The following is a 114,935-nucleotide window of genomic DNA, read 5'->3' on the forward strand; positions in this document are numbered from 1 at the left end:
CGTGTACACGGCCGCGCCCTCGACGTACGTCCCCAGCACGCGCGTGTCGCCGATCTCCGCCGGCGGGCCCGCGTACGGGTCGCGGTCCAGGACGACCAGGTCGGCGAGCTTGCCGACCTCGATCGTGCCGGTGTCGTGGTCGCGGTGGTTCACGTACGCCGTGCCCACCGTGTACGCCGCGAGCGCCGCCGTGAGGTCGATCCGCTGCTCGGGCAGGAAGATCGTGTCCGACGGCTCCGCGACGGCCGGCAGCACCCGGTTGACCGCGGTGTGGATGCCCCACATCGGGTCCGGCGCGCTGACCGGCCAGTCGCTGCCCGCCGCGAGGGTCGCGCCGGAGCGCAGCAGGTCGCCGAACGGGTATTGCCACGCCGCCCGTTCGTCACCCAGGAACGGGATGGTCAGCTCGTCCATCTGGGCCTCGTGCGCGGCCCACAGGGGTTGCAGGTTGGCGGTCACGCCCAACTCCGCGAAGCGCGGAACGTCGTCGGGGTGGACCACCTGGAGGTGCGCGATGTGGTGCCGGTGATCCGCCCGCCCGTTCGCCGCGAGCGCCTGCGCGAAGCCGTCCAGCGCCTCGCGCGCGGCCCGGTCGCCGACCGCGTGTACGTGGACCTGGAAGCCGTGCGCGTCGAGCAGCGTGACGTGCTCGCGCAGCGCCGCCGGGTCCACGAAGCTCAGTCCGCTGTTGCCGGTGTGGCAGCCGCAGCCGTCGAAGTACGGGTCGTTCATCGCGGCCGTGAAGTTCTCCGCGACCCCGTCCTGCATGATCTTCACGCTGGTGGCCGCGAACCGCCCGACCGACGAGGAGGCGCGGAGTTCGAGCAGCCGCTCCAACTGCTCGGCGCCCTGGTCCCGTTCCCACCACAGCGCGCCCACGACGCGCGCGGTCAGCTGCCCCGATCGGGCCGCGGTCAGATAGGCCTCCAGCGGGTCCAGGCCCGGATGCGCCGAACCGACCATCGCGTCCTGCCACGCCGTCACGCCGACCGAGTGCATCCGCGCCTGGCCCGCGAGCAGCGCGCGCAGGCCGTCGGCCGCGTCCAGGCCCGGGACGAGGTCGCCGACCAGCGCGGTCGCGCCCTCGTGCAGGGTGCCCTGCGGGGTGCCGTCCGGTTCGCGCTCGATCCGCCCGTCGGCCGGATCCGGGGTATCCCGTCCGACGCCCGCGAGTTCGAGCGCGCGGGTGTTGACCCACGCGCCGTGCCCGTCGGCGTTGATCAGGAACGCCGGGCGGTCGGGCACGATCGCGTCCAGCTGCTGCCGGCTGGGCGTACCGCCCGCGAACGCCTCCATGTTCCAACCGCCGCCGCTGATCCACTCCTCGTCGGGCCGGGCGGCCGCGTACGCGCGGATCAGGGCGAACGTCGAGTCCGCGTCCCGCGCGTCCGAGAGGTCGCAGCGGATCAGTGTCATGCCCGCGAGTGCGGGGTGTACGTGCGAGTCCTGGAAACCGGGTACGAGCGCGCGGCCGGTCAGGTCGATCACGTCGGTGCGCGAACCGATCAGCCCGCGCACATCCGCGTCGTGCCCGACGGCCACGATCCGCCCGTCGCGCACGGCCACCGCCGTGGCCCGGCGACGCGCGGCGTCGATCGTATGGACCGAACCACCGCGGAAGACGACATCGGCAGGGGTGGACATGGAACTCCTTGTACCGAGTTGCACTGAAAAGAGCGAAGAGAAGAAGACGCGACGCGACGAAGACCGAACGCGAAGCAATCCACGAACGCGAAGAGGACGCGAACGGCGGAGAGAAGAAGGAGAAGGAGAAGGAGAGGGAGAGGGAGAGGGAGAGGGAGAGGGAGAGGGAGCACGCCGAGCACCCCGGGCCCGATCGGTACATCGAGTCCGACCGGGCCCAAACACACCAAGGAGTCCGAGCACCCCGAAAAGACCCGAGCCCGACCCGGCTCAGAGCACCGAAACCCGAGCCCGACCCCGCTCAGAGCGCCGGAATACCCGCACCCGCGTAGTCCCACGGCCGCACCCGCTCCAGCGCCGCCGCCACCCGGAACACCGTCACGTCGTCGTAGAACCGCCCGACGATCTGCACCCCGGTCGGCACCCCGCTCGACGCGTGGCCCGAGGGCACGCTCAGCACCGGACAGCGGCTGGCGATGTTGAACACCGTCGTGAGCGACGCCTCCAGGTAGTGCTCCAACTCGACGCCGTTGATCGTGACCTTGGTCGAGGTGTAGTCGTCGTCCGCCAAAAGCGCGGGGATTCCGGCCGTCGGGCACAGCAACACGTCGTACCGGTCGAGCAGTTGCCCCACCTCGGCCTGGATCGCGGCCTCGCGCTCCAGGCCCGCGAGCAGCCCGCCCCGCTCGGCGGCGGCGACCGTTTCCTCGGCGAACTTGAGCGTGTACGCGTTCAACCGGTCGCCGTGTTCCTCGGCCACCCCGCGCACCCACGACCCGAAGATCGCGCCGAAGTGGATCTGCGCGGTGTCCATCACGTCCCGCCGGGTGATGTTCACCGGGACCTCCTCGACGATCGCGCCCGCCGCGCGCAACGCGTCCGCCACGGCACGCGTGTTCGCCTCGACCTCGGGGTCGATCAGCCAGTCCCCCAGCGTGATCGAGAGCGCCACGCGCAGCCCCTCGATGCCCTCCGGCGCGGTGGGCAGGACCAACTTGGGGCTGAGCGCCACGCCGTCCAGCGGGTGCGGGCCGGCCAGCACGTTCTGCAACAGCGCGCAGTCGGCGACCGTGCGCGCCATCGGGCCGTCGTGGCAGTACGTGTCCAGGTTGAACGGCGCCAGCGCCGGGACCCGGCCGTACGGCGGCTTGAACCCGACCGTTCCGGTGAACGACGCGGGTATCCGGATCGAGCCGCCGATGTCCGAACCGGTCGCGAGAGTGGTACTCCCGGCCGCGAGCGCCGCGCCGGCGCCGCCGGACGAACCGCCCGGTGAGAAAGCCAGGTTCCACGGGTTGCGGGTGATGCCCCACAGCTCCGAGCGGGTGAACGCCGCGCAGCTGAACTCGGGGGTCGTGGTGCGCGCGTGCACGATGCCGCCGGCCGCGAGCACCCGCTCGACCACCGGGTGCGTGACGTCGGCGACCTCGGCCGCGAACGGCACCGAGCCCTCGGAGGTGATCCGGCCCGCGATGGGCTGCTCCTCCTTGGTCGCGACCGCGAGTCCTTCGAGCGGTCGCGGCGCGTCGCCCTTGCCGGCGTAGCGGGCCTCCGCCGCCCGCGCGCCGGCCATGGCTTCGTCGTAGGTCCGCTCGGCGAGGCAGTTCACCCTCGGCTCGACGGCCTCGGCCCGCTCGATCACGGCGGTCATCAACTCGACCGGCGAGAGCGAGCGGTCCCGAAAGCGCCGCAGCGCCTCGGTCGCGGGCAGGTAGGCCAGCTCGTCGACCACGGCCGGGGCGCGCTCGGTAGCCGCCGCGAAATCGGTCTCATTGCTCATGACTGGGTCACGTCCTTCCGGGTCACGTCCTGCACAAGGTCACTGCAAAAGGTCACCGCGAGGTCACCGCACAAGGTCACTGCGAAGCCGCTGCAATAGGTCACCGCGAAGCCGCTGCAAAGGTCACCGCGAAGCCACTGCAAAGGGTCACCGCGAGGTCACCAACCGAGGCCCCTCGGGCCCATCGCCCCACACTCACCGCGCGCCGTCGGCGGCCAACGCCCGCCGATCGGCCGCGATCCTGGCCGGGTCCCACCCGACCCGCGGCACGGAATCGAGCAGCAGCCGGGTATACGGGTGTCGAGGATTCGTCAGCACTTCCTTGGTACTGCCGGCCTCGACGATCCGGCCGGCCCGCAGGACGACCACGTCGTCGGTGATGTGCCGGACCACCGCGAGGTCGTGGCTGACGAACAGGAAGCCCACCCCCGCGTCCCGCCGGATACCGGCGAGGAGTTCGAGGATCTGCGCCTGGATCGACACGTCGAGTGCGGCGACCGCCTCGTCGAGGATGAGTACCGTCGGCTCGGCCGCGAGCGCGCGGGCGATCGCCACTCGCTGGCGCTGACCACCGGACAGCGCCTTGGGCAGCGCGGTCGCCTCGCGCGTGCCCAGGCCGACCTGGTCCAGCAACTCCGCCACCCGGGCCGCCCGCTGATCCTTCGTCAGCGTGCCGAAGTGAAGTCGCAACACCTCTTCGACGCACTCCCCGACCGCGATCCGCGGGTCCAGGGACAGGTACGGGTCCTGGAAGACCATCTGGATCTCGCGCGCGCGGGCCAGTCGTTCGGCACGATTGCCGGTCCGCGTGGCGCGCTCGTGGCCGCCCACCCGGATGCTGCCCGAGTCGGGCGTGGCCAGGCCGACCAGCATGCGCGCGGTAGTGGTCTTGCCGCAGCCGGATTCGCCGACGATGCCGAGCGAGCCGCCCGGCGCGAGCGTGAACGAGACTCCGTCCACGGCGGCGTGGTCACCGAACGTCTTGCGCAGGTCGGTGACTTCGAGCGTGGTGTCGGCCGCGCCCGCGGAGCGGTTCGTCACGTCAGGATCCCCTCGTCGGCGCGGAAGCAGGCCGCGTAGGCGTCGTCGTGCCGGATCAGCGCGGGTGCCTCGTCCGTGCACCGCGGCTGTACATGCGCGCAGCGCGCGGCGAACGCGCAGCCGGTGGGGGCCTCGGCGAGCGAGACCGGGCGGCCCGGAATGGGCTTGGGCGGTCCGGCGTCCGGATCGAGCCGCGGCGTCGAGGCGAGAAGGCCGGCGGTGTACGGGTGCCGCGGCTTCGCGAACAGGCCCTCCGCGGTCTGCGTCTCGACGATCCGGCCCGCGTACATGACGTAGACCCGATCGCAGACCGCGGCGGCCAGTTCGAGGTCGTGGGTCACGAACAGCATGCCCGTGCCGCGCTCGGCCTGGAGCCGGGTCAGGATCCCGATCACCTCTGCCTGGGTGGTCACATCCAGCGCGGTGGTCGGCTCGTCGGCAAGCAGCAGCGACGGCTCACCGGCGAGGGCCGCGGCGATCACGACCCGCTGGAGCATGCCACCGGAGAAGTGGTGCGGGTGGCGCCGCATCGCGCCCTCGGGGTCGCGGATGCCGACCGCCTCCAGGAGTTCGAGCGCGCGCGCCGCGGCGATCGCGGGCGCGGTGCCGGCGGCGCGCATACCCTCGGTGAGGAAGTCACCGACCCGGCGCATCGGGTTGACCGACGCGCGCGGGTCCTGGAAGACCATCGCCACCTCGCGCGAGCGCAACGAGCGCAGGCTCGCCCTGTTCAGGCCGAGCACGTTCCGCCCGTCCACCCGAACCTCGCCGCTCACCCGGGACTTCTCGGGCAGCAGCCCGAGTACGGACCGGCACGCGACCGACTTGCCCGAGCCGGACTCGCCGACCAGGCCCACGCTTTCGCCCTTTTCGACCCGCAGCGACACGCCGTCGAGGATCGGGCGCGCGGCTCGCCCCTCGGGCAGACGCACCGTCAGGTCGTCGATTTCCAGGAATGCCATGGGATCACCGCTCCCGTTTCGCGACTCGGTCGGCGATGCCTTCGCCGACGATGCCGAACGCGACGACCGCGACGACGATGCACACGCCCGGGGCGAACGACGGCAGCAGCACGTTCTGGAGCAGCGCCGATTGGCCCTCGTTGATCATCGATCCCCAGTCGGACTCCGGGGGTTGCACGCCGAAACCGAGGTAGGACAGCGCGGCGAGGTCCATCAGCGCGTAGCCGAAGTTGATCGCCGACTGGGCCAGCACGGTGGGCGCGATGTTGGGGATCAGGTGCTTGACGCAGATGGTCCAGCCGGACCAGCCCTGGACGCGATAGGACTCGATGTACGGTCGGGCCTTCTCCTGCGTGGCGACCGAGCGCACCAGGCGCCCGACGTACGGCGTGTACGCCACGCTCATCGCGATCACCGGCGCGGTCAGCCCGCCGCCGAAGACCGCCACGAACAGGATCGCGATCAGCAGGCCGGGGAACGCGAACATCATGTCCATCGAGCGGGACAGGACCGCGTCGATCCAGCCGCCGCGCCACGCGGCGGCGACACCGAACACGATGCCCAGGGCGGTGGACAGCACCACCACGAACAGCGGGCCGAGCAGGCCGGTGCGCGCGCCGTGGATGAGCCGGGACAGGATGTCGCGGCCGGACTGGTCGGCGCCGAGCAGGTGATCGGGCGTCGAGCCGGCCAGCGTCGCGGACAGGTCCACGGCGTTGGGGTCGTACGGCGCGATCAGCGGCGCGAACACCGCGACCAGGACGAGCAGCGCGAGCACGACCACGGCGCCGACGAACAGCGGGCCCTGGCGCAGCGCGCGCAACGCGCCGAAGCCGGGCCGGCGAACGACGCCACCGGTCTTGCCGGTTCGACCGGGCTGATCACCCGTGCCGCTGACCGCGGCCTCGCCGCTGCCGCCGGAGCTACCGGCCCCATCGGCCTTGTCGATCGAAATCTTGGTCACGAGGCACCTCGCCCGGTCAGGGAAAGCCGGGGGTCGACGAGCGGTTGCAACAGGTCCACCAGCAGGTTGACCAGGACGAACGCGGCCACCGTGAGCAGCGTGACGGCCTGCACGACGGGGAAGTCCTTGACGTTCACGGAGGTCACCAGGAGCGAGCCGACCCCGGGGACCGAGAACGCCGTCTCCACGATCGACGTGGTCACCAGCAGGCCGGCGAGCATCGTGCCGCCGACCGTGACGATCGGGCCGAGCGCGTTGCGCAGCACGTGTCGCCGAACCACCTTCGACTCGGCGACGCCGCGCGCGCGGGCCACCTCGACGTGCTCGCGCGAGAGTTCGTCGAGCATCGAGGAGCGGGTCACCCGGGCGAGCAGCCCGGAGAGCGTGAACGCGAGCGCCACTGCCGGCAGCGTGAGGTGCTCGACGCGCCCGCCGAAGCCCGAGCCGCCACCGAAGGTGGGGAACCAGCCGAGCTTGACCGCGAACAGCGAGACCAGGCCGATCGCGGCGACGAACGCGGGGGTCGCGGTCGCGACACCGGTGCCGATCAGCACGAGCTTGTCCACGAAGCCGGGGCGCAGCGCGGCGAGGATGCCCAGCAGCACGCCGGAGACGATCACCAGCACCGCCGCGTAGCCGATCAGGAACGCGGTCGTGGGCAGGCGCGAGGAGATCAGGTCGGCGACGTCCTGGCGGAACTGCACCGAGCGGCCGAAGTCGCCGGTGCACACGTCGCCGAGCCACTGCGCGTACTGCGACAGGAACGGGTCGTCCAGGTGGTACTGGAGACGCACGGCTTCCTTGGCCTCCGGCGTCGCCGGGTGGCCCTTGAGCAGGAAGGTCACCGGATCCCCGGGGGCGAGGTGGATCGCGCTGAAGACCAGGAACGAGGTCACCAGCAACACCATCGCCAACCCGAGGAAACGGCCCAGGAAGTAACGCGCCATCAGCCTGCGGCTCCGACGGTCGCGGCCCACGGCCAGTACAGCTGCGCGATGCCGGGCGCGGCGCCCGTGATGCGCTTGTTCATGAACACGTTGTGCGGCGGCTCGAAGAGCGGGATCGAGACGAGGTCGCGCATCGCGATGTCCTGCAGCTTGGACGTGAGGTCCGAGCGCGCGGCGGCATCGGCGGTGCCGGCCGCCTGCTCGTAGACCTTGTCGTATTCGGGGTTGGAGTAGTTGCCGTAGTTGGCGAACGCCCCGGTGACCATCGACTCGTAGAACTCCAACGGGTCGGGCGTGTTCGTGTAGCCGCTGGTGACGACCAGGTCGATGCCCTTGCGCGCCTCGGGGTCGGTGAACAGCGCCGTGTAGGCGTCCGGGGTGACGGTCTTGAGCTCGATGTCGAGCCCGATCGACTTGCCCGCGGCCTGGATGGCGTTGGCCGAGACGGTGATCTCCGGCGCGAGCGAGCTGGTCGCAAGCACGATCTTCTTGCCCGCGCCGCCCCCGGCGTCGGCGACGAGCTTCTTGGCCGCGGTGAGGTCCTGCTTCACCGGCGGGAGGGTCGCGAAGTAGGTCGGCGCCTTCTCCGGGGCCAGGCCCCACGCGCCGATCGGGGTGAGCCCCTTGGCCTCGTTGGCGACCCCGCCCGCCGCGGCCTTGATCAGGCCGGTGCGGTCGATCGCCAGGGACAGCGCCTGACGCAGCTTCAGGTCACCCATGGTGCCCTGCAGGTTGGTGACGGCGAGCAGGTAACTGCCGGTGTTGGGACCGAAGTAGAGCTTGCCGTTGGGGGAGTTCCGCAGGCGCCCATAGGCACTGGAGGGCACCGTGTAGCCGCCGTCGACCGAGCCCGAGATCAGCGCGTTCACGCGCGCGGACGGGTCCTGGATGAAGACGAACTTGAACGCGTCGGCCTTCGCGACCAGCTTCGCGTCCCAGTACTTCGGGTTCTTCTTGAGCGTGATCGAGTCGCCCGGGGTCCACTTGTCCAGCGCGAACGGCCCGGTGCAGTTCACCCCGCCCTGCGGGTTGCCGTAGTCCTTGCCGGCCTTCTCGATCGAGGCGGCGCTCTCGACCGTGCCGGGCGAGGCCGCGAGCATCGAGTTGAGCAGCGCGTCCGGCTTGGTCAGCTTGATCGTGACCTGGAGCGGGCCGGTGGCGTCGATCGAGGCGACGTTGCGGAAGGCGGTGCCCCAGGCGGACGCGAGTTCGGGGTCCAGGTGCCGCTTGAGGCTGGCGACCGCGTCGGCGGAGGTCATCGGCGTGCCGTCGTGGAAGGTGACGCCCTCGCGCAGGTTGTACACCCAGGTGAGCGGGTCCGGGTTGGTGTACGAGGTGGCCAGGCCGGGCTCGATCTTCATGTCCGGAGTGGTCCGCAGGAACTGCTCGCAGACGTTCGCGAGCACGGTGTTGATCGGGTAGTCCCAGGCGTACAGGTAGTCGAGCGTCTGCGGCTCGGCGTACAGCGACCAGGACACCGAGGGGATGTCGCCCTTGGCCGCGGGGGTGTCCGGACTCACCTGGAAGCCGCCACCGGGATTCGCGTTGTCGGACTTGCCACCGGAACAACCGGCCACGGCCGCGGCCGCGACGACGACTGCCGCGACGGATCGGAGCATGCGCAAGAGAACCCACCTCTTTCCAGGGGGTAGCGGGGCGCTGGAGTTCTGTGGAGTATTGATGCGGGAACGTTCCCGCACAAGGGTTTGCGGGAACGGTTTTCTGAAGGTCATGGCGCTGTAACGCGAGCGTGACTCAGGGCTCGGCAGCCGGCAGCATGGGGCGTCATGAGCACTCCACCGCTTGGCGGCGGCAAGCGTCCCGCGCCCGTACCCCGGGTCCGCCTCGTCGACGTGGCCCGTGAGGCGGGGCTGTCCAAGACCACCGTCTCGGCCGCCCTGAACGGCACCGGCCGGCTCTCCGACGCGGTCCGGCTGCACGCTCAGGAGACCGCACGCCGACTGGGCTATCGGCCGAACGCGACCGCCCGCCTGTTGCGCGCGGGGCACGCCCGGCTGATCGGGTACGCGGTGCGCGAGTACGTGGAGACACCGTGGTCGTACATGGAGTCGCCCTACTTCGCCCAACTCACCAGCGCCACCGCGCAGGCCGCGCTCGCCCACGGGTACGCGCTGGTCCTGCTGCCCACCCACACGGCCCGGGACGAGTGGGCGGACCTGCCGCTGGACGCGGCGGTGGTGGCCGATCCCCTCGCCGAGGACCCCTTGGTCGAGGACTTCCTGGCGGCCCGGATCCCGGTCCTGTCGGACCGCCGCCTGGAGGGCACGGCCGGCGCGCACTGGGTGGACATCGACCACGAGGCCGCCGTCCGCGGCGTCCTCGATCACCTGGCGGCGGGCGGCGCGCGGCGGATCGGCGTGGTGGGCGCACACTCCACGTCGTTGTTCTACGAACAGGCTCTGACGGTGTATCACGCGTGGTGCGCGGAACGGGGGTTCGCTCCCCTCGTGGAGCTGACCCGGCGTCCGGGCAACCAGGCCACGCGTGCCGCGATCGACCACATGCTGGCTCGATCCGACCGCCCCGACGCGCTCTTCGTCCTCACCGAGGCGAGTCCGCCGCTGATCCTGGAGACCGTCCGGGCCCGCGGCCTGAACGTCCCGCAGGACCTGCTGATCGTCTGCGTCAGCGACGACCCGACCGCCGCCCAGACCGACCCGCCGATCACCACGCTCAGCCTGCGCCCGGCCGAAATCGCGGCCGCGGGCGTCGAGTTGCTGATCAGGGCGCTGGAATTCGGCGACCCGACCCCGACCGGCCGCGTCGTCCCGACCCGGCTCGAAGTCCGGGACACGTCGCGGCGAAGCGGGGATCATGGGTAGTGGGACCGGGGCGGCAAAACCGCTGCCCCGTCGGCAAACCCATTGCCCCGATGCCGAGTTCGGCCTTCGTCGGCCGCTTTGGCCGGCTCCGCCGGATGGCCGCCGCCCGGGCCGCCCGAGCAGGGCCGCCCGAGCAGGGCCGCGCGGCGTCGAGACCGCACCAAGCCCGACCACCCCTCGGGCCTTCGTTCGTCCGACCCGGAGGAAACGCCGTGATCGAGTCGACCCCGACTCCCACCGCCGCCGCGCCGACAGCCGTGCAGGGGTACAGCCCGCGCACCGGGGCGCCGGTCGGTGAGCCGCTGCCCGCCGGCACCGACGCCGATGTCGAGCGTGCCGTCGCCGCGGCGAAGGCGGCCGCGCCGGCGTGGGCCGCGCGCTCCGGCGCCGAGCGGGCCGAGGTGCTGGAGGCCGTCGCCGACGCGCTCGACGCGGCGCGCGCCGAACTGGTCGCCGTCGCGGACGCGGAGACCGCGCTGGGCGAGCCGCGGCTCACCGGCGAGGTCGGCCGTACCTCGGGCCAACTGCGGATGTTCGCCGGCCTCCTCCGCGCCGGCACGCATGTGGGCGCGGTGCTCAGCCCGGCCGATCCGGCGCTCGCAAGGCCCGACGTACGTCGCATGCTGCACCCGATCGGCGTGGTCGCGGTGTTCGCCGCGAGCAACTTCCCGTTCGCGTTCTCCGTCGCCGGCGGCGACACCGCGTCCGCGTGGGCGGCCGGCTGCCCCGTGGTGGTCAAGGTCCACGAAGCGCACCCGGCCACGTCGCTCGCGGTCGCCCGCGTGGTGCGTACCGCGCTGACCGCCGCCGGCGCGTCCGCCGACCTGCTCGGCCTGGTCGCCGGTCGCGCCGCGGGCGGCCCGCTGGTCACCCACCCCGGGATCGCCGCCGTCGGCTTCACCGGCTCCCTCGCGGGCGGGCGGGCCCTGTTCGACCTGGCCTCGGGCCGTCCCGACCCGATCCCGTTCTTCGGCGAACTGGGCAGCGTCAACCCGGTCGTGGTGCTGCCCGGAGCCGCGGCCGAACGCACCGAGGACCTCGCCGCCGGCTACCTCGGCTCGCTCACCCTGGGCACCGGACAGTTCTGCACGAACCCCGGGCTGCTGTTCGTGCCCGAGGACACCAAGCTCCTGGACGCCATCGCCACGCGGGCCCGCACCACGACCGGCGGCCCGATGTTGTCCGCCCGGATCCGCGACGCGTACGAGGGCGGCACCTCGGCGCGCGCGGGCCGCGAGCTGGCCCGAGGCACCGCCGCCGAGGGCGCCTGGGCGGTGGCGCCGGTGGTCTGGCACGCCGACCTCGCCGAATTCCTCGCGCACGCGGCCGAGCTGACCGAGGAGACCTTCGGCCCGGCCGGCCTGGTGGTCACCTACACCGACGAGGACGCCCTGCTCGCCGCGCTGGACCGCCTTCCGGGCAGCCTCACCGGCTCGGTGCACGCCGTCGAGGCCGAGCACCCGCTCGCCGCCCGGGTCGGCGCCGCGCTGCGTCCCCGCGTCGGCCGGCTGATCCACAACGGCTGGCCCACCGGCGTCGCGGTGTGCTGGGCGATGCACCACGGCGGTCCCTGGCCCGCCACCACCGCGCCGGCGCACACCTCGGTCGGCGGCACCGCGCTGGAGCGCTGGTTGGTGCCGACCGCCTACCAGGACTGGCCCGACGCCCTGCTGCCTCCGGAACTGCGCGACGCCAACCCGCTGGGTGTGCCGCGAGTGACCCAGCCCTGAACCCGCGGCGGCGCCGGGCCCGGGAGCGGACCGAAAGGCGACCGGGGCCGCGTGTGGGTGGGCGATGGGCCGCGTCGTGCGCGCGGCGGACGGCGTTGTCCACACAGCGGCCTCGGGTGTCACCGACAGCTCTTAGACTGCTCGGATGACAGCGCTCGACGACGGTCCCCAGATCAGCGAAGCGCTGCAGGTTCTGCATCGCGTCTTCGGTTACGACTCGTTTCGCGGGAGTCAGCAGGAGATCATCGACCACGTGATCCAGGGCGGCGACGCGCTCGTCCTGATGCCGACCGGCGGCGGGAAGTCGCTCTGCTACCAGATCCCCGCACTGGTGCGAAAAGGTGTCGGGGTGGTGATCTCGCCGCTGATCGCGCTCATGCAGGACCAGGTGGACGCGCTCACCGCGCTGGGAGTGCGCGCCGGGTTCCTCAACTCGACGCAGAACCCGGACGAGCGGCGCATGGTCGAGTCGGAGTTCCTGGCCGGCGAGCTGGACCTGCTCTACCTCGCGCCGGAGCGGCTGAAGGTCGACGCCACCCTGCGGCTGCTGGACCGGGGCACCGTCTCGCTGTTCGCGATCGACGAGGCACACTGCGTGGCGCAGTGGGGCCACGACTTCCGGCCCGACTACCTCACCCTCTCCCAGCTCCACGAGCGTTGGCCGGACGTGCCCCGCGTCGCGCTCACCGCGACCGCGACCGAGGCCACCCACGCCGAGATCGCCTCGCGGCTGAACCTGCGCCAGGCCCGGCACTTCGTGGCCAGCTTCGACCGGCCCAACATCCAGTACCGGATCGTGCACAAGGACAAGCCGCAGAAGCAGCTACTCGACCTGCTGCGCGCCGAGCACGCCGGCGACGCGGGCATCGTGTACTGCCTGTCCCGGGCCTCGGTGGAGAAGACCGCCGCGTTCCTGGTCGACAACGGCATCGAGGCGCTGCCGTATCACGCGGGCCTGGATTCGCGGGTGCGCGCCGCCAACCAGTCCCGGTTCCTGCGCGAGGACGGCATGGTGATGGTCGCCACCATCGCCTTCGGGATGGGCATCGACAAGCCCGACGTGCGCTTCGTCGCGCACCTGGACCTGCCCAAATCGGTCGAGGGCTACTACCAGGAGACCGGCCGCGCCGGTCGCGACGGGCTGCCGTCCACCGCGTGGCTGGCGTACGGCCTCCAGGACGTGGTGCAGCAGCGCAAGATGATCGACGGCTCGGAGGGCGACCTGGCCCACCGCCGCCGGCTCGGCACACACCTGGACGCGATGTTGGCGCTGTGCGAGACGGTGGAGTGCCGACGGGTGCGCCTGCTCGCCTACTTCGGCCAGCAGAGCACCGCGTGCGGCAACTGCGACACGTGCCTGTCGCCGCCGGCGTCCTGGGACGGCACGATCGCGGCACAGAAGGTGTTGTCGACAGTGTGGCGGCTCAAGCACGAGCGGCGCGGGCAGAAGTTCGGCGCGGGCCAGATCGTGGACATCCTGCTCGGCGCCAAGACGGCCAAGGTGATCCAGTTCGACCACGACACGCTGCGCGTCTTCGGCATCGGCACCGAATTGGGCCGGACCGAATGGATGAGCGTGGTACGGCAGTTGCTCGCGATGAAGCTGATCGCCGTCGAGCCCTCGTACAACGCGCTCGTGCTCACCGAGGAGAGCGAGGAGGTGCTCGGCCGACGGCGCGAGGTGATGCTGCGCCGGGAGCCGGAGCGGCCCGCCCGCGCGGCGAAGGCCGACAAGGCGGCCAAGGGCGGCAAGGGCAAGGCCGCGCCGGTCGAGCTGCCCGCGGAGGCCGCGCCGATCTTCGAGGAACTGCGCGCGTGGCGCGCGGCCACCGCGAAGGAGCAAGGCGTGCCGGCGTACGTGATCTTCCACGACGCGACGCTGCGCGAGATCGCCGGCACCCGGCCGAGCACCCTGGCCGAGCTGGGCACGATCAGCGGCATCGGCGAGAACAAGCTGGCCAAGTACGGTCAGCCGATCCTGGACACGCTGGCCGGCTCCACGGCGGCCGGCGCCGCGCCGGCGCCCGCTTCCGTACCGGCACCCGCACCCGCACCCGCGCCCTCGGCCGCGTCCAGGCCGGCGCCCGCGCCCGCGCCTGCCGCCGAACTCACCCGGGAACCGGTGCCCGAGCTGATCCGCGAACCGCTGCCGGACTACCAGCCCGACTACCAGAACGACTACGAGCCGGACTTCGAACCGGAGCCGGAGTACTACCCGGAGTTCGAGCCGGACCCGGACTACCGAGGCTGACCGATCGGGCCGGGTCGGGGCGGGCGCGAGCCCGCCCCGACCCGGCCCGACGCCGCTCGGACCGAAGCCCCCGAACGCGAAAGTGGCCGGCCCCGGGAGTCGATCCCCGGGCCGGCCACTCTCGAAGCCGTTCGGTCAGCCCTTGTGCGCCGAACCGTCGCCGCCCTGCTCCGCGTCCAGCGCGGCCAGCTCCGCCAGGAAGCGCTCGATCACGTCGCTGTCGGCCACCAGCGTGCCGACCGGCTCGCCGAGCACCTTGCCCGCCAGCTCCGTGCCGATCAGGCCCAGCTCCGCGTGCAGCGACGCACTCGCCAGCGCGATGTCCGCGTCCAGCCGCTCGTGGCCGGAGGTGACCAGCTCGTCCTTGATCCGCTGCCCCTCGGCGCGCGCCTCGGCGATCAGCCGGGCCCCCTCCTCGGAAGCCTGCTGCCGGACCAGCGCGGCCTCCTTGCGGGTCTCGACAATCTGCGCGCGCAGTTCGGCCAGCGCGGCCTCACTCTCCGCCTGGAGCTCCGCCGCCCGATCGAAACCGCCTTCGAGCGCCTTGTGCCGCTTGGCGATCGTGTCCGCGATGCGCGGCAGCAGGATCTTCGCCAACACCGCGAAGACCAGGACAAAGGTGATGAATCCAAAGATCAGTTCGGCGATATCCGGCTTGAGAGGTCCCATGACTGGAAATCCTCGAACACGGCCGAGAACAAATCAAGTTCCGATCACCCCCGCGACCACTCCCAGTGTTCGCCGAGCTCCGCCGCGCAGCCGCCGGGCCGGCCCGCGGCCCGCGCACGGCCCGCGGAATCGGTTCGCCGGATCACCGCGGCGAACCCGACGCGACCCGGCCGTCACACCCGTCATAGCCGTCACATCCATCATCTCCGACCCGGCCATCACGCCCGCCCCGCCCCGCGTCCTTCGCGCTCGGCGAGAGCAAGGCCGACCCCATCGCGCCCGTCACGCCGGAAAGTCCAGCAGCACGATCGGCTCCCCGCTCGGCTCCGCCGATCCGCCCGGCGGCTCCACCGTGACCCCGACCCCCGACGCCCGCTCGACCGCCGGCGCGAGCAACGCCGTACCGGGCCGGATCACCCCGATCGAACGCATGCGGCCGTTGTCGTTGTACCAGCCCTGATACACCCGCGCGTCCGGCAACGTCGGCAGGCCGGACATCAGCAGCACCGTCCGGTCGAGCGCGCGGGACACGATCACCCGCGCCGTACCGCCGCCGGCCACCGGCGCCGACGCCTGGACCGCGTCCGGCGCGGCGAGCACCGCCTCGATCCGCGCACCGCGCTCGCGCTCCGAACTCACCGCGCGCTCGGCCTCGCGGGCGTCCCGGTACTGGTCGATCGCGACACCGCCGAGCGCGCCGAGCGCGGCCAGGCACGCGGCGAGCACGAATGCCGTGAAGCGCCGGACCCGACGCGGCGCGGTCCCCACGACCGGCGGTCGCACGGGCACCTCGGGCGGCAGTTGACGTACGGTCACAATGCCGTCCAGCACCCGCCGCCTGAGTTCCGCGGACGGCGTCTCGGCAACCGCCGAGGCCAGCCGCGCGGCGGTCTCCCGAAACTCCCGAACCTCCTGCGCGCAGGCCGGGCATACGGTCAAGTGCTGCTCGAATTCCCGCTGTTCGTCCTCATCGAGGGCGTGCACGGCGTACGCCCCGGTCATCGTGTGCAGGTCGGCGGGGGTCATGTGCCCACTCCCAGGCAGTCGCGCAGGCGGATCAGGCCGTCCCGCAGGCGGGTCTTGATCGTGCCCAACGGCACGTCCAGGAGGCCGGCCACCTCACGATGGGTACAGCCTCGGTAGTACGCCAGGGTCACCGACTGCCGCTGCAGCTCGGTCAGGGTGCGCAGGCAACGCCGCACCTGCTCGCGTTCGAGTCGGGCCTCGACCTCCTCGGTCACCTGGTCGTACTCGGGCGTGTGGTCGCGTACCGCGGTGCGTTGTTCGCGATCGGTGGCCGCCTGGGCCGAGCGCACCCGATCGACCGCGCGGCGGTGCGCCATGGTCAGGATCCAGGCCATCGCGCTGCCCTTGTCGGGCCGGAAGCGGGCGGCGGTGCGCCACACGTCGAGCAACACCTCCTGCGCCACCTCCTCCGATTGCGCGGGATCGCGGACCACCCGGCGCGCGACCCCGAGCACCGCGCCGATCACCGCGTCGTACACGACCGCGAAGGCCTCCTGATCCCCCTGCGCCACACTCGCGAGCCGATCCTCCAGGGTCGGCCCGCGACCACCCGACGAGGCGATGTGCACGGCGGTCCTCACCCGTCCTCACCACACATCCCGACACCAGGGCCCCCGACGACCCGCGCCGCGTAACCGCACAACCCGGAGCCGGGCATCCCGAATCCGCGCATCTCGACGCCACGGACCCCGACGCCATGGACCCCGAGGCCGCGGATCCCGAGGCCATGCCTCCCGCCGCCACGCCCGGCGCCGGCGGCGGTGCCACTGTCGCTGCCGGCCCCGAGCCCGGATCCGCCCGCGGCCCCGCACCCGCCCCGGCGGCGGTGCCCGTACCGATCGCCCATGTCCCACTCCCCCTCGCGCCGGCCCGAGGACGTCGCGCGGGGCGGGGGTGCCCGAGCACTCCCGAACCACGCGTCCGTCCGGCACCGGGTGAGGCTCGGATCGAACCGCGTCACACCGGCGTCCGCCCCATATTCGGTGCCGAACGTCGAACGGATTGGTGCCCGCGCCGGTCGATTTCCGATCGACGGGGGTCGGTCCCGATCCACCCGGGCCCCTCGATCGGGTCGGCCCGACCCGATGCGGTGAACGACCAATCCGCACGACCGTCGGCCGCGAATGGCCCGACGTGAAGGGAATCAGAACTCACCGATGGACGCGGGCCGGAGCGGGCGCGCTGAGCGGACTGCTGTCCGCCGGCGCGGCGCTGGCCGTCGCCGGACTGGGCGCCGCGTTCGTCCGGCCCGAGGCGGGTCCCCTTCCGGCCGTCGGGGGAGCGGTCGTCGACCGCACTCCCCCGGCGGTCAAGGACTGGGCCGTCCGGGAATTCGGCGACAGCGACAAGTCGGTACTGCAATGCGGGATCCTGGTGATCCTCGCGCTGATCGCGCTCGGTCTCGGCGTGTTGTCGCTGCGACTGCGTCGCACGGCGATGGCGGCCGTGTTCGCCTTCGGGCTGCTCGGCGCGTTCGCCGCCTACCACCGGGCCGGCGCCGGTCTCGCGGACACCGTGCCGTCCCTGCTCGGCGGGGTCGCCGGGGCGGCCGCGCTGTGCCGGCTGACCGAACCGGTGGTCCGGGCGCGTGCGGAGGATCGCGCGTTCGACCGCCGGGCCTTCCTGATCACCGCCGGCGCGGTGGCCCTGGGCGCCGCGGTGTCCGGCACCGCCGGCCGGATCGTCGGCGACCGAAAGCGGGCCTCGATCGCCGCGTTCCGCGACCGGATCCGACTGCCCCCGCCCGCCGAACCGGCCCCGCCGCTGTCGCCCGGCACGGATCTGCGGTTGCCCGGCCTGTCCTCGTTCACCACCGCCAACGCGGACTTCTATCGAGTGGACACCGCTCTCGTGGTGCCGCGGGTGAACGTGGAGAACTGGTCGCTGCGAATTCACGGCAAGGGCGTGCGTACGCCCTTGACCTTCTCCTACCACGACCTGCTCCGGCGCCCGCTGATCGAGCGCGACATCACCCTGACCTGTGTGTCGAACGAGGTCGGCGGCCCATACACGGGCACGGCTCGGTGGATCGGCGTACGACTCGCGGACCTGCTTCGGGAAGCGGGCGTACGGCCGCCCTCGCGCGGCGGCCCCGCCGATCAACTCGTCTCCCGTTCCACCGACGGAATGACCCTCGGGACGCCTGTCGAGGTCGCGATGGACGGGCGGGACGCGCTGCTCGCGATCGGCATGAACGGCGAACCGCTGCCGTTCGAACACGGCTATCCGGTCCGGATGGTGGTGCCCGGGCTGTACGGCTACGTGTCCGCGTGCAAGTGGCTCGAGGACCTCGAACTGACCACGTTCGCCGCGTACGACGCCTACTGGGTCAAGCGCACGTGGTCGCGGGAGGCGCCGATCAAGACCCAGTCGCGGATCGACACCCCGAAGCCGTTCGCCCGCCTTCGGGTCGGCACACCGGTGCCGGTCGCGGGCATCGCGTGGGCCCAACACCGGGGCGTGTCCGCCGTCGAGGTCGGCGTGGACGGCGGCCCGTGGCAACCCGCCCGGCTCGCCGAGGTGCCGAGCACCGACACCTGGTGCCAGTGGATGTGGGAGTGGACGCCGACCACGGCGGGCTCGCACCGGATCGAGGTCCGCGCCACCGACGGCGGCGGCGCCGTACAGACCGACAAGCGGGTCGGCACGGTGCCGGACGGCGCCACCGGCCGGCATTCGGTGGTGGTCACCGTCGCCTGACCAACCGCCCCGAGCTGCAAGCCCGGCGCCCGAGCCCGGCGCCCCGCTTCTCACCTTTCACGCGTCATGCCTCACGCATCGACGCCTCACGCCTCACGCCTCACGCCTCACGCCTCACGCCTCACGCCCCACGCCCCACGCCCCACGCCTCAAGAAGGAAGCCCCTGATGAGCAACATCCGTCTTCCCCGCACCATCGCCGCCGTCGCGACCGTGGCCGCGCTCGCGATTCCGCTGGCCGCGTGCGGCAGCGACGACAAGGACGACTCGGCCAAGAAGACGGAGACCTCCGCGCCGGCCGCGGCGCCCTCGTCGGCCGGTTCCCCCTCGTCGGCCGCCGGCGCGCCCGGTGGCCCGAGCCCGGCCTCGGCGCCGTTCGGCAGCGCGTGTTCGGCGGTACCCGCCACCGGCGCGGGCAGCTTCACCGGCATGGCCATGGACCCGGTCGCCACCGCCGCGTCGCACAACCCGGTGTTGTCCACCCTGGTGACCGCCGTTCAGACGGCCGGGCTGGTGGACACCCTCAACACCGCGCGGAACATCACCGTGTTCGCGCCGACCAACGACGCGTTCGCCAAGCTCCCCAAGGAGACCCTGGACAAGGTTCTGGCCGACAAGGCGATGCTCACCGAGATCCTGACCTACCACGTCGTCGGCCGGCGGCTCGCGCCCGCCGAGCTGAACAACGGCTCGTTCGAGACGCTGGAGAAGCAGTCGCTCACCACCAAGGGCTCGGGCGAGACCTACACCGTCAACGGCGCCTCGAAGGTGGTCTGCGGCAACGTGCAGACCGGCAACGCGACCGTGTACCTCGTCGACACCGTGCTGATGCCGCCCGCCTCCTGACCGGCCCGCCGGGCCTGCCACGCCCGCCGGACCCGCCCGGCGCAACCGGCACGCCCGGCCCGGCCGGGCGGTGATGACCGACCGGCGGTCGCGTCCCCGCGCGTGGGGACACGACCGCCCGTCGGCGTGCCGAGTGCCCCCGGGCCTCTCCCTCCCAGGTCCGCGGGCACCGGCCGCCGAGCGCCGGTCGGAACCGCCCCCATCGGTCGGCCCGCACGACCCGGCGCCCCGAGTGCGTCTCCACCCACCACGTCACCGAGGTCGGCTGACCTCGCCGTCGAAACTGAAGCCCCTGTCCAGCCCCCCGCGCCGGACAGTCGTCTTCCGCGTCTTGGGCGGGCTCACCGGTTGATCGGTATCCGTGGCGGGTGGACGTTGATATCCGGGCACGTACACCCACGCGGTCTCGTCGACCTCCTTGGCTCGCACGTGCACCTCCCCGTAGGCCGCGCTCTCCAGGCCGCCACGCTCCGGGACGACCACCGCCTCGTGCCACGAACCGGACACGATCAGCGCCAGACAGGCGCGCTCGGCGGCGGCCAGCACCTCGCGCAGCGGGTCCGCGTTGACCAGTCGGCAGGCGGTGTTGATCGCGCTGCCCGACCAACCGCGGATGTCCTGCACGACATCGCCCGCGTGCAGGGACACCCGCAGCCGGATCCGCGCCTCGTCGCTGGCATGCCGGTCGTGGTTGCGCAGCCCGGCGTGCAACCGGTCGATGAACAGATCGGTCAGGTCCTCCTTGGGCACGTTCGCCGGGATCAGCAGGATCGCGCCGTCGCCGCGGTCCTCGACCACGCACGCGTCCCACGCGATGCCCGCCGATTCGAGCGCGGAGTGCAGCAGTTCGTACAGCCGCCCGCGCACCCACTCCTGCGTCACGTCCGAACGCCGGCCGAATCGCTCGACGTCGAGCACCAGGATCGACATGTATCGCGACTTGGCTCCCACAAGATCCCCCTACCGCCTACCGCGCCGTGCGCTCGCGCGCCTCGCTCCCCGCCCCTCAAGGAGTACTCCGACGGCGGCCGGTTGTACGCGTCAGATGACACACAACGCGTTATCCGTCGGCCCATTCGCGCAACGCGGGCGGATCGGGCACCACGATGCTGCCGCGTCGGGTCCGCACCAGCCCGGACTCGTACAACACGCGCAGCGCCCGAACCACGGATTCGCGCGAGATGCCGATCGCGTCGGCGAGTTCCTGCTGCGTGGTACGGATCACGTACGGCCCCTCGGCGCTGCCCAGGGTGCGATCCGCCAACGCCCGGGCCACCCGGCGGCCGGTGGCCAGCGCGCCGTACTCCACCCGCCAGCGGTCCGACTCGCGGATCCGGGACACCGTGCGGATCAACACCGCGTACACCAACGGAGCGTTCGTGTTGAGCAGTTCGCGAAACCGGGACAGCGGCACCAGTACCGCCACCACCGGGCCCAGCGCGACCACGGTCGCGGACCGGCCCCGCCCGTCGATGCAGGCGAGCTCACCGACCAGCTCGCCCGGTCCGCGTACCGCGATGGTGACCGCCGAACCGTCCGAGGTCGCCCGCTCGATCTTGACCTGCCCGTGCTCGATCAGCACCACGTGACGGGGGTGGTCGCCCTCCATGAACAGCGCGTCGCCGCGGTCGTAGCCCAACCGCCGGCCGGACTCGCGCAGGACGTCCCGGAGTTCCTTGGGCAGCGCCCTCTCGTCCTCGGCCACACCCGCTCCTCCGTCGCCCGTGCCGCCAGAGCTTAACCACGCGCATTCCGATTGGTCAGGCGTTCGCGGATCCCGCCGGCGGGGCCGGGATCGGGGTCGGCCCGACGGCTGACGGGCCGTCCGCGTGGCGCGCTCGGCCCTTCGGTGGGTGTACCCATTCGGGCCGCCCGAGCCGCCCTGGCGGGAGTGGACCGGCCCGTTCCCGGGGAGAGATAGGACTCGCGCGGCGGAGGCCGGCGATCAGGAATCGACGAGTCGAACGGTGGCACGATGGACGCACGGATGCTCTACACCCAGGTCGTACAGGACCTGACCGCGGGATCCACGAACCGATTCGTGGACCGGGCCGAGGCCGGGCCGGTGGAGGCCGACGCACTGCGTCGGATCGCCGGCGAGGAGTATCGGATCATCCTCAGTGATCGGCGCTCGTTCGCGTTGCTCGCGGCCCGCTTCCCGGAGGCCGCGCCGCTGTTCCTGGCCCTGGCCGGCGGCGAGGGTCGGGCGTTGCAGCTGCTGATGCCGTACGCGGAGGCGGTCGGCCTGACCGCCGCCGATCTGCTCGGGTACGCGCCGAACGCCGCCGCCCAGGGCTACCCGCATCACCTGGCCTGGCTCGCCCAGTTCGGCTCGCGCGCCGAGGTGGCCCTCGCGCTGTTGGCCAACTTCGGCTTCTGGGGCGGCTATTGCGAGCGGTTCGCACGGGCGCTGCGCACCCATCACGAGTTGACCGAGGATCAGGTCGCGTTCTTCGGCTTCTTCGCGGAACTGCCCCCGGGCTTCGAGGACGCCGCGCTGACCCTGTTGCAGACCGGACTGGACGCGGGCGACGACCAGGAGGGCGCCAAGACCGCCGCCCGCCTGATGCAGAGCTACGAACTGGCCTTCTGGGACGCCCTCCCGACGTCCTGACACAACGCGCGCGGCCGGCCGACCGCACCGCGCCCGTGCGCCGCCCTACTTCGACTCGATGAGCCCCGCCCCGGCCGCTCCCTCGGAGAGCACCGCGTCCACCACGCCGGAGTGCGCGGCCTCCAGCAGCGCCCGGGTGTCGGCGGGCGTGCTCGGGTCGGCCAGCGCCTTGTTCACGTCCAGGATGCGAAACGGCGGCCCGGGGTGCGAGTACAGCGGGCGGAACCGCGCATCGGTCACGCTCCACGCGCCCGCCGCGTCCCGGGAGAAGGTGAACAGCCCGGCCGAGCTGTAGTTGCCGCGCGGCTTGTCCGGGAAGTTGGCGAGTTGGTCGCCCATCCCGTAGATCACCCACGTGCCGTTGACCTTCTCGTAGGCCTGCGGCACGTGGTTGTGCGTGCCGATGATCAGGTCGAAGTCCTTGCCGCCGTTGTTCGTCGAAGCGGTCAACTCCCGTGCCAAGGTGCGCTGTTGCTCGTCCGGCTCGCGCTGCCACTCGGTCCCCCAGTGCACGCTCAACAGGACCAGCTCGGCGCCGTCGGCCCGAGCGGCCCGGGCCTGGGCGATCATCCGCTGCTTGTCGATCACGTTGACCGACCACGGCTTGCCCTCGGGCAGCGGAATCCCGTTGGTGTCGTACGTCCAGGACAGGTGCGCGACCTTGACGCCCTTGACGTCCAGGATGGTCGGCGCGGCCTCCTGCTCGCTGCGCGCGCTGCCCGCGTGCCGCACACCCGCCGCGTCCAGCGTGTCCAGCGTGCGCTGGACCCCCTTGAAGCCGCCGTCGAGGGTGTGGTTGGACGCGGTCGAGCAACCGTCGTAGCCGGTGTCCGCGAGCGTGCGGGCGATCTGCGGCGGCGCGGCGAAGATCGGGTAGCCGGTGAACGGCCCCTCGGGCGGGGCGTATGGGGTCTCCATGTGACACAGCGCCAGGTCGGCCTGCTGCACCAGCGGCACCACGTCCGCGAAGATCTTGTGGAAGTCGTTCCCGGAGCCGCCGGCGTCCCGCTCGGACTGGGCGATGATCGTCGGGTAGGCGAGCACGTCGCCCGTGGTGGTCAGGGTGAGGGTCATCGGCTGCCTGCCCGGGGCCGCTGCCGTGGGAGCGGGAGCGGTGGGCGCCGAGGCGGCCGAGTCCTTGCGCGCGCCGTCCTCGGTCCGGCTCGAGTCCCAGACCAGGGTGATCAGCCCTGCCAGCAGACCGAGCGCCACCAGCGCGATCGCGGCGCCGTATCTCTTGCGTGACGTATCCATGGCCGCGTATTCCCCCCAGCCGAGCGCCGCAGCGAAAGAGCCGCCGATTGGCGGAACTCTTCCAGCCCGCTCGTGACCGGCCAACCCCTGATCCGCCCGGCCTTACCCGGGACGTCGAGGGCCGCGGCGCGCGTGGGATCACTCGCCCGTCCGGGTCCACAGGGTGGCCCGGGGGCACCCCGAATCGGCGGCGCATGGCACGGGGGGAGCCATGCGCCGCCTCGCGAGCCGCGCGCGGCCGAATCCCGGGTGGGGACAGGATCGGGGCCTGTCCCGGGGATCTCGGCTGGTCCGCGCCGCCCGGCATGGGCCCTAGCCGCAGGCCTCCAGGTACTTGTGCAGGATCAGCTTCGCCACCGAGGTGTGCGCGCCGATCGGCTCGGCCGCCGTACACCCGGCCTGGGCCGCGACCTCGGCGATCCGACCGGTCTCGACATCGGGACCGAGCACGTGCGGCGCGAGTGCTATCGAGGCCGCGCCCATCTCGCGCAGCCGCTCGGCGGCGACCGACACCGTCTTCGGGTCGCCCAGGTCGGCGGTCATCACCGGCAACGCGAGTCGGGCCGCGAGCAGCACACCGGTCACCTCCGCCGCGGCGACCGCCTCCGGACCACCGTCGGTGACCAGCACGATCCCCTCGGCGGCGGTGGCGACGCTGAACAGACGGGCCCGGTCGGCCCGGGCCAGGCCGGCCTCGGACAACCGCTCGTGCAGTACCTCGGCCAGCAGCGGGTGCGGACCGAGCACGCCGCAGCGCAGGAACTCGCCTTCCGCGGCGGCCAGAACGGCCTCGGTCCGGGCCGCGGCCTCGGCGTCGGGACCGAGCAGGAGCGGGACGACGACCGCCGACGGCGCGCCGCGCAGGACGGCGGCGAGGTCGGTGCCGTCCTCCTCTATCACCACCGGCCGGATGTCGAGTCCGGGCAGATCCGCGCCGGCCAACAACGCGACCTCGCTCACCAGGGCGAGCAGGTCGGCGTTCGCGGGGCCGGGCACGGCGAGAATCAACGGTTTGGCGGCCTCCGGGAGTTCGTGGGAATCGGGCCGACGGTGCCGTCCGCCCTGACGGGGTTGCGGCACCCGGGTGGGCAGACCTGGAGTGCGGGCGGGCAGCGGGGACGCTGCGTCCGAGGAGGAGCTCATGGGACCGAATTTTATGGAATCCGGCCAAAGCCTTCACAGCAGGACGACAAGAGCAACAGGACTGTTACGGCCATGATCACCGGCAGTGCCGTCGGCGGCCCGGATTTCGCCGCTCCGACGGCGGTTGATCCACCGTCGATCGGGGGCCCGCCGCGCTCAGATTCGGGTGGCCAACTGCGGATAGTCCACCACCAATCCCTCCCGGTCCACGAGCAGATCGCTGCGGAAATCACCGGACTCGTAGCGCACCCGAGCCCCCTCGGGTTCCACGCCCAGGTGCGTGTACGTCTGCCAGGACGGCGCCACCACCAACTCCGGCACGGCCACGAAGGCCATCAGGAAGCGGTGCCGGCCGGCCTCCTCGTGCAGCCCGTGACGCAGGATCGGCATCGTGTTGGTGAGCGGACACAGGCCCAGGTCGCAGTCGAGCGCGTCGGCCAGGTCCGGTCTGGGCACGCCGTCCGCCGTCCAGCCGTCGGCGGTGCGCCGCAGGTCCAGCCGTCTGGTCTCGCCCGCACCCTGCGCGACCACCCGCAATCGGGTGGTCACGTAGTCCTGTCCCGTCTCGAGCTGGTAGGTGAGCCGGTACGACCGCGGCGTCGTGCCCAGGGCCTCGCCCCGCGCGGAGAGCCACGACTCCCCCAACTCGACCCACGAGGTCTCCTGCCCGCCGCTCTCGGTCACCTGCCACGTCAGTACGCGCTCATCCGTCACGTGTGCATCGGTACCCCGATTCGGCCGTCCGCACCAACGCTTTTCCGACCCCGGCACGGGCCCGTTCAGCCGGCCGCGGCAGCCGCGGTGGCGAACAGCTCGGGCAGTGTCCCGGCGAACGAAGGGGCCATCCGCGCGGCGATCACCCGGGCCTCCAGGCCCTCACCCAGGTATTCGCGGATGTACTCGGGCATCCGCGCGCGCTGCGCGGCGGCCAACTCCGGTTCGGGCGCGTAGCGCTGGATCCGGTCGTACAGCTCCAGCGCCCGCTCGGCGGGCGTGGCGGCGGTGAACACCCGCTCGGCCAGATCCGGAATCTTCGTCAGCTCGACACGCAGCCGACGCACCTCCTTCGTGTGGATGTCGTCGTGCGGGTACATCCGACGCCATCCGCCGCCCACCGGCCACCGCTCGCGCAGCGCCTCGCCGTCGTCGGCGGCCTCGGCGATCGGGGCCGGACAGTCCGGGAGCGCGGTCAGGTGGCGCGCGGTCGCGGCCGGCAGCGGCGTCCGGGCGTGCGCGGCCTCCAGGGCCGACCAGGCGGCCCGCGGATCCCAGGGCGCGCCGATCAGGAAGCCCCGCGGCACACCCGGGGGGTCCGACCGGGGCGACCGTCGGGCGAGGCCGCTCTCGTACTCGGCCCGCAGCCGCGCGCGGCCGTCGTCGCCGGCCTCGAACATCGCGCGCAGCTTCGCCGCCGGCCCCTCCCGCAGCGGCAGATCCTCGACCAGGCTCGCCGCCGCCGCGACGCCGTGCCGATCCCACAGGGCGAGCAGCGCGCCGAGCAGGACCGCACGATGCACGGGCACCACGAACGGCTCGTGCTGCCGCCTGTTCCCGAAGGTGTCGCGGAACAGCGGGCGCAGCGCCGGCATCCCGCCCCGCTCCCACGTCTGGATACAGGTGGACACACTCGTGTTCGCCTGCCGCACCCGCAACAGCGCGGCCCGCACGAGCGCCGGATCGCCGGACCACACCCCGGGGCGCCGGTAGCGGGTGTTGCCCACCCGAAGCGCCCGCGACCTCGTGTCCGGGTCGAGCGGGACGGTGCCGGCGGCGGCCATGATCCGGTTCCGCTCGCGGTCGCCCACCCTGGGGTTGTTGTAGACGGCCGCGTTCACCTCCGGATCGCCCAGGTCGATCAGCGCGTCGTACGCCTCGGGGCGCACCGATCCCGCGGTGGCCAGCGCGAGCCGCTGCTTCGGCGTCGCGCGGCGCACCACCTCGGTGACGATCGGCCCCGGCAGCAGGGCGCCGAAGTGCACGAGGTCGCGCATCGTGCGTGGGCGCAGGTGCGGCACGAGCGCGGTCAGCAGCTCGGGGCGGGCCGACAACAGCAGTTGGCGCCACTCGGTGGCCACCGTGCGCGGCGGGGCCGGGATCGCCTCGGTGCCGCCCTCGCCGGCGCCGGCCGCCTCGACGAGTTCGGCCACGGTGCCCTGGCAGTCGGGCAGCAGCGCCAACAGCCGGGACCACGCGCGCGGGTCGGCCCCCAGGTGCCGCTCCAGGAGCGCGGTCACCTCGGTGGTCGGCCGCAGGTAGGAGAAGGCGTCGTGCGCGGCGCAGTGTCGGAGGAAGCGCAGCGCCGCGATGGCGGGTCGCGCCTCGGCGAGCACCTCGGTGGTCACCCGGATGTTCGGGTTGCGCGTCGCGGCCAGGATCAGGTCGGCACCGGTGCCGTATCGGATCACCGAGGTGATCAGCGCGGCCGGGAGTCCGCGTGTCTCGCCCAGGTGCGGGGCGTAGGTCCCGCGGACCCGGGCGAACACCTCGCCGTCGGCGTTGTCCAGCGCGGCGAGCAGCGCGAACGCGGAGGCATAGTGCATGTCGGATGCCCTCTCGGGAGTCGTGGCCCACTCGGGGACGAAGCGTGGCGGCACACACGAAGACGTACGGTGGGGCCCGCCGGGGAACGACGGTGGTGGCCCGCCCGGGGGACGAAGGGTAGTGGTCCGCCGGGGGGCGAGCGGTACGGGACGGACGTACGGGTCAGCCGCGGGCGGCACCGGCCGCGGTGGCGACCAGTTCGGCCAGACTTCCCTCGAAGTGCGGGAGCAGGCGCAGGGCGACCGCCGCGAAGGCCGCGCGGTCCGCCGGTTCCACCTGACTGTCGATCAGTTCGCGGAATCCGTCCCGGAGTTCGCAGGCCGTCCGGCTGTCGGGAAGGATCCTCTCGCGCAGCCCGAGCAGTTCCGCGGCCACGGTGGCCCGCTGACCGGTCAGAACCTCGGCGATCGGCAGTCGGCCGGCGGCCAGGTCGCTCGCGATCCGGAACCCGGCGTCGCCGCGCCGCCGCGACCTCGGGTCCCACCACTGGACGGGGGCCGGCCAGGGCCCGCACCGGCTCATCTCCTCCGAGGGCGGGCCGAATTCGATCTCGCGGCGCAACTCGTCCGGACAGCCGTCCTGTTCGGCCAACAGCGCCAACGACCGGGGCGGGAACGCGCTGCGGCGGTGCGCTCGGCCGATCCGCGCCCAATCGGGGGTACTCGTCTCCAGCATCGGCCACTCGAAGGCGGGCACGTACCGGCGCAGGCGCCGGACCAGCGGTGGGTCGCCGATCGACCTGGCGATCCACGCGCGCAGTTCGGTGTCCGCGGCGGGCGATGTCAGCAGTTCCCGACAGCGGTCGGCCAACCGGGGTTCCGGCTCCAGTTCCTCCAGCAGGTCCAGCGCGGCGCGAACTCCGGCGCACTCGTACAGCCGCAGCAGGGCGATCAGCAACAGCGAGCGATAGCGCGGCCTTCGGAACACCCGCGGTCGGGTGCCGTCCCCGCGCGGCGGGAGGGTCCGCAGGTGCGCGCGCAGCCCCTCGATGCCCTTGTCCTGCCAGATGGTCAGGCACTCGGGCAGGGTGATGGTCATCGCTTCGCGGTTGAGCAGCGCGGCGCGCACCAGGAGCGGATCGCCCGACCACAGCGCGGGCAACCGGATCGTGCTCGCCCAGTCGTTGCACACCCGTTCCACCAGACTCGGGTGCAGCGGCGTCGAGGACGCCATGATCCGGGCCCGAATCGCCTGCCCGGTACGCGGGTTGAGGTAGAGCGCCGCGTTCGTCGCCGGGTCCGCCAGGGTGAGCAGCGCGCCGGCCACCTCGGGCCGGGTCCGCCGGGCCCGGGCCAGCGCCAGGCACTGCGCGGGGGTGGCCCGGGCGATCACGTCGGCGAGCACGGCGTCCGGCACCCGGGCGCCGAACCGAAGCAGGTCGCGCACGAGGTACGGAGGCAGCGCGGGCAGGAGTTCGGCCAGGCATGCCGGCGGCGCGAGCAGCAGCAGGTGGCGGAATTCCACCCGCAGTTCGACCGGTACGCGCAGGCCGGGTGCGCCCTCGCCCGCGCCCGCCGCCTCGATCGCCGCGCTCAACGGCCCCGCGAAGGTGGGCAGCGACGCGAGCAGTCGGCCCCACGCCGGTGCCGAACCGCCCAGGTGCCGGGCCATCGATTCGCGGATCCCGCGGGTGGCCTCGGTGTAGGCGCGCGGATTCCCGGGCGCGAGCGCGCGCAGCGCGCGCAGGGTCGGCAGCGCGGGGCCGGTGTACAACTCGGGCAGCGCGCCGCGCGGCAGGCCCAGGTTGCCGGCGATGGCGAACAGCGCGGCGTCGTCGCCCGCTCGCAGCGCGCCGCGCACCACCGAGGGCGGCAGCACCTCGGTATCGCGAAGCGCCGCCGGCATCTCGTCCCGGATCCGTGCGAAGATCATTCCGTCGGCATCGTTCAATTCGGCCAGCAGCGCGATGATGGCGGTCTTCGACACTCGTGCACCCTCCGTGGCGTCCTCACCTGGACGCTACGGGGTCCGGCCGACAACCACTCGGCCGAGGTGCACCCACGCGCCGACGCGCGCGGGTGCGCGCCGCCCGGCCCCGGTCGCCGCCGGCGGCCCCGCGGGCGCACGGGCGATTGTCCAAGTCGAGGATTCCCGTGGGCACATGGCGCGCCGCGCCCGCGTCGGTGATGTCCTCCGCGCCGAAGAACCGGCCTCCGACCGGCGCCGCACCCGGGATCGGTGAGGGCGCGCGCCGCGGGTGACCGATCCCCGAGGGCCCATCCGCGAGTCGGATCTGACGCATGGTCAATTCGACGACTCCGTGGTTCCATCGCGCTGTCGATCACCACCTTCGGAGGTCTCGTGACGGAACGTGTTGCGCTCGTCGTGGGTGCGGCCGATCTCGGCGAGGCGGTCGCGCACCGGCTCGCCGCGGACGGTTGCGAGCCGATCCTGTGCGATCCGGGCGATCCCGGCCCGGCCGCCGCCCGGATCGCGGCGGCGCGCGGCGGGGTGGAGCCGGCGACCATACGTGCTGTGCCGGCGGACCCGGACGAGTTCCGGACCGTCGTCGCGGCGGGCCTGCGCGCGGCCGGACACGACGCGGTGGACGTGCTCGTGTACACGCTGCTGCCGGCCGACGCGTTGTCGCCCCGGCCGTTGGCCACGCTCACCGCGGCCGAGTGGCACCGGCTCGCGGAGGAACCGGTCCGGCACGGCCTGACGGTGCTTCAGGTTGCCCGGGAACTGCTGGCCCCGCGCCGGGGCCGGTTCGTCTTGGTCGTGCCCGCCGTCGCGCTGGAGGGCGCCGCCGATCTGGTAGCGCCGGCCACCGCCGCCGAGGCGCTGCGCGCGCTGGCCAAGTCGGCGGCCCGGCGCTGGGCGGTCGACGGGATCACCGTCAACATCGTCACCCCGGACGTGTTCGCCTACGGCGCGGAGCACTTGCGCGGCACCGACGTGGACCGGGGCGAGGCGGTACTGCCCGGCCCGAGCACCGCGCGGGACGTCGCGGACGCGGTGTCGCTGCTGCTCGCCCCGGCGGCGGCGCGGCTGACCGGGACCACCCTGATCGTCGACGGAGGAGCGCTGATGACGCCGTGACCGAACACGTGGCGTTGGTGACGGGTGCGGCGGCCGGCCTGGGCAGGGGCATCGCGCTGGCCCTGGCGGCGGCCGGTTCCACCGTCGTGGTGACCGCGCGCCGGCTCGCGTCCGCCGCCGAGGTGGTCGAGGAGATCACCGCGCGCGGCGGCACCGGGTGGGCGACCGAGTGCGACGTGACGTCGGCGACATCGGTACGTGCCGCGATCGAGGCGAGCGCGGCCCGGTTCGGTGGGCTGCACGCGGTGGTGCACAACGCGACCTCGCGCCGCTCCAGCGAGCCGGTGGACTTCGAGCGGGCACGTCCCGAACTGTGGCGCGAGCACGCGGACGTCTCGCTCACCGGTTCGTTCACGGTGGCCCACGCGGCCTACCCGCGGCTGTGCGAGACGCGCGGCGCGCTGTTGTTGCTCACCTCGCCCGCCGGCATGCGCGGCAGCGCCAACCTGTCCTTCTACGCGGGCGTCAAGGGCGCGCAGCGCGGCTTCGTCAAGGCGCTGGCCCGCGAATGGGGTCCGAGCGGCGTCCGGGTCAACGGCCTCGCACCGCTGGCCGTGACGCCCGCACTGGCGTCCGCGTTCGAGGCGGACCCGACGATGGAGTCACGGATAGCGGACAAGGTCCCGATGCGCCGGGTCGGCGACCCGGAGACCGACATCGGCGCCCCTGCGGTCTTCCTGTGCGGCCCGGGGTCCCGCTACATCACGGGGCAAACCCTGATCGTCAATGGGGGGCGGGACACCTTCTTGTAGGGCGACTTCGTCGCCGGCTCGCGAGGGGCCGCCTTTTTCTCTCCCCCGCTTCGCTCCTCCGAGAAAAAGGCGGCCCCTCGCTCGTGACTTCGTGTCCCTGCGCTTCGCTCCGGGCCACGAAGTCAGAGTCTGCGGCTCCGCCGCTCTCCGCGCTTCGCGCGTCGATCACTGGGGTCGGCCGAGGTCGTGGGCGCTGACGCGCCGGGCCCCAGCCAGGCTTGGCGGCCCAGGAAAGACCCGCCCCGTATCCGTAGCCGCCGCAGCCAACGGCGGGCAACCACACCGGGGGACGCCGGGCCCGGGCGGGCTCCCCCGCTGCCCCTGAAACCCCAGCCTCCGCACCAAGGGCAACGGGTGGAGCGGGCGGTACACCACCGAAAGCAACCCGAGACGCAACCGCGGCGCACCCGCCGAAACCGTCCCGTACGTAGCACGACCACGCCTGTCCCCACAAGGGAGAACACCGTGTGGTAACCGGCCGATCACGCGTCTAGCCTGTCCGGATCGCCGATCGGAACGAGGGGGCGCCCGTTCCATGTCCAGCACCACGCCCGCACCGACCGCGCCACGCCCGAAGAACCGCCCGAGGCCACGCCCGAAACGGCTGCCACGACCGCCCTCGACCACGCCCGCCCGACTCGTGGCGCTGGCGCTCCTGGTGGTCCTCGCCCTGATCCCCGTGTTCACGCTGTCCGTGCTGATCGCGGACCGCTCCGAGGCGACCACCGCGGACCTGAAGGACCGGCGCATCCCGGGCCTACTGGCCCTGGACCAGGCCGCGTCCGCGCTGACCGAGGCCGACCGGGCGACCGCGACGAGCCTGGTGTCGGGCGCGTTCTCGTTGACCGGGCCGGGACAGGACTACCAGGACGCGGTCAAGCGGGCGAACCAATTCCTCACCCTGGCCACGGATTTGCACCGGAGCGACACGAGCGCGCGGACGCGGCTGACCGGCGTGAACGCGCTCATGGTCGAGTACACGATCATGGTCGGCCTGGCCCAGACCGGCGGCGACGGACCGCTGTCCCTGGCCAACGTGTTCTACGCGTCCGACCTGCGGCGCTCGATCGTGACCAGTCTCTACGAGCAGCGCCGGGCGGACCTGGACGACATCCGCGCGGCTCGCTCGACCTGGTGGGTAGGCGCGTACGTGGCCGTCCCGTTCGGCGCGACCGCGTTCGTGGCGCTGCTGCTCGTCCTGGCCGCACACGCCTATGTGCGTCGGCGCTTCCGGCGCCGGACCAGCCCGCTGCTGCTGCTCGGCGCGGCCGCGTTGGCCGCCCTGATCGCCTGGACCGTGCTGCACGCGCAGACCACGCACGACCGGCTCGCCGAGGGTGCCGGGCGCGGGGTCACCGGGCAGTCCGCGCTGTGGCAGGCGCGTACCGCCGTGCACGAGGTGGTCGGCACCGCGGCGCTGGACATCGCCTCCGGCGGCGTTCCGCGCGCGACCGACGTGAAGGCGGGCCTGACGTTTCGGGATCTGGCCGACCCGTTGCCGTCGGCGGCCGAGATCGACGGCGTCGTAGCCGGTGCGGATCCCAGGTTCGGCGGCCTGATCGCCACCGCCCTGGCCGAGGACCGCTCGACGACGTTGCGCGCGGCGGGTGCTCGCGCGCTGACCGCGCTCACCGCGCTGCGCGACGCCGCGGATCGGGCCCGGGCACAGGCACCGCCCGGTGGCACCCGGGACGGCGGGCCCGGTACCGCGCTGCTGACGGGCCGGGCGTCGGACCGGGTGTCCGGCGCGGCCGACGACGCCGACACGGCGTTGACCGACGCGCTGATCATCGGCCGCGCGGCGGCCGATGAGGCGTTGGCGGAGGCCGCCGACGACGGCGGGCTCGTCCTGGGCGGCCCGGTGGTGTGCGCGGCCGCGCTCGTCCTGACCCTCACGGGCCTGCTGGTCCGTCGTTTCGAGTACGGGAGGCCGCGGTGACCCGAACCGGCGGGCCCAGGTCGGTGTTCGGCGCCCTGCTGCTGCTCGGCGCGGCGCTGGCGCCGGTGGCGTGCGCGGCCGACGATCCGCCCCGGGTGGTGCACGTGCTGGGCACCTGGGAGGGCAGGGAACAACAGGCGTTCGAGGACGTGGTGGCGCCGTTCGAGCGGAAGACCGGCATCGACGTGCGCTTCAAGGGCACCCGCGATGTCGCGGCGGTGCTGGCCGGTCGGGTCGACGAGGGCGATCCGCCGGAGATCGCGGTGCTCAGCTCGCCGGGCGATCTGCTGCACTACGACAAGATGAACAAGCTGACCCCGCTGGACGGGATCCGGCCGGGCTACGCGCCCGAGTGGTTGGCCCCGGGTCGGGTCAACGGTCGGCAGTTGGCGGTGGTGCTCAAGGCCGCGCTCAAGAGCACGATCTGGTTCAATCCCACCAAACTCTCCCGCGCGGGCGAGCCGGTGCCCACCTCGTGGGCGCAACTCCAGGCCACCACCGCCAGGTTGCGCGCCGCCGGGACGACCCCGTGGTGCGTGGGACTGGCCTCCAGCACCACCTCGGGCTGGGCCGGCACCGACTGGATCGAGGACCTCGTGTTGGCCCGCTCGGGCCCGGACATCTACGACGCCTGGGCGCGCGGCCAACTCTCGTGGCAGGCACCGGAGATCCGGGCCGCCTGGCAGAGCTGGGGCGAGTTGCTGAACACCCCGGGCAGCGTCCTGGGCGGGCCGGTCAACGCCCTGCTGACCGGCTTCGACAAGTCGGCCGAGCTGCTCGACGCGCGCGGTGGTTGCGTGTTCGACCACCAGGCCTCGTTCGTGTCCGGCGGCTACGCGGCGCGGACGCCGCCCGGGGCGCGGCGCGACTACGACGTGTTCGCCTTCCCCGGCTTCGACACGCCCTCCCCGCGCGAGGTGGCGGGCGACGTCGCGGCGATGTTCCACGCGACTCCGGCCGCGCGGCAATTGCTCGACTACCTCACCGGTACGCAAGCGCAGGAGCTCTGGGTCCAGTCCGGTACCGCGCTGTCCCCGGACGCCAACGTGTCGCCGGACGCCTACCGCGACGACGTGACCAGACGACTGGGCGTCGCGCTGGCCGGCGCGCCCTCGATCCGCTTCGACGCGTCCGACCTGATGCCGACCACGATGCGCAGCGCGTTCCAACGGGCCGTGTTGGCCTACGTGTCCGCGCCCGCGGACCTCGGGCGGATCCTGGACGACCTCGATCGGGTGCGGGCCACCGCGTACTGACCGGCGCCGGAACCGGCCGTCCCGGCACGGGTGTCGGCCGGGCCGTCGATCGGTGGTGGGGTGGGCGGCTCGAGGCGGTGTGGACACGCCCCGGCACTGCCGGGAAGGGACGACGCGGGCCCGCCCCGGCCGGGCCCGCCTCGTCTCAAGGTGTTCGCCACGCTCCCTGGCGAACACCTGCAATCTTGGCCCCTCAACCGGCTACTCATGCGTATCCGGGGTGAAGTTCTTGATAATTTTACCTTTCCCCGCACAACCATCGAGGTATTTGCCCCGATTTTCGGGGTTCGTTCCAGGCGGAACCTCACTCCTTCAGCGTGTCCTGGGCAATGTCTGCCAAACCGGTTACCAGGGACACGATCCGCGCCCGACGCACACCGGACGGATTCGTCCCGCGACGCAGCGCACCCGCGCAGACGATCGCCAGCTTGATCACCGCGAAGGCTTCCCAGAACGGGATATGACGGATGTTCAGCTCGATTCCGGCGAATCGCCGAGCGGTCTCGGCGTACTCGGTGACCAGTTCGCCGGCCGAGGGCAACCCGGGATTGGCGTCCGGCAGATGTCCCCCGCGTTCGGCGAACAACAACCGGCCGGCCGGACCCCAGTACGCGAGCAGTTGACCGAGATCCGCCGCCGGCGGCCCGAGCGCGGCCATTTCCCAGTCGAGCACCGCCAGCACCCGATCCGGGCGGGCCCGTTCGTACATCACGTTCGCCAGGTTGTAGTCGCCGTGCACGATCCGCTCCGGACCCGCGTCGGGCAACCGCTCGGACAGCACGTCCAGTACTCGGTCGACCACCGGCACCGGATCCGCGCCGGAGGCCGCCCACTGCCGCCGCCAGCGCCGCAACTGGCGTACCGGATACGGCTCGGGCCGCGCGTACGAGGCCAGTCCCACCGCGACCGGATCCACCGCGTGCAGCGCGGCCAGGGTCCGGGCCAGCGCCCGGCCCGCCGCCGCGGCGACGTCCGGGGGCAGCGCGCGCACCGTCTCGGCCCGCGCGTGCACGACCCCGTCCAGCCGGCCCATCAGGTAGAACGGCACCCCGATCACCGCCGGGTCCGAACACGACGCCACCATCGGCGCGACCGGCACCGCGCTGCCCGCCAGCGCGTTCTGGAACCGGTATTCGCGGTCCATGTCGTGCGCGGTGGGCAACCCGCCCCGTACGGGCGGCGTACGCAGCACCAGGTCCGCGTCGCCGCCCCGGACCCGGTAGGTCGGATTCGACGACCCGCCCGCCAGCGGCTCGATCCGCACCTCGACCCCGGGCGCGAGCACACCGCACGCCACCGACCACGCGGTCAGCGCCCGCACGTCCGGTGTCCCGGGCGCCCCGGGGTTCGCCGCCGTCACGGCAGGTCCAGCCAGGTCGCGTAGCGCGCCTCCGCGGCGGCGCGGCGGGTCGGGACGTGCTCGCTCGGCCAGCCCTCCACCGCGGTGTGGCCGCGCAGCGCGAGCTTGGCGACCTGCGCGACGTGCACCTCGTCCGCGCCGTCGGACAACCGGAAGTTGCGCGCGACGCGGTACATCTCCTCCAACGGCAGGTCGGTCGAGTAGCCCAGCGCGCCGTGCACCTGGATCGCCCGGTCCAGCACGTCGTGCAGCACCTTCGCGCCCCAGTACTTGACCTCGGAGACCGCCTGCCGGGCCGCCTTCGGACCCTGGTGGTCCCACGTCCACGCGGCCTTGAGGGTCATCAGCCGCAACGCCTCGATGCCGATCGTGGAGTCGGTCACCATCTGCTGCACGAGTTGGTGCTCGGCCAGCAACCGACCGTGCGAGCGGCGCGACAGGGCCCGCTCGCAGAGCATGTCGAAGGCTCGGCGGCACTGGCCGATCCAGCGCATGGTGTGGTGGATGCGGCCGGCGTTGAGCCGCTTCTGGGCCAGCGTGAACGCGTCGCCGGGAGCGCCGATCAGGTGCGCGTGCGGCACCCGGCAGCCCTCGAACCGGATCTCCGCGTGACCGCCCAGGTGTGCGGTCTCGGCGCCGTCGTAGGGGTGGTGCATGGTGTGCACGTCGCGCACGATCCGCATCCCGGGCGTGTCCCGTTCGACCACGAACATCGACGCCCGGCGGTGCGGTTCGGCCTCGGGGTCGGTGACCGCGAAGACCAGCACGAAGTCCGCGCGGCGCGCGTTGGAGGCGAACCACTTGTGCCCGTCCAGCACCCACTCGTCCCCGTCCCGCACCGCCCGGGTGCGGATCCCGGTCGGATCCGACCCGGCCGTGTGCGGCTCGGTCAGCGAGAACGAACTGGTCAGCCGCCCCGCCAGGAGCGGCCACAACCAGCGCTCCTTCTGCGCGTCGGTCGCGCCCACCGCGAGCAGTTCACCGTTGCCCGAGTCCGGCGCCTGGTTGCCGAAGATCGCCGGGGCGGACGGCGTACGACCGAGGATCTCGTGCATCAGGGCCAGCCGGACCTGGCCGAAACCGCCGCCGCCGAGCGCCGGGTCCAGGTGCGCGGCCCACAGGCCGCGGTCCTTGACCGCCTGCTTGAGCGGGTCGGTGACCGCCCGCCAGTTGTCCGCGCTCATCCGGGCCCGGACCAGGTCGAGCGGTTCGATCTCCTCGACCACCAGCCGGCGCATCCAGTCGAGCTCGGCCGCGACGTCGGGGTCGGTGCTGAAGTCCCATGCCATGATCGGACGTTAACCCGGTTAATTAACAGGGTCAATCATCTGGCGAGGCGGGCGCGGTGTCCTCACTCCTCGTCGAGCGGCCCGCGCAGGTCCGCGACCAACCGCTGCATCCGGTCGGCCAGGTCGTTGAGTTCCTCGGCCGTCCAGCCCGCCAACTGCCGGGCCAGCATCGTGTCGTTGGCGGCCACGAACATCCGGTACGCCTCCCGCCCGCGCTCGGTGGCCTCCAGGAGCGCGACCCGGCCGTCGTCGGGGTCGGTGACCCGGACCGTGTAGCCGCCCTCCTCCAGGATCCGAATCTGCCGGCTCAGCGCGGCGGGTTGGATGTCGGCGCGCTCGGCCAACTCGGTCGGCCGGATCGGCCCGAAGTCGATGATGCGATGCAGCACACCGATCGCGACCAGGCTCAACGGCACGCCGGAGCGCTCCACGTGCAACGCGTCCAGCCGGCGGCTGCTCATCAGTCTGCGGATCGAGCTGATCGCCTCGTTGATCCTGCGTCGGCTCTCCACGTCGGTCATGGGCGCCAGCGTACGGCCGCGCCGCCGGCCACGAACACGCGCCCGACAAGCCGGTCGAACCGGGCCGCCGGCCACACGTTCGAGCCAATCGACGCCGCACCCCTGTCCGGACCGGGCCTTCGTCCCCAACACTGATCATCGTGCATGCCGAGGTGGTCGTCGACGACCCGCGAAACGATTCCGGGGCGCGCGCGTTCGCGCTCACCTCGCCCGAGGCCGCCGTGGTCGTGGCCGCCGCGCAAACCGAGCCGGTGGGCGGGTGCGGGCACGGCATGGACTGGTTCCTGCGCCGGCTGGGCGTCCATCTGCTGGCCCGGTTGACCGACCGCCCGGACCGGGGCATCACCGACTGTCTGGCCGACACCGTCGCCGAGACCGCCGCACTGCACGGGGCCCGCTGCGACCTCGCGCACGAGGCCACCCCGGCCGCCTCGGTGGTCGCCTGTCGGGTGCTCGTGCACGACCTGCAATACCTGGTCCTGGGCCCCGGCGTGGTCGAACTGCGCCACGCCGGTGGCCCGCCCAGCCGGATGACCGGCCCCGACGGCCCCCTCGCGGCGGTCCGGGCCCGCCCGAGCGTCGCCGCCCACGCCGGCACCGGCACCGCCCGCCTGCACACCCTCACCGGCGCCGCGCTGACCGCCGACGCCACCGCCCGGCCGGGCGCCCGGATCACCCTCACCTTCCGACCGGGCACCGCGTACCGCCCGGCCTAGCAGGTGGGGCCCGAGGCACACGGCCCCGAGCCCCGACACCGCCCTACCGCGCCGCTATCCCGCCGCGGGCAGCTTGTACTCGCGCACGGCCGGCACCTCGAACGCGTCCTTGGCCACCACCAGGTTGCCCGGCGCGGCCTTGCTCGGCTTGAGGATGTACGACTTGTAGCTGGCCGGCTTGGCCGGGTCGGAGAAGTCCTGCGCCACGCCGAGCCCGGTGTCCATCTGCTTCTGCTTGCGGTGCGCGGCGATGATCCCGGCGTGCGAGAGGTCCTTGTCGGCACACGCCGCCTTCAGGTCCTCACCGAAGATCTTCATCGCGTTGTATCCGGAGATCACACCCTGATCCAGCGTCCCGTCCGGGTACTTGGCCTTGTAGTCCGCGGCCAGCTTCTTCACCGCCGGTGTGTCGGCCCCGATCGCCGGCGCCGCGCTGACCACGTACAGGAGTTGCTCCAGTGCCCCCGCCGCGGCGCTGGCCATCACCTGGGGGTGGAAGCCCGGCGCGCTGGTGAGCACCGGCACCCGCAAACCGGCCACCGCGCCGAAGCCGACCAGGGTCGCGGTCTGGGTCGGCCCGGCGCTGATCAGGATCGCCTTGACCCCGGCGCCGCGCAACGCGGCGATCTGCGCGGTGAGATCGGTGTCGGTCGCCTTGATCTTCTGCTCGACGATCTGCACGCCGGTCTTGCCGGCCGCGAACTTCGCGCCCGCCAGCGCGTTCTCGCCGTACTCGCCCTCGAAGTAGACGTGCCCGACCTTGTCCCCGGACTTGAGCTGGGCGGCCTGGCCCAGGAAGTCCATCGCGTTGATCATGTCGATGTCGTACGTGGTCCCCACGATCTGGATCTCGCGCCGATTCAGCAGCGTCGCGGCCCACGCCTGCGGGAAGGTGAGGATCTGATCCTGTTTCAGGCTGTCCTGCAACGCGGTGACCACGGCCGAGCCGATCACCTGCGGGAAGCCCGCGACGCCGCCCTTGATCTCGGTGTAGGCGGCCACCGCCTTCTGCACGTCGTAGCTGTGGTCGCGCACCGTCACGGCCAGTTTGCGACCGCAGATCCCGCCCTGCGCGTTGATCTCGTCCACGTACAACTGCTGCGCGTTGACGATGCTCTTGCCCAGCGGCGCGTACGGACCGGACAGGTCGGTCAGCGCGCCGAGCGTGATGGTCGTATCGGTGATCCCTGGTCCGGTCTTGACGCCACCGGACTGCTTGTCCTTCTTGTCGTCGTCACCCTTGGTGCTGCACGCCGTCGCGGCCAGCACGAGCGCCGCGAGCGCCGCCCCCACGCGCACGCCATTCCGGAGCCTCACTGTGTTACCCCTTCGAGCCGGTACGGATGGAGCCCTTGGTACGTCCGAGTCGTGCGGTGCGGCGGCCGGCGGGACCGCCGCCGGGCCGGCCGCGCAGCAGGCCCACCAGGCCGCCGGGCGCGAACAGCAGGACGAGCACGATCGCCGCGCCGTACAGGTAGCGCGCGGCCTCCCCGGGTCCCACCCCGGAGTCCGGGCTGCCCGGCGCCACCACCAGCGGCAGCGTGTCCGCGTACTTGCTCAGCACCTGCGGCAGCATCGTCACGAACACCGCGCCCACCACGGCGCCGCTGACCGAGCCGAGACCGCCGATCACGATCATCGCGAGATAGTCGATGGACAGCGCGAGCCCGAAGTAGTCCGGCACCACGCGGTTGAAGATCATCGCGATCAGCGCGCCGGCCAGACCCGCGTACATCGACGACACCACGAACGCCGCCGAGCGGTAGCGGGCCACCGGAACTCCCATGACGGAGGCGGCGATCTCGCTGTCGCGCACCGCGCCCAGCGCCCGGCCCGGACGTCCGCGCAGCAGATTGTGCGCGGTCCACGCGGCGACCAGGACCAGCACCAACGCGAAGTACCAGAGCCGCTCGAGCTGCCCGAACGGGATGCCGAGCACCTCCAGGCCGTCCGGGTCGCCGTCGGTGAGCGTGAAGCCGCCGAACTCCATCGGGGTCACCGAGCGTCCGTTGAACCCGCCGGTCACCGACTTCGCGTTGAGCATGACGTGGTGTCCGATGAACACCAGCGCCAGCGTGGCCACGCCGAGGTACATCCCGCGCAGCCGGCCGGAGATCGGGCTGAACAGGCCGCCCACGATGCCGGTCAGCAAGACCGCGAGCACGAGCGCGACCAGCGGCGGCAGCCCCGCCCCGCTGAGCTGTTGGATACCGACCTTGCCCGAGTCGCCCGCCAACCACACATAGCCGTAGGCGCCGCACGCCAGGAAGAACGCGTGCCCGAGCGAGAGTTGGCCGGTGGTGCCGGACAGCAGGTTCAGGCCGATCGCGCCGATCGCGGCGGCCATCGCGAACAGGCCGGTCTGCAGCCAGAACGCGGTCACGTAGAACGGCAGCACCAGCAGCACCAGCACCACCGCCGCCAGGACGCCGGGCCGGGCCAGCCGGCGCAGTCCCGAGGCGGCGGTCGAGGCGTGCCGGGTCGGCATCGATTTCGCGGGCCTGGGCACCGTCGGGGACAGGCGGTCAGACACGGGCACGCTCCTTCGAGCCGAGCAGGCCGGTCGGCCGCCAGATCAACACGAGCAGCATCACGACGTACGGGGCGACGTCGCCGAGGTTGGCGCCGAGCCAGGTCATGTCGCTCTGGTAACCGGCCATCAGCGCGGCGGTCAGGCCCACCACGAGGCTGCCCACCAGCGCGCCGGCCGCCGAGTCCATCCCGCCCAGGATCGCCGCCGGGAACGCGGCGAGCGCGATCTGGCCGGTGGAGCGATCCAGGCCGGCCGAGGGGAACGCGGCCAGGAACACCGCCGCGACCGCGGCCAGCGCGCCCGCGACGCACCACGCGATGAGTTGCACGCGGCCCAACCGGATGCCCATCAGCGCGGCGGCCTCGCGGTCCTCGGCGGCCGCGCGCATCGACAGGCCCCACGCGGTGAATCGGAACGCGGCGAAGAACGCGCCGATCAGCACCACCGCCACCACGATGCACGCCAGTCGGGCGTCGGCGACGTGCACGCCGCCCCAGTCGCGCACGCCGGCCTTCCACGGATCACCCGTGCCCAGCACGTCGGAACCGATCCGGCGGGTGAGTTCGGTGGTCAGCAGGATGTCCACGCCGATGGTGAGGATGGTCAGGGTGTGCACCTCGGTACGCCCCAGGCCGCGGATGAACAGCACCTCGACCAGTCCGGCCACCGCGGCCGTCACCAGCACCGCGACCAGCAGCGCGAGGGCGAACCCGAGGTCCTCGTGCAGCTTGGCGACGGTGAACCCGCCGAGCAGCAGCAGCGAAGCGTGGGCGAAGTTGATCACCCCGGACGCCTTGAAGACGACCACGAAACCGAGCGCGATCAGGGCGTACACGGACCCGAGGGCGAAGCCGTTGAGGATGATCTCGGCGAGCTTGGTCATGTCGGGACCTCCCGGTCGGTGGGGTCCGCGGCGACGCCGCCGGCGACCTCGTCGTCGGCCTCCTCGCCGGTCCCCAGGTAGGCGCGGATCACCGCCGGGTCGCGCTGGACGTCGGCCGGCGCGCCGCTCGCGATCCGGCGGCCGAAGTCCAGCACGGTCACCTCGTCGGCGATCCGCATCACCAGGCCCATGTCGTGCTCCACCAGCACGATCGAGATGCCCAGCGACTCACGGATCGAGGCGATCGCGTCGGCGGTCTCGGCCCGCTCCTCGGCGTTCATCCCCGCGACCGGCTCGTCCAGCAGCAGCACCTTGGGCTCCATGCACAACGCGCGGGCCATCTCGACCCGTTTGCGCATGCCGTACGGCAACAGCCCCACCGGCGTGTCGAAGACCGCGCCGAGGTGTATGAACTCGGCGATCTCGCGGGCACGTTCGCGGTGCCGCCGCTGCTCGCGGACGGCCTTGGGCAGCCGCAGCGCGGTGGCCGCGAACCCGGAGTCGGTCAACACGTGTCGGCCGAGCAGCAGGTTGTCCGCGACCGTGCCCTGGGTGAGCACGATGTTCTGGAAGGTACGGGCCAGGCCCAGCGCGGCGATCCGGTGCGGCGGCAGCCTGGTCAGCTCGTGTTCGCCCAGGTGCACGGTGCCGCGGTCGGCCCGATACACCCCGGAGAGCACGTTGAAGCAGGTCGACTTGCCCGCGCCGTTCGGGCCGATCACCGCGTGGATCGTGCCGGGCGCGACGGTGAAGCCGACCGCGTCCAGCGCGACCAGGCCGGCGAAGCGCACGGTGACCGCGCGTACGGTCAACTCGGGCACGTCGAATTCGGGCCCGTCGGCGGTCACGGTCGTGGCGGCGGTCATCCCACCCACCTCCGAAGCGGCTTGCGCGGGGTCGGGCGGGCGGGCGAGGAAGCGGCGTCCGGGGCGGCCGTCTCCTCCTCGCCGAGGTACAGCCGGCGCACCTCGTCGGTGCGCGCGAGGTCGGCGGACGAACCGGCCAGCCGGACCTCGCCGACGTCGAGCACATAGGCCTTCTCGGCGAGATCGAGGGCCACCGTCACGTTCTGCTCGACGAGCAGTACGGCCACGCCCTGTGCGGCGATCTCCCGAATCACGCCCGCGATCCGACCCACCATCCGCGGCGCCAGACCCAGCGACGGCTCGTCCAGCAGCAACAATCGCGGCGAGGCCATCAACGCCCGCCCGATCGCCAACATCTGCTGCTCGCCGCCGGACAACAGTCCGGCGCGTTGCGCGCGCCGCTCGGCCAGCACCGGGAACAGGTCGAAGACCCGCTCGCGATTGCTCCGGATCAGCGTCGAGCCACGCGTGCTCAGTGCCCCGGCCTGGAGGTTCTCGTCCACCGAGAGGTTGGCGAACACCCGCCGCCCCTCCGGCACCTGGACCACGCCGGCGCGCACGATCAGGGCCGGATCACGACCCGCGAGCCGTTCGCCGGCGTAGCGGATGGTGCCTGCGGCGACCGCGCCCCGATGCAGGGCCAGCGTCCCGGAGACGGCCCGGAGCAACGTGCTCTTGCCGGCCCCGTTCGCCCCGAGTACCGCCACCACGCCGCTCGCCGGCACATCGAGCGATATGCCGCGCAGGGCCCGCACCGACCGCCCGTAGACGACCTCGAGCCGCTCGACGAGGAGCGCTCCCGATTCCATCGCACCCCTCCCCCGCTGTTGGAGTGACCGCGATCTCAGCACGGGCCACGGTGGGAGTCCAGATCCCGGCCGCACAACGGGGCAACCGACCAACCCGACGGCAACGCCCTTGTGCAGCGGCACAGAACGGGGTTGGTGCGCGGGCGCGGGGTCGGCGGCGCGGGTAGGCGCGCCGCCCGGTCCACCTTCGCCCGGGCGTGCGTCGGCTGCCGGGTTCAGGTGCTCAGGCGGTGCGCGTCCAGGGCCAGGGCCAGTTCCACCAGGTCGCGCGGCAGGCCGAGTTCACGGCCCGTGAGCTGTTCCAGCCGGCGCAGCCGATTGAGCACGGTGTTGCGGTGGCAGAACAGCCTGCGGCCCGCGCGGACCGCGGAGCCGCCGGAGTCGAGCCAGGCGCCGAGTGTGCCGAGCAGCAGGTCGCGGTCGACCGCGTCCAGCGCCAGGATCGGCCCGAGTACGCGCGCCGCGAGGTCGTGCGCCAGGTCGGGCTGCGAGGCGACCAGCGCGGCGGGCAACCGCTCGTCCAACCGGGCGCACTCACCGTCGGCGGTACAGGTACGCAACGCGATCTCGGCGAGCCGCCGAGCCCGGCCCAGCGCGGCGAGCCCGTCGACGATCGGGCTGATGCCGGCGCGGGAACCGGCCGCCGGGCCGAACGTTTCCGCAATCTCGTCCAACCCCGCCGTGCCCAGCAGAACGACCGCGAACTCCCCCTCCGCGCGGGCCCGCCAGACCACCCGAATCCCGCCCGGCGCGGCCCGCCGAGGCGTGTCGTGCACTCCTGTTCCGGGCAGCGGATGGCGCAGCGCGACCACGGCGTACCGACCGCGTTCCGGCAGATCGAGCACGGCGGCGGCGGCGGCGAGATCGGCCGCCGGCGCCCGGCCGTCCAGGAGGGTGTCCAACAGGGCGTGCACACGCTCGTCATGACGATTCGTCAGTTCGGTCTCGACCCGCCGATAGGCGTCGGCGATCGCACTCGCGTGCCGATCGACGAAGTTCCACACGTCCGTGGCCACGTGCACCAACAGCCGTACCTCGTCCGGCTCCTGCTCCGCGGCGACCTCGACCAGGGTCTGCCACAACAACACGCCGCCGAGCCGATAGGCGTGCAACAGCGCGTCCAGCGGCACCCCTTGCTCGGCCCGCCGACGCGCGAGCCGCCCGGACGCCCATTGGCTGCCCTCCAACTCGCGCGGCCACACGGCGAGCGCGCCCACTCCGACCCGCAACGCCTCGTGCGCACTCTGCCAAAGCTCGTCCGGCGGCACCCCGCCGTCCAGATAGGCGGGTTCGAGCACCTGCAGCTCCGCCACGAGCCGATCCGTCAACTCCGGCAACCGCTGCGGCAACACCCGAGCGGCCCGACGCAGCAATGCGGTATGAGCAGATCTGTCAGACAACTCGGCTCTCCCTTTTTGGGCGACTTCGTCGCCGGCTCGCGAGGCACCACCTTTTTTCTCTCCCCCGCAAGCTCCTCCAAGAAAAAAGGCGGCCCCTCACTCGGGGCTTCGCGTCCCTCCGCTTCGCTCCGGGCCACAAAGCCCAAACCTGCGGCTCCGCCGCTCTCCGCGCTCCGCACGTCGATCACGAAACCCCACCCACATCGTGGGCGCTGACACGCCAATCCGCAGCGCCCTTGTCGGGCGACTTCGTCGCCGGCTCGCGAGACACCACCTTTTTTCTCTCCCCCGCAAGCTCCTCCAAGAAAAAAGGCGGCCCCTCACTCGGGGCTTCATGTCCCTCCGCTTCGCTCCGGGCCACAAAGCCCAAACCTGCGGCTCCGCCGCTCTCCGCGCTCCGCACGTCGATCACGAGGTCTCACCCACATCGTGGGCGCTGACGCGCCATTCCGCAGCCGAACTCGGCGACCCAGGGAAAGCCCGCCTCGTTCTCGCGGCCAACCCACCCACCCGCAGGCGGCCCCACCGGCGCCGGGAAAGCCGGTCCGGCTCCCTCGGCCACCCCCGAACGCCACGCCGCCACCTCGACCCGGCCACCCACACCAGGGCCACAGAGCCAGACCAGGCCCCACACTGCCCCGAAATCCCCACCCACACCGGGGGTCCACGGAGCCGAGGAACCGGCCCCAGCCCCCACGCCCCCTAAAGCCCCGATCCCACCCGACCGCGGCCGGCCACACGGGAGGCCGCGGGGCCGGAGCAGGTCACGCCGCCACGCCTGAAAACCCCAACCTCCGCACCAACCGCAACGGGTGGAGCGGGCGGGCACACAACCCCAAGCAACCCGACCCGCAACCGCAGCACGCCGCGCACACCTCCGGAAAACCACGGGACATGGTCACCGGGCCGGACCGGGCCCACCGGTCACCAAAGAACCGCAACCCTCGAACCCACACGCAACGGGTGGGCGGGTGGGCACCCCTCCCGAGCCGAGCACCTCGCGGGCGCGGCCAAGCAAACCCGAGCCGAGTGAACCCATCAAGGCCACGCGGCCACGAGCATGGCGGCCACGAGCATGGCTACCGGGGCCAAGCGAAGCGCGGAGCGCGCCGTTCCGTGAAGGCGGCCAAGCCCTCCCGGACGTCGGCCGAACCGCGGGATTCGCGCTCCCACGCGGCGAGCCGCGTCGGGTCCGCGGTGTCCGTGGCCAGGAGGTCCTTGGCGGCCCGGATCGTCAGTTGGGAGCGGGACGCGATCGTGCGGGCGAAGCCGTAGACCTTCGTGTCGGCCTCGGTCGGGTCGAAGACGTCGTCCACCAGGCCGACCCGGAGCGCGTGGGCCGCGTCGATCAGTTCGGCCGAGAACAGCAGGTACTTGGCCGTCGAGACGCCCACCAGTCGGGCCAGCCGTGCCGTGGAGCCCGCGTCGTAGACGATCCCGAGCTTGGCCGGCGTCACCCCGAAGCGCGCCGTCGTGTCCGCGAAGCGCAGGTCGCAGGCCGCCGCCAACTGGCATCCGCCGCCCACGCACGGGCCTTGCACGTACGCGATCGTCGGCTTCGCGAACGCCGCCAACGCCTGCTCCGCGGCCGAGTTCAGCGCGTGATAGGCGTCCGCCGCCTCGGCCGTCGCGTAGTGCCCGCGCAGTTCGCGGATGTCGGCCCCCGCCGAGAACACCCCGTCGGTGCCGGTCAGCACCAGCACGCTCACCTCGGGATCGGCCTCCAGCGCCGCCAACGTCCCCGGCAGCGCCTCCCACATCGCGGCGGTCAACGCGCCGCGCGCGTGCGGCCGATCGATGCGCAGCGTCGCCACCTCGCCATCGACCTTGACCACAAGCCCATCGACCCCGGTATCCATCCCGCCGCCCTTTCCTCACCGCCGCACAACCGACGCACATCCGCGGCCACGCTACGGGCCACCCGTCCGCAACCCACCCGGCACCCCGAACCGACCCGTCCACCCGGGCCGGCCAAACCTTCGAGCCCCGGCCGCCGGCCCGGGCCCCGGGTCGACCTGCGGCGATCACCCGACCGCGCCGGCACCAACCTCGGCCCCGGCCCCGGCCGTCCCTACCGGCCCGTCCCCACCTCCTCGTGCCCCGGATCCAGCGGCGGCCCGGCCATGTCACAGCCCACCCGCACGCACGGCTTGGCCCGCTCGGCCTCCGGCTCCGTCGGGGTCAGCGCCTGGGGTGTGAACCAGGCCACGGCCGAGCCCAGCACCAGCAGACCCGCACAGATCCACAGGGCGCGATCGAAGCCCGTGTCCACCACGCCCGGGTCCCGATAGCCGTCGCCGGACAGGCCGACCAGGGCCGGGAGTCCGGCGACCGTGAGCAGGCCCGCAGCGCGGGCCGCCGCGTTGTTGACGCCGCTCGCGATGCCCGCCCGGCTGACGTCCACCGATGCCAGCACCGTCGCCGTCAGCGGCGCGACCAGCACGGCGAGACCCAGACCGAAGATCAGCACGCCGGGCAGTACGACCGTCGGGTAGAACGCGTCGGGGCCGATCCGCAGCAGCGTCAGCAGGCCGCCGGCGCACACCAGCGGGCCCAGCGTCAGTTGCGGGCGCGGGCCGATCCGCCGGGCCAGGTCGCCGGACCGGGCCGAGAGCAGCAGCATGACCATGGTCACCGGCAGCAACGACAGGCCGGCCTGCTGCGCCGAGTACCCGGCCACCGTCTGGAGTTCGAGCACCAGCAGCAACAGGAACGCGCCCAGCGCGCCGTACACGAACAACGTCACGATGTTGACCGACGTGAACAGCCGGACCCGGAAGATGTCCAGCGGCAACATCGGCTCGCGCGTGCGCTTTTCCACGGCGACGAACACCACGGCCGCCGCGACCCCGGCCGCGCCCGCGAAGCCCGCCGCCACCGGAGTGGTCTGCGCCTCGACCAGGGCCCAGGTCACCCCCGCGAGGGCCAGCGCGGCCAGCACCGCGCCGGTCACGTCGAAGCGGCCCCGCGGTTGTGGGTCGAAGGTCTCCGGGACGGTACGCAGCGCCACCACGATGGTCACGGCCGCGAGCGGCAGGTTGATCAGGAAGACCCATCGCCAACTGACCGCGTCCACGAGCCACCCGCCCAGGAACGGTCCGATCGCGCTCGCCACACCGCCCAGACCCGACCAGGTGCCCACCGCACGGGCCCGGTCGTCGGCGTGGAAGGTGGCCTGGATGATCGCCAGCGAACCGGGCGTCAGCAGCGCGCCGCCGATGCCCTGGAGCGCGCGGGCGGCGATCAGCATCTCCACGTTCGGCGCGATCCCGCACAACAGCGAGGCCACCGCGAACCAGGCCACGCCGATCACGAACACCCGGCGCCGCCCGTACCGGTCCCCGAGCGCGCCGCCGAGCAGGATCAGTCCGGCCAGCGTGAGGGTGTACGCGTTGATCGTCCATTGCAGCGCCGCGAGCGAGGCGTCGAAGGAGTTCCCGATGCTGGGCAGCGCGACGTTGACGACCGTCGAGTCGAGCATTGCCATGCCGGAACCGAGCACGGTGGCCAGCAGCACCCAACGGCCGGCCGGCGTCTTGGCGCGAATACCCCCGGAGGGGAAGGTGACGGGCATCTGAGCATCATGCCCACCGCGACGGCCGCGAACTCGGACCCACTCGATCGGCCGCGACCGGCACCCCACGGGTCCGACCGCGACCCGCGCCGCCCGCGCCCTCGCGGCCGGGACCTGTCCGGCGACCGCCCCCGGCGCGCCGTCCACACCACCGGGAGCTGAGGACCGACCCCGTCGCGCTCCGCGACACGGGGATCCCGAGGACCCCTAGCGCGCTATCCGCGGCGCCGGGATCGGCCGGATCAACCCGTGCTGCGTGGCCCGATCCGGCCCGGGCAGTACGGCCAGCGCGAATACCATCAACAGCACCGCGACCACCGCGTCCATCCAGTAGTGGTTCGCGGTCACCACCACCACCAGCAGGGTTATCGCCGGGTGCAGCCAGACCGCCCAGCTCGCCACCTTGCGTCCGGTGCCGGCCGTGTGCCACACCGCCGCGACCCCGATCGCGACCACCACCGCCCAGCCCACGTGCAACGACGGCATCGCGGCGAACTGGTTCGCGATCTTGGCGCCCGCGCCGGAGTAGGGCGAGTCGCCCGCGTCCATGCCGGTGTCGGTGAAGCCGGGCATCTTCCGCGGCGGCGCGAGCGGGACCAGGATGTGGATGATCAACGCGGCGCCGGTCATCATCGCCAGGATGTTGCGGACCCACTTGTAGTGCTCGCGATGGCGGATCCACAACCACAACAGGAATCCGACGGTCGCCGGGAAGTGCACGTAGGCGTAGTACTTGTTGCAGAACGTCACCGCCGCGTGCGACTGCATGAACCAGTCCTGGATCGCCGCCTCGTCCGGCAGGCGCAGGTCCTTCTGCATGGTCAGCAACTGCTTGGCGTTGGAGAACGCGGTGGTGGTCTCGCCCGAGGCCAGGCCGCGCCCGAGCTTGTAGACGCCGAACAGCAGCGCGACCAGGAACAGCTCGCGCGCCGCGTCCTTGAGCGTGCGCATCCGGCGGGCCTTGACCGCCGCGGCCCGCGCACCCGGGTCGGCCAACGCACGGTCGGCCGGCTTGCCGACCCCCGTCACCGAAGCCGCCTGCGTGGCCGGCGGCGCCTGCTCGCGCCGATCGACCTCGTGGGAGGGGCCCTCCGTGACGTTGCGCCGCACCAGATCCCCCATGCTGTCGGTTGTCTCGGTCTACCGTCGTCGGTCGGCCGCGTTCGATCCGCGCCGTCGCCACCCGGGTCGTGGACCACTGCCCGCACACGCGCCCGGATCACGGGCGCGGTGTTCGGCGGCAACGCTTGAGCCAGGGTAGACGGATCAGGTTAGACCGATCCTCCCCCTGAAGTACCAATCGGGGCCGGCTCCCGCGAGGTACTCCGGTCCTGCCTCTCTCCTGTGGACGTCGTGGCGGCCTCCCCGGTTCGAGGGAGCCTCACCAAGTCGCGCACACGGCCCGCCGACGGTACGTAGGCTGCGGGTATGACCGACCCGACGGGGGAAAAACGGCTCGTACTCGTGGTCGAGGACGAGCCCATGATCGCCGACGCGGTGGCCGCCCGGCTGCGGGCGGAGGGCTTCGGCGCGATCACCGCACCCGACGGCCCCTCCGCGCTGACCACGGCCACGACCACCCGGCCCGACCTGGTCGTGCTCGACGTGATGCTGCCCGGACTGGACGGCCTGGAGGTGTGCCGTCGGCTCCAGGCGCTGCACCCGGGCCTGCCGGTGATCATGCTGACCGCGCGCGACGACGAGACCGATCTGCTGGTCGGCCTGGCGGTGGGCGCCGACGACTACATGACCAAGCCGTTCTCGATGCGCGAGTTGGTCGCCCGGGTGCACGTTCTGCTGCGCCGGATGGAGCGCGCCGAGGCGGCGGCCCGCGCGGTCTCCCCCGAGGCCGCGTTGAACCTGGGGCGGTTGCGGATCGACCGCACCCAGCGCCGGGTCCGGCTCGGCGTGGACGAGGTGCACCTGACCCCGACCGAGTTCGACCTGCTGGTCTGCCTCGCCTCGCGCCCGCGCGCCGTGCTCTCCCGCGAGCAGTTGCTCGCCGAGGTGTGGGACTGGGTGGACGCGTCCGGCACACGCACCGTGGACAGCCACGTCAAGGCGCTGCGCCGCAAGCTCGGCGCCGAGTGGATCCGGACCGTGCACGGCGTGGGTTACGCGCTGGAGGCACCGTCCTGAACCCCGCCGACTCGCGCCCCGCCCGGCCCCGGCGCGCGCGCCCGCGCCGCGGCAACCTGCGGCCGCTGGATCGACTGCGCTCGATCAAGGCCAAGCTCGGCGTGCTCGTGATCGCGTCCGTGTTCGTCTCGACGCTGCTGATCATCCTGGGGCTGCGGGCCGAGGTGCGGTTCCGGTACATGCTCGTGTTCACCTCGCTGGCGTGCCTGGCGGTCACCCTGGTGCTCGCGCACGGGATGACCTCGCCGCTGCGCGAGATGACCGCCGCCGCGCAGGCGATGGCACGCGGCGACTACTCGCGCCGGGTGCGCGCCACCTCGCGCGACGAGGTGGGCACTCTCGCCGGCGCGTTCAATCGCATGGCCGCCGACCTGGAGGCGGTGGACCGGCACCGGCGCGAACTGGTCGCCAACGTCTCGCACGAACTGCGCACGCCCATCTCCGCGCTCCACGCGGTTTTGGAGAATCTCGTGGACGGCGTGCAGAAACCCGATCCCGACACGCTGGGACTCGCGCTCACCCAGACCGCGCGACTGGGCCGACTCGTGTCACAACTCCTCGACCTTTCCCGGCTGGATTCGGGGGCCGTGCCGCTCCAGGCGCGCGAGTTCGCGGTGCGACCTTTCCTGGCCGCGCTGACCGAGGAGACCGGGGCCCTGGGCGGCGACGTTCGCTTCCGGGTCGACGTACAACCGACCGATCTCACCGCGACCGCCGACCCCGAGCGACTGCATCAGGTTGTTACCAATTTGGTGGCCAATGCCTGCCGGCACAGCCCCTTCGGTGGCACCGTGAGTCTGCACGCACGACGCGACGGGAGCCCGGGAAGCCTGTGCCTGGAAGTCCAGGACGAGGGGCCCGGGATTCCGTACGGCGAGCGCGGTCGGGTCTTCGAACGGTTCACCCGGGGCGGCGAGAGCTCGTCCGCCGACGGGGGTACCGGACTGGGCCTCGCGATCGCCCGCTGGGCCGTGGACCTGCATGGGGGTGATATTTCCGTAGCCGAGTCGAGCCATGGGTGCCGTATCCGAGTGCTCCTGCCCGGTGACCCGACGTAATCGGGTGATCGGACACTTACTGCACGGGACGATCCCGACATGACGTTCCGTGACCACCAATACGGCGGGAAGCAACAAACGCGACTAAACAGTCAACCGTTTGTGATCTACGCGACGCGGAGGCCGAGGGGCCTGCGCGACACTGGTCAAAGGGCGTAGCCTTGTTTCCCGCTGTCCACCACCCCAGGAAGCGGAAGAGGGCGGTTGCCGCCGTGTCGTCACAGTCCCCTAGCAACCCGATGGCCAGCTTCGGCCCCAACGAGTGGCTCGTCGACGAGATTTACCAGCAATATTTGCAAGATCCCAACTCGGTGGATCGTGCTTGGTGGGACTTCTTCGCCGATTACAAGCCCAGCGAGCCGTCGACGCCGTCGACGCCCGCCGGCCAAGCCACCGTGGCAAGCCCGAGCGGCCCCACACCAGTGAGCGGTACCACGAACAACTCTGGAACCATCCCCGCGCCGAGCCCGGCGCAACCCCCCGTGACGGCGGCAGTGTCGTCGGCCGCGACGGGGACGACGACTCCGGCCCCGGCCCCGAGCCACCCGATAATGACGAGCGGTGTACAGGACGCGGCGCCTTCGCCCGCTCCCGTCCCGGCCGCCGATCCGGCTCCGGTCCAGGCCGCGCCCGCCAAGGTCGCCGCACCGACGCCCGCGCAGGCACCCGCCCCCAAGGCGGCCGCCGCGCCCGCGAAGAAGCAGCCCGCCGCGCAGCCGGACGCCGTCCAGCTCAAGGGCCCGGCGGCACGTGTCGCGATCAACATGGACTCGTCGCTCGCCATCCCCACCGCGACCAGCGTGCGGGCCGTGCCGGCCAAGCTGCTGATCGACAACCGGATCGTGATCAACAACCACCTCAAGCGCGCTCGCGGTGGCAAGGTCTCGTTCACCCACCTCATCGGCTACGCGCTCGTCCAGGCGGCCAAGTCGATGCCGTCGATGAACCACTCCTACGAGGAGCGCGAGGGCAAGCCGTTCCTGGTCAAGCCGGCGAACGTCAACCTCGGTCTGGCGATCGACCTGACGAAGGCCAACGGTGACCGCCAGCTCGTGGTGGCGGCCATCAAGAAGGCCGACGAGATGGACTTCTTCGCCTTCTGGCAGGCGTACGAGGACATCGTCCGGCGAGCCCGCTCGAACAAGCTCACGGTGGACGACTTCGCCGGGGTGACGATCTCGCTGACCAACCCGGGCGGCATCGGCACCGTGCACTCGGTGCCGCGGCTGATGCCCGGTCAGGGCACGATCGTCGGCGTGGGCGCGATGGACTACCCGGCGGAGTTCGCGGGTGCGTCCGCGGACACCCTGTCCCGGCTCGCGGTCAGCAAGACACTCACGCTGACCAGCACGTATGACCACCGCATCATCCAGGGCGCCCAGTCGGGCGAGTTCCTGCGCCGGATGAACCAGCTCCTGCTCGGCGAAGACTGCTTCTTCGAGGAGATCTTCCGTTCGCTGCGCATCCCGTACGAACCCGTGCGCTGGGTGCAGGACATCTCCGCGACGCACGAGGACGACGTCAACAAGACGGCACGTGTGCAGGAGCTCATCCACTCGTACCGGGTCCGCGGTCACCTGATGGCCGACACCGACCCGCTCGAGTACAAGCAGCGCCGGCACCCGGACCTCGACGTGGTCGAGCACGGGCTGACGCTGTGGGACCTCGAGCGCGAGTTCGCGGTCGGCGGCTTCGCCGGCCAGGCGCTGATGACCCTGCGCGACGTGCTCGGCGTGCTGCGGGACACCTACTGCCGCACCGTCGGCATCGAGTACATGCACATCCAGGACCCGGACCAGCGCCGCTGGATCCAGGAGCGGGTCGAGGTTCCGCACGCCAAGCCGGACCGCGAGGACCAGCTCCGCATCCTGCGCCGGCTGAACGCGGCCGAGGCGTTCGAGACCTTCCTGGCCACCAAGTACGTCGGCCAGAAGCGCTTCTCGCTCGAAGGCGGCGAGACCACCATCCCGCTGCTCGACGCGATCATCTCGGCCGCGGCCGAGGACGGTCTCGACGAGGTCGCGATCGGCATGGCGCACCGCGGCCGGCTGAACGTGCTGACCAACATCGTCGGCAAGTCCTACGCGCAGGTCTTCCGCGAGTTCGAGGGCAACATCGACCCCAAGTCGATGCACGGCTCGGGCGACGTGAAGTACCACCTCGGCGCCGAGGGCACGTTCTCCTCCGAGGACGGCGCGCAGGTCAAGGTCTCCCTGGTGGCCAACCCCTCGCACCTGGAGGCGGTCGACCCGGTCCTGGAAGGCGTCGTGCGCGCCAAGCAGGACATCATCGACATGGAGGGCGCCGACTTCCCGGTGCTGCCCCTGCTGCTGCACGGCGACGCCGCGTTCGCGGGCCAGGGCGTGGTCGCCGAGACGCTGAACATGTCGCAGCTCCGCGGCTACCGCACCGGCGGCACGATCCACGTGGTGATCAACAACCAGGTGGGCTTCACCGCCTCCCCGGCCTCGTCCCGCTCGTCCATCTACGCGACCGACGTCGCGCGGATGATCGAGGCGCCGATCTTCCACGTCAACGGGGACGACCCCGAGCAGTGCGTGCGGATCGCGCAACTCGCGTTCGAGTACCGGCAGACGTTCCACAAGGACGTCGTGATCGACCTCATCTGCTACCGGCGCCGGGGTCACAACGAGGCCGACAACCCGTCCTTCACGCAGCCGCTGATGTACGACCTGATCGACAAGAAGCGCTCGGTGCGCAAGCTGTACACCGAGGCCCTCATCGGTCGTGGCGACATCACCGTCGAGGAGGCGGAGCAGGCGCTCAAGGACTACCAGGACCAACTGGAGAAGGTCTTCTCCGAGGTCCGGCAGGCCACCGCGCCGCAGGCTCCGCAGGTGACTCCGGCCGCGCCCGCGGCGGACATCGCCTTCCCGCGGATCGACCCGACCGGGATCCCGCACGAGACGGTCAAGCGGATCGTCGAGTCGCAGGTCTCGCTGCCCGAGGACTTCGCCGTGCACCCGCGCCTGCAGCCGCAGTTGCAGCGCCGCGCGGCGATGGTCGAGGACGGCACGATCGACTGGGCGATGGGCGAGACGCTCGCGTTCGGCTCGCTCCTGATGGAGGGGCGGCCGGTGCGCCTGGCCGGCCAGGACAGCCGTCGCGGCACCTTCGGCCAGCGGCACTCGGTCCTGGTGGACCGCACGACCGGCGCCGAGTACACGCCGCTCGCGCACCTGTCCGACGACCAGGCCAAGTTCACCGTGTACGACTCGCTGCTCAGCGAGTTCGCCGCGATGGGCTTCGAGTACGGCTACTCGCTGGCCCGGCCGCAGTCGCTGGTGCTGTGGGAGGCGCAGTTCGGCGACTTCGCCAACGGCGCGCAGTCGATCATGGACGAGTTCATCTCCTCCGCCGAGCAGAAGTGGCACCAGCACTCCGGTGTGGTCCTGCTGCTTCCGCACGGCTACGAGGGCCAGGGCCCGGACCACTCGTCCGCGCGCATCGAGCGCTACCTGCAGATGTGCGCGCAGAACAACATGACGGTGGCCGCGCCGACCCTGCCGAGCAACTACTTCCACCTGTTGCGCTGGCAGGCGCTCAACCCGCACCACAAGCCGCTGGTGGTGTTCACGCCGAAGTCGATGCTGCGGCTGAAGGCCGCCGCGTCGAAGATCGAGGAGTTCACCGGCGGGCGGTTCCAGCCGGTGATCGGGGACACCACGGTGGACCCGAGCAAGGTCAAGCGCGTGGTCATGTCCTCCGGCAAGTTCCACTACGACCTGGCCGCCGGCCGGGCCAAGGCCGGTCGCGACGACGTCGCGCTGGTGCGGGTGGAGCGGCTCTACCCGCTGCCGGTGGCCGAGCTCAAGGCCGAGCTGGAGCGGTACGGTCTGGACCGCTACGGCAAGGACCTGGAGCTGGTCTGGGCCCAGGAGGAGCCGACCAACCAGGGCGCGTGGCCGTTCATCGCGCTCAACCTGGTCGAGTACGGCCTGCCGGCTCCGCGTCGGATCGCGCGTCCGTCGTCCTCGTCGCCCGCGGTCGGTTCGGCCAAGCGGCACGAGGCCGAGCAGCAGGGTCTGGTCGAGGAAGCGATGAGCTGATCCGCGGCTTTCGCTGATCCACCGACTCCGCCCCGGCCCGCGTACGATGCGCGCCGGGGCGGAGTCGCGTGCCCCGGGTGCCGGGCACCCGCGCACCCACCGGACCCACCGGACCCACCGGACACACGCGGGACACACACACCGGAGTCGGAGAGCATGTACTTCACGGACCGTGGCATCGAGGAGCTGGAGAAGCGGCGCGGCGAGGAGGAGGTGTCCCTCGCGTGGCTCGCCGAGCAGTTGCGCACGTTCGTGGACCTGAACCCCGAGTTCGAGACCCCCGTCGAACGGCTCGCGACCTGGCTCGCCCGGCTCGACGACGACGAGGACGACGAGTAGCCGAACCCCGGCGCGGGCCGGGCCCGGCCCGCGCGGCGGCGGGCCGGGCCGGGGACCGCCGGGGCCCGGTCAGGCGTCGGTGGTGCGCCGGAGCGTACGGGTGTGCCACAGGGCCCAGCCGGCGCCGTACAGCACCAGCCCCACCGCGAAGCCGCGGCCGAAGCCGGTCGCGGCGCCGAAGCCGAGCACTTCGAAGGCGGGCACCCGCCCGTCGGGGAACGGCAGCAGCGCCTTGGCCGCGCCGAGCACGCCGACCAGCACCAGCGCACCGAGCACCGCCCAGCGCCCCGCCACGGGCATCCGCAGGCCCGTGATCGGCCGTGCCGGCAGCCGGTCCACCCAGCGCCACGTCCACACCGCGCACGTGGTCAGCCCGACCACCGTGCTGACGTGCTGGAGCAGCACGTAGCCCGGCCGCAGGCCGAAGAACTCCCGGCGCAGCTCGGGCAGTACGTGTGCGACACCCGGGTCGTCGTGGTGTGTCCAGGCGTCCCACGCGATGTGCGAGAGGCCGCCCAGGATCGCGGAGACCACGAACCACACGCCCACCGCGAGGGTCTCCCGCAGGAACGGCCGCCCGGCCCGCGCGGCGGCGTACAGCCGGCCCGGCAGGCGCGGTCTGAGCGGCTCCTCCAGGGCCGCCCGCGCGCGATCCGGGCACAGCACCAGCAGCGGTCTCGCGAGCAGGTGGAAGGCGAGTACGAGCAGCGCGGTGAGTGCGATGTTCAGACCCAGCACGCCCGGCCACAGTTCGTGGGTGGCCTGCCGGTCGGCGCGCCCCGGCAGGAAGTCCAGGGACACGAACAGGATCACGTCCGGTGCCATCGCGCCGAAGGCCAGCGCGGAGGCGATCAGCGGCCCGTGTCGGCCCGCTCCGTCCCCGGCCGTGGTCCCGGTACGGGTGGCGCCCTGGAGCGGCAGCACCGCGGCGATGTGGCTGAGCGTGAATGGCATGCGTGGTGCCCCCGTGCTGGTGCCGTAGGCGGGCGCGCCCGCTCGCGCGTACGCGCGCCACGGGCACGACGCGCGGATGAGCGAAGTCCCTCGGCTTCGAGAAACGCGGAAAGCAGACCCGATGGTTCCCTTGACGTTCGACAGACGCGATATATCGTGAGTGAAGAGCTTCGCGATATATCGCGTTCGGCACTCCGACCCGAAGGGGAGGGTCCATGTCCCGATGGATGATCGAGGAACCACAGGACCTCACACTCGACCCCGTGCGCGTGCTCCGCGTGCGCACGATCGGCGGCCTGGTCGACGTCGTGGGCACCGACGGACCGCCGCGCCTGGAGGTGCACGCCGTCGAGGGGCCGCCGCTCCAGGTCACCCACGACGAGGTGAGCGGTGAACTTGTCGTCTCCTACCCGGACTTGACCGGGAAGCACCTGATGAACTGGTTCCAGAGCGCGCGGCGCCGGGCCGACTTCAAGGCGTTCATGGCGGACGGGCGCGCGCTCGGTCGCCGGCACGCCGAGGTCTCGCTGGCCGTGCCGTGGGACTGCACGGTGGAGATCGGCGTGGTCTCCGCGCACGCGACCGTCTCCGGCATGCACGGCGACACCACCGTGCGCAGCATCGGCGGCGACGTGACCCTGGTCGGCCTGACCGGCACGGTCGACGCCAACACCGTCTCCGGGTCGGTGGACGCCGAGTCGATGGCCGGTGACCTCGGGGTGGTGACCGTGGCCGGTTCGCTCACCGTGATCGAGGGCACCGGCGGCCGGGTCCGGGCCAACTCGGTCTCCGGCTCGATGACGCTCGACCTGGACGCGGTCGGCCGCAGCCACGTGCAACTGAGCACCGTCTCCGGCGAATTGACGGTACGGCTGCCGCACGAGGGCGACATGCACGTGGACGTGCGCAGCGCGGCGGGCTCGGTCGACTCGGTGTTCGACGAGCTGACCACGAGCGCCAGGTTCGGCGCGAGCCACGTCAGTGGCAAGCTCGGCGAGGGCTCGGGACGGCTCCGGATCAACTCGGTATCGGGCCCCGTGACGTTGTTGCGTCGCGCCCCGGAGGGAAAGGTGATCGCATGACCCCGGTCTTCGGTCACGGCCGCCTGCGGCTGTACCTGCTCAAGCTGCTCGACGAGAGCCCCCGACACGGCTACGAGGTCATCCGACTGCTGCACGACCGCTTCCTGGGCCTGTACGCCCCCTCGGCGGGCACGGTCTACCCGCGCCTGGCCAAGCTCGAACAGGAGGGCCTGGTCGAGCACGACGTGGAGGGCGGCCGGAAGGTCTACCGGATCACCGCCTCCGGCCAGGACGAACTGGCGGCTCGCCAGGAGGAGTTGGCCCAACTGGAGGCGCAGATTCGGGAATCGGTCTACGAGCGGGCCCGGGAGATCCGGGACGAGGTGCGCACATCGGCGCAGAACCTGCGCGAGGAACTGGGCCGGGCCGCCCGCGAGGTCCGCAAGACGCCCCGCACCGCGACCGAGGAACGCAGCGAGCCCAAGGGCTGGGAGCCGATCTTCTCGCAACGCATGGCCGATCTCGCCGAGGGCCTGGCGCACAACCTGGTCGACCTGGCCGGCAAGCCCGGCCTGCACGACCTGGAGCGCGAACTACGCCGCCGCTTCGGCGCCGGCGACCCGGAACCCACCACCGCCCGGGCCCGAGCCGAAGACGCCTGGTCCAAGGAAACCGACCGCCCCACCCGCGGCCCGGACACCTTCGACCTCGAAGCCATCCTCGACACCATCCGCACCGAACTCACCCCCCTGGCCCACCGAGCCGGCATCACCCCCACCCAATTCGACCGAGCCCGCACGGTAGTGACCACCGCGATAAACGACCTCCGCCAAATCTTCACCGAAGACCCCCCACCCTGACCCCACCACCCAAGTCACCCAGCCCGGCCGGCGCTTGAGGCCACTCAGCCCGGCCGGCGCTTGAGGCCACTCAGCCCGGCCGGCGCTTGAGGCCACTCAGCCCGGCCGGCGCTTGAGGCCACTCAGCCCGGCCGGCGCTTGAGGCCACTCAGCCTGCCCGGCGCTTGAGGGCAACCCAGCCCGGCCGGCGTTTGAGGCCAACTCAGCCCGGCCGGCGCATGAGGGCAACCCAGCCGGCCAACCCAACCCGCGCATGAGGCCAACCCAGCCCGCCCAACCGAGTTCAGCCACGCCGATGGAGCGTCGCCAACTCCACCCGCCCCAACCCCATTTGCCGCACGTCCACCGACTCGACCCGCCCGCTCCGCCCGACCGCGACCTTCGGATACACCGGCGGCAACACCACCGCGTCGCGCGCCACGATCTCCCCCGCCACCCGCGTGAGTGTCGCCCGCCGAGCGGTATCCGCCGTCCCCCAGGCCCGCTCGACCAAGCGATCCAACTCGGGATTCACATACCCCGTGCTCTCCGGACTCGTCGACACCGCCGCCGACAACACCGCGAACCCCGTCCGCCCCACCGCGTACGCCGACCCACGCAGATCGACCAGCGCGACGTCGAAGTCCCCGACCCGCCGCCGCGCGACCCATGTCGCCGGATCCACCCGCTCGACCGTGACGGTGAACCCGACCCGGTTCCACCCCTCGGCCAGCACCCGTGCCACGTCCGGGAGCTCCGCCGCCTCCCCGACCACCGCGAGCAGCGTGAACCGCACCCCGGGCGGCACCGGCGCCTCGCCGAACATCGCGGTGACCCGCTCCGGCTCGACGGTGGGCCCGACGGTCGCGCTCGGACTCGGCTTCGGGGACGCGGTCGCACTCACCCCGCGGCCGTACGGCGTGTACTCCGGGTCCCACCCCTCGTTGCCCGGCCCCAACGGCCCCTGCCCGATCACCGCGTCGCCCCGGTACACGTCCTGCGACACCCGGGTGCGATCCATCCCGAACGCCAGCGCCCGCCGCACCGCGACGTTGTCGAACGGGGGCCGGCGCAGATTGGGCAGCACCACCAGGTCGGCCGGCCCGCTCGCGGTCTGCACGTACGTGTCGTCCGCCCGCCGCAACCGCCGCACCTGCTCCGGCGTCGGACGCGGGTACACCGCGATCCGACGCGCCTTCAGGTCGGCCACCGCGTCGGCCGAGGCACGGAAGTCGATGCCCTCCAGCGGCACCGCCTCGCCGCGGTAGTCCGGATCGCGCCGCAGCGCCACCACCGTCCCGTCGGCACCCGCGAGTCGGAACGGCCCGGTGCCGACCAGCGCCCGCGGATCGCCCAGCGTCGCCCGGTGCGGGATCGGCAGGCAGGCCAGCAGGGCGCGCAGCGCGCCGAACGGCCGCGGCAGCTCGATCCGTACGGTCCGCGCGTCCGGCGCCTCGATCGCACCGAACCGGCCCGCCAGCCACGGCCCCCAGTCGCCCGCCGTCGCCGGATCTCCCACCCGGCGCAGAGCGGCCACCACGTGCTCGGCGGTGAACGCGTCGCCGCCGTGGAAGCGCACGTCCGGCCGCAGCCGGATGGTCCAGCTCAGCCCGTCCGGCGCGATCTGCGGATCGGCCCCGGCGAGCACCGGCCCGATCGTGGTGTCGTCCCGGTAGGTGTAGAGCGCCTCGACCACGGGGTCGGCGATCCAGCGCACCGGCTCGGCCGTCGCGTACACGGGGTTGAGCACGTCCGGCAGGCGGGACACGCCGACCGTGAGCGTGCCCCCGGAACGCAGTTCCCGGCCCGTGCAGGAGGCGAGCAGGCCGGCGGACACCGCGGCCACCCCCGTACCGGCCCCGAGGGCTAGTACGCGGCGACGGGACAACGGCATCCGGCGGTCCTTCCGAGACGACCCGGGCACGTGCGGACCGGCGTGATGATCAAGGGGTGAGGACGATCTTGCCGAACAGATCGCCCCGGGCCAACCGCCGGAACCCCTCACCCGCCTCGGCGAGCGGCAGCACGGTGTCGATCACCGGCCGCACCCCGCCGTGCGCGCACAGCCGGAGCAGGCCCGCCAACTCGTCCCGGTCGCCCATCGTGGAGCCGACCACGCGCAGTTCCTGGAAGAAGATCCGGGTCAGTTCCGCGGCCGCCGGCCGGTCGCCCGAGGTGGCGCCGGAGATCACGATCGTGCCACCGGGCTTGAGGCTCTTGACCGAGTGCGACCAGGTCGCCGCGCCGACGGTCTCCATCACCGCGTCTACCCGCTCGGGCAGCCGGGCACCGGACGCGAAGGCCGCGTCGGCGCCGAGTTCGATCGCCCGGGAGTTCTTCGCCTCGTCCCGGCCGGTCACCCACATCCGGTAGCCGGCCGCCTTGCCGAGCACCACCAGCGCCGTGGCCACACCGCCGCCGGCGCCCTGGACCAGCACCGTGCCGCCCGGGCGCACGCCCGAGTTGGTGAACAACATCCGATACGCGGTCAACCAGGCCGTGGGCAGGCAGCAGGCCTGCTCGAAGGACAGTTCGGCGGGCTTGGGCAGCAGGTTCCAGCGCGGTACGGCGACCTTCTCGGCGAAGGTGCCCTGGTAGCGCTCGGTCAGGATGGAGCGGGACTCGTCGGTGCCCGGGCCGCCGATCACCGAGTGCACGACGACCTCGTTGCCGTCCTCGTCGATCCCGGCCGCGTCGCAGCCCAGGATCATCGGCAGCCGGTCCTCGGTGATGCCCACGCCCTTGAGGGTCCACAGGTCGTGGTGGTTGAGCGACGCGGCCTTGACGGTCACGGTCGTCCACCCCGGCGGCAACCCGCCGTCGTGGCCGGGCTCGGGGTGCTCCCCGAGTCGGAGGCCGGACAGGGGGTCCTGGGCATCGATGCTCACGGCGCTCACGGCAAACATGGGAGGCACCCTACTGACGACGTGTGCGGTCCGCCCGGTCGGGCGGACCGCACACGTCCACGGGTCGCCGTGGAAGCGATCGCGTCGTCGAACGGTCGGCGAGGAGCCGTCGGACGATCGTCGATCCACGGACCGCGGCTCAGATACGCGCGACGCCGTCCCGACGGGCGGCCTCGGCCACGGCCTTGGTCACCGCCGGCGCCACCCGCTCGTCGAACGGCGACGGGATCACCTTGTCGGGCGAGAGCTCGTCTGCGACGACCGCGGCCAGCGCCTCGGCGGCGGCCACCTTCATCCCCTCGGTGATGCGCTTGGCCCGCACCGACAGGGCGCCGGCGAACACGCCCGGGAAGGCGAGCACGTTGTTGATCTGGTTCGGGTAGTCGCTGCGCCCGGTGGCCACCACGGCCGCGTACTTGTGCGCCAGGTCCGGGTCGATCTCCGGGTTCGGGTTGGCCATCGCGAAGATGATCGCCTGCGGCGCCATGGTCGCCACGACCTCCTCGGGCACCTTGCCCGCGGACACCCCGAGGAAGACGTCGGCGCCGCGCATGGCCTCCTCGATGCCGCCCTTGAGCTTGGCCTTGTTGGTCAGCTCGGCGACCATCCGCTTGATCTGCGTGAGGTCGTCCCGACCCTCGTGCACGATGCCCCGGCTGTCCACCACGCACAGGTCGCCGATGCCCGCCTCGATCAGGATCTTGGCGATCGCGATGCCCGCCGCGCCCGCGCCGGAGATGACCGCGCGCAGGTCGGAGAGCCGGCGCCCGGTCACCGTGGCCGCGTTGCGCAGCGCGGCCAGCGCGACGATCGCCGTGCCGTGCTGGTCGTCGTGGAAGACCGGGATGTCCAGCCGCTCCTGGAGCCGGCGCTCCACCTCGAAGCAGCGCGGCGCGCTGATGTCCTCCAGGTTGATACCGCCGAAGGACGGCGCGAGCCGGGCGATGGTGTCCACCAGCTCGTCCACGTCGGTGCAGGAGAGCGCGAGCGGCACCGCGTCGATGCCCGCGAACTCCTTGAACAGGATCGCCTTGCCCTCCATCACCGGCAGGGACGCGGCGGGCCCGATGTCACCCAGGCCGAGCACCGCGGTGCCGTCGGTGACCACGGCGACCGTGTTGGACACCCACGTGTAGTCGTGGACGAGTTCCGGGTTCTCGGCGATGGCCGTGCACACACGTGCCACACCGGGCGTGTAGGCGAGGGACAGATCGTCCCGATTGCGCACCGGGACGGTCGAGCGAACTTCCATTTTCCCGCCCCGGTGCAGGGCGAAGACCGGATCGAGTTCGTCCGTCGCCGTGCTGTCCGTGGGGATGATCTCCGCTGCCACAGTGACCCCTTTGTAGACATTGTCAGTAGAAGTGCAGCTCTCGGAACGCGATCGCAGGCTGCATGCCTCAGCGACATCGGCGCTTCGTGCAGCGCACATGATCCGGCTGAGGTTACGGGGGTCACCCGTGACGCCGATTTTGGCATACCCCCCGAATGGCGGAGCGCCGGGGCGATGAACCGATTACCACCTTTTTGTGATGGCGCGTCAGACCCCTTCGCGCAACTGGCCAAAACGCTAGTGCCACGCGCAGTAGGCTGACAGTAACCGCCGCCACATCCGACCCCGCCGACCCGTGCGAACCTCGGGCGCGACAGCGCGCGGAAAGCACGCGCCCGGAGCGAAAGCGGCGACCGCGACCGAAGGGCAGTCGTTGGATCTCTCCTCCTACGCCGAGCACGCGGTCCGCCTGGTCAACACCGAACAGCCGGCGCGCGGCGAGGATCTGCTGCGCTCCCCCGAGGACGTGCTCGCGCTGATCGCACCCGTTCGGCGGATCCCGCCACGGGTGACCGACGCCGACGTGACCCGGCTGCGCTCGGTCCGCACCCGCCTGCGCGCGGTCTTCGTGGACGCCGCCGCCGGACGCGAGGCGGACGCGGTCGCCACGCTCAACGGCCTGCTCGCCGAGTTTCCCGTACATCCGCGCCTGACCGGCCACGACGCGAGCGCGTGGCATCTGCACCTGGCGGGCGACGCGGTGGGCGCCGCCGAGGGCTTCGCCGCGATAGCCGGCATGGGCCTGGCGGTACAGCTCACCGCGCACGGCATCGACCGCCTGGGCGTGTGCCAGGCGCCCCCGTGCCGGAACGTGTTCCTGGACCTGTCCGCGAACCGCTCCCGGCGGCACTGCTCGGACCGCTGCACCTCGCGCACGAACGTCGCGCTCTACCGGGCCAGACGCCGGGCCCGCGCGCCGGAGCCCGACCGACATACCTGACATTTGCGGGTTGGCGAGTCGCGGACTGTGGCACATGTACATGGACGGCGTGATCTCGCGGTGCGAAATTACCAAACTCCGGTACACTACGTACTCGTCAAATCACATATCGTGACGTACCGTCGTGTACACAGCAGCTTCGGTCGTTCCCGCACCCGTTCCCGCATCGGTGACGACAGTTGTCGGCCGGCGCGGTAGCGTCGCTGGGGTTCCCCCGACATCGGTGGTGACCGCCCGCGGCGGCGGCCACCCACAGCAGCACCTTGGAGGTGAGGGTGTCCCAGCGATCCGCATACACGGCGGACGAAGCCGGCACCGGACAGCGGGACTTCGTCGAGGTCCGACTGCCTGCCGAAGGTGCCTATCTCTCCGTCCTGCGCACCGCGACGGCGGGCCTCGCGGCCCGGCTCGACTTCACTCTGGACGAGATCGAGGATCTGCGCATCGCGGTCGACGAGGCGTGCGCGATGCTGCTCGACCAGGCGGTGGCCGGCGGAGTCCTCTCCTGCGTGTTCAACCTGGTGGGCGACGCGCTGCACGTGACCGTGTCCGCGCCGACCACCGACGGCAGAACACCCGCGCGCGACACGTTCGCCTGGACCGTCCTGTCGGCACTCGCCGGCGAGGTGGACGCGACGGTGGACCAGGACAAGGTGGTCAGCATCAGCCTGCACAAGAAGCGCGGTGGCGGGCCGGAGCAGACGTGAGCAGTGGTGTTGAAGGCGCGGCCAACGAACCGCAGCCGAGCGCGGCCTCACCCGACGAGGCCGCCGGGCGCGGCCGAGGGGAGGGTGAGGGCATGGTGAGCGACGCGAGCATGACGATGGACGGTGGCGTCGAGGCGGCGGGGCCGGACGGACCGGCTCGACCTGCCGGATCCGCCGGACCCACGGGTCCGGCGGTGCCGAACCGGCGGCGCGCCGGTTCCGAACGCCACGCCCACGACCGGGAGGTCGCGCGCGGGCTGTTCGCGCAACTCGCGGTGCTCGAATCGGATCCGCCCGCGCGGGCCGCGGTGCGCGATCGGCTGGTGGAGATGCATCTGCCGCTGGTGGAGCACCTCGCCCGCCGGTTCCGCAATCGCGGCGAGCCGTTGGACGACCTGATCCAGGTGGCCACCATCGGCCTGATCAAGTCGGTGGACCGATTCGACTCGGATCGCGGGGTGGAGTTCTCCACGTACGCGACCCCGACCATCGTCGGCGAGATCAAGCGGCACTTCCGGGACAAGGGCTGGGCGGTGCGGGTGCCGCGCCGGCTCCAGGAACTGCGACTCGCGCTGACCTCGGCCACCGCCGAGCTCTCCCAGCGCAACGGTCGGTCCCCCACGGTCGCCGAGCTCGCCGTGCAACTCGGGATCTCCGAGGAGGAGGTGCTCGAAGGCCTCGAGTCGGCCAACGCCTACAGCACACTGTCCCTGGACGTACCGGACACCGACGACGATTCCCCGGCCGTCGCCGACACGTTGGGCGCCGAGGACGACGCGCTCGAAGGCGTCGAATACCGCGAGTCGCTCAAGCCGCTCCTGGAGCAGTTGCCACCGCGCGAGAAGAAGATCCTGCTGCTGCGCTTCTTCGGCAACATGACGCAGTCCCAGATCGCGCAGGAGGTCGGCATCTCGCAGATGCACGTCTCGCGACTGCTCGCGCGTACGCTCGCGCAGCTCCGCGAGCGCCTGCTCGTCGAGGAGTAGTTGCTTGTTGGGCGACTTTGTCGCCGGCTCGCGAGGCGCCGCTTTTTTCTCTCCCCGCTTCGCTCCTCCGAGAAAAAAGCGGCGCCTCGCTCGTGACTTCGTGTCCCTGCGCTTCGCTCCGGGGCACGAAGTCAAAGCTTGCGGCTCCGCCGCTCTCCGCGCTTCGCGCGTCGATCACCCGGGGTGGGCGGGGTCGGGGTCGCTGACGCGCCGGGGGGCGGGGTCGGCGGCGGGTGTTCAGGCTCGGCGGGCTTGGTGACGCGCTTCGAGCGCGTTGTACATGCCGGGTGTCGCGAGTGCGCCGATGGTGACCACGCCGACGATCATGGTCAGGATGCCGACCACCAGTTGATCGGCCTTGATCAGATACCAACCCATGCCGACCACGATCAGGTTGGCGGTGATCGCCGGCGATCGGCTCCAGCGTCGGCCGCGCAGCATGCCCACGAACGCGGCGACTATCCCGGCAGCGAGGATCAGCAGGTAGATGCCGATCGCGACACCCTCGGACGCGTTGGTCGGATGGCCGAACTCGCTCCGGAAGGTCAGATAGAGGGAGTACCCGAGGAGGGCGAACGCCTCGGCGCCGACCACCGCGGTGCAGATGCGCCACGTGAGGGGGAGGGCCCCGGCGGGGTCCGACTGGTCCTGGGCGGAAGGGCTCTCGGTCACCACACGACTGTAACCGGGGCGCGCGCCCATCCGGCCCACGGGAGCCCTACCCACCGGTAGATACGCTGGAGGGTATGCGCGCCCTTCTCGTCGTGAACCCCAAGGCCACGACCACCAGCGAGCGAACCAGGGACGTCCTGGCGCACGCGCTCGCCGGCGACCTCAAGCTCGACGTGGTGAGCACCGAGCACCGGGGCCACGCGACGGAACTGGCCCGGCAGGCGGCCGACGACGGTCTGGACCTGGTGATCGCGCTGGGCGGCGACGGCACGGTCAACGAGGTGGCCAACGGCCTGCTCGTGGCCGGACCCGCCCCCTCGCTGCCCGCGGTCGCGGTGGTCCCGGGCGGCAGTACCAACGTCTTCGCACGTTCGCTCGGCATGCCCAACGATCCGGTCGAGGCGACCGGTTTCCTGCTGGAGGCGCTGCGCGCCGGCCGCAGCCGGGAGATCGGTCTGGGCCTGGCCGACGAGCGCTGGTTCCTGTTCTGCGCGGGCCTGGGTTTCGACGCCGAGGTGGTCGGCCGGGTGGAGGAGCGCCGGGCCGGCGGGCGACGGGCGACGCCCGGACTGTACGTACGGTCCGCGATGCGCCGCTTCTACGGCGGGCGGGACACCCGCAAGCACGGGCCGCTGACGCTGGAGGTGCCGGGGCGGGACCCGATCGAGGGAATCTGCCTGGGGATAGTGCAGAACACGGTGCCGTGGACGTTTTTGCGCGACCGGCCGCTGAATCCCTGTCCACAAGCGTCATATGACACCGGATTGGACCTCTTCGCGCTCACCCGGATGTCAACACTGCCCACATTGCGCCATCTGGCCCAGATGCTGGGCTCCACGGGTAATGCTCCACATGGGCGTCACGTCGTGTCCCTGCACGACTGCGATGCGTTCACTCTTCGGGCTGAAGAACCTGTTTCCCTTCAGGTCGATGGGGACCATCTGGGAGAACATCGGAGTGTGACCTTCCGGGGGGTTCCCCGTGCACTGCGTGTGATTGTGTGAGTGGAAGGGCCTTTTGGCCTTTCACTCGAACGCCGATACCCGGTTCATCCCTTCGATGTAGTGGTGTGACCTAGTCGACACCGATGATTTAAAAAATCCTGGCCCAAGGGGGTTGTATCGGCGGCCGAGGTTTGTAAGGCTCTACGAGGCGGCAGGGACGTGGCCGAAAGGTCATCTTCACCGCCCGAATCCACTGCCAAACCTGGGGACCGACTTCGTCGGCCCCTTGCTTGTCGGGGGGTTCGTGAAAGCGTTCACATTCACAAGCCACAGCGGGGCCGGAAGCCCCCGCTGACCCACGAGGAGTTGGACCGCATGGACTGGCGCCACGTTGCTGCCTGCCGTGACGAAGACCCGGAGCTGTTCTTCCCGATCGGCAACACCGGTCCCGCTCTGCTTCAGATCGAGGAGGCGAAGGCGGTCTGCCGCCGTTGCCCCGTGATGGAGCAGTGCCTGGGCTGGGCTCTCGAGTCCGGTCAGGACGCGGGTGTGTGGGGCGGTCTGAGCGAGGACGAGCGTCGCGCTCTCAAGCGCCGCGCCGCCCGCAACCGCGCACGCGCCTCCGCCTGATCAGTACGACAGGCTGAACACTCCGGAGACTCAATCACCGGAACACCAAAGCATTGCCCGCAGTTGCCCCGCCAGGGTCCGATCGGACCAGGGCGGGGCAACTGCTTTTCCGGGTTCGGGTGTTCGTCGGCGCGGCGTGAACCCGTCGGTGGCCGACCCAGGCGCCGGCGGGTGACCGCGGCGTCGGTGGGTCGGCGGCGCCGTCGGGGTCGCCCGCGCCGGCGCGCTCAGCGGCGCTGGCGGATCTGTAGGTCCAGCGTGACGATCGTGCCGCCGGCCGGATTGGGCACCATGTCGAAACGGCCCGCGAGTTCGCTGCCGACCAGGGTGCGCACGATCTGCAGGCCCAGGTTGCCGGAGACCTGCGGATCGAAGTCGGCCGGCAGCCCGATCCCGTCGTCGGTGACGGTGATCAGCAGGCGTTCCGCGCGGCGTTCGGCGTGCACCTCCAGGGTGCCGGACCGGTCGGTGAAGCCGGGCCCCTCGAACGCGTGCTCCAGGGCGTTCTGCAACAGCTCGGTCAGCACCATCGCCAGCGGCGTCGCGGTCTCCGCGATCAGTTCGCCGAAGTTGCCGTGCCGGGCGGTGCGTACCCGCACCGAGGACGCGGCCACCTCGGTGACCATGGACAACACCCGGTCGGCGATCTCGTCGAAGTCCACCCGCTCGTCCAGCGTCTGGGACAACGTCTCGTGCACGATCGCGATCGAGCCGACCCGGCGGACCGCCTCCTCCAGCGCGGCCCGCGCCTGCGGCGCGTCCATCCGCCGGGCCTGGAGCCGCAGCAGCGCGGCCACCGTCTGGAGGTTGTTCTTCACCCGGTGGTGGATCTCCCGGATGGTCGCGTCCTTGGTGATCAGCTCGCGCTCGCGCCGGCGCAGCTCGGTCACGTCGCGCAGGAGCATGATCGCGCCGATCCGCTGGCCGCGCGGCTTGAGCGGGATCGCGCGCAGTTGCACCACCGCCGCGGGCGTCTCCACCTCGGTCTCGCGTGGGGCCCATCCGCTGGCGACCGCGGAGATCGCCTCGTCCACCGGTCCCTCGTGCGGCGCGAGTTCGGCGGTGATCCGGCCGAGGTGGCAACCGACCAGGTCGGTGGTCAGGCCGAGTCGGTGATAGGCGGAGAGCGCGTTCGGGCTCGCGTACTGCACGATGCCGTCCGCGTCGAGGCGGATCAGCCCGTCGCCCACGCGCGGCGACGCGTCCATGTCGAGCAGCTCGCCCGCGTGCGGAAACGTCCCTGCGGCAATCATCTGCGCGAGGTCCGCGGCGCTCTGGAGGTAGGTCAATTCCAGCCGGCTGGGCGTGCGCGCGGTGAGCAGGTTGGTGTTGCGCGCGATCACGCCGATCACCCGGCCCTCCCGGGAGACCGGGATCGCCTCGACCCGCACCGGTACGTCGTCGCGCCACTCCGGATCGCCCTCGCGCACGATCCGGCCCTCGTCCAGCGCCGCGTCCAGCATCGGCCGCCGCCCGCGCGGGACGAAGTCGCCGACCAGGTCGTCCTGATGCGAGGTGGCCCCGGTGTTCGGCCGCATCTGCGCGACCGCGACGTACTGCCCGTCGCGGGTGGGCACCCACAACACCAGGTCGGCGAAGGACAGGTCGGCGAGAAGCTGCCACTCGGACACCAACAGATGCAGCCACTCCAGGTCGGCGGCGGGCAGCGCGCCGTGGCGGCGGACGAGATCGTTCATCGAGGGCACACCGGCAGCGTACTTTCCGACCGGCCTGCGATCCTGGGCGCCCCACTCCGCCGCACCTGTGAGGTCTCGATGTCCACCGAATCGCCCACGCCCCGGCAGTCCCTCGGCGGTGGCGGCCACCCGCTGGACTGGCTCGACGTTCGGGAGAAGGAGCGGATCCAGGCGGGGCTGCGGCGCCGGCTGCGACCGCGCGCGGCGACGGCGGGCGGGCTGGATCTGGCCGGAAACGACTACCTGGGGCTGTGCCGCGACGACCGGGTACTCGAGGCGACGGCCCGCGCGGTACGCACCTGGGGCGGCGGCTCGACCGGGTCGCGGCTGGTGACCGGCTCCACCACGCTGCACGCCGAGCTGGAGACCGCACTGGCCGAGCACATGGGCGCCGAGGCGGCGCTGGTGTTCTCCTCCGGCTACCTGGCCAATCTCGGCGTGATCACCGGCCTGGTCGGCAAGGGCGGCCTGGTCGTGTCCGACGCGATCAACCACGCGTCGATCGTGGACGCGTGCCGGCTCTCCCGGGCCCGGGTGGCGATCACCGGGCACCGCGACGTCGAGGCGGTGGCCCGGGTACTGGCGGAACGGGCCGAGGAACGCGCCCTGGTGGTCGTGGACGCGGTTTTCTCGGTCGACGGGGACATCGCCCCACTCGCGGAGCTCGCGGCCGTCACACGGCGATATGGCGCCGTGTTGCTCGTGGACGAGGCGCACGGCCTGGGCGTGGTCGGTCCGGGCGGCCGAGGCGCGGTGCACGCGGCGGGGCTGGCGGGGGCCGACGACGTGGTGCTGACCGCGACCCTGTCCAAGGCGCTGGGCTCACAGGGCGGCGCGGTGCTCGGGCCGGCCCGGGTGATCGAGCATCTGGTCGACGCGGCGCGGCCGTTCATCTTCGACACGGGGTTGGCGCCGGCGTGCGCGGCGGCGGCCCTGGAGGCGCTGCGGATCCTGCGCGCCCAGCCGTGCCTGGCCGACGCGGTACGGGCGAACGCGCGCGCTCTGTCGGCGGGCGCCCGGGAGGCGGGTCTGCGGGTGACCGAACCCGAGGGCGCGGTGGCGTCGGTGCTGATCGGCGACGCGCAACTCGCCTTCGACACCGCCGCGCGCTGCGCGGAGGCCGGCGTCCTGGTCGGCTGCTTCCGCCCGCCGTCGGTGCCGGACGGCATCTCCCGGCTGAGGCTCGCGGCCCGCGCGGACCTGACGGCGGCCGACATCGCTCGGGCGGTGACGGCGCTGGGGGCGGCTACTTCGGTGTGAGCGTGCCGCCTCGCCGAGCGCCGTGGTTCGGCGCCGCGCCGGGGCCTCGGGTGATCACTTGTGAGCCCCCGCGCCGGTGAGCCCCGCACTTGTGCGGCCTGTGATTCGTCGACGTATGGCCCGAAAGCAGCCGGTATACGTGACATGTCCCGCGACATTGGTCTAGACAACTAGGATTGGTCTGAACCAAAATGGGCGACGGCCTCCCGGCCCGCACCGGGAGGCCGCCGAACGTTCGGCCGCGTAGCGGTCCCGCAGGGAAGGAAGGGCACGCGTGGCCGGCATTGGGGCACCTCGCGTGCTTGTGGACGGGACGCTTGTCGGCCCGGCCGAGGTGGGTGTGGAGCAGGGCCGGATCACCGGCGTCACCGAGGGCCCCGGCGGGCCCGACGGCCTCCGCCTGCCGCACGGCGTACTCACCCCCGGCCTGATCGACCTCCAGCTCAACGGCGCGTTCGGACACGACTTCGTGGCCGCCGACGCGACCGCGTGGCGCGAGGTCGCCGCGAAGCTGCCCTCGACCGGGGTCACCGCGTTCTGCCCGACCTTCATCACCGGCGACCTGGACACGCTCACCGCGGCCCTCGTGCGGGCCGCGGAGCTGCGCGCCAAGTTCGCCCAGGAGCCGATCGCCCGCGACCTGGGCGTGCACCTGGAAGGGCCGTTCCTGTCCCCGGCCCGGGTCGGTACGCATCCACCGCAATACCTGCGCGAGCCCACCGCCGAACTGGTCGACCGCCTGCTGCTCGACGACGCGGTCCGGGACGCGCTGACCCTGATCACCCTGGCCCCCGAACTTCCCGGTGCGCTCGAGGCCATTCGTCGCATCGTCGCCACGGGGATCCGAGTCTCGGCCGGACACACGGACGCGACCGCCGCCGAGATGTCCGCCGCCGCGGACGCGGGCGCGACCATGGTCACCCACCTGTTCAACGCGCAGCGCGGCCTGGGCCACCGCGAGCCGGGTGTGGTCGGCGCGGCGCTGAGCGACCCGCGCCTGACTCCCGGCCTGATCGCCGACCTGCACCACGTGGTGGGTCCGGTCTGCTCACTGGTCCTGCGGGTCGCCGGCGAGCGCACCGCGCTGGTCACCGACGCGATGGCCGCCGCGGGCATGCCGCCGGGCCGCTACCGCCTCGGCGACGTCGACGTGACCCTGGTCGAGGGCGACGTCCCGCGCAACCCCGACGGCACCATCGCCGGCTCCGCCCTCACCCTCGACCTCGCCGTCCGCAACCTGATCGGCCTGGGCAACCCCCCGGCCCGCGTCCTCACCTCCGCCACCCGGGTGCCCGCCGACGCCCTCGGCCGCACCGACCTGGGCCGCCTCGCCCCCGGCGCCGCCGCCGACCTGGTCTGGTGGAGCGACGACTGGACGGTGCTCAAGACATGGGTCGGCGGCGTGGTGGCCTACGAAGCGGGCATCTGACCGCCGCCACCGAACCCTCCACCGGCCGAGCCGCCGGCGTGGACACGCCCTCCCGGGGCAGCCACAAGACATGAACACGATTGCCAAGGCACTGCCCTATCGCCCGATCGGCCTGCTCGCCGGCATCGGCGCGGGCATGCTCGCCGGAAAGCTCGCCGACCACTCCTGGACGGCCCTCACCGGCCGCGACGACGCGGCCGACGCGTGGGACCGCGACCGGGGCTGGACCGAAATCCTGCTCACCGCCGCGATCGAGGGCGCGATCTTCGCCGTCGCCCGCACCGCGGTCGAACGCGCGGGCGCTCTCGGGGTGAAGCGGGCCACGGGGTCATGGCCCGGTGCCTGACAGCCTGCGGACCGCGGGTCGACCGGGTCACCGGGTCACCGGGGCACTGGGTCACCGGGGCACCGGGGCACCGGGTAGCGCGTTGGACCGACCGGATCGGGAACGCCGGGCCGGAACCGACCAAACGCGCGGATGCGGCGGGGCGAAGCCGCCCAAGGGGCGAGTGGGCCTGGTCGCGAACGGCGGAGGCCGACCGAGGCGCGCGTGCGACAGGGCCACCTGAGTCCTGAACGCGGCGTGAGGGAGCGAGCGCAGCGAGGCGACGAGGGTGGGTCGCGGGCACAGCGGCACCCGCGAGGGCGGGTCGCGGGCACGACGGGCACCTCCGAGGGCGGGTCGCGGGCACGACGGGCACCCCCGAGGGCGGGTCGCAGGCACGACGGGCACCCCCGAGCGCAGGTCGCAGGCACGACGGGCACCCCCGAGCGCAGGTCGCAGGCACGACGTTGCTGCTTGTTGGGCGACTTCGTCGCCGGCTCGCGAGGCACCGCCTTTTTTCTCTCCCCCGCAAGCTCCTCCGAGAAAAAAGGCGGGCCCTCGCTCGGGGCTTCGTGTCCCTCCGCTTCGCTCCGGGCCACGAAGCCCAAACCTGCGGCTCCGCCGCTCTCCGCGCTTCGCGCGTCGATCATGGGGTCTCAACTGCGTCGTGGGCGCTGACGCGCCGGACCGGAGCCAGGCTCGGGCGGCCGGGAGGAGCCGATTCGTCGCCGCGGCCGACCCACCCCCGGGCAGCCGCCCTGGGGGCGCAGGGACGGGTCGGATCGTCTCGGCTCTCCGCGCCCGCAGCCGCCCGACTCCGTGCTCCACGCTTCTCGCGTCGATCGCGGGGTCTCGCTGGGTCGTGGGTGCCGGCGCACGCATCGCAGCCGAACTCGGCGGCCCGGGCGAGGCCCGGTCCCCCATCGCGGCCAACCCATGTGCGAACGGCCGCACCGGAGACCGCCGCAGGCGGGATCGGGCATCTCGCCATCGCTCCGGAGGCCGCGGGGCCGCGGGGCCGGAGCAGGACACGCCGCTGCCCGTGAAACCGCAACCTCCGCACCGAACGCAACGGGTGGAGCGGGCGGGCACACAACCCCAAGCAACCCGACCCGCAACCGCAGCACGCCGCGCACACAACCGGAAAACCACGGGACATGGTCACCGGGCCGGACCGGGCCCACCGGTCACCAAAGAACCGCAACCCTCGAACCCACACGCAACGGGTGGGCGGGTGGGCACCCCTCCCGAGCCGAGCACCTCGCGGGCGCGGCCAAGCAAACCCGAGCCGAGTGAACCCATCAGGGCCACGCGGCCACGAGCATGGCGGGGGGTCAGCGAGTTTCCGTGACCTTCGCGAGTGCGCGGGGTGCGTCCGGGTCGAGGCCGCGGGCCATGGTGACCTCGTAGGCCAAGAGCTGGAGGGGGATGATCTCCAGGATGGGCTGGATCTCCTCGGCGACGCCCTCGGGGAGGACGAAGCCGGCCGAGGCGCGGGCGACCTGGTCGGCGGTACCGATCACCATCAGGTCGGCGCCGCGGCCGCGGAGGCGTTCCAGGACGGGCTGGAGGGCGTCGCCGCCCTTGCCGTCGGGGACCACCGCGATCACCGGGCTGACGTTGTCGACCATGGCCAGCGGCCCGTGCAGCAGGTCGGCGCCGGAGAACGGCTGGGCCGGGATGTAGCTGGTCTCCATGATCTTGAGCGCGGCCTCGCGCGCCGTCGGGTAGCCGTAGCCGCGCGAGGTGATCACCAGGCGCTGCGCGAAGCGGTACCGCTGGGCGAGTTCGGCCACCTCGTCCCGGCGGTCCAGCACGTCCTGGGCCAGCGCGGGCAACAGGTCGGCCGGCGAGGTGTCGCCGGCGCGCAGGCCCTCCACGAAGAGGTACAGCGCGAGCAGTTCCGCCGTGTACGTCTTGGTCGCCGGCAGCGCCTTCTCCGGGCCGGCCAGCACGTCGATGTGGAACTCGGAGACGGCGGCCAGGGCCGATCCCGGGTTGTTGGTCACCGCGAGGGTGATCGCGCCGGCCTTGCGGGCCGCCTCGGTGGAGGCCACCAGGTCGGGCGAACCACCCGACTGGGAGACCGTGATCACCAGGCAGTCGGACAGGTCCGGCTCCGCGCCGTACGCGGTGGTCGTGGACATCGAGGTCAGTCCCGCCGGCTTGCCCAGCAGCACCTCGATCAGGTACTTCGCGTACAGCGCGGCGTTGTCGCTGGTACCGCGCGCCGTCAGCAGCACGAAGCGCGGGTTGCGCGCGGCGATCTCGGCCGCGATGGCCCGGATCGCCGGCGCGCCCTCGGTCAGGATCCGGCGCAGGACGGCAGGCTGCTCCGCCATCTCGGCGGACATGATGGTGCCCCGGTCGGGTCCCAGGACGTCACGGTCGTCGGTGGCGGACATGGTGCGGCCTTCCGTTGATTCCACTTGCCTGATTTTGTTCGGTGTCGGTGGTTGCTGCGGGGGGTCGGGCGTTCGGGGCCGCGTGCCGCGGGTCGAGTACCGGGTGGCCGGTTCGGCGCCACCGGCGACGGTCACGGACCCGGACACCGGACGCGCCCGGGGCCACGGCTGCGGCCCCGGCCGCCGCTCCCAGTGTCCGCCGGCGCCATGTCCACTCGGTTCACACCGTCCGGACGCCCCGTGTCCAACCGGTTCACAGTGTCCGGACGCTTCGTGTCCGACCGGCGTGCCGCGCGGGGGTCGGCACGCTCAGCCCAGCCGCCGCCCCGTCAGGATCTCCGTCGCCGCGATCCCGCAGACCGTGGCGGCGCCGTGTGTGGCGAGGTGGGCGGCACCCGGAGTGGCAGCTCCGGGGATGCCCATCTCGACCACGACGGCGTCCGGTCGGGCGGCGAGCAGGCTCGCCACGATGTCGGTCGCCCAGTCGTGGTGGTCCAGATTGCGGACCACCAGGACCAGGGGGCGGTCGGTCGCCGAGCGCAGCACGTCCTCGACCAGTCGCGGGTCGGCGGTGCGGGCTCGGGTGACCGTGGTGCCGGGCAGGGCCTCGGTCAGGACCGGGGCGATGCCCCACGGGGTCTGCTCGCCCACCGCGATGTTGGCGGTCGGCGAGAGCTCGACCACGTGTGCGGGGGTGGTGATCGGGACCACCGTGCCGGTCACCCGGATCGCGCGCCGGGCCGCGTCCAGGCCGAGTGCGTAGTCGACCGGTTCGGCCGCGCCGACCTTGGCCCACGTGGCCAGCGCGTGTACCCGGCCGGCCGCGTCGACCAGGCGTTCCTCGGCGAGCCGGCCCTCGCGGACCGCGGTCACCAGCGCGTCGCGCAGGTGCAGGACGGTGTCCTCGTCGCACAGCCCGCCGCCCACGCACACCGCGTCGACGCCGGCCGCGATCGCGCGTACCGTGCCGTCGGCGATGCCGTAGGTGTCGGCTATCGCGCCCATCTCGATCGCGTCGGTGACGATCAGGCCGGTGTAGCCCAGTTCCCCGCGCAGCAGGCCGGTCATGATCTTGTGCGACAACGTCGCCGGGAACTCGGTGTCGTAGGCCGGCAGCAGGATGTGCGCGCTCATGATCGCCTTGTTGCCCGCCGCGATGCTCGCGTGGAACGGCACCAGTTCGCGCGTGGCCAGCGTCTCGCGCGAGACGTCCACGAGCGGCATGCCGTGGTGCGAGTCCATCGCGGTGTCGCCGTGGCCGGGGAAGTGCTTGACGCACGCGGCCACGCCGGCCGCCTGCAGGCCGGTGACGTACGCGGCGGTGTGCCGCGCGACCAGTTCGGGGTCGGACCCGAAGGAGCGCACGCCGATGATCGGGTTGTCCGGGTTGGAGTTCACATCGGCCGACGGCGCCCAGTTGAGGTTGACGCCGCACGCGGCCAGCTCGCGCCCGAGCCCGCGCGCGACCGCCTCGGTGGTCGCGATGTCGTCCACCACGCCCAGCGCCAGGTTGCCCGGCCAGTGGCTGCCCGTGTTCACGTGGATGCGGGTGACGTCACCGCCCTCCTCGTCGATCGCGACGATGAGGTCGGGGTTCTCCCGGCGCAGTTCCTCGGTCAGCGCGGTGACCTGCTCGGTGGTCGCGATGTTGCGACCGAACAGACCCACCGAGCCCAGCCCGCCGGCGATGTGTCGGCGCAGCCACCCGGGCGCGGTCAGACCGTCGAAGCCGGGCTGCAGGACGGCGAGCGCGAGGCGCTCGAGACGTTCGGACATGGTCGATCAGCCCTTTACCGCGCCGGAGGTGAGACCGCCGGTGACCTTGCCCTGCAACACCAGGAAGATCGCAAGCACCGGAAGCATGAACAGGGTGGAGGCGGCCATGATGGCGCCCCAGTCGGTGGTCAGACCGTTGCTGAACGAGTTGAGCCAGGTCGGCAGCGTGCGCTGGTTCGGGTTGTTGATCAGCAGCGCGTTGGCGAACGCGAACTCGTTCCACGCGGTGATGAAGCCGAACAGCGACGTGGACAGCAGGCCCGGGGCCAGCAGCGGGAAGACGATCTTGCGGAACGCGGTGAACCGCGAACAGCCGTCCACCCGGGCGGCCTCCTCCAGCTCGACCGGGATGCCGCCGAGGAAACCGCGCAGGGTCACGATCGAGAAGGGCAGCGTCATCACGAAGTAGATCGCGGTGAGCATCGGCAGCGAGTCGAGCAGGTCGTTGTCCCGCGCGATCAGGTACATCGGGATCATCAGCGCTTCCCACGGCGCCATCTGCGCGATGAACACCATCAGGATGAAGGGCGCCCGGCCCTTCCACTGCATGCGGGCCACCGCGAACGCGGCGAAGCACGCGACGACCAGGGCCAGCAGTACGCCGACGCCGGCCACGATCAGGCTGTTGCGCCAGTAGTCCCAGAAGAACGGCTGGTCGGTCGCGGTGGCGAAGTTCTTGAACGAGATCGAACTCGGCCAGAACTTCGGGGTCGGCGACTGCACGTCCTTGGCCGGCTTGAACGCGGTGAGGACCATCCAGTAGACCGGGAAGATCGACACGGCGAAGACCAACAGGGCCGCGACGTTGAGCGGAATCCGCTTGAGGGTGCGCGCCTTCACTTGTCGGCCTCCCGCTCCTGCTTGAACATCTGACGGAAGTAGAAGACGAGCATCACCACGAGGATCAGCACGGTGATCGTCGAGATCGCCCCGGCCATGTCGAACAACTTGAGCGACATGCCCTGCTGGTACGCGTACACGGGCAGCGTGCGCACGTCGTTGATCGGTCCGTTCTCACCCGCGATCGCCCAGATCTGGGCGAAGCACTTGAAGATCCAGATCACTTCGAGCGAGGCCACCAGCGCGAAGATCGGGCGCAGGATCGGGAAGGTGATCGAGCTGAAGATCCGCACCGGGCCCGCGCCGTCGAGCCGCGCCGACTCGTACACGTCGGTGGACACGGTGGTCAGGCCGGCGTAGATGGTCAGCGTCGCGAACGGGATCGACTGCCACACGATCAGCAGGGTCACCACCACCAGCGTGGAGGTGCCGTGCGCGAACCACGTGTAGTTCTCGTAGTCGAAGCCGAGCTTGACCAGCGCCCAGTTGACCACGCCGTTGTCCGAGCGGAAGAGCCACTTGAAGATCGTGGTGGCCGCGATCACCGGGGTCGCCCACGCGGCGACCAGGCCGATCAGCACGAGGATGCGCATGAACTTGCCGAGCTTCATCAGCATCAGCGCGCACAGCGTCGAGATCACCATGATCGCCACGACGTTGACCGCGGTGAAGTAGAACGAGCGCCGGGTGACTTCCCAGAACTCGCTGTCCTTGAAGACGGCGTCGTAGTTCTCCCAGCCGACGTACTCGGCCGACCGCGAGATGAGCTGCTTGAAGCGGTAGTGCTGGAACGACAGCATGACGTTCCGGACCACCGGATAGAACAGCAGGAAGGCGATCCCGAGGATCGCGGGCGCGACAAGCAGGTAGGGGGTGACCAGCTTGGCAATCCCCGACGGCTTGCGCGGGGGCTTCGTTGCGCGTCTGGCACCGGTCGGTGCCGCTTTGCGCGGGGGCTGCGTAGGTGTCGCGACCACCGCATCTGCCTTGGAGGCTGACACAGCTGCCTTCCCGTTGTTCGGTGTCGGGGGTCTGCCGCCCGTCCGGCCCGGTGGCGGGACGTGGCGAGAGCGCGGAGCCGGCGGCGGGGAACCGCCGGCGGGCCGCGCCGAGTGGGCCGAGCCGGTCCCGCCGCGAGGATCCACCCCGCGACGGGAGCCGGCCGTTCGGCCCGGTTGGGCGGCACCCGAAGCGCTCGGCGGTTCGGGTGCGCGCGCCGGGTCAGTTCTTGGTGTTCAGCGTCTTCTCGATCGACGCGTTGGCTTCCTTGCCGGCCGCGGCCGGGTCACCACCGGTCAGCGCCTTGGTGAGGTACGCCTTGATCGGGTTGTTCTCCTCGACGGAGGCCCAGTTCGGCGAGTTGGGGGTGGCGAAGCCGTTCTTCGCGCCCTCCATCATCGCCGCGCCACCCGGGTCGGCCGTGACGGCGCCGGCGAGCGTGGTCTTGTTCGGGAGCTGCTTGGTCGCCTGCGCGAGCTTGGTCTGCCACTCGTCGCTGTTGATCAGCTTGATGAAGTCGTAGGCCAGGTCCTGGTTCTTCGACGCCTCCGGGACCATCAGGTCGGAACCGCCGGTGAGCACCGCGCCGGCCTTGCTCGCGTCCTTGCCCGGGATCGGGAAGAAGCCGAACTTGTCCTTCAGGGCCGGGTTGGCCTTGGCGATGGTCTCGGCCTCGGCCGGCACCGCGATGAACTGGGCGATCTTGCCGCCGTCCGCCGCGAGGACCTCGGGCTGCGTCTTCTCGTCGCTGTCCTTGGGGCCCTTGCCGAGGGCCTGGAGCTCCTTGTAGAAGTTCGCGGCGGCCACGGCCGGGGCGGCGTCCAGGTTGCCCTTCCAGGCGCTGCCGGACTTGGTGGCGATGTCCGCGCCCTCGTCCTTGAGCAGGCCCGCGTAGAAGTACCAGTTCTGACCGGGCAGGTAGATGCCCTGCTGGTCGCCGGTGTTGAGCTTCTTGGTGTTCTCGATCCACTCGGCGCGCGTCTTCGGCGGCTGGACGCCGGCCTTGGCGAAGAGCTCCTTGTTGTAGATCACGACACGGTTGGCGGCGTAGAACGGGATGCCGTACGTCTTGCCCTCGACCTTGCCCGGGTCGGACAGGCCGGTCAGCCAGTCCTTGCCGGCCAGCTCGGTGACCTTGGAGCTGAGGTCCTTGAGGCCGCCCGAGGCGCCGTACTGGGCGATCTGGGTGTTGCCGGCCTCGATCACGTCGGGCGCGTCGTTGCTGGCCAGCGCACCGGTGACCTTCTGGCCGATGCCGTTCCACTGCTGGATCTGCACGTCCAGCTTGGCGCCGGGGTGGTCCGCCTCGAACTTGGCCTTGATTGCGGCGATGTAGTCGTCGGGCGCGGAGCCCTTCATCAGCCAGACGCGGACGGTCTTGCCGTTGCCCGCTGCCGGCGCGTTGGACGCCGCCGCCGGCTTGTTGTCCTTTTTGTCATCGCTGCTGTCGGATCCACAGGCGGCAACACCGGTCAGCGCCGCCGCGACACCGGCCGCGACGAGAAGACGACGCTTCACTACATCCTCCTCAGGATGTCGGGCACCGCAGTTCGGTATGGAGTTGCCGATGTCCCCCGTCGGATCCGTGAGGTGCGCGGACCGACCGAGTCCCCCACTGGGGAGGGGACTCGAATGGGAAAACACTGACGCACCAGGGACGAGGGTTGCGCGGTGACCATCAATGGTTTAGACCATTTCGGAGGTTGGCATAGACCAATTGGGGTGTCAAGGTTCCGTAGACGGCGAACCCGCGCTGTTATCGGACCGACATCCGCGCTCCTGGTCCTGGGGGGATCGGTGGTCGTGCCACGATGGGGACCGAACGTGTCAGGAGGGCACCGGTGACGGCGGAACACGCGACCACGACCGCGGCGGACAGTGCGATGGCAGGAGGCGACGCCGGCCTCGAGTCGAGCGCGCGCGTGCCCAAGTACTACCGCCTCAAGCGCCATCTTCAGGAGCTGACCAACACCCAGCCACCGGGCACGCCCGTGCCGCCGGAGCGCACCCTCGCGGCGCAGTTCGACATCTCGCGCACCACCGTGCGCCAGGCGCTCCAGGAACTGGTCATCGAGGGCCGGCTCGAGCGCGCCCAGGGTCGGGGCACCTTCGTCGCCAAGCCCAAGGTCGCGCAGAGCCTCCAGCTCACCTCGTACACCGAGGACATGCAGGCCCAGGGCCTGGAGCCGACCTCGCGTCTGATCGAGATCGGCTACATCACCTGCGACGACCACCTCGCGGAACGGCTCGCGATCCGACCCGGCAACCGGGTGCTGCGGATAGAGCGCCTGCGGCTGGCCAACTCCGAGCCGATGGCGATCGAGACCACACATCTGTCCACCAAACGATTCCCGGGCCTGCGCAAGCACCTGGCCAAGCACAACTCGCTCTACCGGGCCCTGTCGGCCGGCTTCGACGTACACCTGGCCGAGGCCGAGGAAACGATCGAGACCGCGATGGCCACCCCGCGCGAGGCGGGCCTGCTGGGCACCGACGTGGGCCTGCCGCTGTTGCTGCTGTCCCGACACAGCTTCGACACCGAGGGTGAACCGGTCGAGTGGGTCCGGTCCGTGTACCGGGGGGACCGGTACAAGTTCGTCGCCCGCCTGCGCCGCCCCCAGGAGTGAACCCGGCGGCGAACGGCCCCGCCGCGTGCCATCGGCCGGGCGATCCGGGTCCCGCCCGGGCCGCCCGGCCGATCGCCGGAGCAATGCCGTTCGCTCCCACAGCCCGTGCAGCGGGCCGCCGATGCGGCGAGTGGCGCGGCTCCGCCGAGCCGCACACCCACCACCTCCATCATGCGCCCGTCCCCGGATCGCCCACCGGGCCACAGGTCCACGAACCGCGGGTCCAAGGTCCCTCTAGGCTGAACCGCCATGAGCGTTCTCGTGGTGACCGGTACCGACACCGGGGTGGGCAAGACGATCGTCACGGCGGCCGTCGCCGCGATCGCGGCCGTGCGCGGTGGCACGGTGGCGGTGGTCAAGGCCTCGCAGACGGGCGTGGCGCCGGACGAGCCGGGCGACCTCGCGGACGTGCGGCGCCTGGCCGGGGTGACCGACCTGCACGAGTACTCCCGCTACCCGGACCCGCTCTCCCCCGCCGCCGCGTCCCGGATCTCCGGCCTGCCGCCGGTGGACCTGTACGGCGTCGCCGACCGGGTGCGCACGCTCGCCAAGGAGACCGACCTGGTCGTCATCGAGGGCGCGGGCGGCCTGCTCGTGCGCTTCGACGACGAGGGCACCACGATCGCCGACCTCGCGCACGAGCTGAAGGCGGGCGCGCTCGTGGTGACCCGGCCCGACCTGGGCACGCTCAACCACACCGCGCTCACCCTGGAGTCGATGGCGCACCGGGGCGTGGACCTGGTCGGCGTGGTGATCGGCTCCTGGCCCGCCGAGCCGGACCTGGCGATGCGCTGCAACGTCCGGGACCTGGAGACCCTGGCCGCCCGACCGCTGGCCGGTGTCCTGCCCGCCGGCGCGGGCTCGCTGCACCCCGCCGACTTCCTGCTCACCGCCCGCGCGAGCTTGTCCCCCGCCCTGGGCGGTACCTTCGATCCGGCCGCGTTCCGCGCCATACAGGATCCGACCGCGAGGTGAGCGACATGACGGAAACCCTCGACAGTGACCGTACGCAGACCGTGAACGACGACATCCTGGCGGTGGCCCGGCACCAGGTCCTCGACGAGGGACGCGGCCTGGACGCCGATCAGGTGCTGGCCGTGCTGAATCTTCCGGACGACCGCCTGGAGGAGCTGCTCCAGCTCGCGCACGAGGTCCGGGTCCGGCACTGCGGCCCCGAGGTCGAGGTCGAGGGCATCGTGTCGGTCAAGACCGGCGGCTGCCCCGAGGACTGCCACTTCTGCTCGCAGTCGGGCCTGTTCCCCTCCCCCGTACGGGCCGCGTGGCTGGACATCCCCTCGCTGGTGCAGGCCGCCAAGGAGACCGCCGCGACCGGCGCCACCGAGTTCTGCATCGTGGCCGCCGTACGCGGCCCCGACGAGCGGCTGATGAAGCAGATGCGCGAGGGCGTCGCGGCCATCCGCGAGGCCGTCGACATCAACATCGCCGCGTCGCTGGGCATGCTCACCCAGGAGCAGGTCGACGAACTCGCGGAGATGGGCATCCACCGCTACAACCACAACCTGGAGACGGCCAAGTCGTACTTCACCAACGTGGTCACCACCCACACGTGGGAGGAGCGCTGGGACACCCTGCGGATGGTGCGCGCGGCGGGCATGGAGGTGTGCTGCGGCGGCATCGTCGGCATGGGCGAGTCCGCCGAGCAGCGCGCCGAGTTCGCCGGTCAGCTCGCCGAGCTGGAGCCGGACGAGGTGCCGCTGAACTTCCTCAACCCGCGCCCGGGCACCCCGTTCGCCGACCAGGAGGTACTGGAGCCGCGCGAGGCGCTCAAGATCATCGGCGCCTTCCGGCTCGCCCTCCCCCGGACCATCCTGCGCTACGCGGGCGGCCGGGAGATCGCGCTCGGCGACCTGGGCACACGCGAGGGCCTGCTCGGCGGGATCAACGCGGTGATCGTCGGCAACTACCTCACCACCCTGGGCCGCGCCGCGGACGCCGACCTGCGACTGCTCGAGGAACTGAGCATGCCGGTCAAGGCGCTCAACCAGACCCTGTAGAGCCCCGGCCCGAGCCGCCGACGGCCCCACCGACCCGGGGCCGTCGGCGACCGCCCCCTACTGCCCGGTAGCGCACGCGGATAGGTTTCCCTCCGGCACGACGGTGGCGGCGTCTACGGCGACGGAGGCCGGGCATGCGCGCACGACGAGGGGACCGGGAACGCGAGACCGGCGACAAGCGGGTCGAGGGGCACGGTGGCGCGCTGGCCGTCGCCGCCGCCCGGGCGCACGGGATCGACACGATGTTCACGCTGTCGGGAGGCCACGTCTTCCCGTTCTACGACGCCGCGGTCGGCGCCGAGCCGCCGCTGCGGGTGGTGGACGTACGGCACGAGCAGACCGCCGTGTTCGCCGCCGAGGCGACCGCCAAGCTCACCCGCCGACCGGGGCTGGCGGTACTGACCGCGGGGCCCGGCGTCACCAACGGGATCAGCGCGGTGGCCACCGCCTGGTTCAACGGCTCGCCGATGCTGGTGCTGGGCGGCCGGGCGCCCGCGTTCCGCTGGGGCTCGGGGGCGCTCCAGGAACTGGACCACCCGCCGCTGCTCGCGCCGATCACCAAACGCGCGACCACCGTGCACGACACCGACCGGATCGCCGCCGAGGTGAACGCCGCGCTGACCCTGGCGAACAGCCCGCACCGGGGTCCGGTCTTCCTGGACGTGCCGATGGACGTGCTCTACGACCGGGCCGAGGTACCGCTGCCGCCCGTCGAGCCGCCCGCGCCGGTGCCTCCCGACCCGGACGTGGTCGCCGAGATCGCCGACCTGCTCGCCCGCGCGCTGCGACCGGTCCTGGTGCTCGGCCAGGACGTGTGGATCGGCCGCGCCGAGCAGGCCGCGCGCCGCGCCGCCGAGACGATCGGCCTGCCGGTGGTGGCCAACGGCATGGGCCGCGGCGTACTGCCCACCGGCCACCCGCTGCTCGCCGGGCGGGCCCGGGCGGCCGCGCTCGGCGGCGCCGACCTGGTCCTGGTGGCGGGCGCGCCGCTGGACTTCCGCCTCGGCTACGGCAGCTTCGGCGGCCGGGCCGGCGGGCCGCCCGCCCGCGTCGTGCACCTCACCGACTCCGCCCCGGGGACCGGCCCGCACGCGCACTGCGCGGTGACCGCCACCGCCGACCTGAGCGCCCTGTTCGACGCGCTCGCCGACGCGTGGGCACGGGTCGGCCGGGTCGGCATGTACCGGATCTGGTCCACCCACGTGCGCGCCGTCGCGCACACCGCCGCGCAGTCCGACGCACCGCTCCTGGGCAGCGCCGGGCGGCCGATCCACCCGGCCCGCGTGCACGGCGAACTGCTCCGCGTCCTCGACGAGGACGCGGTGGTGATCGGCGACGGCGGCGACTTCGTGTCCTACGCGGGCAAGTACATCGAGCCCGCGCGCCCGGGCGGCTGGCTCGACGCGGGCCCATACGGCTGCCTGGGCACCGGCCTGGGCTACGCGCTGGGCGCCCGGCTGGCCCGGCCCTCGGCCCAGGTCGTGCTGCTGCTGGGGGACGGCGCGGCGGGCTTCTCGCTGATGGACGTGGACACCCTGGTCCGGCACCGCCTCCCGGTGGTGCTGATCGTGGGCAACAACGGCTGCTGGGCGCTGGAGAAGCATCCGATGCGGATGTTGTACGGCCACGACGTGGCCGCCGACCTGGCCCCGGCGACCCGCTACGACGACGTGGTGCGGGCGTTGGGCGGCGCGGGCGAGACGATCACCCGGCCCGAGCGGATCGCCCCCGCGCTGCGCCGCGCGTTCGCCTCCGGCGTGCCGTACCTGCTGAACGTGCTCACCGATCCGGAGGCGATCTACCCGCGCGCGACCATCGGGGTGTGATCCGCAGCGTAAGCTGGACGGCTATGAATCCTCCTGTCTCCGCCGCCGCGGCCCGACCCCACGATCGGCACCCCGCTCCCGCCGGCGTCCACATTCGCCAGGCTCGTCCGGAGGAGTACGAGGCGGTGGGGGAAGTGACCGTCGCGGGCTACGCGGGTCTGCTCGCCGCCGACCGGGACTACGTCGAGGACCTGCGCAAGGCCGCGCACCGCGCGGAGAACTCCGAGCTGCTCGTGGCCGTGGACGAGGCCGGCGGGCGGATCCTGGGCACCGTCGCGTTCGTGTTGCCCGGCAGCGTGTACGCGGAGGTCTCCCGGGAGGGCGAGGGCGAGTTCCGGATGCTCGCGGTCGACCCGGCCGCGCGCGGGCGCGGCATCGGCGAGGCGCTGGTCGAGGCCTGCCTGGAGCGGGCCCGCAAGCACCACTTCACCGCCGTGGCGATCTCCACCGTGTGGGACATGCGCGCCGCGCACCGCCTCTACGCGCGGATGGGGTTCCACCGCGCGCCCGAGCGCGACTGGTGGCCGGTGCCCGAGGTGGAACTGATCTGCTACCTCAAGGACCTGCGCGAGACCCCGCAGGCCTGACCGGCCCGTGTGCCGCGGCCGCCGGGAGGGCCGGTCGGGCGATGGGGGCGCAGGCCGTAATCTACGGCCGTGACCACCATTGCAGCCTTCTGCGACCACTGCGGCGAACGGCTTGCCGGCGCCGCGCACGACGACTGTGTGCGGCGCCGCGAACTCGAACCGCCGCGCTACTGCGGGCAGTGCCGGCGACGGATGACCGTACAGGTGACCCCGCGCGGCTGGACCGCCAAGTGCGTCGAGCACGGAGTGCTCACGTCGGTCTGACCGGCGCGACGGGACCGGTGCGATCGGCTCGGCCCGGCGTGCCCGGTCCGCCGCGCTCGACCCGGGCGGAAGCGGTCGGCCCGACCCGGCCGGGGCGCCCCCCGCAGGACACCTCGGCGGGGGCGGCTACTCGATCACCGCGATCGGGTCGCCCTCCTGGATCACGTCGCCCTCGGCGACGGTGATGCGGGCGATGGTGCCCGGGAACTCGTTGAGGACCGGGATCTCCATCTTCATCGACTCCAGAATGACCAGGGTGCTGCCGGCCTCGACCGTGTCCCCCTCGTGGGCGACGACCTTGGCCACGTTGGCCACCATCTCCGCCAGGACCTGCTCGGCCATCGTCGTTCCTCCTTCGGGCCCGGGTCGGGCCGTTGTGAAGCGCGTGTCGGGCGGGGCGCGATCGCGCCCCGCCCGAAATCCAACCACGGGAACCCGCCTGCGGCGGCGTCATCGACGACAAGGCCGGCCCGCACCGGCGCCGACCCCTCCCGCTCAGTCGGTCCGCTCCAGCACCTGCGCCAGCGCCTCGACCACCCGCGGGTCGTACGCCCCGGCCGCGTCGGCGCGCAGCCGCGCGAACACCTCGCGCCGCGCCCGCGGGTCGTCGGTCGGCGCGACCAGGTCGTCGTAGGCGTTGACCACCTTGATGATCCGGCTGGCCAGCGGTGGCGGCGGCCCGGCCGCGTCGTCGTGATAGGGGTCGGCCTGCGCGGCCACGATGGTGGCGACCCGGTCCAGCACGCCGCTCTCCCGGATCACGTCCGCGCCCAGTCGGGCGATCCGGCGCTGTTCGGCCTCGGGCAGATCCAGCGTGGTGCCGCCGGGCACCGGGTCGACGAGCGCGAGTTGCCCGATGTCGTGCATCCTGGCCGCGTAGGCCAGCTCGCGCAGCTCCACCTCGCCGAGCCCGAGGTCCACCCCGACCGCGTGCGCGAGTTCGCCCACCCGGGCCGCGTGCCCCGGCGACCCGCACCCGGCCGCCTCGGGCAGCCGGGACAGCGCGTCGACGGTCTGCCGATGCACCATCCGGGTCGCGGTGTAGCGCCGGAAGGACAGCAGCACCAGCAGCGACGGAACGCAGAACACCGGCACCGCCCACAGCCCCAACGCGCTGGTGGACAGCGCGATCAGCATCCCGGTCGCGCCCACGGCGGTGCCGATCCCGGTCAGCCCGCAGGCCCTGTTCCCGGCGCCCTCGCCGTCCGGCCCGATCCGCTCGGTGGGACTCAACCCCGCGCACAGCGCCCGCAGTTCGGCGAGCAGCGCCGGACAGAACGGACCGCCCACCCGCACTATCGCGGCCGCCACCGCGTCGCACAGCGACGTGAGCAGCACCACCAGGACCAGGAACGTGCCGTAGGCCCAGCCGCGCGCCATCACCGGATCGAGCCCGCCGGTCGCGTACAGCGGCCGAAACAGCGTCGCCGCGAAGCCCGCCGCGAGCAGCCGGCGCGCGACGTACGCCGGAGCCGGCGCCCGACCGCGCGCGACGTGCGGCAACGTCCCGGCGAGCAGCGCGACCCCGACCACCGCGACCACCTGGAGCACACCGTGCCGCGACACGGTGCCGTGCACGTCCGGGAGCAGCGCGTACGCGAGCGCGCCGGCCGCGCCCAGCGGAGCGGTCTCCCGACCGTCCGGCAGCCGCACCCGGGCCATCTCTCCGACGGCGATCACCGCGCCGAACACCAGGGCGTAGGACGGCTGCACGACGCCCCGGGCCGCGGTGGCGGCCACCGCCGCGACGGCGGCGAGCGCACCGAGCACGAGCACCGCGGTACCGGTGTGCGCGCGCAGTCGCGCGGCCGTACCGCCCTGTTCGGGCCGGACCTCGGTCGCCGTCACGAGCCGCCACCGGCGCTTCCGCGGGCCACCGAGTGGGTGTCGGCGGGCGATTCCGCGCGCGGCCCGGGCACCCGGTCGCGCACCCCGCCCGCCGGCTCCGGCGCCTGGGCCGGCTCGCCGCCCTCGGCGACCTCGCCCTCCGGCCAGCCGTGCCGGTCCAGCGCCTGGGCGAGCGCCTCGACCATCCTGGGGTCGAACTGGCTGCCGCTGCACCGCCGCAGCTCGGCCAGCGCCGCGTCCGCGCCGCGCGCGGGCCGATACGAGCGGGTCGAGGTCATCGAGTCGAACGCGTCCGCGACCGCGATCACCCGGGCGAACTCGGGGATCTCGGCGCCAGCCAGGCCCGCCGGATAACCGCGCCCGTCCATGCGTTCGTGGTGGTGCAGGATGCCGCCGTGCGCCTCGCCGAGGAAGGTCAGGTCGGCCACCATCTCGGCGCCGCTGACCGGGTGTCGCTGCATCTCGCGCAGTTCGTCCGCGTCCAGCCGCCCCGGCTTGGTCAACACCCGGGTGGGCACGCTCAGCTTGCCGACGTCGTGCAGGATACCCGCGTAGCGCAGCCGGACCACGCGGTCCTCCCGCATGCCCAGCCGTCGGGCGATCAACACCGAGGCCCGGGCCACCCGTTCGCTGTGGCCCCGGGTGTAGCCGTCCTTGATCTCCACCGCGCGCACCAGGGTGCGCACCGTCGCCTCGTGCGCCGCCCGTTCGCGCGCCTGCTGGGCGTAGGCCCAAAAGGCCACGTACAGCGGGAGCAGTACGAGCACGGCCGCGAACACGCCCAGCCGCTGCTGCCACAACACGGCCATCATCAGCGCGATCGGCACCGAACCCAGCCGCCAACCGGCCGAGCGCACGAACACCTCGCGCAACACCGGCAGTCGCGCGGCGCCCTGGGTCGCGGTGCACAACCCGGCGTCCAGCAGCCCGCTCACCACGTACAGCGCCACTCCCGCCGCGGCCGTGGGCACCAGCTCGGCGGGTAACTCGGACGCGGTCGGATACCGCGACCCGCCCAGGAGTTCGTACACCCGGGAGGCGACCGCGACGGACAACACCAGATGCGCGGCGTTGACCACGGGGGTGACCGGGTCCGCGGCACGGGCCCGCGCGATCAGTACGCCGGGCACCACGATCGCCGCGGCCGCACCGCCGGGCAACAGCGGCACGGCCGCGCACACCAACGGAAAAAGCGCCCCGTCGGGGGCGCCGCTCAGGCCGGTGAGTCGGGCTCGGGCCACCGCCCCGAAGGCGATGAACAACACCGCCAACGCGCCCAGTCGATCGATGTCCACGCCCGACCACGGCAGCAGGATCAGCGCGGGCACGGACCCGCCCACCACGATCCCGACGTGGATCCGGGCGCTCGGCGGCAGCGTGCGCATGCGACTCCTCGGCTGGTCGCTCGGACCACCGAGAATAGGGCGCGCCACCAACGGCCGAAGGGCGCATGCCCGGTTTATCCCGGCCATGCGCCCTGTTTTAGCTCGTTCGGGTCAGCGACCCGCGCGGGTCGACCACTCGATCGGGTCGAGGACCCGACGGCGCCGGCGCGTGGATCGGGTCAGGACCGACCCGGTCGATCCATCTCGACCACGGTCTCCTCGACGGAGACCCGTTGCGCGTCCACCTCGACACGCACCAGCTTGATCCGCTCCAGCACCTTGTTGCGCAGCTCCGAGGGGACCTCGTCGCGCCCGCAGCAGCGGTGCACCAACTCCTTCACCTGCTGCTCGAGCCCGTACTTGTCCAGGCACGGCGAGCACTCGTCGAGGTGGGTGCGGATGCTGGTGCAGTCCGCGTCCGCCAACTCGTTGTCGATGTACTCGTACAGGTGCCCGAGGATCTCGGAGCAGTCCACCTCGTGGTGGTCACCGCAGCTCATGAGTCCGAGCCTTTCCGGTCGGTGCCTGCGGGGACGAGGCCGCGCTCACGTGCGTAGTCGGCCAGCAGATCGCGAAGCTGGCGCCGTCCGCGGTGCAGGCGCGACATCACGGTCCCGATGGGAGTACCCATGATGTCCGCGATCTCCTTGTACGCGAAGCCCTCGACATCGGCGAGGTACACCGCGATCCGGAACTCCTCCGGGATGGCCTGCAGGGCCGTCTTCACGTCGGAGTCCGGCAGGTGGTCGAGCGCCTGCGCCTCGGCCGAGCGCAGTCCGGTGGACATGTGCGACTCGGCGCGGTGCAGCTGCCAGTCCTCGATCTCCTCCGCATGCGATTCCAGCGGCTGCCGCTGCTTCTTGCGGTAGGAGTTGATGAAGGTGTTGGTCAGGATGCGGTACAGCCAGGCCTTGAGGTTGGTGCCCTCTTTGAACTGGTGGAACGACGCGTACGCCTTGGCGAACGTCTCCTGGACCAGGTCCTCGGCATCCGCCGGGTTGCGGGTCATCCGCAGCGCCGCCGAATACAACTGATCGAGGAACGGCAGGGCGTCCCGCTCGAACCGCGCGTCTTGTTGCTCCAAGGTCTCCGGTACGAGACCCACCTCCTTCAAGCCAGGAGTCGACGATATCGCCCGAGGCTGATCAGTGCCCGCACCCCACTCGGGCCAGGCGAGAAACGGTGCCTCGTTCCGGACAACCGAACCGGCGGCCTTGAGCATGGGAGCGACCTCCACTCGTCGACGCTTGACAGTTGGGGGAACACGTCGCCGACACGGATCATTCCCGCCCGCTCGCGGCCACCAGCCAATCGCCGACACCCGCTGTGATCAGGGCCAATGCCGCTTCCTGGGTGGTCTCGGCACGCTTGGGCACAGCGAATCCGTGGTCCGCGAACGGCACCGCGAGCACGCTCGGACCGTCCGCCGGGAACTCCGTCGGCCCCCCGAACGAGTCGCGTTCGCCCTGGACGACCAAGGTCGGCACGCCGGCGCCGAGCAGTTCAGCCAAGCGCGAACGCTCCGGCCGACCGGGGGGATGCAGCGGGAAGGCCAGCGCGACCACACCCGCCACACCGGTCTCGCCCGCCATCCGGCACGCGACCCGCGCACCGGCGCTGCGGCCGGACCCGAACACCGGCAGTGCCTCGGCCCGGTTGCGCCGGGAGATCTCGGTCAGCACCGGTCGCCAGCCCGCGTCCAGGGTCTTGGGCGCGGGAGCCAGTCGGCGGCCGGCGACCCGCCACGGCTGCTCCACCAGTGCCACGTGGATGCCGCGCGCGGGCAGCGCCGCGGCGAGCGCGACCAGGTCGCGCGCCTCGATCCCGCCGCCGGCGCCGTGGCTCGCCACGAACCACGCCCGGGCCGGGCCGCCCGTCGCGCGGTGCACGCTCACCCGTGCGACGCCGACCGGCGTCTCCACCTCGAACACCTCGGGCGCCCCGGTCGCGACGGGAACGACGGGCGCGACGGCCGCGATGGGCGCGCCCCCATCCGGCTCGACGGCGGCGACATCCGCACCGACGGCGTCCGCGCCGCCGGGCCGGGCCGGATCAGAAGAGCGTCGCGTCAACGGTGACCTCGTCCTCGGGGATCGCGTCGAGCAGGTGGGGCGCGTTGTTGCGCACGTTGTTGACGTCCGTCGAGACCGGGCGGGCGGTCATGAACCCGGCGGGCGGCGGCACCAACAGGCCGCGGACCTCCTCGGGCTCGGTCCACGCCGGGTCCAGCCACCCGTCCCACTTGTCCCGGGTCAGCACCAGCGGCATCCGGTGGTGGATCCGGGACAGCTCGGGATCGGCGTCCAGGGTCAGGATCGTGCACGTCCACAACCACGCGAGCGGGTCGTCGTCCGCGCGCCCGCGGTCCCGCCACCACTCGTAGAGCCCGGCGAAGGCCACCTCGGAGCCGTCCGCCGCGTGGATCCAGTACGGCTGCTTGCGCGAGGCGCCCTTGGGGCCGTCCGGCGCGGTCTCCGGGGTGTGCCACTCGAAGTAGCCGTCGGCCGGGAGCAGGCACCGCCGCGCGGCGAACGCCTTGCGGTAGGCCGGCTTCTCGTGCACGGTCTCGGACCGGGCGTTGATCATCTTGGCGCCCATGCCCGGGTCCTTCGCCCAGGACGGCACCAGTCCCCACTTGACCGTGCGCAGTTGTCGGGCGGGCGGGCCACCGGACTCGACCGCGCGCTCCAGAACCGCGTAGACCTGCTTGGTCGGCGCGATGTTCCAGTCGGGTGGGAGTTCGTCCGCGGGGTCGAAGCGATCGACCTCGAACATCTCGACGAGGTCGTCGGGGCTCTTGCTGGACGCGTACCGGCCACACATGGCGTCCAGGGTGCCACGTACCGAAACAAAATCGGGGGCGGGCCCGCAAACGACTAGGCTTGCGGCGTGATGTCTGCGTTGTGGTCTGCCCCTGTCGCCTCCGCTCCCGTGACCGCCACCGTCGAGGTGCCCGGGTCCAAGTCGGTGACCAACCGCGCCCTCGTGCTGGCCGCGCTGGCCGACGGTCCCGGCTATGTCCGCCGCCCGCTGCGCAGCCGCGACACGCTGCTGATGGTGGCCGGCCTGCGCGCGCTCGGCGTGGTGATCGAGGACCGCGGCCAGGACTGGTACGTGCTGCCCGGCGGGCTGACCGGCCCCGCGACCGTGGACTGCGGCAACGCGGGCACGGTGATGCGCTTCCTGCCGCCGGTGGCCGCGCTCGCCGACGGGCCGGTGCGCTTCGACGGCGACCCGCGCTCGTACGAGCGCCCCCTCGGCGGCGTGATCAACGCGCTGCGCGACCTGGGCACCCGGATCGACGACGAGGGCGAGGCCCGGCTGCCGATGACCGTGCTCGGCGGCGGCGGGGTCGAGGGCGGCGTGGTGCGCATCGACGCGTCCTCGTCGTCGCAGTTCGTCAGCGCGCTGCTGTTGTCCGGGCCGCGCTTCAACCTGGGCGTCGAGATCCGGCACACCGGCAGCTCGGTGCCGTCGATGACGCACATCGCGATGACCGTGGACATGCTGCGCGCGGCCGGCGCGCGGGTCGACGACGCCGAGCCGAACGTGTGGCGGGTCGCCCCGGGCGCGCTGCTGGGCCGCGACATGGTCGTCGAGCCGGACCTGTCCAACGCCGGGCCGTTCCTGGCCGCCGCGCTGGTCACCGGCGGTTCGGTGACCGTGCGGGACTGGCCGGAGTACACCACGCAGCCCGGTGACCGGCTGCGTTCGATCTTCACCGCGATGGGCGGCTCGTGCGTGCCGACCTCGGCGGGACTGACCCTGACCGGCGGCACCGCGGTGCACGGCATCGAGGCCGATCTGCACGACGTCGGCGAACTGACCCCGGTGATCGCGGCGGTCGCGGCGCTGGCCGACGGCCCCAGCCGGCTCACCGGCGTGGCCCACCTGCGCCTGCACGAGACCGACCGACTGGCCGCGCTGGTCAAGGAGATCAACGACCTCGGCGGCGACGTGAACGAGATCGAGGACGGCCTGGAGATCCGGCCGCGCCCGCTGCACGGCGGCGTCTTCCACACCTACGACGATCACCGGCTCGCCACCGCGGCCGCCGTGCTGGGCCTGGTGGTCCCGGGCGTGGAAGTGGAGAACGTGGAGACCACGGCCAAGACGCTGCCCGACTTCACCGGCCTGTGGACGCGCATGCTGAGCGCGCGACGCGGCTGAGGGGCTCGGGACGATGGCGGGACTCGGCTCCAACCGACGCAAGGACCTCGACGAGGACGACATCCGGATCCGCCCGGGCAAGCGCGGCTCGCGCCCGCGCACCCGGACCCGGCCCAAGCACGAGGACGCCCGCGAGGGCCGGGTGCTGACCGTCGACCGGGGTCGGTACACCTGCCTGCTGGAGGACGAGGACGCGCCGGACCGCTCGATCACCGCGATGAAGGCCCGCGAGCTGGGCCGCAAGGGCGTCGTGGTCGGCGACCGGGTCGGCATCGTCGGCGACCTCAGCGGCGAGGACGGCTCGTTGGCCCGGATCGTCCGGGTCGAGGAGCGCCGCAGCACCCTGCGCCGCACCGCGGACGACGACGACCCGTACGAGCGGATCATCGTGGCCAACGCCGACCAGCTCGCGATCGTCACCGCGCTGGCCGACCCGGAGCCGCGCCCGCGCCTGATCGACCGCTGTCTGGTCGCGGCCTACGACGCGGGCCTGGAGCCGCTGCTCGTGTTGACCAAGGCCGATCTCGCCTCTCCCGACGACCTGTTGGAGATGTACGGCGCGCTCGGCGTCGAGTACGTGGTCACCCGGAGTGCGTCCGACTGGGACCTGAACCCGATCCGCGCGCGCCTGGCCGGCAAGATCACCGTCTTCGTCGGCCACAGCGGAGTCGGCAAGACCACCCTGGTCAACGAGTTGGTGCCGGATCACCAGCGCGCGGTCGGACACGTCAACGAGGTGACCGGCCGCGGCCGACACACCACCACGTCGGCGCTGACCCTGCGGCTGCCCCCCTTCGCGGGCGACGCGGCCGAGCCCGGCGCGGGCCTGGGCTGGGTCGTGGACACCCCGGGGGTGCGCTCCTTCGGGCTCAACCACGTCGACCTCAGCCGGGTGATCAACGCGTTCCCCGACCTCGCGGCGGGCACCGAGGACTGTCCGCGGGCGTGCTCGCACGACGAGCGGGACTGCGCGCTGGACGCGTGGGTCGAGGCCGGGCACGCGGACCCGGCCCGGTTGTACTCGCTGCGCCGGCTGCTGAGCACGCGCGAGCGCGACGAGGGCGACTGATCCCGGGTGTCTCCCGGGGTGTCCGCGCGGGTCAGCGCGGCGCCGCGAGGCTGTTCCGCACGGTGGGTTCCCAGACCGCCTTCGAACCGGACTCGCCCACCCGCACCACCTGGACGACCGCGAGCACCGCTGCCACCACGGTCAGCACGGCCACGATCGGGACCACGATCGGCGGTATCGTCCGCGGCCGGAAGGTCGCGGCGGCCCGATGCCGGGCGACCAGCAGCAGCACGAGCGTGACGCCGAGCAGGCCGAGCGCGTACCAGAGCATGTCCGCGCCCCGGTCCACGTGCGTCTGCACGGCGGCGTTGCGCGTGCCCTCGCTGAGCCGGTCCAGCCGGGCGAGCAGCTTCTCGCCGCTCTCCTTGGCGACGAAGGTGGTCAGCGCGGCGGCGGCGTCCAGGCCGACCACCCACCACCCGGCGCGCAGCAGCCAGGACCGGCGGACCGCCACGAGCACGCTCGCGATCGCCGCCACCGGCACGATGACCACCGCCAAGTGCACGACCAGGACGTGGAGGGGCAGGCCGGAGACGGTGTCGAACATGAAACGGCACTCCTAAGCGGTCGGGACCCGAGGGCGGCAACGACCCTCGCACAGACCAACGGCTCCCAGAGTGCCCGGGTTCAGCGGGTGTCGAACACTCGCCCCGCCCGATCCGTCACCGTCCGCTCAGGGGGGCCAGCCCTACCCCCGGTTCGGGTGACCGCCGGATGCCGGGCCCGGGGCCGGCGCTCATACAGTTTGGGCAGCTTCGGATCACCTGTCGGGGAGAGTGTCATGAAAAGGCCGCTACGGACGTCATTGATCTTCTTCGGTGGGGTGTTCGCCATCGGAGGGATCCTGCTGGCGGCGTGGACCGGGATCACCGTGCTCTCCAGCCACGACGTGCGCGACCAGGAGGTCTTCGCGCTGAACAGCGGCGATCTGGTCATCGACACGGACAACGGCGGGGTCACCCTCGAAGCGGGTGAGCCCGGGAAGATCACCGTGGACCGCAAGGTCACCCACAGCATCAACGGCCCCGACCCGAGCTGGACCCTGGTGGGCAACCGGCTCAAGCTCCGACTGCACTGCCCGGGCTTCGTCAACGTCAACTGCGAGGGTTCCTACCGGATCAAGGTCCCGCTCGACGTGCCGCTGCACGTCACCACGGAAAACGGCCGGATCAGCGCGAACGGGCTGCGGCAGGACATGCGCTTCGATACCGACAACGGCGGCATCGACGTCAGCGACAGCACCGGGAACCTGACCCTGGGCACCGACAACGGCGGCGTCTCCGTGGCCCGGGTGAACGCCGCCCGGATCTCGGTGGACACCGACAACGGCGGCGTCCGTCTGCGCCTGGACTCCGCGCCCACGAACGTGAAGGTACGCACCGACAACGGCGGCGTCCGGGTCAGCGTGCCCGACGACGAGAACACCTACCGGGTCTCCACCAAGACCGACAACGGCGGGGTGCGCAACGACATCGACAACGACCCGCGCTCGAACCGGGTGATCGACGTGGCCACGGACAACGGCGGGATCGACATCGAGCGGGTCCCGGCCCGCTAGGCCGCGTCCCGGGCACACCACCGCCACACCGCGCGGGCGGGCCGTTCAGACCACGAACGACCCGCCCGTGCGCCAGTACACCCCGCCCTCGCGGCCGAGGAAGCCCTCGTCCACGAGGTGCCTGCGCAGCGCGGCGTGGTCGTCCATGAACCGGTGCAGCGTCTCCTCGATCTCGGCCTCGTCGTAGCGCACACCGGGCTCGAAACTGCCCGCGATGTGATCGAGGACCACCAGCCGCTTGGCCCGCTGTACGGGCAACTGGCGGACCCGGCCCCGGGCGAGGTAGGTGCGCAGCACCGCCGCCTCGGCGGGCCCGCGGTCGGCGAACGCGTCGTCGGGTTCCTCGCCCATCCCGGCCGCGGCCTGGGCGAGCGCCTCGGGACACGCGTGCCAGCCGTCCCCGGCCCGCGCGACCAGCCCCACCGACTCCAGCCGGGCCAGCGCCTTGATCGCCTCCCGGAGCGAGAGTCCCGCCCGATCGGCGATATCGGAGCTGAGACGGGCCTCCAGCACCAGCGCGGCGAACACCTTCAATCGGGCGTCGTCGGCGAGGAGACGGAGCAGTTCCGCAGGTTCGTCGGCCGGACCCATGTCTCCAGGGTAGGACGTCGGGCCCCGGCCGGGACGCGTTGCCGGGCAGGATCACCCGGATGCCCGGGGCGCGGTCAGTCGCCGCGTACGCCCAGTTCGTCGATGTGCGCGAGCAGGTCGCCCGGCTCGTCGTAGACCCGGAAGGCGTGCGCGCGTTCGAGTTCGTCCGCGCCGTAGCCGCCGGAGAGCAGCCCCACGCCCAGCGAACCCGCCCGGCGCGCGGCCAACAGGTCCCAGATGCTGTCCCCCACCACGACGCACTGCGCCGGGTCCACCCCGAGCTTGGCGGCGCCGGCCAGGAACAGGTCCGGGTCCGGCTTGGCCCGGGCCACCTCGTCGCGGGTGACCATCGCCAGGTCGGCCGGCGCGCCGAGCTTGGCCAGCATCGGTTCCGCGCCGGCCCGCCGCCCACTGGTGGCGATGGTCCACGGGATGCCCACCCTGGTGAGGTGGCGCAGCAGCTCCGGGGCACCGGGCAGGGGCTCCACGAACGGCACCCGGGCGGCGTAGTTGCGCCCGTGCGCGTCGGTCAGCGCCTCGACCTGCTCGGGCGACAGGTCGATGCCCGTCTCGCGTTGGATGCCCTTGACGAACAGCCCGCCGCTCATCCCGACCTTGCGGTGGATCCGCCACATCGCCAGGTCGATACCGGCCTCGCTGAGCGCCTCCTGCCACGACATGACGTGGTGGTAGACGCTGTCGACGAGGGTGCCGTCGAGGTCGAAGACGAAGGCGGGCGGACGGGAGCGCACAAGATCGGTCATACCGAAAATCTAGCCCGCTCTAGTCCTGTGCGCCCAGGTCCACCATCTCGGTGACCTCGGCGGCCCGGGCCCGTTCCTCCGCGCGGACGCGCCGGTCCCGGTCCAGCGCCTCGGCCTGGTCCTCGTCGTCGCGCATCATCCGCTCGACGTTGGAGTCGCCCATGTCCAGCACGCCCATCTCGGCGAAGGTCTCCCGCACCCTGGGTCCCCACAGGCCGATGTCCTTGATGCACGGGACGATCCGGCTGAACAACAACCGGCGGAACTCGCGCAGGTATTCGGAGTTCTCGGTGGCCTCGCGCGCCTCGACCTTGTCGATCTCGAAGTTCTCCCACACCTCCTCGTCGCGCAGCCGGTCGCGCATCAGGTAGCAGCCCTCGATCACGAACTCCTCGCGCTCGCCGCGCTCGGCGTCGGTCAGCTCGCGGTAGTAGTCGCGCAGCGCCATCCGGCCGAACGCGACGTGCCGGGCCTCGTCCTGCATCACGTAGGCCAGGATCTGCTTGGGCAGCGCGACCGTGGTCAGGTCGCGCAACATCCCGAAGGCGGCCAGCGCCAGTCCCTCGATCAGCACCTGCATGCCCAGGTAGGGCATGTCCCAGCGGGCGTCGGACAGCGTGTCGTCGAGCAGTGACTTCAGGCTCGGGTTGATCGGGTAGTACAGCCCGACCTTGTCCTTGAGGAAGCGCGCGTACACCTCGGCGTGCCGGGCCTCGTCCATCACCTGGGTGGCCGCGTAGAACTTCGCGTCCAGGTCGGGGACCGACTCGGCGATCCGCGCGCTGCAGATCAGCGCGCCCTGTTCGCCGTGCAGGAACTGGCTGAACTGCCAGGCGATGGCGTGCCGACCCAGCTCGTCGCGCTCGCCCTGGGACATCATGTTCCAGCTCCGGGTGCCGTACAGCGTGTGCAGCTCCTCGGGCATGCCCAGCGGGTTCATCGGGTCCACCGGCAGATCCCACTCGATCCGCCGGGCGGCGTCCCACTGCTTGTCCTTGCCCTTCGCGTACAACGACAGGAGCCGGTCGCGGCCCTCGTCGTACTCCCAGTTGAAGCGGGCGGCCCCCGACGCGGGGACCTCCCAGACGGTCATGTCGGCGGGCAGCGCGTACAGGTCGTGCGTCGACACGGGCGTTCTCCTCGCGGCAGACGTGTGACGTGCGGACGGCGGTAACCGTGTACCGCTGTCCTACGCCCTCATCGCGCGGACCGGAACCCCTTCGGGCCGATCGATTACCAGCGAGTAGCCTGGCCGGTCCGCGATCCGCCCTTCGACTCGGCCCTGGGCGTCCCGGTCCCTTCCGCGCCCGGCGCCGGGGGCGGCGTGCCCGGCTTGGCCGGTATCGACACCGCGGTCCTGGCCTGCGTCGGGATGGCCGCGGCGGGTCCGGCCGCGGTGCCCAACCGACTGCGCAGCCGCTGCCGGCGCCGGCCCAGCGACCGGGTCGCGGCGGGATTGGCCCGGCGCACCTCCTCGGGCAGCGCGAACCACACCTCGACGACGGCCAGCGCCTGCGGCCGCTCGCCCGCGCGCTCCAGCAGGTCGGCCGCGCGCTCGTAGGTCCACGCGGTGCGCATCTCCGCCCCGACACCGTGCAGCAGGGTGCCCAGTTCGCGCAGATCCTCGCGCTCGAAACGGTCCGCGAGCGGGGTGCCCTCCAGCGTCCAACCGTCCAGACTTCGACGCGGTTGGACGAGACCGGGTCCCGGTACGGCCTCTTTGCCGTGTGTCGCTCTGCGCCCGACCCCGAACAGTGCCATCGCGGTCCCGCACCCCCTCCGCCATCGACTCGTACTCGTAACACGCGCACGACCGACGAACGGTTGTCGACTCTCGCCGGCCGCGCTTCCTTGTCTGCCTAACGAGCGTACGAGGCCCCGGCGACGGCGCGTAAGTGTGTCCATGCGCGCGGGGCGCGCGGACACCCGCGCGGGCCGCCGGTACTGTTCGGTCATGCCCGGCTATGACGACGACCTGCGCTTCGCCCACGTTCTCGCGGACGCCGCCGACGCGACCACCATGGACCGCTTCAAGGCGCTCGACCTGCGGGTCGAGACGAAGCCGGACATGACCCCGGTCAGCGACGCGGACAAGGCCGCCGAGGAGATCATCCGGCATCAACTCGGGCGCGGTCGGCCGCGGGACGCGGTGCTGGGCGAGGAGTTCGGCTCGACCGGCCACGGCCCCAGGCGCTGGGTGATCGACCCGATCGACGGCACCAAGAACTTCGTCCGCGGCGTGCCCGTGTGGGCGACGCTGATCGCGCTGATGGACGGCGACGAGTCGGTGATGGGCGTGGTCTCCGCGCCCGCGCTGGGTCGCCGCTGGTGGGCCGCGAAGGGCGCGGGCGCGTGGACCGGCCGCAGTCTGTCCCAGGCCTCGCGCTGCCGGGTGTCGAAGGTGGCCGCGATCGAGGACGCGTCGTTCGCGTACTCGAGCATGGGCGGCTGGGAGGAGCGCGGCCGGATGGACGACTTCCTGGACCTGACCCGGGCCTGCTGGCGCACCCGCGCCTACGGCGACTTCTGGTCGTACATGCTGGTCGCCGAGGGCGCGGTGGACATCTGCGCGGAGCCCGAGGTCAACCTGTGGGACCTCGCGCCGCTCTCGGTGATCGTCGAGGAGGCCGGCGGGCGGTTCACCTCGCTCGGCGGCGCCCCGGGCCCGGCCGGCGGCACCGCGGCCGCGTCCAACGGCCTGTTGCACGACGAGTTGCTCGACCGGCTCGGCGACCCGCACGGGCACGGCTGAGCGGATTCCGCCGAATCGTCGGATCCCACCCGAGCTAATCCCTTCGAGTGAGTTGCCCGCTATACCTTCCCTTGACCTTCCCGGGCATGTGACCATGTGAAAACAGGGCTTGTGAACTTGTGAATTCTTTCTCGAGCACACCCCCGCCCTGACATCCACACCCCGACGGAGGTGGTGTCACATGTTCGTCCGCGACGGCATGAGCACGATCGTTCTGACCATCGGCCCCGCCCACACACTCCGCGCCGCGGCGCGCCTGATGTCCGCCCGCCAGGTCGGCGCGGCGGTGGTGATCGACCCGGACACATCCGGTCTGGGCATCCTGACCGAGCGGGACATCCTGATGTCGATCGGCGCCGGCCAGGATCCCGACACCGAGTTCGCCGGCGACCACCTCACCTCGAACGTGGTCTTCGCGACCCCGTCGTGGACCCTGGCGGACGCGGCGGCGGCGATGACGCGAGGCGGCTTCCGCCACCTGATCGTGCTCGACGGTTGCGACGTGCTCGGCATCATCTCGGTCCGCGACATCGTGCGCTGCCAGATACACGAGGCCCAGCGGGCCCAGGAGTTGGTGGGCTGAGCGCGGCGGGCGACCGGTCGCGGCCCGGTCGCCCGCGTCGGCCTCGGCCGACCCGCTCCCCGGCGCCCTCCGGACCCGGAACAGCCGGGCGGGCAACACCCGTTCGAACCCGCGCGAGTGGGTCGCGGCAAGCGGCCCGAGCACCGCCATCACCAGCACATAGCCCGCGATGAACGGCGCGAGTCGCGCGTCCAAACCGCCGGCTCCCGCCGCGAGGGCGGCCGGAACCAGCGCGAACTCGCCTCGGCGGTGGTCGGGTCCGGGCGTCGTCGGGGACGGCTGACGTCGGCAGGGCCGAGTGTCGGGTCCCGGCGCGGACCGGTGGTGCTCGTGCGGGAGGCGGGCACGGGCCGCGGCCGGCGGGTGGATCGGTGCGCGCCCCGGCGACGGGCGGCCCGGGTGCGGCCCGCGGAAGGCACGCGCCGGCGGCGACGAACGTCGCGAGGTCGGGGTGCGGGTGCGGGTACGGTCCGCGTCGGGCCGATCGAGTTCGAACGATCGGCGCGCCGGGTCCGGGTACGCGTGAGCGCCGCCCGGTACCGATTCGCGGCTCAGGTACCGGGCGGCGGTTTCGGGGGACGATCAGGCGCGCAGGTCCTTCACGGCCGCCGCGATCCGATCGCCGTAGTCCCGGTCGGCGGCCCGGAAGTGGCCGACGACACGGTCGATGACGTCCTCGCGCAAGACCTCGGCCAGGAAGCCGGAGATGTTGGCCACCAGGCGGGCCTGCTCGTCCGCCGACATCAGCCGGTACAGGTCGCCCGCCTGCACGTAGTCGTCGTCCTGGGCGTGCGCGGGCGCCGCGTGGGTCCCGGTCGCGCCGGCCACCCCGGTCGGCGCCCACAGCGGCACACCGCTCTCGTACGGGCCGCCGAAGCTGTTCGGCTCGTAGTTCTTGGCCCGACCACCGGGGTTGGTCGCCATGGACCCGTCCCGCCCGTGGTTGCGGGCGACCGTGGCGCGCGGCGCGTTGACCGGGAGTTGGGTGTGGTTGACGCCCACCCGGTAGCGGTGCGCGTCGCCGTAGGCGAACAGCCGGCCCTGGAGCATCTTGTCCGGGCTGGGGCCGATCCCCGGCACGAAGTTGGCCGGGTTGAACGCCGCCTGCTCGACCTCGGCGAACACGTTCTCCGGGTTGCGGTCCAGCACCAGCCGGCCGACCTCGATCAGCGGGTAGTCGGCGTGCGGCCACACCTTGGTCAGGTCGAACGGGTTGAACCGGTAGGTCGCGGCCTCCGCGACCGGCATGATCTGCACCTTCAGCGTCCACGACGGCGCCGCCCCGGCGTCGATCGCGTTGACCAGGTCGCGCTGGTGCGAGTCGGCGTCGGCACCCGCGAGCGCCGCGGCGGCCTCGACGGTCAGGTTCCTGATGCCCTGATCGGTCTTGAAGTGGTACTTCACCCAGAACGCCGCGCCCTCGGCGTTGACCCACTGGTAGGTGTGCGAGGAGAAGCCGTCCATGTGCCGGTACGACGCGGGGATGCCGCGGTCGCCGAACAGCCACGTGACCTGGTGGACGGCCTCGGGCGAGTGCGACCAGAAGTCCCAGACGTTGTCCGCCTCCTGGCTGCCGGTGTACGGGTCGCGCTTCTGGGTGTGGATGAAGTCCGGGAACTTCAGCGGGTCCTTGATGAAGAAGATCGGGGTGTTGTTGCCGACGAGGTCGTAGTTGCCCTCCTCGGTATAGAACTTCACCGCGAACCCGCGCGGATCGCGCACCGCGTCCGCCGAGCCGAGGTTGCCGGCGACGGTGGAGAAGCGGGCGAACACCTCGGTACGACGGCCCGGTTCGGCGAGGAAGTGCGCCTTGGTGAACCGGGACACGTCCGCGGTGACCTCGAAGTGGCCGAACGCGCCCGAGCCCCGGGCGTGCACCACCCGCTCCGGGATGCGCTCGCGGTTGAACCGGGCCAACTTCTCGATCAGGTACTGGTCCTGGAGCAGCAACGGCCCGCCGGGGCCCGCGGTCTGGCTGTTCTGGTTGTCGGCCACCGGTGCGCCGGATTCGGTGGTCAGCGTGTTCGGCTGCTGCGACATGGTCTGCGTCTCCCCTGGCGTTGCTCGTGCTGTGATCCGACGCCCAACCTAGACCCAAGTTTGGACTTTGTCCAGAACAGTATTTAGACCAATTCCAATCATGGACGTGTATCTTCGTTGCCATGAGCGACCTTCTGGAGCGAGTGCGCGCGCGGGGATGGCGCCTGACCGCGCAGCGTCGTGTGGTGGCCGAGGTCCTGAACGGGGACCACGTGCATCTGACCGCCGACGAGGTGCACGCACGGGCGGGCGAACGGCTTCCGGAGATCAGCCGGGCGACCGTCTACAACACGCTGGGCGAACTCGTCCAGCTCGGCGAGGTGCTGGAGGTGGGCACCGACGGGCGCGCGAAGCGCTACGACCCCAACGCCCGCACCGCGCACCAGCACCTGGTGTGCGGCGTGTGCGGGACGATCCGCGATGTGCACCCGGACTGCGACCCGGTCGCCGACCTCCCCGAGGCGGAGCGCTTCGGCTTCGACATCTCCGGCGCCGAGATCACCTTCCGGGGCGTCTGCCCGAACTGCAAGCGCCACTGAACCGGCGACGCCGGCGCCCGGGCCGGCGATGGACACGGGCAGGCGCGTGTCCTCGATCCCCGTCGGACTCCGCGGCGCGAGCGGAGCGAGGAGCCCGAACCGGCGGACGCGGTGCCGGGCGTCGTGCATCGGCGTGCCGGAGAAGCGCCCGCATAGCGGACCTATTCGGGCGTTTCTCCGGGGCGGCGAGCGCAGCGAGGAGCCCGCAGGGCGGATGCGGTGCCGGGCGTCGTGGAGCCCGGCGGGGGATTGAGGAAACGCCCTAGGAGGACGTGGTCCGCCGGACCAGGTGGACCGCGCCGGCCCGGGCCGCCCGGCGCAGCGCGGACCGCTCCGCGTCCAGGTGCGCGTGCAGGATGTCCAGGTCCTCGTGGCCGCCGCACTCGGCGAGACCGAGCAGCATCCCCGGCGACGCCTGGGCGCGCAGGAAGTCCCGGTAGGCGGCGGCCGGATCGGTACCGCCGGCCCGCAACCTGCGCCGCGCGGCGTCACGCACCTTGGGCGAACGATCCGCCAGGGCGCCCGCGAGCGCGGCCGGCTCCGTCCCGGCCGGCAACACCTCGACCGCCCGCTCACGCACCCGCGGGTCGGGCACCCGCAGCAGCCGCAACGCGACGTGATGCCGGTCCCGACCGCGCAGCCGGGCCAGCAGCGCATGCCCGGCGGCGGTCCGGCACGCGTGGTCCGCGTCCCGCAGCGCGATCGCCAACAGGGCTGCCTCATCCAGGAGTTCGACACCCAGGCGACGCACACTGGGCTCCTTCTCGGCGGCCAGCGCACGACCCACGGCGTCCTGACGCGGATGTGCGAGCAACGCCTGGCGATAGGCGTCCAGCACACCCTTGGACCGGGCCCGCCCGCTCAGCGCGTCGAGCACGGGCACCACCGCCCGCACCTCGTCCGGTTCGTCGTGCCAGCGCAGCGCGGCCAGCGCCCGCTCGCGCACCGAGTCCACCCAGTCGTCGGTACGCAACGCCAGGAAGACCGCGGCCAACGGCCCGGGCTCGGCTGCCAGCCGAACCACCGCCTCCTCGCGCACCCCACCGTTCTCGTCCATGCTCGACACCGCTGCCACCAACGGGTGCGGACGCGTACGCAACAACACCCGGGCCGGCCCCAAACCGCCGAGCACCCCCACCGCCGACCTCGGCCGAGCGGCCCGATCCACCCGCACGAGGGTGCCCGCGGACAACCCGACCACCCGCGCCACAACCGCGTCCAGGTCCCCGTCCCCCGTCAGCGCCACCCCACGCAGATACGCCACCAACTCCCCCGGCCCACCACCCCCGGGCCACTCCCCCACATCAAGCCCCGCGTCCCCGACCCCCCGCCCCCGCCACAACCGCCCACGCCCCATGGCCCGCCTCCCGTCCAACCCCAAACCGATCCCCAGCCCACCACACCCCCACCCCCACCCGACACCCGCCCCCGACCGCGGCACCCCACCGAACGACACCAAAACCAGCCCGTCCGGCGCTCGATGACCCCCGACCCACCACAACACCCACACGCAGCCGACCCGCCAGAGGCCACCAAAACCAGCCCGTCCGGCGCTCGAGGACCCCCGACCGCACCCCGACCCGCGTCGCGGAGCCCGTCAACTCGCCAGCGACTCCGCACGAAACGCGTCGAGCAGCCGCTGCGCCTTCACCGCGACCTCCGCAGGACCGTGCTCCACCGCCGGCCCACACCAGTGCTCCGCGTCGGCCAGGTCCCCGCGCCGCAACGCCAACACCACCAGCCGCAACGCCGCCCGCCCGTGCCCCCCGCGCGCCGCCACCGTCAACCACGGCTCCGCGCCCTCCGGGTCCCCGTGCCGCAGGTGCAGGAGCGCCAGGTTCCACGCGCCGGAGACACTGCCCGCCTCGGCCGCGACCTTGAACCGCCGCGCCGCCGACTTGTCCTCGCCGCGCCGCGCACACAGCACCCCGCAGCGCAACGCCGCCGTCACGTGCCCCGCGTCCGCGGCCACCCCGTACCAGCGCTCCGCCTGCTCGGCCGCCCCCGCGTCGGCGAGCATCGCACCGAGCCGAAACGCCGCCGTCGGCCGATCCGCCCGCGCCGCCGTCTCATACGCGCGCGCCGCCCCCTCGGCATCCCCACGACGCTCCAGCAACAGCCCCAACTGGAGCGCCGCGTCCGCGTGTCCGGCCGCCGCCGCCCGCTGCCAGCACGTCTCGGCGGCGTCGTCGAGGCCGTTGCGCGAGTGCAAGATGCCCAGGTTGTACGAGCCGTCCACGCTGCCCGCCTCGGCGGCCCGCGCGAACCATATCCGCGCCTCCTCGTCGTCCCCGCGCTCCAGCAGCAGCCCGGCCAGCGCGTTGGCCGCGTCCCCGTGCCCCGCGTACGCGGCCATCCGGAACCAGCGCTCGGCGCCCGTCACATCCTCGTGCTCGGCATGCAACAGGCCCAGGTTGAACGCCCCGTTGCACTCGCCCGCCGCCGCGGCCCGCTCGTACCACCGGGCCGCCTCGCCGGCGCGCCCACCGGCGGCGAACCACGCGCCGAGCGCGTTGGCCGCCGTACCGTCGCCGGACTCCGCGGCGACCTGCCACCACCGCACCGCGCCCTCGACGTCGCCCGAGTCCTGCAACAGGAACCCGAGCGCCCGGGCACCCTCGGCGTCGCCCTCCTCGGCCGCGAGCCGGTACCACCCGATCGCCTCCGCGGTGTCCCCCGCGCGCTCCAGCGAGGTCGCCAGCCTTACCGCGGCCCGCACATGCCCGCACGAGGCCGCGCGCAGGAACCACGTCGACGCCGCGCGCTCGTCGTCGCGCTCCTGCCCCATCCGGCCGAGCCGATAGGCCGCCTCGGGATGCCCCGCCTCGGCCGCCCGGCGATACCACCGCTCGGCCCCGGCCCGCCCGGTCAATTCGAAGAACTCGCCCAGCGTGAGCGCGGCCCGCACATGCCCCGACTCGGCCGCGTTGCGCAGCCAATAGACGCCCTGCCCGGACAGATCGTGGTACTCGCCCACGCCCGCGCCGGCACCCGCCCGCGCCGCGTCGGCCTGATCCAGCAGCAGCGCGCCGAGCGAGAACGCCGCGATCCGGCTGCCCGCCTCGGCCGCCCGGTGCCACCACAACGACGCCGCGTCGTCCCGCCCCTGACGGTGCATCAGTACGCCGAGGTTGGTCGCCGCGCCCCGGTGTCCCGCCTCGGCGGCCCGGCGCAACAGCTCGGCGGCCTCGTCCTGTTCGCCCCGTTCGAGCAACATCAGCGCGAGGCTGTTCGCGGCGGAGGGGCTGCGGCCGGCCCGCTCGCGATAGCGTCGCTCGAGTTCGGCCGACTCGTGTCGATCCAGCGCCTCGTGCCCCTCGACGCTGCCGCCGGGACTGCGCCGGCGCGGTCGGAACGGAACCAGGACCGCGTAGTCGTCGGGATGCGCGGGAGCGGTCGCGGCAGCGGCCCGCCCGCGGTCCAGGACCACGGTGTCGGGGCCCTCCGGTACCGCTTCGAAGACGTCCGGATCCGGCGGTGGGTGCTCCCCCCGCCGTCCGCGATGTCCCTTCCACGCCCCCATGAGTCCATCGTGGCATCTCGGGCCACATCCATGCAGTCGCGATTCGGCAACGACCCACCCGACTCGGACCGAATTGTGGCGGAACACACCTTGTCGGCGCACGCACGAAGGGCCCGGTCGTGAGACCGGGCCCTTCGATATGGTAGCGGGGACAGGATTTGAACCTGCGACCTCTGGGTTATGAGCCCAGCGAGCTACCGAGCTGCTCCACCCCGCGTCGGTAGACCCAACTCTACGACAGCGCCCCGGGGCAGGCAAATCCGCTCCGGGGCGGCCCCGAACGCCGACGCGGCGCCTTCGACCCGCGCGCACCGGCACGTCCCCCGGGAGAGCGGCCGGATTCAGACCATGGGGTGAACATGCGCGCACCCGCACCGAGCCCCACACACTTCCCCTTTGGCACCAATTACCCCTGGTTGCCCGGCAGTTCGATTGCGCCACAACCGGATTGCCGGCCGATTCGAAACACGATCGGGTCTCGACATGGGGCCGGAAGCCGTCACGGCGTCCCCCCGATGGGGTACGGTCTGCGTCGTGGTCATATCAGGAATGGACCATCCGAGCATGCCGCGCCGAGTCCCGGTTCCGCCGATGGACGTCGGCCGAAGCGGCGTGGGCGAGCGCCTCGAGCGGCACCTCGCCCTCATCGGCCTTGCCACGACGCAGGAGACGGCGAACAGCCTCGAATCGGCCGCCATCATCCAGAGTCTGGCTCCGCGCAACGATCAGCGCGGTACCCATCGGCTGGCACGCGTGACCCTGATGGCTCCGCTGCGCGCCAAGCGCCGCCGCCAGATCGCGCTCTAGTCCGACACCTCGAGTCCGTGCGCCCGGGCCCGACTCTCCGAGTCGGGTCACGCCCCGAACCGGATCGCGGCCGACCCGGCCGATCCGGTTCGGTGGACATCGGGCAACGCGGCACCCGGCGCGACTCACGACAGGCACAACGCGAGACAGGCACAACGCGAGAGGCCCGGTTCCTTGGGAACCGGGCCTCTCGCGTTTTCACCGAGTAGCGGGGACAGGATTTGAACCTGCGACCTCTGGGTTATGAGCCCAGCGAGCTACCGAACTGCTCCACCCCGCGATGCGTTGTGCCCTGAGCTTACGTGACCCGGGGCCGCACACCAAATCGATAACGCGACAGGCCCGCCCCCCGAAGGGGACGGGCCCGCGTCACGCGTCACGCACCGGCGGTCACGGCTTGGGCGCCGTGGAGGCCGGTGGCGTCCCGCCCGCGGGTGGCGTCGTCGCCGGCGGGGTGCCCGCCGGCGGCCGTGCCGCCGCCTGCTCGGCCGCGATGGCCTTGTTCACGGCCGCCTGGAGCCGCTTCTGCGCCTCGCCGTACTTGGCGAAGTCACCCGCCTTCATGGCCGCGTCCGCGTCCTTGAGTGCCTGGTTGGCCTCGTCCAGCGCCTGCTTGACCGTCGGGTTCTCGGTCGTCGTCGGCGGCGGCGTGGTGCCGGTGCCCGGCGGGGTGCCGGTGGACGGCGGCGTACCGGTGTCGGTCGGTGGCACCGTCGTGGTCGGCGAGCCGCTGAACACCTTGCTCAGGGCCTGATCCAGGGTGTCCTCGAAGGCGATGCTGCCGCCGTAGGAGACCAGCACCTTCTGCAGCACCGGATACGACCCGGCGGCGTTCGCCTGGACGTACACCGGCTCCACGTACAACATGCCGCCGCCCACGGGCAGGCTCAGCAGGTTGCCGTAGACCACCACCGAGTCACCGCGCTGCAGGATGTTGATCACCTGTGCGACCGCGGCGTTCGACTTGAACTGGTTCTGCATCTGATCCGGACCCAGGATCGCCGTGTTCGGCGGCAGACTCAGGAGTCTGATCTTGCCGTAGCCCGGTGACCCCGGTTCGGAGTTCACCGCCATGAAGGCCGCCAGGTTCTGCCGTTCCTTGGGCACGAACGTGCTGGTCAACTGGAACGACTGCTGCGCGTCGGGCGCACCGCCCGGCGTCGCGGACGGCATCTTCATCGACAGGTAGTACGGCGGCTGGTCGCCCGAGCCCGGCACCCGGCCCGTCGGGTCCTTGGGGACCTTCCAGAAGTCGGAGCCGTTGAAGAACGTGCGCGGGTCGGTCACGTGGTACCGGGTGAGCAGATCGCGCTGCACCTTGAACAGGTCCTGCGGGTAGCGCAGGTGCTCCATCAGGGTGGGCGGGATCGTGTTCTTCTTCTTGACCGTGTCCGGGAAGGCCTTCATCCAGGTCTTCAGGACCGGGTCCTTCTCGTCCCACTGGTAGAGCTTGACCGAGCCGTCGTACGAGTCGACCGTCGCCTTCACCGAGTTGCGGATGTAGTTGACGTTGCCGGTGTTGCCGACCGCCCCCCGGGCCCGGTCCTCCGCGTTCAGCGAGTCCGCGGTGGCGTCGCCCAGCGTGGTGCGGGTCGCGTACGGATAACCGTTGCTGGTCGTGTACGCGTCGACGATCCACTGCACCTTGCCGTCTATCACCGCCGGATACGGGTCACCGTCGATGGTCAGCCACGGCGCGACCGCCTCGACCCGCTCCTTGGGCGTGCGGTTGTACAGGATCCGGGAATCCTTGTTGATCGTGTCGGAGAGCAGGATGTTGCCCTCCTGGAACTTCGTCGCGTACAGCAGCTTGTTGAACATGCCGCCGATCGGGACGCCGCCCTTGCCGTTGTACGTGTAGGTGGCCTGACCGGACGCGGTGTCGGTCGGGTAGTCCACCTCCGTCGGCGTGGTGTTCTTCGGCGCGCCCACGATCGAGTACTCGGTGGTCGACTCGCCGAAGTAGATCCGCGGCTGGTACGGGCCGAGCGGGCTGGGCGTCTCCGCCTCCTGCGCGTCCGTGCGGATGTTGCCCTCGATGTAGACGGGCTTGCCCTCGCGGTCCACCCGGGTGCCCTCGGCCGCGACGACGCCGTAGCCGTGGGTGTACTTGGTGTGGTCGTTGACCCAGTTGTGGCTCTGACCACCCTTCGGGTTGAGCTCGCGCAGCGCGATCACGGTGTCCTGCATCTTGCCGTCGATCATGTAGCGGTCGACGTCGAGCGTGGTCTGGAAGCCGTAGTACTGCCGCAGCTGCTGCATCTGGTTGAAGGTCGGCGAGACGATGTTCGGGTCGAGCAGGCGGATGCTGGCCGTGTTCGCGGCCTGGTCCTTGAGCTCGGGCTTGGCCTCGACGTTGCCGTCGTACTTCTCCGGCTCCACCGTGTCGATGCCGTACGCGTCGCGCGTCGCCTGGATGTTGCGCTCGATGTACTTGGCTTCCTTGGCCTGCTGGTTCGGCTTGACCTGGAAGCGCTCGACGATGGCCGGGTACAGCCCGCCGATGAGCACGGCGGAGAGCACCATCAGGCCGAAGCCGATGATCGGCAGCGCCCACGTGCGGCGGAAGACGTTGACGAAGAACAGCGTCGCGCAGATCAGCGCGACGATGAACAGGATCGTCTTGGCCGGCAATACCGCGTGCGCGTCGGTGTACCGCAGGCCGGTGAATTGCGAGGCCTGCTTGAAATCACCGGACGAGACCGCGAGCGAATAGCGGTCCAGCCAGTACGCGACGGCCTTGAACAACACGAAAAGGCCGAGCAGCAGCGAAAGATGCGCCTGCGCGGCCGGTGTCGCCCGCGACCCCGGGCTCTGCACCCGGAGTCCGCCGTAGAGGTAGTGCGTGATCACCGCGAGGACGAGGCCGACGACGACCGCGACGAACGCGAAATTGATCAGGAACCGATAGAACGGCAGGTCGAACGCGTAGAACGAGACATCCTTGTGGAACTGCGGGTCCTTGGTCCCGAACGAGACGCCGTTCACGAACTGGAGCCACGTCTTCCACTGTCCCGACGCCGACGTGCCGGCGATGATGCCGATGATGACCGACAGGCCGATCAGCAACCACGTGCGGAACGGGGTGATGGCCGACCGGTATCGGTCGAGACTCTGCTGCTCCAGCGACATCCCGCGGAAGGCCGGACGCAGTCGATAGGCGACATACACGTTGGCGCCGACGGCCACGGCCATGAGCAGACCGAACACCAGGAACAACCCGATGCGCGTCCACAGCTTGGTCGTGAATACGTTTCCGTAGCCGACCGACTTGTACCAGAGCCAATCCGTCCAGAAATTCGCGAACAGCACCCACGCGACAACGATCACCACGAGGATGGCCAGCGTCAGGAGCAGGGTTCTGGACCTGCGGGACGGAGCTCCCATTCTGATCCGACGGCCACCTGAGCCGCCTCGTTCGGGCATCTGAAAAACCAAGGGTGCGCACCTCGATCATTACCTGGACGCGCCCGGTCGGCGCTCGATGGGTCAACTTACCGAGACAGGACGTGGTTCCCCACAGACACGGCCGATACAGGCTCGTGATCCGCCGTGGGGCGAAGACGGGAAGATGGGGTCATGACCGTTGCACTCACCCAGGCCCTCGTCGAGATCGAACGCCACGTGGCGGCGTACGGCTGGGACCAGCAGGCCCGCCTCTACGCGCTCGTGGACACCGCGGAATTGGCCCGTACCGAACCCGACCTCGCGGCACAGCTCGGCTTGTCCGCCGACCGTGACGCGCCCATCGACACCCTCACTCCGATCGAGCAGGAGGAAGTCCCCGAGAACGTCGCGATCGACGAGTTCCTGGCCAGTATCGCGTGGCCGGACGCGGTGCTCGGCTGCGCGCTGGTGGTCGAGCGGCTGATGTTGCCGCCATCCGCCGAGGCGACCATGCCCGCGGTGGGCAGCGATCGGGAGATCCACGACTGGGTGGCGTCGCACCCGCAGCGGCAGGAGGTCCGGCTCGCGGTCGGCGTGCTGCGCGACGGCTCGCGCGAGTCGGCGGTTCGGCTGCGGGACAAGGACGACGACTCCGAGGTGCTCTCCGGCGCGGACCTGGTGCCGGGGCTGGCCGAGGCACTGCTGGCCACGTTCGGCGACGGGGACGAGGACGAGGACCGATAGTCCCCGTGGGGGTCCGCACCGGTCACGCATGACATTCCGTCAGCGTGCCCTGGCCGGTGCGGATCGTCTCCAGGGCCTTGAGCGCGTCGTCCAGGGTCTCCACCTGGATCAGGGTCAGCCCGCCCGGCTTGGTCTGCGCGGCGGCGGCGCAGTTGGCCTTGGGCGTCAGGAAGTACTTCGCGCCCTGTCGGCGGGCCCCGATGGTCTTCATCTGGATGCCGCCGATCGCGCCGACCTTGCCCGCGTCGTCGATGGTGCCGGTGCCGGCCACGAACTTGCCGCCGGTCAGGTCGCCGGGGCTGAGCTTGTCCACGATGCCGAGCGCGAACATCATCCCCGCGCTCGGGCCGCCGACGTCCTCGAGGTGGATCTCCACCTTGAACGGGAACTTGGGCAGGATGCCCGGCGTGATGCCGACCAGGGCCCGGCCGTCGTCCTCGGCCTTGCGGGTCACCACCTGCACGTCGCGCCGGGTGCCCCGGGCGTCCGCGGGGTCGACGGTGAGCGTGACGCTCTCGCCGGCCTGGTGCCTGGTGATCGCCGCGGCGACGTCCTCGGGCTTGGCGATCGGCGTCCCGTCCACGGCCAGGATGATGTCGCCGGCGTGCAGTTTGCCGAGCGCGGGCGCGTCCTTGGCCACCGTGGACACGATCACCTGCTTCTCGATCGGGATGCCCAGCGCCGCGAACGCCGCGACCTTGGCGTGCTCCTGCGACGAGCTGAACTCCTCGGCGTTCTCCCGCTCGACCTCGGCCGCGGACTTGTCGTCCGGGTACAGCGACTTCTTGAGCACGACGTCCGAGTCGCCCTTGACCCAGCCGGCGAGCGCGTCCAGCAGCGGCATGTCGTAGGACTTGTTGGTCACCGACACCGTGGTCATATTCAGGTGGCCGCTGGTGGGATACGTCTCGTGGCCCGAGATCTCGATGACCGGCTTGCCGCCTTCGTCACCGAGCGTGTTGTACGTGGGCCCGGGGCTCAGCTCGGCGTAGGGCACCGGCGCGAACAGGACGGCGCAGGCCAGGGCCAGCAGCAACAGCCCCGAGACGACCAGTGTGGCGGTGCGGCGCGACATGCGCCCGACCCTACGGCACCCGGGTTTTCCCGGTGCGGCCCGGGCTGTCACGGGGTTTCGACGCCCGGTTCCGGGACCGGTCCGGCGACGTCCTCGGGGGTGGGTTCGGCTTGCACCGGGGTCGCCGTGCGGACCCGGTCCAGGGCCGCGCTCCATTCCGCGAAGTCGGACATCGAGTCGTGCATGCTCGGGGTCCGGAAGGACCGACAGGTCCACGCCGCCCAGCAGACCGCGAGCACGAGCGCGACCCCCGGGATGGCCCACCACCACGCGACAGACGCCATGACGTACTCCGTCCACAGGAGGGGCAGGGTGACGGCTTAAATCATATGTATGTGGTGGTGATGGTGCATTTCCGCTGTTTCGAGGTGGGTGTGACCCCGGGGACGGGTGGGGTCGGAGCGGATTCTCGGGCCGGGTTCAGCAGGCGCCGACCCAGTCCGAGTCGCCGTCCACGAAGTGTTGGAGCTTCCAGATCGGCACCTCGTGCTTGAGCTCGTCGATCAGCCGCCGGCACGCGGTGAACGCCTCCGCGCGGTGCGGGCAGGAGACGCCGACCACGACCGCGAGGTCGCCGATCTCCAGCCGGCCGACCCGGTGTACCGCGGCCATCGCGCGCACCGGCAGGTCGGCGGCGATCTTGTCCATCACGCGACGCAGCTCGGCCTGGGCCGAGGGGTGCGCGGAGTACTCCAGCGCGGTGACCGAGCGTCCACTGTCGGCGTTACGGACCGTGCCGACGAACAGGCTCGTGCCACCGGCCGACGGGTCGCCGAGCGCGGCGAAAACCTCGTCGACGGACAACGGCGTGTCGCGGATCTCGGCGATGCGGATGACGTCCATACCGGGCAGTATCGCGCGCGACCGGTCGCGCGCGATCATCCCGGTCCCCCTGTGCGTCTGCTCGTGCGCGTGCGCGCCGTCCGCGAGTGCCGGGCCGACGGCCGGGCGCTCGCGGACGGCGAGGTCGACGAAGGTCAGAAACCGCGGCGCCGGCGCCGGACCTTGCGCACGATCGCGGCCGTGCCCACCAGGGCCACGGTCGCGCCCGCCGCGCCGAGCGTGGTGGCGTCCTTGCGGCCGAGTCGGCGGGCCACCAGCGCGTGTCGCCCGTCGACGTCCTCCAGCAGCACCGCGAAGGCCGCCTCGTTGGTCCACACCGGGCGCCAGCCCGCCGCGCGCAGCCGCTCGGAGGGCACCACCCAGCCGTGCATCGTGTACGCGAGGTCGCCCGCCGGCGCGGGCGTGATGCCCAGCCGGTGCAGTCGTTCGGCGGTGCCCAGGGCCAGCGACGCGGGCAGCTCCATCCGGCGCATCCCGGACAGTTCCTCGATCTCCTCCTGTTCGAGCCAGCCCTCGGAGCCGACGGTGACCACACCCTCGACCCGGCCGAGCGCGGCGAACTCCAGCGCGGAGGCCAGGTCGTCCAGGTGGCAGAACTGCCAGCGCGGCTGCCCGCCGGAGACCACCAGCAGGCGCGGCGCCTCGAAGTGCCGGGTCATCACGCTGTCCGCCTCGGGCCCGCCGACCAGCGTCGCCGGGCGCACCACGGTGACCTTGACGTGCGGGTGGGCGCGCGGGGTGCGCTCGGCCAGTTCCTCGATCTCCAGCAGATCGCCGACCAGCGACGCGTCGGCCGTCGCGCGCAGCGGCGCGTCCTCGGCCAGCGGTACGGCGTTGTCCGGCAGCGCGCCGTAGACCATCGCCGAGGTGCACAGCACCACCCGGGGCACCCGGGCCGCGGCGGCGGCGGTCAGCACGGTCTGGGTGCCGCGCACGTTGCGGGCGCCGCGGGCGCGGGGTTCGGAGTCGAGCGACATGTCGAGCGCGAGGTGCACCACCACGTCCACGCCCTCCAGCCGGCCGGCCAGGGCGGGGTCGCGGACGTCCATGATCCGCCACTGTGCGCCGGGAATCTCACCGCGCCGCTCGTCGATCGCGATCAGACGTTTGACCTGGTCGTTCGCGGCCAGAAGGGACGCGACGCGATGACCGAGGCCGGCCGCGGCGCCGGTGACCGCGATGACCGGGCGCACCCGGGGCACACTCTTGTCCGAGGGCTGGTCCGAGGCCGAGGGAATGGGCTCCGGAGCGGTCTCCGAGGCATCGGTCCCGGTGCCATCGCTCGTGCTCTCCCGCCCGCTCCGCCCAGAGCGAACGCGTGGGGGCTGGGAACTCACTGGCGGTCTCCCGTGGTTAGTTTGGTACGAGCGGTTCGTCAAGAAAGGTACGCGCGACTGCTTGCCTTTCCTGTCAGTGTCCGCGATCCATCCTGCCGGAGGTGTTGTTGTGATCTTCACGCCAGGCGCGTTTCGGCCTTTGCGCGGCGTCGCCTCCGACCGGGACCGCGGACCGGCCGAGCGAGACGAGGTAACCGTGAGTCAGCATCGAGTGGTCGGGCCCGAGGGCACCGCACACCTGGACAACGTAGAGGGGCCCCACCATGGCTGACTTCCCCTTCGGCTTCGGCAAGCCCTCGGGCGACGACGATCCCGATCGCCCCGGCGGCGGTTCCGGCGGTTCGAATCCGAACGACCCGTTCGGCTTCGGTGCGGCCGGCGGTGACCCGAACAACCCGTTCGGCGCGCTGTTCGGGCAGATGAACCAGGCCGACCTG

General features: G+C 72.0%; 100 protein-coding genes and 2 tRNA genes (2 of these 102 running past the window's edge). 40 read left to right on the top strand and 62 right to left on the bottom strand.

The annotated features are described in order from the left end of the window. The 7 genes from ACWCPW_RS10615 to ACWCPW_RS10645 all read right to left on the bottom strand — a co-directional run. Positions 1-1,644 carry the 5' portion of an amidohydrolase gene (locus ACWCPW_RS10615; RefSeq protein ID WP_449761187.1) on the bottom strand. It extends 15 nt beyond the left edge of the window, so only the first 1,644 of its 1,659 coding nucleotides appear in the window; the start codon lies at positions 1,642-1,644; its stop codon lies off the left edge, out of view. Positions 1,645-1,945: 301 nt separating this feature from the next. Next, a complete protein-coding gene (locus ACWCPW_RS10620; protein WP_449761188.1) occupies positions 1,946-3,424 on the bottom strand; it encodes an amidase in 1,479 nt (492 codons plus the stop codon). Between the two features lie 195 nt (positions 3,425-3,619). Continuing rightward, positions 3,620-4,465 (bottom strand): ABC transporter ATP-binding protein, encoded by an 846-nt coding sequence (locus ACWCPW_RS10625; protein WP_449761189.1) that lies wholly within the window; start codon positions 4,463-4,465, stop codon positions 3,620-3,622. After that, entirely contained in the window at positions 4,462-5,427 is a 966-nt protein-coding gene (locus tag ACWCPW_RS10630; RefSeq protein WP_449761190.1) for an ABC transporter ATP-binding protein, read from the bottom strand. The genes ACWCPW_RS10625 and ACWCPW_RS10630 overlap by 4 nt, the downstream gene beginning before the upstream one ends. Positions 5,428-5,431: 4 nt before the next feature. Continuing rightward, the gene (locus ACWCPW_RS10635) at positions 5,432-6,391 is read right to left on the bottom strand and encodes an ABC transporter permease (protein WP_449761191.1); all 960 of its coding nucleotides are present in this window, start codon (positions 6,389-6,391) and stop codon (positions 5,432-5,434) included. Next, positions 6,388-7,338, bottom strand: coding sequence for an ABC transporter permease (locus tag ACWCPW_RS10640; protein WP_449761192.1), 951 nt, complete (start codon positions 7,336-7,338; stop codon positions 6,388-6,390). Before ACWCPW_RS10640 ends, ACWCPW_RS10635 begins: the two co-directional genes overlap by 4 nt. Then, positions 7,338-8,957, bottom strand: a complete 1,620-nt coding sequence (locus ACWCPW_RS10645; RefSeq protein WP_449761193.1) for an ABC transporter substrate-binding protein — start codon at positions 8,955-8,957, stop codon at positions 7,338-7,340. The genes ACWCPW_RS10640 and ACWCPW_RS10645 overlap by 1 nt, the downstream gene beginning before the upstream one ends. Positions 8,958-9,125: 168 nt before the next feature. On the opposite strand from ACWCPW_RS10645, the gene ACWCPW_RS10650 reads away from it, so the two are divergent. From ACWCPW_RS10650 to recQ, 3 genes are all read left to right on the top strand, one after another. Then, positions 9,126-10,181, top strand: coding sequence for a LacI family DNA-binding transcriptional regulator (locus ACWCPW_RS10650; protein WP_449761194.1), 1,056 nt, complete (start codon positions 9,126-9,128; stop codon positions 10,179-10,181). A gap of 212 nt (positions 10,182-10,393) precedes the next feature. Then, the gene (locus ACWCPW_RS10655; RefSeq protein ID WP_449761195.1) at positions 10,394-11,911 is read left to right on the top strand and encodes an aldehyde dehydrogenase (NADP(+)); all 1,518 of its coding nucleotides are present in this window, start codon (positions 10,394-10,396) and stop codon (positions 11,909-11,911) included. 145 nt (positions 11,912-12,056) lie between these two features. Beyond that, the gene (gene recQ, locus ACWCPW_RS10660) at positions 12,057-14,162 is read left to right on the top strand and encodes a DNA helicase RecQ (RefSeq protein WP_449761196.1); all 2,106 of its coding nucleotides are present in this window, start codon (positions 12,057-12,059) and stop codon (positions 14,160-14,162) included. Positions 14,163-14,297: 135 nt separating this feature from the next. Here recQ and ACWCPW_RS10665 read toward each other — a convergent pair whose 3' ends face one another. The 3 genes from ACWCPW_RS10665 to ACWCPW_RS10675 all read right to left on the bottom strand — a co-directional run bounded on the left by ACWCPW_RS10665 (position 14,298) and on the right by ACWCPW_RS10675 (position 16,438). After that, positions 14,298-14,831 carry a F0F1 ATP synthase subunit B family protein gene (locus ACWCPW_RS10665; protein WP_449761197.1) on the bottom strand — a complete coding sequence of 178 codons (534 nt, stop codon included), beginning with the start codon at positions 14,829-14,831 and terminating at the stop codon, positions 14,298-14,300. 282 nt (positions 14,832-15,113) lie between these two features. Then, complete coding sequence (locus ACWCPW_RS10670) at positions 15,114-15,857, bottom strand: anti-sigma factor (RefSeq protein ID WP_449761198.1); 744 nt, start codon at positions 15,855-15,857, stop codon at positions 15,114-15,116. After that, entirely contained in the window at positions 15,854-16,438 is a 585-nt protein-coding gene (locus tag ACWCPW_RS10675; protein ID WP_449761199.1) for a sigma-70 family RNA polymerase sigma factor, read from the bottom strand. Before ACWCPW_RS10675 ends, ACWCPW_RS10670 begins: the two co-directional genes overlap by 4 nt. A 553-nt stretch (positions 16,439-16,991) precedes the next feature. Between ACWCPW_RS10675 and ACWCPW_RS10680 the strand changes: the two genes are divergently transcribed. Continuing rightward, complete coding sequence (locus tag ACWCPW_RS10680) at positions 16,992-18,557, top strand: molybdopterin-dependent oxidoreductase (protein ID WP_449761200.1); 1,566 nt, start codon at positions 16,992-16,994, stop codon at positions 18,555-18,557. Positions 18,558-18,724: 167 nt separating this feature from the next. Next, positions 18,725-19,402 (top strand): fasciclin domain-containing protein, encoded by a 678-nt coding sequence (locus tag ACWCPW_RS10685; protein WP_449761201.1) that lies wholly within the window; start codon positions 18,725-18,727, stop codon positions 19,400-19,402. 252 nt (positions 19,403-19,654) lie between these two features. Here the strand turns inward: ACWCPW_RS10685 and ACWCPW_RS10690 are convergent, their stop codons facing one another. Both ACWCPW_RS10690 and ACWCPW_RS10695 read right to left on the bottom strand, forming a co-directional pair. Continuing rightward, positions 19,655-20,353 carry a hypothetical protein gene (locus ACWCPW_RS10690; RefSeq protein WP_449761202.1) on the bottom strand — a complete coding sequence of 233 codons (699 nt, stop codon included), beginning with the start codon at positions 20,351-20,353 and terminating at the stop codon, positions 19,655-19,657. A 109-nt stretch (positions 20,354-20,462) separates the two neighbouring features. Then, on the bottom strand, positions 20,463-21,107 hold the full coding sequence (locus ACWCPW_RS10695) for a Crp/Fnr family transcriptional regulator (RefSeq protein ID WP_395866125.1): 645 nt from the start codon (positions 21,105-21,107) through the stop codon (positions 20,463-20,465). Positions 21,108-21,377: 270 nt separating this feature from the next. On the opposite strand from ACWCPW_RS10695, the gene ACWCPW_RS10700 reads away from it, so the two are divergent. Next, a complete protein-coding gene (locus ACWCPW_RS10700) occupies positions 21,378-22,016 on the top strand; it encodes a thiaminase II/PqqC family protein (RefSeq protein ID WP_449761203.1) in 639 nt (212 codons plus the stop codon). Positions 22,017-22,061: 45 nt separating this feature from the next. On the opposite strand, the gene ACWCPW_RS10705 is transcribed toward ACWCPW_RS10700, so the two are convergent. The 5 genes from ACWCPW_RS10705 to ACWCPW_RS10725 form a co-directional block, all read right to left on the bottom strand. Then, a complete protein-coding gene (locus ACWCPW_RS10705; RefSeq protein ID WP_449761204.1) occupies positions 22,062-23,270 on the bottom strand; it encodes a CapA family protein in 1,209 nt (402 codons plus the stop codon). A 312-nt stretch (positions 23,271-23,582) separates the two neighbouring features. Further along, a complete protein-coding gene (locus ACWCPW_RS10710; protein WP_449761205.1) occupies positions 23,583-24,413 on the bottom strand; it encodes a sirohydrochlorin chelatase in 831 nt (276 codons plus the stop codon). 156 nt (positions 24,414-24,569) lie between these two features. Next, on the bottom strand, positions 24,570-25,127 hold the full coding sequence (locus ACWCPW_RS10715) for a putative glycolipid-binding domain-containing protein (protein ID WP_449761206.1): 558 nt from the start codon (positions 25,125-25,127) through the stop codon (positions 24,570-24,572). 65 nt (positions 25,128-25,192) lie between these two features. After that, positions 25,193-26,953, bottom strand: a complete 1,761-nt coding sequence (locus ACWCPW_RS10720; RefSeq protein ID WP_449761207.1) for a hypothetical protein — start codon at positions 26,951-26,953, stop codon at positions 25,193-25,195. A gap of 163 nt (positions 26,954-27,116) precedes the next feature. Continuing rightward, positions 27,117-28,880 carry a hypothetical protein gene (locus ACWCPW_RS10725; protein ID WP_449761208.1) on the bottom strand — a complete coding sequence of 588 codons (1,764 nt, stop codon included), beginning with the start codon at positions 28,878-28,880 and terminating at the stop codon, positions 27,117-27,119. 375 nt (positions 28,881-29,255) lie between these two features. On the opposite strand from ACWCPW_RS10725, the gene ACWCPW_RS10730 reads away from it, so the two are divergent. From ACWCPW_RS10730 to ACWCPW_RS10745, 4 genes are all read left to right on the top strand, one after another. Then, on the top strand, positions 29,256-29,996 hold the full coding sequence (locus tag ACWCPW_RS10730) for an SDR family oxidoreductase (RefSeq protein ID WP_449761209.1): 741 nt from the start codon (positions 29,256-29,258) through the stop codon (positions 29,994-29,996). Then, positions 29,993-30,748 carry an SDR family NAD(P)-dependent oxidoreductase gene (locus ACWCPW_RS10735; RefSeq protein WP_449761210.1) on the top strand — a complete coding sequence of 252 codons (756 nt, stop codon included), beginning with the start codon at positions 29,993-29,995 and terminating at the stop codon, positions 30,746-30,748. Before ACWCPW_RS10730 ends, ACWCPW_RS10735 begins: the two co-directional genes overlap by 4 nt. A 535-nt stretch (positions 30,749-31,283) precedes the next feature. Next, complete coding sequence (locus ACWCPW_RS10740) at positions 31,284-32,687, top strand: hypothetical protein (RefSeq protein ID WP_449761211.1); 1,404 nt, start codon at positions 31,284-31,286, stop codon at positions 32,685-32,687. Continuing rightward, entirely contained in the window at positions 32,684-33,943 is a 1,260-nt protein-coding gene (locus tag ACWCPW_RS10745) for an ABC transporter substrate-binding protein (protein WP_449761212.1), read from the top strand. The genes ACWCPW_RS10740 and ACWCPW_RS10745 overlap by 4 nt, the downstream gene beginning before the upstream one ends. Before the next feature lie 304 nt (positions 33,944-34,247). Here ACWCPW_RS10745 and ACWCPW_RS10750 read toward each other — a convergent pair whose 3' ends face one another. From ACWCPW_RS10750 to ACWCPW_RS10760, 3 genes are all read right to left on the bottom strand, one after another. Further along, positions 34,248-35,303 (bottom strand): phosphotransferase family protein, encoded by a 1,056-nt coding sequence (locus ACWCPW_RS10750; protein WP_449761213.1) that lies wholly within the window; start codon positions 35,301-35,303, stop codon positions 34,248-34,250. After that, positions 35,300-36,592, bottom strand: coding sequence for an acyl-CoA dehydrogenase family protein (locus tag ACWCPW_RS10755; protein ID WP_449761214.1), 1,293 nt, complete (start codon positions 36,590-36,592; stop codon positions 35,300-35,302). The genes ACWCPW_RS10750 and ACWCPW_RS10755 overlap by 4 nt, the downstream gene beginning before the upstream one ends. 62 nt (positions 36,593-36,654) lie before the next feature. Then, positions 36,655-37,113: a MarR family winged helix-turn-helix transcriptional regulator gene (locus ACWCPW_RS10760; protein ID WP_449761215.1), complete on the bottom strand. Its 459-nt coding sequence runs from the start codon at positions 37,111-37,113 to the stop codon at positions 36,655-36,657. Positions 37,114-37,253: 140 nt separating this feature from the next. Between ACWCPW_RS10760 and ACWCPW_RS10765 the strand changes: the two genes are divergently transcribed. After that, positions 37,254-37,829, top strand: coding sequence for a hypothetical protein (locus ACWCPW_RS10765; RefSeq protein WP_449761216.1), 576 nt, complete (start codon positions 37,254-37,256; stop codon positions 37,827-37,829). Between the two features lie 54 nt (positions 37,830-37,883). Here the strand turns inward: ACWCPW_RS10765 and ACWCPW_RS10770 are convergent, their stop codons facing one another. From ACWCPW_RS10770 to ACWCPW_RS10810, 9 genes are all read right to left on the bottom strand, one after another. Further along, a complete protein-coding gene (locus ACWCPW_RS10770) occupies positions 37,884-39,146 on the bottom strand; it encodes an ABC transporter substrate-binding protein (RefSeq protein ID WP_449761217.1) in 1,263 nt (420 codons plus the stop codon). 4 nt (positions 39,147-39,150) lie between these two features. Beyond that, positions 39,151-40,317 carry a branched-chain amino acid ABC transporter permease gene (locus ACWCPW_RS10775; RefSeq protein ID WP_449761341.1) on the bottom strand — a complete coding sequence of 389 codons (1,167 nt, stop codon included), beginning with the start codon at positions 40,315-40,317 and terminating at the stop codon, positions 39,151-39,153. Positions 40,318-40,354: 37 nt separating this feature from the next. Further along, positions 40,355-41,245, bottom strand: a complete 891-nt coding sequence (locus ACWCPW_RS10780; RefSeq protein ID WP_395866156.1) for a branched-chain amino acid ABC transporter permease — start codon at positions 41,243-41,245, stop codon at positions 40,355-40,357. Beyond that, positions 41,242-42,111, bottom strand: a complete 870-nt coding sequence (locus ACWCPW_RS10785) for an ABC transporter ATP-binding protein (protein WP_449761218.1) — start codon at positions 42,109-42,111, stop codon at positions 41,242-41,244. The genes ACWCPW_RS10780 and ACWCPW_RS10785 overlap by 4 nt, the downstream gene beginning before the upstream one ends. Continuing rightward, positions 42,108-42,920 carry an ABC transporter ATP-binding protein gene (locus tag ACWCPW_RS10790; protein WP_449761219.1) on the bottom strand — a complete coding sequence of 271 codons (813 nt, stop codon included), beginning with the start codon at positions 42,918-42,920 and terminating at the stop codon, positions 42,108-42,110. Before ACWCPW_RS10790 ends, ACWCPW_RS10785 begins: the two co-directional genes overlap by 4 nt. Before the next feature lie 215 nt (positions 42,921-43,135). After that, positions 43,136-44,320 (bottom strand): PucR family transcriptional regulator, encoded by a 1,185-nt coding sequence (locus ACWCPW_RS10795; protein WP_449761220.1) that lies wholly within the window; start codon positions 44,318-44,320, stop codon positions 43,136-43,138. Between the two features lie 1,079 nt (positions 44,321-45,399). Further along, on the bottom strand, positions 45,400-46,179 hold the full coding sequence (locus ACWCPW_RS10800; RefSeq protein ID WP_449761221.1) for an enoyl-CoA hydratase/isomerase family protein: 780 nt from the start codon (positions 46,177-46,179) through the stop codon (positions 45,400-45,402). Between the two features lie 212 nt (positions 46,180-46,391). Next, positions 46,392-47,894, bottom strand: coding sequence for an MFS transporter (locus ACWCPW_RS10805; RefSeq protein ID WP_449761222.1), 1,503 nt, complete (start codon positions 47,892-47,894; stop codon positions 46,392-46,394). A gap of 207 nt (positions 47,895-48,101) precedes the next feature. Continuing rightward, a complete protein-coding gene (locus tag ACWCPW_RS10810) occupies positions 48,102-49,016 on the bottom strand; it encodes a phosphatase PAP2 family protein (RefSeq protein WP_449761223.1) in 915 nt (304 codons plus the stop codon). A gap of 306 nt (positions 49,017-49,322) precedes the next feature. On the opposite strand from ACWCPW_RS10810, the gene ACWCPW_RS10815 reads away from it, so the two are divergent. The 4 genes from ACWCPW_RS10815 to ACWCPW_RS10830 all read left to right on the top strand — a co-directional run bounded on the left by ACWCPW_RS10815 (position 49,323) and on the right by ACWCPW_RS10830 (position 55,500). Beyond that, complete coding sequence (locus ACWCPW_RS10815; protein WP_395866170.1) at positions 49,323-50,033, top strand: response regulator transcription factor; 711 nt, start codon at positions 49,323-49,325, stop codon at positions 50,031-50,033. Next, on the top strand, positions 49,982-51,091 hold the full coding sequence (locus tag ACWCPW_RS10820; RefSeq protein ID WP_449761224.1) for a HAMP domain-containing sensor histidine kinase: 1,110 nt from the start codon (positions 49,982-49,984) through the stop codon (positions 51,089-51,091). The genes ACWCPW_RS10815 and ACWCPW_RS10820 overlap by 52 nt, the downstream gene beginning before the upstream one ends. A 239-nt stretch (positions 51,092-51,330) precedes the next feature. Beyond that, positions 51,331-55,161 (top strand): multifunctional oxoglutarate decarboxylase/oxoglutarate dehydrogenase thiamine pyrophosphate-binding subunit/dihydrolipoyllysine-residue succinyltransferase subunit, encoded by a 3,831-nt coding sequence (locus tag ACWCPW_RS10825; RefSeq protein WP_449761225.1) that lies wholly within the window; start codon positions 51,331-51,333, stop codon positions 55,159-55,161. Between the two features lie 156 nt (positions 55,162-55,317). Further along, on the top strand, positions 55,318-55,500 hold the full coding sequence (locus ACWCPW_RS10830) for a DUF6104 family protein (protein WP_020557400.1): 183 nt from the start codon (positions 55,318-55,320) through the stop codon (positions 55,498-55,500). 69 nt (positions 55,501-55,569) lie between these two features. On the opposite strand, the gene ACWCPW_RS10835 is transcribed toward ACWCPW_RS10830, so the two are convergent. Beyond that, the gene (locus tag ACWCPW_RS10835) at positions 55,570-56,454 is read right to left on the bottom strand and encodes a DUF4184 family protein (protein WP_449761226.1); all 885 of its coding nucleotides are present in this window, start codon (positions 56,452-56,454) and stop codon (positions 55,570-55,572) included. A 215-nt stretch (positions 56,455-56,669) separates the two neighbouring features. Between ACWCPW_RS10835 and ACWCPW_RS10840 the strand changes: the two genes are divergently transcribed. Both ACWCPW_RS10840 and ACWCPW_RS10845 read left to right on the top strand, forming a co-directional pair. Beyond that, positions 56,670-57,536: a DUF4097 family beta strand repeat-containing protein gene (locus ACWCPW_RS10840; protein ID WP_449761227.1), complete on the top strand. Its 867-nt coding sequence runs from the start codon at positions 56,670-56,672 to the stop codon at positions 57,534-57,536. Next, entirely contained in the window at positions 57,533-58,336 is an 804-nt protein-coding gene (locus tag ACWCPW_RS10845; RefSeq protein ID WP_449761228.1) for a helix-turn-helix transcriptional regulator, read from the top strand. Before ACWCPW_RS10840 ends, ACWCPW_RS10845 begins: the two co-directional genes overlap by 4 nt. Positions 58,337-58,619: 283 nt before the next feature. On the opposite strand, the gene ACWCPW_RS10850 is transcribed toward ACWCPW_RS10845, so the two are convergent. The 3 genes from ACWCPW_RS10850 to ACWCPW_RS10860 form a co-directional block, all read right to left on the bottom strand. Then, positions 58,620-60,209, bottom strand: a complete 1,590-nt coding sequence (locus ACWCPW_RS10850; protein ID WP_449761229.1) for an ABC transporter substrate-binding protein — start codon at positions 60,207-60,209, stop codon at positions 58,620-58,622. Positions 60,210-60,258: 49 nt separating this feature from the next. Then, complete coding sequence (locus ACWCPW_RS10855; RefSeq protein WP_449761230.1) at positions 60,259-61,221, bottom strand: zinc-binding dehydrogenase; 963 nt, start codon at positions 61,219-61,221, stop codon at positions 60,259-60,261. A 139-nt stretch (positions 61,222-61,360) separates the two neighbouring features. Continuing rightward, on the bottom strand, positions 61,361-62,554 hold the full coding sequence (locus ACWCPW_RS10860; protein ID WP_449761231.1) for an NAD(P)-dependent malic enzyme: 1,194 nt from the start codon (positions 62,552-62,554) through the stop codon (positions 61,361-61,363). A gap of 373 nt (positions 62,555-62,927) precedes the next feature. Between ACWCPW_RS10860 and ACWCPW_RS10865 the strand changes: the two genes are divergently transcribed. The 3 genes from ACWCPW_RS10865 (at position 62,928) to ACWCPW_RS10875 (ending at position 65,187) form a co-directional block, all read left to right on the top strand. Further along, complete coding sequence (locus tag ACWCPW_RS10865; RefSeq protein WP_449761232.1) at positions 62,928-63,494, top strand: CGNR zinc finger domain-containing protein; 567 nt, start codon at positions 62,928-62,930, stop codon at positions 63,492-63,494. A gap of 263 nt (positions 63,495-63,757) precedes the next feature. Then, a complete protein-coding gene (locus ACWCPW_RS10870) occupies positions 63,758-64,201 on the top strand; it encodes an anti-sigma regulatory factor (RefSeq protein ID WP_449761233.1) in 444 nt (147 codons plus the stop codon). 92 nt (positions 64,202-64,293) lie between these two features. After that, positions 64,294-65,187: an RNA polymerase sigma factor SigF gene (locus ACWCPW_RS10875; RefSeq protein WP_449761342.1), complete on the top strand. Its 894-nt coding sequence runs from the start codon at positions 64,294-64,296 to the stop codon at positions 65,185-65,187. 237 nt (positions 65,188-65,424) lie between these two features. On the opposite strand, the gene ACWCPW_RS10880 is transcribed toward ACWCPW_RS10875, so the two are convergent. Continuing rightward, entirely contained in the window at positions 65,425-65,859 is a 435-nt protein-coding gene (locus tag ACWCPW_RS10880; RefSeq protein WP_449761234.1) for a hypothetical protein, read from the bottom strand. Positions 65,860-65,933: 74 nt separating this feature from the next. Between ACWCPW_RS10880 and ACWCPW_RS10885 the strand changes: the two genes are divergently transcribed. Together ACWCPW_RS10885 and ACWCPW_RS10890 are read left to right on the top strand one after the other, a co-directional pair. Next, positions 65,934-66,863, top strand: coding sequence for a diacylglycerol/lipid kinase family protein (locus ACWCPW_RS10885; RefSeq protein ID WP_449761235.1), 930 nt, complete (start codon positions 65,934-65,936; stop codon positions 66,861-66,863). A gap of 315 nt (positions 66,864-67,178) precedes the next feature. Further along, the gene (locus ACWCPW_RS10890) at positions 67,179-67,433 is read left to right on the top strand and encodes a WhiB family transcriptional regulator (protein ID WP_020557388.1); all 255 of its coding nucleotides are present in this window, start codon (positions 67,179-67,181) and stop codon (positions 67,431-67,433) included. A 227-nt stretch (positions 67,434-67,660) separates the two neighbouring features. Here the strand turns inward: ACWCPW_RS10890 and ACWCPW_RS10895 are convergent, their stop codons facing one another. Beyond that, complete coding sequence (locus tag ACWCPW_RS10895; protein WP_449761343.1) at positions 67,661-69,130, bottom strand: sensor histidine kinase; 1,470 nt, start codon at positions 69,128-69,130, stop codon at positions 67,661-67,663. 78 nt (positions 69,131-69,208) lie between these two features. Between ACWCPW_RS10895 and ACWCPW_RS10900 the strand changes: the two genes are divergently transcribed. The 3 genes from ACWCPW_RS10900 (at position 69,209) to ACWCPW_RS10910 (ending at position 72,165) form a co-directional block, all read left to right on the top strand. Then, positions 69,209-70,390 (top strand): 8-amino-7-oxononanoate synthase, encoded by a 1,182-nt coding sequence (locus tag ACWCPW_RS10900; protein ID WP_449761236.1) that lies wholly within the window; start codon positions 69,209-69,211, stop codon positions 70,388-70,390. A gap of 274 nt (positions 70,391-70,664) precedes the next feature. After that, a complete protein-coding gene (gene nagA, locus ACWCPW_RS10905) occupies positions 70,665-71,819 on the top strand; it encodes an N-acetylglucosamine-6-phosphate deacetylase (RefSeq protein ID WP_449761237.1) in 1,155 nt (384 codons plus the stop codon). Positions 71,820-71,889: 70 nt separating this feature from the next. Further along, complete coding sequence (locus tag ACWCPW_RS10910; RefSeq protein WP_449761238.1) at positions 71,890-72,165, top strand: DUF4235 domain-containing protein; 276 nt, start codon at positions 71,890-71,892, stop codon at positions 72,163-72,165. 1,313 nt (positions 72,166-73,478) lie between these two features. Here ACWCPW_RS10910 and ACWCPW_RS10915 read toward each other — a convergent pair. The 5 genes from ACWCPW_RS10915 to ACWCPW_RS10935 form a co-directional block, all read right to left on the bottom strand. Next, the gene (locus ACWCPW_RS10915) at positions 73,479-74,549 is read right to left on the bottom strand and encodes an SIS domain-containing protein (protein ID WP_449761344.1); all 1,071 of its coding nucleotides are present in this window, start codon (positions 74,547-74,549) and stop codon (positions 73,479-73,481) included. Positions 74,550-74,858: 309 nt separating this feature from the next. Then, positions 74,859-76,325: a glycoside hydrolase family 3 protein gene (locus ACWCPW_RS10920; RefSeq protein WP_449761239.1), complete on the bottom strand. Its 1,467-nt coding sequence runs from the start codon at positions 76,323-76,325 to the stop codon at positions 74,859-74,861. 6 nt (positions 76,326-76,331) lie between these two features. Continuing rightward, positions 76,332-77,165, bottom strand: a complete 834-nt coding sequence (locus ACWCPW_RS10925) for a carbohydrate ABC transporter permease (protein WP_449761240.1) — start codon at positions 77,163-77,165, stop codon at positions 76,332-76,334. Then, positions 77,162-78,142: a carbohydrate ABC transporter permease gene (locus ACWCPW_RS10930; RefSeq protein ID WP_402230513.1), complete on the bottom strand. Its 981-nt coding sequence runs from the start codon at positions 78,140-78,142 to the stop codon at positions 77,162-77,164. The genes ACWCPW_RS10925 and ACWCPW_RS10930 overlap by 4 nt, the downstream gene beginning before the upstream one ends. 244 nt (positions 78,143-78,386) lie before the next feature. Further along, a complete protein-coding gene (locus tag ACWCPW_RS10935) occupies positions 78,387-79,682 on the bottom strand; it encodes an extracellular solute-binding protein (RefSeq protein ID WP_449761241.1) in 1,296 nt (431 codons plus the stop codon). Positions 79,683-80,047: 365 nt separating this feature from the next. Between ACWCPW_RS10935 and ACWCPW_RS10940 the strand changes: the two genes are divergently transcribed. The 6 genes from ACWCPW_RS10940 (at position 80,048) to bsaP (ending at position 85,483) form a co-directional block, all read left to right on the top strand. Then, the gene (locus ACWCPW_RS10940) at positions 80,048-80,791 is read left to right on the top strand and encodes a GntR family transcriptional regulator (RefSeq protein ID WP_395866518.1); all 744 of its coding nucleotides are present in this window, start codon (positions 80,048-80,050) and stop codon (positions 80,789-80,791) included. A gap of 249 nt (positions 80,792-81,040) precedes the next feature. Further along, positions 81,041-81,766 carry a dethiobiotin synthase gene (bioD, locus tag ACWCPW_RS10945; RefSeq protein ID WP_449761242.1) on the top strand — a complete coding sequence of 242 codons (726 nt, stop codon included), beginning with the start codon at positions 81,041-81,043 and terminating at the stop codon, positions 81,764-81,766. Positions 81,767-81,771: 5 nt separating this feature from the next. Further along, the gene (bioB, locus tag ACWCPW_RS10950) at positions 81,772-82,806 is read left to right on the top strand and encodes a biotin synthase BioB (RefSeq protein WP_449761243.1); all 1,035 of its coding nucleotides are present in this window, start codon (positions 81,772-81,774) and stop codon (positions 82,804-82,806) included. Positions 82,807-82,940: 134 nt separating this feature from the next. Continuing rightward, positions 82,941-84,632 (top strand): acetolactate synthase, encoded by a 1,692-nt coding sequence (locus ACWCPW_RS10955; protein WP_449761244.1) that lies wholly within the window; start codon positions 82,941-82,943, stop codon positions 84,630-84,632. Between the two features lie 125 nt (positions 84,633-84,757). Then, positions 84,758-85,219, top strand: coding sequence for a GNAT family N-acetyltransferase (locus ACWCPW_RS10960; RefSeq protein WP_449761245.1), 462 nt, complete (start codon positions 84,758-84,760; stop codon positions 85,217-85,219). Positions 85,220-85,288: 69 nt separating this feature from the next. Further along, complete coding sequence (gene bsaP / locus ACWCPW_RS10965; RefSeq protein ID WP_449761246.1) at positions 85,289-85,483, top strand: biotin synthase auxiliary protein BsaP; 195 nt, start codon at positions 85,289-85,291, stop codon at positions 85,481-85,483. Positions 85,484-85,609: 126 nt separating this feature from the next. On the opposite strand, the gene ACWCPW_RS10970 is transcribed toward bsaP, so the two are convergent. The 7 genes from ACWCPW_RS10970 to ACWCPW_RS11000 form a co-directional block, all read right to left on the bottom strand. Beyond that, positions 85,610-85,825: a biotin/lipoyl-binding carrier protein gene (locus ACWCPW_RS10970; RefSeq protein ID WP_355535427.1), complete on the bottom strand. Its 216-nt coding sequence runs from the start codon at positions 85,823-85,825 to the stop codon at positions 85,610-85,612. Positions 85,826-85,978: 153 nt separating this feature from the next. Beyond that, positions 85,979-87,331: an HD-GYP domain-containing protein gene (locus tag ACWCPW_RS10975; protein WP_449761247.1), complete on the bottom strand. Its 1,353-nt coding sequence runs from the start codon at positions 87,329-87,331 to the stop codon at positions 85,979-85,981. Then, positions 87,328-88,716, bottom strand: coding sequence for an HD domain-containing phosphohydrolase (locus ACWCPW_RS10980; RefSeq protein ID WP_449761248.1), 1,389 nt, complete (start codon positions 88,714-88,716; stop codon positions 87,328-87,330). The genes ACWCPW_RS10975 and ACWCPW_RS10980 overlap by 4 nt, the downstream gene beginning before the upstream one ends. Before the next feature lie 179 nt (positions 88,717-88,895). Continuing rightward, entirely contained in the window at positions 88,896-89,216 is a 321-nt protein-coding gene (gene rsrA / locus ACWCPW_RS10985; RefSeq protein ID WP_449761249.1) for a mycothiol system anti-sigma-R factor, read from the bottom strand. After that, on the bottom strand, positions 89,213-89,848 hold the full coding sequence (locus tag ACWCPW_RS10990; protein WP_063744985.1) for a sigma-70 family RNA polymerase sigma factor: 636 nt from the start codon (positions 89,846-89,848) through the stop codon (positions 89,213-89,215). Before ACWCPW_RS10990 ends, rsrA begins: the two co-directional genes overlap by 4 nt. A gap of 148 nt (positions 89,849-89,996) precedes the next feature. After that, on the bottom strand, positions 89,997-90,788 hold the full coding sequence (locus tag ACWCPW_RS10995) for an alpha/beta hydrolase family protein (protein WP_449761250.1): 792 nt from the start codon (positions 90,786-90,788) through the stop codon (positions 89,997-89,999). Beyond that, complete coding sequence (locus ACWCPW_RS11000) at positions 90,769-91,539, bottom strand: SOS response-associated peptidase (RefSeq protein WP_449761251.1); 771 nt, start codon at positions 91,537-91,539, stop codon at positions 90,769-90,771. The genes ACWCPW_RS10995 and ACWCPW_RS11000 overlap by 20 nt, the downstream gene beginning before the upstream one ends. Before the next feature lie 69 nt (positions 91,540-91,608). On the opposite strand from ACWCPW_RS11000, the gene aroA reads away from it, so the two are divergent. Together aroA and rsgA are read left to right on the top strand one after the other, a co-directional pair. Beyond that, complete coding sequence (gene aroA, locus ACWCPW_RS11005; protein ID WP_449761345.1) at positions 91,609-92,886, top strand: 3-phosphoshikimate 1-carboxyvinyltransferase; 1,278 nt, start codon at positions 91,609-91,611, stop codon at positions 92,884-92,886. A gap of 13 nt (positions 92,887-92,899) precedes the next feature. Further along, positions 92,900-93,955, top strand: a complete 1,056-nt coding sequence (rsgA, locus tag ACWCPW_RS11010; protein WP_449761252.1) for a ribosome small subunit-dependent GTPase A — start codon at positions 92,900-92,902, stop codon at positions 93,953-93,955. Positions 93,956-93,986: 31 nt separating this feature from the next. Here rsgA and ACWCPW_RS11015 read toward each other — a convergent pair whose 3' ends face one another. Next, on the bottom strand, positions 93,987-94,502 hold the full coding sequence (locus tag ACWCPW_RS11015) for a DUF2231 domain-containing protein (protein WP_449761253.1): 516 nt from the start codon (positions 94,500-94,502) through the stop codon (positions 93,987-93,989). Positions 94,503-94,736: 234 nt separating this feature from the next. Here ACWCPW_RS11015 and ACWCPW_RS11020 point away from each other — a divergent pair, with 234 nt between their 5' ends. After that, complete coding sequence (locus ACWCPW_RS11020; protein ID WP_449761254.1) at positions 94,737-95,513, top strand: DUF4097 family beta strand repeat-containing protein; 777 nt, start codon at positions 94,737-94,739, stop codon at positions 95,511-95,513. 45 nt (positions 95,514-95,558) lie between these two features. Here the strand turns inward: ACWCPW_RS11020 and ACWCPW_RS11025 are convergent, their stop codons facing one another. The 4 genes from ACWCPW_RS11025 to ACWCPW_RS11040 form a co-directional block, all read right to left on the bottom strand. Beyond that, the gene (locus ACWCPW_RS11025; RefSeq protein WP_449761255.1) at positions 95,559-96,104 is read right to left on the bottom strand and encodes a DUF2087 domain-containing protein; all 546 of its coding nucleotides are present in this window, start codon (positions 96,102-96,104) and stop codon (positions 95,559-95,561) included. Positions 96,105-96,178: 74 nt separating this feature from the next. Beyond that, positions 96,179-96,868, bottom strand: a complete 690-nt coding sequence (locus ACWCPW_RS11030) for an HAD family hydrolase (RefSeq protein WP_395866234.1) — start codon at positions 96,866-96,868, stop codon at positions 96,179-96,181. Between the two features lie 19 nt (positions 96,869-96,887). Beyond that, complete coding sequence (locus ACWCPW_RS11035) at positions 96,888-97,997, bottom strand: ferritin-like domain-containing protein (RefSeq protein ID WP_449761256.1); 1,110 nt, start codon at positions 97,995-97,997, stop codon at positions 96,888-96,890. 104 nt (positions 97,998-98,101) lie between these two features. Beyond that, positions 98,102-98,629, bottom strand: a complete 528-nt coding sequence (locus ACWCPW_RS11040; RefSeq protein ID WP_449761257.1) for a hypothetical protein — start codon at positions 98,627-98,629, stop codon at positions 98,102-98,104. A gap of 193 nt (positions 98,630-98,822) precedes the next feature. On the opposite strand from ACWCPW_RS11040, the gene hisN reads away from it, so the two are divergent. Both hisN and ACWCPW_RS11050 read left to right on the top strand, forming a co-directional pair. Beyond that, entirely contained in the window at positions 98,823-99,620 is a 798-nt protein-coding gene (gene hisN, locus ACWCPW_RS11045; RefSeq protein ID WP_449761258.1) for a histidinol-phosphatase, read from the top strand. Between the two features lie 181 nt (positions 99,621-99,801). Further along, entirely contained in the window at positions 99,802-100,203 is a 402-nt protein-coding gene (locus ACWCPW_RS11050) for a CBS domain-containing protein (protein ID WP_449761259.1), read from the top strand. A 582-nt stretch (positions 100,204-100,785) separates the two neighbouring features. Here ACWCPW_RS11050 and ACWCPW_RS11055 read toward each other — a convergent pair. Further along, the gene (locus tag ACWCPW_RS11055) at positions 100,786-102,243 is read right to left on the bottom strand and encodes a catalase (protein ID WP_449761260.1); all 1,458 of its coding nucleotides are present in this window, start codon (positions 102,241-102,243) and stop codon (positions 100,786-100,788) included. A gap of 122 nt (positions 102,244-102,365) precedes the next feature. Here ACWCPW_RS11055 and ACWCPW_RS11060 point away from each other — a divergent pair, with 122 nt between their 5' ends. Next, positions 102,366-102,782, top strand: a complete 417-nt coding sequence (locus tag ACWCPW_RS11060) for a Fur family transcriptional regulator (RefSeq protein WP_449761261.1) — start codon at positions 102,366-102,368, stop codon at positions 102,780-102,782. Between the two features lie 262 nt (positions 102,783-103,044). On the opposite strand, the gene ACWCPW_RS11065 is transcribed toward ACWCPW_RS11060, so the two are convergent. The 3 genes from ACWCPW_RS11065 to ACWCPW_RS11075 all read right to left on the bottom strand — a co-directional run bounded on the left by ACWCPW_RS11065 (position 103,045) and on the right by ACWCPW_RS11075 (position 106,522). Continuing rightward, on the bottom strand, positions 103,045-104,046 hold the full coding sequence (locus ACWCPW_RS11065) for a hypothetical protein (protein ID WP_449761262.1): 1,002 nt from the start codon (positions 104,044-104,046) through the stop codon (positions 103,045-103,047). Positions 104,047-104,379: 333 nt separating this feature from the next. Continuing rightward, a complete protein-coding gene (locus ACWCPW_RS11070; protein WP_449761263.1) occupies positions 104,380-106,305 on the bottom strand; it encodes an SEL1-like repeat protein in 1,926 nt (641 codons plus the stop codon). Between the two features lie 140 nt (positions 106,306-106,445). Beyond that, positions 106,446-106,522 (bottom strand) — tRNA-Met (locus ACWCPW_RS11075). A 317-nt stretch (positions 106,523-106,839) separates the two neighbouring features. On the opposite strand from ACWCPW_RS11075, the gene ACWCPW_RS11080 reads away from it, so the two are divergent. Continuing rightward, positions 106,840-107,112 carry a hypothetical protein gene (locus ACWCPW_RS11080; protein WP_449761264.1) on the top strand — a complete coding sequence of 91 codons (273 nt, stop codon included), beginning with the start codon at positions 106,840-106,842 and terminating at the stop codon, positions 107,110-107,112. A gap of 206 nt (positions 107,113-107,318) precedes the next feature. Here the strand turns inward: ACWCPW_RS11080 and ACWCPW_RS11085 are convergent. Then, a tRNA-Met gene (locus ACWCPW_RS11085) sits at positions 107,319-107,392 on the bottom strand. Positions 107,393-107,502: 110 nt separating this feature from the next. Continuing rightward, positions 107,503-110,538, bottom strand: coding sequence for a UPF0182 family membrane protein (locus ACWCPW_RS11090; protein ID WP_449761265.1), 3,036 nt, complete (start codon positions 110,536-110,538; stop codon positions 107,503-107,505). 153 nt (positions 110,539-110,691) lie between these two features. Between ACWCPW_RS11090 and ACWCPW_RS11095 the strand changes: the two genes are divergently transcribed. Beyond that, positions 110,692-111,243 (top strand): PPA1309 family protein, encoded by a 552-nt coding sequence (locus tag ACWCPW_RS11095; protein WP_449761266.1) that lies wholly within the window; start codon positions 110,692-110,694, stop codon positions 111,241-111,243. Positions 111,244-111,265: 22 nt separating this feature from the next. Here ACWCPW_RS11095 and ACWCPW_RS11100 read toward each other — a convergent pair whose 3' ends face one another. The 4 genes from ACWCPW_RS11100 to ACWCPW_RS11115 all read right to left on the bottom strand — a co-directional run bounded on the left by ACWCPW_RS11100 (position 111,266) and on the right by ACWCPW_RS11115 (position 114,498). Continuing rightward, a complete protein-coding gene (locus tag ACWCPW_RS11100) occupies positions 111,266-112,318 on the bottom strand; it encodes a YlbL family protein (RefSeq protein WP_449761267.1) in 1,053 nt (350 codons plus the stop codon). Positions 112,319-112,365: 47 nt separating this feature from the next. Next, positions 112,366-112,602: a hypothetical protein gene (locus tag ACWCPW_RS11105; RefSeq protein ID WP_449761268.1), complete on the bottom strand. Its 237-nt coding sequence runs from the start codon at positions 112,600-112,602 to the stop codon at positions 112,366-112,368. Between the two features lie 136 nt (positions 112,603-112,738). Further along, on the bottom strand, positions 112,739-113,161 hold the full coding sequence (locus tag ACWCPW_RS11110; protein ID WP_449761269.1) for a molybdenum cofactor biosynthesis protein MoaE: 423 nt from the start codon (positions 113,159-113,161) through the stop codon (positions 112,739-112,741). A gap of 134 nt (positions 113,162-113,295) precedes the next feature. Then, entirely contained in the window at positions 113,296-114,498 is a 1,203-nt protein-coding gene (locus ACWCPW_RS11115) for an NAD-dependent epimerase/dehydratase family protein (RefSeq protein ID WP_395866266.1), read from the bottom strand. 263 nt (positions 114,499-114,761) lie between these two features. Here ACWCPW_RS11115 and ACWCPW_RS11120 point away from each other — a divergent pair, with 263 nt between their 5' ends. Further along, positions 114,762-114,935 carry the start of a zinc-dependent metalloprotease gene (locus ACWCPW_RS11120; protein WP_449761270.1) on the top strand. 1,293 nt of this gene lie beyond the right edge of the window, so only the first 174 of its 1,467 coding nucleotides appear in the window; its start codon is at positions 114,762-114,764; the stop codon falls past the right edge of the window.

Source organism: Embleya sp. NPDC001921 (assembly GCF_053594475.1).

What these genes read in the sequence shown, in the direction of transcription:
- ACWCPW_RS10620 (WP_449761188.1), bottom strand. Translation starts at nt 3,424, where the DNA reads ATGAGCAATGAGACCGATTTCGCGGCGGCTACCGAGCGCGCCCCGGCC.
- ACWCPW_RS10630 (WP_449761190.1), bottom strand. Translation starts at nt 5,427, where the DNA reads ATGGCATTCCTGGAAATCGACGACCTGACGGTGCGTCTGCCCGAGGGG.
- ACWCPW_RS10640 (WP_449761192.1), bottom strand. Translation starts at nt 7,338, where the DNA reads ATGGCGCGTTACTTCCTGGGCCGTTTCCTCGGGTTGGCGATGGTGTTG.
- ACWCPW_RS10645 (WP_449761193.1), bottom strand. Translation starts at nt 8,957, where the DNA reads ATGCTCCGATCCGTCGCGGCAGTCGTCGTCGCGGCCGCGGCCGTGGCC.
- ACWCPW_RS10650 (WP_449761194.1), top strand. Translation starts at nt 9,126, where the DNA reads ATGAGCACTCCACCGCTTGGCGGCGGCAAGCGTCCCGCGCCCGTACCC.
- recQ (WP_449761196.1), top strand. Translation starts at nt 12,057, where the DNA reads ATGACAGCGCTCGACGACGGTCCCCAGATCAGCGAAGCGCTGCAGGTT.
- ACWCPW_RS10665 (WP_449761197.1), bottom strand. Translation starts at nt 14,831, where the DNA reads ATGGGACCTCTCAAGCCGGATATCGCCGAACTGATCTTTGGATTCATC.
- ACWCPW_RS10670 (WP_449761198.1), bottom strand. Translation starts at nt 15,857, where the DNA reads ATGACCCCCGCCGACCTGCACACGATGACCGGGGCGTACGCCGTGCAC.
- ACWCPW_RS10685 (WP_449761201.1), top strand. Translation starts at nt 18,725, where the DNA reads ATGAGCAACATCCGTCTTCCCCGCACCATCGCCGCCGTCGCGACCGTG.
- ACWCPW_RS10700 (WP_449761203.1), top strand. Translation starts at nt 21,378, where the DNA reads ATGGACGCACGGATGCTCTACACCCAGGTCGTACAGGACCTGACCGCG.
- ACWCPW_RS10705 (WP_449761204.1), bottom strand. Translation starts at nt 23,270, where the DNA reads ATGGATACGTCACGCAAGAGATACGGCGCCGCGATCGCGCTGGTGGCG.
- ACWCPW_RS10710 (WP_449761205.1), bottom strand. Translation starts at nt 24,413, where the DNA reads ATGAGCTCCTCCTCGGACGCAGCGTCCCCGCTGCCCGCCCGCACTCCA.
- ACWCPW_RS10720 (WP_449761207.1), bottom strand. Translation starts at nt 26,953, where the DNA reads ATGCACTATGCCTCCGCGTTCGCGCTGCTCGCCGCGCTGGACAACGCC.
- ACWCPW_RS10740 (WP_449761211.1), top strand. Translation starts at nt 31,284, where the DNA reads ATGTCCAGCACCACGCCCGCACCGACCGCGCCACGCCCGAAGAACCGC.
- ACWCPW_RS10755 (WP_449761214.1), bottom strand. Translation starts at nt 36,592, where the DNA reads ATGGCATGGGACTTCAGCACCGACCCCGACGTCGCGGCCGAGCTCGAC.
- ACWCPW_RS10760 (WP_449761215.1), bottom strand. Translation starts at nt 37,113, where the DNA reads ATGACCGACGTGGAGAGCCGACGCAGGATCAACGAGGCGATCAGCTCG.
- ACWCPW_RS10775 (WP_449761341.1), bottom strand. Translation starts at nt 40,317, where the DNA reads ATGCCGACCCGGCACGCCTCGACCGCCGCCTCGGGACTGCGCCGGCTG.
- ACWCPW_RS10780 (WP_395866156.1), bottom strand. Translation starts at nt 41,245, where the DNA reads ATGACCAAGCTCGCCGAGATCATCCTCAACGGCTTCGCCCTCGGGTCC.
- ACWCPW_RS10785 (WP_449761218.1), bottom strand. Translation starts at nt 42,111, where the DNA reads ATGACCGCCGCCACGACCGTGACCGCCGACGGGCCCGAATTCGACGTG.
- ACWCPW_RS10790 (WP_449761219.1), bottom strand. Translation starts at nt 42,920, where the DNA reads ATGGAATCGGGAGCGCTCCTCGTCGAGCGGCTCGAGGTCGTCTACGGG.
- ACWCPW_RS10800 (WP_449761221.1), bottom strand. Translation starts at nt 46,179, where the DNA reads ATGGATACCGGGGTCGATGGGCTTGTGGTCAAGGTCGATGGCGAGGTG.
- ACWCPW_RS10805 (WP_449761222.1), bottom strand. Translation starts at nt 47,894, where the DNA reads ATGCCCGTCACCTTCCCCTCCGGGGGTATTCGCGCCAAGACGCCGGCC.
- ACWCPW_RS10810 (WP_449761223.1), bottom strand. Translation starts at nt 49,016, where the DNA reads ATGGGGGATCTGGTGCGGCGCAACGTCACGGAGGGCCCCTCCCACGAG.
- ACWCPW_RS10815 (WP_395866170.1), top strand. Translation starts at nt 49,323, where the DNA reads ATGACCGACCCGACGGGGGAAAAACGGCTCGTACTCGTGGTCGAGGAC.
- ACWCPW_RS10825 (WP_449761225.1), top strand. Translation starts at nt 51,331, where the DNA reads ATGGCCAGCTTCGGCCCCAACGAGTGGCTCGTCGACGAGATTTACCAG.
- ACWCPW_RS10830 (WP_020557400.1), top strand. Translation starts at nt 55,318, where the DNA reads ATGTACTTCACGGACCGTGGCATCGAGGAGCTGGAGAAGCGGCGCGGC.
- ACWCPW_RS10835 (WP_449761226.1), bottom strand. Translation starts at nt 56,454, where the DNA reads ATGCCATTCACGCTCAGCCACATCGCCGCGGTGCTGCCGCTCCAGGGC.
- ACWCPW_RS10840 (WP_449761227.1), top strand. Translation starts at nt 56,670, where the DNA reads ATGTCCCGATGGATGATCGAGGAACCACAGGACCTCACACTCGACCCC.
- ACWCPW_RS10845 (WP_449761228.1), top strand. Translation starts at nt 57,533, where the DNA reads ATGACCCCGGTCTTCGGTCACGGCCGCCTGCGGCTGTACCTGCTCAAG.
- ACWCPW_RS10850 (WP_449761229.1), bottom strand. Translation starts at nt 60,209, where the DNA reads ATGCCGTTGTCCCGTCGCCGCGTACTAGCCCTCGGGGCCGGTACGGGG.
- ACWCPW_RS10855 (WP_449761230.1), bottom strand. Translation starts at nt 61,221, where the DNA reads ATGTTTGCCGTGAGCGCCGTGAGCATCGATGCCCAGGACCCCCTGTCC.
- ACWCPW_RS10875 (WP_449761342.1), top strand. Translation starts at nt 64,294, where the DNA reads ATGGTGAGCGACGCGAGCATGACGATGGACGGTGGCGTCGAGGCGGCG.
- ACWCPW_RS10885 (WP_449761235.1), top strand. Translation starts at nt 65,934, where the DNA reads ATGCGCGCCCTTCTCGTCGTGAACCCCAAGGCCACGACCACCAGCGAG.
- ACWCPW_RS10890 (WP_020557388.1), top strand. Translation starts at nt 67,179, where the DNA reads ATGGACTGGCGCCACGTTGCTGCCTGCCGTGACGAAGACCCGGAGCTG.
- ACWCPW_RS10895 (WP_449761343.1), bottom strand. Translation starts at nt 69,130, where the DNA reads ATGAACGATCTCGTCCGCCGCCACGGCGCGCTGCCCGCCGCCGACCTG.
- ACWCPW_RS10900 (WP_449761236.1), top strand. Translation starts at nt 69,209, where the DNA reads ATGTCCACCGAATCGCCCACGCCCCGGCAGTCCCTCGGCGGTGGCGGC.
- ACWCPW_RS10910 (WP_449761238.1), top strand. Translation starts at nt 71,890, where the DNA reads ATGAACACGATTGCCAAGGCACTGCCCTATCGCCCGATCGGCCTGCTC.
- ACWCPW_RS10915 (WP_449761344.1), bottom strand. Translation starts at nt 74,549, where the DNA reads ATGTCCGCCACCGACGACCGTGACGTCCTGGGACCCGACCGGGGCACC.
- ACWCPW_RS10920 (WP_449761239.1), bottom strand. Translation starts at nt 76,325, where the DNA reads ATGTCCGAACGTCTCGAGCGCCTCGCGCTCGCCGTCCTGCAGCCCGGC.
- ACWCPW_RS10940 (WP_395866518.1), top strand. Translation starts at nt 80,048, where the DNA reads ATGGCAGGAGGCGACGCCGGCCTCGAGTCGAGCGCGCGCGTGCCCAAG.
- bioD (WP_449761242.1), top strand. Translation starts at nt 81,041, where the DNA reads ATGAGCGTTCTCGTGGTGACCGGTACCGACACCGGGGTGGGCAAGACG.
- bioB (WP_449761243.1), top strand. Translation starts at nt 81,772, where the DNA reads ATGACGGAAACCCTCGACAGTGACCGTACGCAGACCGTGAACGACGAC.
- ACWCPW_RS10955 (WP_449761244.1), top strand. Translation starts at nt 82,941, where the DNA reads ATGCGCGCACGACGAGGGGACCGGGAACGCGAGACCGGCGACAAGCGG.
- ACWCPW_RS10970 (WP_355535427.1), bottom strand. Translation starts at nt 85,825, where the DNA reads ATGGCCGAGCAGGTCCTGGCGGAGATGGTGGCCAACGTGGCCAAGGTC.
- ACWCPW_RS10980 (WP_449761248.1), bottom strand. Translation starts at nt 88,716, where the DNA reads ATGCGCACGCTGCCGCCGAGCGCCCGGATCCACGTCGGGATCGTGGTG.
- rsrA (WP_449761249.1), bottom strand. Translation starts at nt 89,216, where the DNA reads ATGAGCTGCGGTGACCACCACGAGGTGGACTGCTCCGAGATCCTCGGG.
- ACWCPW_RS11000 (WP_449761251.1), bottom strand. Translation starts at nt 91,539, where the DNA reads ATGTGTGGCCGGTACGCGTCCAGCAAGAGCCCCGACGACCTCGTCGAG.
- aroA (WP_449761345.1), top strand. Translation starts at nt 91,609, where the DNA reads ATGTCTGCGTTGTGGTCTGCCCCTGTCGCCTCCGCTCCCGTGACCGCC.
- rsgA (WP_449761252.1), top strand. Translation starts at nt 92,900, where the DNA reads ATGGCGGGACTCGGCTCCAACCGACGCAAGGACCTCGACGAGGACGAC.
- ACWCPW_RS11015 (WP_449761253.1), bottom strand. Translation starts at nt 94,502, where the DNA reads ATGTTCGACACCGTCTCCGGCCTGCCCCTCCACGTCCTGGTCGTGCAC.
- ACWCPW_RS11020 (WP_449761254.1), top strand. Translation starts at nt 94,737, where the DNA reads ATGAAAAGGCCGCTACGGACGTCATTGATCTTCTTCGGTGGGGTGTTC.
- ACWCPW_RS11025 (WP_449761255.1), bottom strand. Translation starts at nt 96,104, where the DNA reads ATGGGTCCGGCCGACGAACCTGCGGAACTGCTCCGTCTCCTCGCCGAC.
- ACWCPW_RS11030 (WP_395866234.1), bottom strand. Translation starts at nt 96,868, where the DNA reads ATGACCGATCTTGTGCGCTCCCGTCCGCCCGCCTTCGTCTTCGACCTC.
- ACWCPW_RS11040 (WP_449761257.1), bottom strand. Translation starts at nt 98,629, where the DNA reads ATGGCACTGTTCGGGGTCGGGCGCAGAGCGACACACGGCAAAGAGGCC.
- hisN (WP_449761258.1), top strand. Translation starts at nt 98,823, where the DNA reads ATGCCCGGCTATGACGACGACCTGCGCTTCGCCCACGTTCTCGCGGAC.
- ACWCPW_RS11050 (WP_449761259.1), top strand. Translation starts at nt 99,802, where the DNA reads ATGTTCGTCCGCGACGGCATGAGCACGATCGTTCTGACCATCGGCCCC.
- ACWCPW_RS11055 (WP_449761260.1), bottom strand. Translation starts at nt 102,243, where the DNA reads ATGTCGCAGCAGCCGAACACGCTGACCACCGAATCCGGCGCACCGGTG.
- ACWCPW_RS11060 (WP_449761261.1), top strand. Translation starts at nt 102,366, where the DNA reads ATGAGCGACCTTCTGGAGCGAGTGCGCGCGCGGGGATGGCGCCTGACC.
- ACWCPW_RS11070 (WP_449761263.1), bottom strand. Translation starts at nt 106,305, where the DNA reads ATGGGGGCGTGGAAGGGACATCGCGGACGGCGGGGGGAGCACCCACCG.
- ACWCPW_RS11090 (WP_449761265.1), bottom strand. Translation starts at nt 110,538, where the DNA reads ATGCCCGAACGAGGCGGCTCAGGTGGCCGTCGGATCAGAATGGGAGCT.
- ACWCPW_RS11095 (WP_449761266.1), top strand. Translation starts at nt 110,692, where the DNA reads ATGACCGTTGCACTCACCCAGGCCCTCGTCGAGATCGAACGCCACGTG.
- ACWCPW_RS11100 (WP_449761267.1), bottom strand. Translation starts at nt 112,318, where the DNA reads ATGTCGCGCCGCACCGCCACACTGGTCGTCTCGGGGCTGTTGCTGCTG.
- ACWCPW_RS11105 (WP_449761268.1), bottom strand. Translation starts at nt 112,602, where the DNA reads ATGGCGTCTGTCGCGTGGTGGTGGGCCATCCCGGGGGTCGCGCTCGTG.
- ACWCPW_RS11110 (WP_449761269.1), bottom strand. Translation starts at nt 113,161, where the DNA reads ATGGACGTCATCCGCATCGCCGAGATCCGCGACACGCCGTTGTCCGTC.